Source organism: Flavobacteriales bacterium (assembly GCA_016715895.1).
Taxonomy (GTDB): domain Bacteria; phylum Bacteroidota; class Bacteroidia; order Flavobacteriales_F; family PHOS-HE28; genus PHOS-HE28.
Map to the genome: position 1 here is coordinate 918,576 of JADJXH010000004.1, position 115,343 is coordinate 1,033,918.

Consider the following 115,343-nt stretch of genomic DNA (forward strand, 5'->3'; position numbering starts at 1 on the left):
CCATTGCAGACCGAGCGCACCCGAACGTCATAGGCGGAGCAGGGGGCAAGGCCGGGGATCTCGAAGCTGGTGTTGATGATCCCCGGATAGCTGGTCCAGTTCCCGGCACCGGCAGGGCTCACTTCCACCTCGTAGGAGGAGGCGGCGAGCACCGCGGTCCAGAGCACATTGGCGATGTTGTCCCCTGCGAAGCCCGCGCTCAGGCCGTCCGGGGGTGCGCAGCATCCCTCGGTGGTCCAGGTGAACAGGGCGCTGGGGTCGCTGGTGAGGGTGTCGCATTCGGCGATCACCTGGAACTCGTAGGGTGTGCACGGGGTGAGGCCGGAGGCCATGAAGGCCAGGTTGATCAGACCGGCCTGGGTGGTCCAGGTGCTGCTGCCCACCGGTCGGTATTGCACCGTGAAGGGGCCTGTGGCCGTGCTGCCCCAGGAGAACATCACATCGCCGATGGCCACGTTCTCCGCGTTGAGGTCATAGGGTGGCGGGCAGGGACCGCAGCCGGCCATGATGGCCTGCAGGCTGTTGAAGGCGTTGATGCGGCCACCGGTGACGGTGTTGCCGGGCAGGTTGCCCACTTGGTCCACGCCTTCGAAGAGCTTGTCGCGCACATACAGGGCGGCAGCCTCCGGGTCGGCCTGGGCCAGGGCGCCCAGGGTGGCGCACGGGGCGCTGTACAGCAGGCCGATGACCCCGGCGGTGAGCGGGCTGGCGAAGCTGGTGCCGCTGGTGCTGCCCGTGCCCCCGCCGATGCTGGTGGTCACCACGTCCTCGCCCGGTGCGCCCACGTCGATGGTGGTGGCGCCGTAACCGCTGAAGGTGCGCTGGTCGTTGTTGTTCGTGGCCGTCACGCTCACCATGAAGGGGCTGGGGCAGGCGGTGGGCAGGTCGCCTTCCACATCGATGTTGATGTTCAGGTTGGCGGTGGCCCCGCAGTTCAGCACGCCGGCCGTTCCCAGGGTATCATACATCGCGCACCACAGCGGCGAGTCGGCCGGGTCGCCGTAATTGATGCCCCAGCTGGCATTGGTGGCCACCACGAAGGCGCCCTTGTTCCCGCCGGTCTGGTTGTACAGGCGCCGCATCACCAGGGGATAGGTGTAGGCAGCCAGCACATCGCTCTCGGCCACGCCGGCGTAGTCCACGACCATCATCTTCACGTTCCAGTTGGCGCCGCTCACCGCCGTGCCGTTGTTGCCCTTGGCGCCGATCATGCCGGCCACCTGGGTGCCATGTCCGCCTCCGTACACGTTGTCGTTGTTGCCCGCAGGGTTCCAGCCACGGCGGTCGTCGACATAGCCGTTCGCATCGTTGTCGATCCCATCGTTGGGGATCTCCTGGAAATTGAACCACGCGTTGCCGATCAGGTCGGGGTGGGGCAGGTCGGCGTTCTCGATGATGCACACCACGATGGTATCGCCCGCCGCGGTCACCCCGCCGGTGGTGATGTCCCAGGCCAGGTCGCTGTCGATGTCGGCATCGTTGGGGTTCACATGATGCCATTGCTGGCCGAACTGCGGGTCGTTGGGCACCACACGCTCGGTCACCACATGGTTGTTCTGGGCCTGGAGGGTGGCACGGTGGCGCTGCACGGCGCGCAGCATCACCTGCTGGGGCAGGGCGGGTTGGTCATAGTGGAGCAGCCAGGAGCGCAGGGGAGCGCTCACCTGCCTCACCACGCGGAGGGTGGTGGGAAGCCCGTCCACCACACGCAGGTCCTCGGCGATGGCGGCGACATCGGCGCCGGGCTGCAGCATGACGAGCACATCGCCGGGGAGATAGGCCGGTTGTTGGGCCTGGGCCTGCAACAACGCAGGGATCAACAGGGCCGTGGCGAAGGAGAGTAGCAGGTTCTTCATGACAGGGACGTGGTTCCGGGGCGCGAATGTACCCGAAGGACGCCTGAACAACACCCGAGGGCTGCCCGTGGATCGGACGCCCTGCCCCCGGAGCTTGGAAGGCTGTCGCTAGCCCTGCACGAAGACCCGTTTCACCCGCTGGCTCACGGCGGTCAAGGCTTCGTAGGGAATGGTGCCCATGTCCCGGGCATGGTCCTGCAATGGGCGATCGGGGCCGAACACGACCACCGGGTCGCCCGCCTGGCAGGAGATCTCCGTGACATCCACCATGCACATGTCCATGCAGATGCCGCCCACGAAGGCTGCGGATCGGCCGTGGATGCGCACATGTCCCACGCCGTGGCCCAGGCTCCTGAACAGGCCGTCGGCGTAGCCGATCGGCAGCACGGCGATGCGCTGGGGTGCGTTCGCGCGATGGCGGCGCCCGTACCCCACGCTGTCCCCTGCGCGCACCTCCTTCACCTGGGCGATGGTGGTGAGGAGCCGGGCTGCGGGCCGCAGCTTGGCGCTCTCGGTGGCATCGAAGCCCACGCCATGCAGGCCGATGCCGGGCCGCACCAGGTCCAGGTGCGCCTCAGGGAAGCGGCTGATGCCGGCCGAATTGGCGATGTGGCGCTTCGGTCGGTGCGTCAGCACGGCCTCCACACGGTCGGCGGCGGCGGTGAACCGGGCCAGCTGGTCGCGGGTGAAGGCATCGTGGGCGGGATCCTCGCTGGCGGCGAAATGGCTGAACAGGGTGGCCACCCGCAGGAAGGGGGCGTGCCGCAGCGCCTCGATCGCCGCTCCCAGGTGGTCGGGGTCGAACCCCAGTCGATGCATGCCGGTGTCGATCTTCAGGTGCACCGCCGGCGCGTCGGCATGCGACCGGCCATGGTCGATGGCGGCGTGCAGCGAACGCAGATCGTACACCACCGGTTCCAGGCGGAAGCGATGCATCACCTCGTGGGGCACGGGTTCGGGGTTCATCACCAGGATGGGCAGGGTGATGCCTTCCTGGCGCAGGGCGATGCCTTCGTCCGCGTAGGCCACGCCCAGCATGTCCACCCGCTCGTAGGCGAAAAGCCGCGCCAACTCGGTGGCGCCACTGCCGTAGCCGAAGGCCTTCACCATGGCCAGCACCCCGGTGCCGGGCCGCAGCAGTCCGCGGAAGTGGTTCAGGTTGTGGCGCACGGCCTCCAGGTCGATCTCCAGCACGGTGCCGTGCACCTGTCGCTGCCAGCGTTCCACCACACGCTCAAGGCCCAGGCTGCGGGCCCCTTTCACCAGCACCGCGGCATCGCGCAGCGCATCCGTGGGCACCTCGTGCAGCAGGGCGTCCGCATCCGGGAAGAAGCGTGCATGCGGACCGAACCGCGCGGCTTGGGCGGTGAGCTGCGGCCCCACCCCCAGCAGCCGTTCCACCCGGGCGCGGTGCAACAGGCCTGCCACCCGGTCATACAGCCCGTCCTGAGCTTCGCCGCTCTCATGGATGTCGCCCAGCACCACGATCCGCTCCCGGTCGGCGGCGTGTGCGGACAGATGGTCCAGTGCGATCGCCAGTGAGGCGGTGTCGTTGCTGTACGCGTCGTTGATCAGCAGGCTGCCGTTCACCCCGTCCAGCAGCTCCAGGCGCATGGCCACCGGATGCAATTGGGGAATGTGTTCCTGCAGCCAGCCTGGCGTGCGGCCCAGATGCAGCAACAGTGTCATGCAGGTCAGCGCGTTGGCCACGCTCGCATGGTCGTCGAAAGGCAGATGCACGGCGAACACGTCCGCGTCGTGCGCCACGGTGAGCCGCAGCCCGCCCTCCACACGCTCCTCGCGGAGCAGATGCACGTAGGCCGAACCCTCCCGCGACCACGTGCGGGTCAGCAGATGCTGGTCGAGGTGCAGCTCCTTCACCGCGGCGTGCAGCGTGGCGATGTCCTGCGGATACACCAGCACCTGCGCCTCGCGGAAGAGCTCCAGCTTCTCCAGCGCCTTCGCGCGATCGGTGGTGAAGTTCTCGCCGTGGGCCGGGCCAAGGCTGGTGAACACCCCGATGGTGGGGCGGATGATGGGGCGCAGCCGGGCCATCTCCCCGGGTCGGCTGATGCCCGCCTCGAACAGGCCGAGGGTATGGCCCTCGCGCAGCCCCCACACGCTCAACGGCACGCCGACCTGGCTGTTCCAGCTGCCCGGGCTCCGCGCGATGTGCTCCTCGCGGCCCAGTGATCGGGCCAGCCACTCCTTCACCACGGTCTTGCCGTTGCTGCCCGTGATGCCCACCACGGGCCCGTGGAAGTGACCGCGATGCCAGGCCGCCAGCCGCTGCAGCGCATCCAGGGTGTCCCGCACGTTGATGGTGTTGAGCTGCTCACGCAGCTCCGCAGGTGGGGCGGTGCTCACCAGGGCGTTGCGCACTCCACGCGCCACCAGGTCGGGCAGATAGCGGTGTCCGTCGTGGCGCTCGCCCCGGAGGGCCACGAACAGGGCGTCGGGCGACAGGTGCGGCCGGCGTGAGTCCAGGACAAGGTCGGTGACAGGGGCATCGCCCAACGGTGCGTGCAACACACCGCCCACGGCCTCGGCGATGCGGCTCAACAGGTGCGGCCCCATCATCGGCGGACGGCCACCTGTCGGGCCGGTGCGTCCTGGTCCTGGCGGGCCGCCTCGAAGCAGCCGCGGCACAAGGGCACGTAGCTATCGGTCTCCCCCAGGTGGATGAGGTCGGTGCTCGCGTGGGTGCGATGGCTGAACGTGGCCAGCTGTCCGCAATGCACGCAGATGGCGTGCACCTTCGAAACGTGTTCGGCGATGGCCATCAGGTGCGGCATGGGGCCGAAGGGCCGGCCTTGGAAGTCCATGTCCAATCCGGCGGCGATCACCCGCACCCCGCTGTTGGCGAGCTGGGCGCAGACCTGCGGGAGACCCTCGTCGAAGAACTGGGCCTCGTCGATGCCCACCACGTCGATGTCGGCGGCCAGCAGAAGCAGGTTGCTGCTGTTGGGCACGGGGGTGCTTCGGATGCTGGTGGCGTCATGGCTCACCACCTCGGTGTCCGCGTAGCGGGTGTCCACGCTCGGCTTGAAGATCTCCACCTTCTGACGGGCGAACTCCGCGCGGCGCAGCCGGCGGATCAGCTCTTCGGTCTTGCCGCTGAACATGGAGCCGCAGATCACTTCGATCCAGCCCTTGCCGGGGGCTTGGCTGCGGACGCGCTCCAGGAACATTGCGGCGGGGCCTAGGGGGACGGGGCGCACATGGGTTTGCGCCCCGGCACGAAAATAGGCATCTTCGCGTTGGACCTTGGGCCATGCAGAAGGTGGATGACAAGCGGTACAAGAGGATCCAGGACCTCGTGAAGGCCTTGATCGAGGCCGAACGGGCACTGGAGAAGGGGAACTTGAACGTGGCGGGCCTCGAGCAGGCCTGCGATGATGCGCGGGAACTGTACGAGCGCCTCGTGGTGCTGCGCCACAAGGCCCGCGAAGGTGAGCGACCGCACCCGCCTGCCGCAGCGCTGGCCCTGGCGGCCGAACCGCCCGCTGGACCACCCGCGGCGGAACCCAAGGAGAACGGTCCTCCGAGAACACCGGTTCCGCCCGTTGCTCCCGTGATCCGGCTGGACACCCGCGCTGAGATCCGGCAGACCTCCTTGATCGACGCCATCGCCGAGACGGAATCCGCCCCTGTGCGGCCGCGTGCCGGGAAGCCCGCATCAGGGGCGGGCGATCGGCCCAAGAGCGTGGCCGACAAGTTGGGCGAGGCGCCCATCCCCGACCTGTCCAAGGCCATCGCGCTCAGCCAGAAGTTCTGGTTCGTGGCCGAACTCTTCGGAGGGGACCGCGTGGCCTTCGAGCAGGGTGTGGAGGCCATCAACACCGCCGCGGATGGCGACGAGGCACGCCGCTTGGTGAAGGAGCAGCTCGGAAGGCTGAAGAAGGCCCCGGACCCCGAGGCACTTCAAGCCTTTCTGGAACTCGTGGAACGTCGTCACCGCTGATGCGCATCCTCCACCTTCCTCTCCTGGCGCTCGTGGCCATGCCCGCCACCGCACAGGACGCCGCCGCCGTGCTGGCCAACGCCCGCCGTTGGGTGGACACCCTCGCCTCGCCTGCGCTGCATGGCCGCGGTTATGTGAACGGAGGTGACAGCCTCGCCGCCGAGCTCATCGCCGCCGAGTTCGACCGCCTGGGCCTGCACCGGGTCCGCGAGAGCCGGTTCGAGCCCTTCAGCTTTCCGGTGAACACCTTCCCGGATAGTGTGAAGCTCACCGTGGACGATGCACCGCTCCGGCCCGGGATCGACTTCCTCGTCGACCCCGGATCGGGAAGTGCGACGGGCCGCTACGACGTGGTTCACCTCACGCTCAACGACCTGGCCACCCCGGAACGACGCGCCATGACCATGGGCGTGGTCACCGGCAGGGCCATCGCCTTGCACCTGCCGGTGGTGCGCAGTGCCGATTCATTGGAGCTGGTGCGCAGCGTACAGGCCGACCTGCTCCACTACGGACCGGTGCTGCGCAAGGCGGCCGGCAAGCTCACCTGGGGTGTATCCCAGCAGGCCGCGCGATACCCCCTGCTGGAGCTCGCCGCAGAGGCGTGGAACGACAGTGCCGCGGTGATCGACCTGCGTGTGACCAACCGGATGCGCACGCACCACGCGCGCAACGTGTGGGGCCTGGTGAAGGGGCGCAGCAGCAGGAATCTGGTGGTGGTGACCGCCCACTACGACCATCTGGGCCGCATGGGGCCGGATGTGCTCTTTCCCGGGGCCAACGACAACGCCAGCGGCGTGAGCATGCTGGTGAACCTCGCCACCCACTATGCCCGGGCGAAGCCGCAGTACGACATGCTCTTCATCGCGTTCGCCGGCGAGGAGGCCGGCCTGGTGGGGAGCGAATGGTGCGCGGTGGACCGGGCGTTCGACCTCGGTGCCGTGAAGCTGCTGATCAACCTGGACCTGATGGGCACCGGTGACGAGGGGATCACGGTGGTGAACGCCACGGCCCAGCAGGAGGTCTTCGATGCCATGGTGGCGGGCAACGCGGCCACGGGCCGGCTGGCGCAGGTGAAGCCGCGGGGGCCGGCGTGCAACAGCGACCACTGCCCCTTCGTGAAGCGTGGCGTACCGGCCATCTTCATCTACACATTGGGCGGCATTGCGGCCTACCACGACGTGTTCGACCGCGCGGAGACGCTGCCGCTCACCGACTACCACGACGTGTATCTCTCCTTGGTGGACCTGATCAACGGGCTGAAGTGAGCGGGCGCCTGATCGTGGTGCCGACCCCGATCGGCAACCTGGAGGACATCACCATCCGTGCACAACGCGTATTGGCGGAAGCGGACGCCGTGGTGGCCGAGGACACGCGGGTGAGCGGCCGCCTGCTTCAGCATCTGGGCATCGCCAGGCCGCTCGTCAGTTTCCACACCGTGAACGAGCACCGGGTGGTGGAGCAGCTCATCGCCCGGCTGGCCCGGGGCGAACGCCTGGCACTGGTGAGCGATGCGGGCACCCCGGGCATCAGCGATCCGGGATTCCTCCTGGTGCGCGCCGCCGTGAGGGCCGGCATCGATGTGGAGTGCCTGCCCGGCCCCACGGCCTTCGTGCCCGCGCTGGTGTGCAGCGGCCTGCCGTGCGACCGCTTCGTGTTCGAGGGCTTTCTCCCCCAGAAGAAGGGCCGCCGAACCCGCCTGGAGGCCTTGCGCGACGAACCCCGCACCATCGTGCTCTACGAGAGCCCGCACCGCCTTCAACGATTGCTCGACGAACTGGCCGGGGTGATGGGTGCGGACCGGCCCGCCTGCGCGAGCCGCGAGATCAGCAAACTGCACGAGGAACATGTCCGAGGCAGCATCGCCGAACTGCGGGTGCACTTCGCCGCGCACGCACCGCGCGGTGAGTTCGTGGTGTGCGTGGGTGGCGCCCCATGATGTCCCTGCCCACCACCACCTGTTGATGCATCCGCAAGGGATCGCATTCCGGGCGCACCCCGGGCTGGTACCTTTCCCCGGTGAAGCCGTGGATGTCACTGCACGCGTGGTGCCTGCCCGTCCTGCTGATGATCGGCCCGATGCTCCTGCCCGGTGCGGCAGGAGCGCAGGTGGTCCTTTATTCCACGGTGGAGGCGTACCGCACGCACAAGGGAGAGGAGGTGGGCGCCTTCGTGGAGCTCCGCGCCGTGCGGCGTGATCACATCCTCGCGGTGGACAAGGACGGTACACGCCGCGAGGTCCCCTGCTCCACCCTATGGGGGTTCAGCTACGGCGATGTGGTCTACCGGATCAACCCCGATGAGCGCCATGCCCCGGTGCGTTTATGGACCCAGGGCGGACTCTGCTACTACGAGAACGGCCACGCTCACCTGCGCATGCAGCACGAGCGGCTCGAGCAGGTGATGTTCGCAGAGGGCCAGGGCCACCGGTCATACGTGAGCAAGGACCTGGAGGGACCGATCGTGCCGGCGGTGTTCCGCGAAGGTGACGAGCGCTCGGCCAGCGGACGGTTCCGCGCGGCGCATCCGCAGTACGCGCCGCTTTACACCTGCATTGGTGATGCGGACGATCTGGATCGCACGCGCCAATGCGTGGTGGATTTCGAGGTGATGTTGGAGGGGGAGTAGCCGCGAGCGACCTTCACCGCCTGTCCGACCACGAATGCGCGCCTGGCAACTTCATCGGCACGGTGATCCCGAACGCGGTCTGCGGCTGGTGGAGCTTGCCGATCCGCGGCCCGGACCCGGCCAGATCCTGATCCACTGCGAGGGTTTCGGCCTCAACTACGCCGATGTGATGGCCGTGCGAGGCCTCTATCGCGAGGCGCCGCCACTGCCCAGCGTGCTGGGCTACGAGGTGGTGGGCCGGGTGGTGGAATGCGGTCCGGGCACCTCCGCCGCACTTCACGGCCGGCGGGTGGTGGCGTTGACGCGGTTCGGCGGTTACGCGGAGCTGGCCCTGGCCGATGCACGGGCCTGCGCACCCATCCCGGACGACCTGCCGGCGGGCGTGGCCGCAGCACTGGCCACGCAGGGCTGCACCGCCTGGTACGCCGCGCGCATCGCCGTTCCGCTCCGGGCCGGCATGCGGGTCCTGGTGCACAGCGCCGCCGGCGGGGTGGGTCAATTGCTGGTGCAGCTGGCCCTGCAGAGCGGATGCACCGTCTTCGCCGTGGCCGGAGGCGCGGAGAAGATGGCCCACTTGCGAGCCATCGGCGTGCAACACGTGATCGACCGCAAGGCCGGGCCCTATGAGGTCGCTGTGCGGACCGCGCTCGCCGGAGCGCGCCTCGATGTGAGCTTCAACGCCGTGGCCGGGCGCACCTTCCGCACGGACATGGGCCTGATCGGCAGCGGCGGCACGGTCGTGCTCTTCGGGGGGGCCCAACGCGGCAGCGGCTCCGGTCCCTTCGCCACCCTGCGCTTTGTGTGGGACATGGGTCTGGTGGTGCCCATCTTCCTGATGATGCGCAGCAAGAGCATCGTCGGCATCAACATGCTGAAGCTCGGCGACCACCGACCCGGGCTCGTCGCCGAATGCCTTCAGGCGGTGGTGCGTGAGGCGGCCCGCGGTGCGCTGAGGCCGCACGTGCATGCCACGCTGCCGGCAACGCAGCTACCTGCGGCACTGCGGGAGCTGGGTTCAGGCCGCACCGTGGGCAAGGTGGCCCTTTCCTGGCAGGTTCCTGCTCAGGGAACGACCACCTCGGCGCGCTGATCGAGCCACGACCGGGCCTCGCGCTCATCGTGGAACACCCGCGTTTCGCTGTGGCGCGGGAAGTAGCTGAAGTAGAGGTGGGCCAGCCGCTCGTTCAACGGGCTCTGGCCGGCGAAGGCCAGCCGCCGAGTGGGACAGCCGCCATTGGCCTTGCTGTGGTCCACGTTCAGCACGTTCAGTTCGAAGTCCACCTCCGGTGGCATCACCGCCAGCACATCGGGGCTGTCCGCACCGCATAGGGTGCGTTTTGCGTTCACGACCTCGCCGATCCCCTCCACGTCCAACTTCACATCCGGCTTGAAGCGCACTTCGATCAGCTCTGCGGAGACCCGCTCCACGGTGGCTGTCGCCGTGTCGATCAGGGAAGGATGTTCGTTCATGCCCGCGAAGGTAATCGTATGCACGCATACTGATTTTTGGCTTACTCCCTCATTCACAAGAAATAACGATCGATCACCACGCCCGTTCCCGGGTGGTCCGAGGCATCGGATCAGGCAGGGTCCTAGCTTCACCGCATGACCGGTTCTCTTCGCACCGCCATGGACCTCTACTTCCGGGGAGAGCGCGCGGAGATGATCGCCTTCCTGGTCTTCGCCGGCGTGCTCGTACTGGCGGCCGGGCTGCTCTGGACGACGAGCGACCGCTTTGCGCGCTCACTGGCTTTGGTGCTCGGGTTGTGCGCTGTGATCGCCTGCAGCACGGCGATCCCGCTTCTGCTGCGTGATGGTCCGCATGCGGAGAAGCTGCGGGTTCGCCTCGCGCAAGGGGAGGAGGCCGGTGTGCGCGCGGACGAGGGCGCGCGCATGGCCGTGGTGAACCGCAATTACGCCACCTACCGCTACCTCTATGCCGCCGCCATGCTGGCCGCGTTCGGCCTCATGCTCTTCTGGCGCAATGCCACCACGTCCGGCATCGCCGTCGGGCTGCTCGTGTTCGCCGCCACGGGGCTTGTGGTGGATCATTACTCCGAGGAGCGTGCGGCAGTATACACCGCAGCGTTGCAGGCGTCCTGATCCGAGGAGGGCTTACCCGAACAGGTGCGAGAGCACCTCGTTCACCTGCGCCACCTGCACCAGTTCGATGCCCTTCACCGGACCGATGCCCTTGGTGCCCTTGGGCACGAACACACGGGCGAAGCCAAGCTTTTGTGCTTCGGCGATGCGCTGCTCGGTGCGCGTCACGGGGCGGATCTCGCCGGTGAGGCCCACTTCGCCGCAGAACGCGGTGTCCATGGGGATGGCGATGTCGGCGTTGCTGCTGAGCACGGCGCACACCACGGCCAGGTCGATCGCGGGCTCCTCCACGCGGAAGCCACCGGCGAGGTTCAGGAACACGTCCTTCTGCCCCAGGCGGAAGCCGCAGCGTTTCTCCAGCACGGCGAGCAGCATGTTCATGCGGCGCAGGTCGAAGCCGGTGGCGCTGCGCTGCGGCGTGCCATACACCGCGCTGCTCACCAGGGCCTGCACTTCGATCAACAGCGGACGCTGCCCTTCGAGCGTTGCGCTCACGGCCACACCGCTCGGGCGCTCGCGCCGGTCGCCGAGCAGCACCTGGCTGGGGTCCTCCACCGCAGCGAGGCCCGTGCCGTGCATCTCATAGATGCCCAGCTCGTTGGTGCTGCCGAATCGGTTCTTCAAGGGCCGCAGCAGGCGGTACGCATGATCGCGGTCGCCCTCGAACTGCAGCACGCAGTCCACCATGTGCTCCAGCACCTTTGGTCCGGCGATGAAGCCGTCCTTGGTGATGTGCCCGATGAGCACGAAGGGCACGTCGGTGGCCTTGGCGAAGCGCATGATCTCGGCGGTGCACTCACGCACCTGGCCCACGCTGCCCGGGCTCGCATCGAGCGTGGCGGTGTGGAGCGTCTGCACGCTGTCGATCACCACCAGCCCCGGCTCCAGCGCCTCGATGTGCTTGAAGATGTTCTGGGTGTTCGTTTCCGTCAAGACGTAACAGCTCTCGGGGTGGCGAGTGGCGAGTGACGAGTGACGAGTGGGTTCACTCGCTACTCGGTACTCGCCACTCGCCACTTGCAGCCGCTCCGCCCGCATCTTCACCTGGTGCTCGCTCTCCTCACCGGAGACGTAAAGCGTTCTCAAGTGCGGATTGCGCAAGGCGGTCTGCAGCAGCAGCGTGCTCTTGCCGATGCCGGGCTCACCGCCGATGAGCGTAATGCTGCCGGGCACAAGGCCGCCACCCATCACACGTGCAAGCTCACCGTCGCTCAGGGGGATCCGCGGACCGTCCTGCGCGGGGATATCGCCGATGGCCACGGGCTTCGGTGTGCGGCCCTTCACGCTGGCCGGGGTGCCGCGCTTCTCCTCCACGCGGTCGCGCACCTCCTCCACCAGCGTGTTCCACTGCTTGCAGCTGGGGCATTGCCCGAGCCACTGGGGGAACGCGGAGCCGCAGCTCTGGCAGACGTACTGGGAGCGGACCTTAGCCACGGCGGATCCGCTCGACCAATGCGGTGGTGGAGAAGCCGTCCACGAGCTTCAGGCTGTGCACGCTGCCGCCGCGGGCCTTCACCACGTCGGCGCCCACGATCTGCTCGGGCTTCCAGTCGCCGCCCTTGGCCAGCACATCGGGTTGGATGGCGGTGATCAGCTCCAGCGGGGTGTCCTCGTCGAAGATCACCACGGCGTCCACGCAGCGCAGGGCGGCCACCACGAGTGCACGGCTCAACTCATCGTTGAGGGGACGGTCAGCGCCCTTCCCCAATCGGCGCACACTGGCGTCACTGTTGATGCCCACCACCAGGCGATCGCCCAGCAGTGCGGCTTCCTCCAGGTAGCCCACGTGGCCGCGGTGCAGGATGTCGAAGCAGCCATTGGTGAACACGATGCGGTCCCCCTTCACCCGCCAGACATGGGCCAGACGCACGGCTCCGACGCGGTCGGTCACGTGGGGGTGAACGCTGGCGGGTGCGATGTCGGTGGTCATGGGGTGCGGCGCTTGCGGGCGACCAAAAGTAGCGAGAGGCCTCCGAGGGCGATGATCATGAGGGTTTGGGCCACCCAGAGCAGCCAGCCCATGGCCAGGGCCTCCGGGCGGATGATCCCACCGTCGCCGTCGGGCATGTATATGCTGACGATGAGGGCCACAAAGGCCGGGTAGGCGCCGATGCCACCCTGCACCAGCACGATGCCCACCGAGCCGGCGATGAACCCGGCCATCACACCGGCAGCGGGCACGTGCCTGGTCTCGGGAAGGGCCATGAAGCCCACCCAGAACATGGCCACGTACAGCGCCCAGATCAGCACGGTGTGGAAGAGGTAGGGGCCTTTGTCGGGGGTGCGCAGGATGGAACGCACGCCCTCCACGAAGCCACGCACGCCGTCCATCAGGCGGGCCCGGAGCGCCGGACGGGTGAACACCAGGTAGGCGGCCGCGAGCCCACCGATGACGACCAGACCGAGCAGCCACCAACCCAGGCCGCCGCCTTCTGAGGAGGGGTCCTGTTGCGCGCGGAAGGCGGCGATGCGTGTCCGGAAGAGGTCGAGCTTCTCGGCCTGGAGCAGGAGCGTAAGGCCGGCGATGCCCAGCAGCATCACCATGTCGACGGCCCGTTCGGCGAGGATGGTGCCGAAGCCCTTCTCGAAGGGCACGCCCTCCGCGCGGTAGAGCATGGCGGCCCGGCTGGCCTCACCGGCCCGGGGCAGCAGCATGTTCATGAAATAGCCGCCCATCACGGCGTGGTAGCAGGGCCAGAAGCCGGGCTTGTGGCCCAGGTGTCGCAGCAGGTAGCGCCAGCGCCAACCGCGGCTCACGTGGCTCAGCCAGCCCAGCAGGTTGCTCAGCACCAACCAGGGCACCGATGCGCGACCGAACGCCTCGAACAGGGCCGTGCGCTGGTCCGTGTCCAGCTGGCGGTAGAAATGCAGCACCAGCCAGATGCCCAAGGCCACGGGCACCGCCACCTTCAGGGTGCCCAGGACCGTCTTCTGCATGGGCCTACGGCTTGAGCGAATTGGTGTGCTCGTCGGGGAAGATGATGGTGGGGCGGTAGGCGCGGGCCTCCTCGAGGGTCATGTGCGCATAGGCCACCACGATCACGATGTCGCCCACGCTCACGCGGCGGGCTGCCGGGCCGTTGAGGCAGACCACCCCTGAGCCACGCTGTCCCTTGATGACGTAAGTGTAGAGGCGATCTCCATTGTTGACGTTCAGCACCTGAACCTTCTCGCCTTCCACCAGGCCGGCGGCATCGATCAGGTCCTCGTCCAGGGTGATGCTGCCGATGTAGTTGATGTCGGCCTCGGTAACACGGACGCGGTGGATCTTGGCACGGAGGACTTCGATGGTCATGGGCGGTCCGCGGATACGGGCCGCAAAGGTATCGCCCTCGGATTCAACCGCGGCGCAGTTCCAGGTTGTCGATGAGGCGCACGGGGCCCACCTCGGCGGCGATCAGGGCCACCGCCCGGTCGAGCCCGTCCCACGCCTCGAGGGGAGCCAGGGTGTCCGGGTGGGCGATGCCAAGATGGTCGAGCCGGATCTCGGGGTCCGCGGCGAGCACCTCCAGCCCGGCCTGGCGGGCCCGGTCCACGCTGCCTTGGAAGGCCGTGCGTGCAACGGCCTGCAGGGCCTGGTGCAGACGTGGTGCGCGTGCGCGGTCGGCAGGGCCCAGGCGCTGGTTGCGGCTGCTCATGGCCAGGCCATCGGCCTCGCGCAGGGTGGGGCAGGGCACGATCATCGTGGGCCAGTGCAGGGTGCGGGCCACATGGCGGATGATGGTGAGCTGCTGGCGGTCCTTCTCCCCGAAGAAGGCCATGTCAGGCCGCACATAATGGAAGAGACGTTCCACCACGTTCACCACGCCTTGGAAGTGACCGGGGCGGCTGGGACCTTCCCAATACCGATCAAGACCACCAAGGTCGTAACGCAGGGGAGGGGATCCATGGTAGAGGCCTTCCGCATCCGGCAGGAAGAGGAGGTCGCACCCGGCCTCCTGCAGAAGACGGGCATCAGCCTCAGGTTGCCGAGGGTAGCGGGCCAGGTCCTCGGGGTTGTTGAACTGCAGGGGGTTGACGAAGATGCTGGCCACCACCCGATCGCACTGCTGCCGGGCCTGCACCACCAAGGCCAGGTGTCCGGCGTGCAAGGCCCCCATGGTGGGCACGAACCCGATCCGGGCCCCCGGCCGGCGCTGTGCGGCGCTCCATGCGGCCGCTTCAGAGGGAATGGTCAGGTGGTCCATGTGGGCGGAAGTCCTTGACCGGCAGGGAGAAACGTCTGTTCGGCCGGGCGCCAAGCTAGGTCATGCGGTTGAAGGTCCGCCGGAAAGTCTATATTTTTGTACCCGTTTTCCCCCCACCCCTTCCGATGAGCCTGAAGAACGCGAAAGTCCTGACCATCGCCCAGTCGATCCACCCCTTCCTGGAGGAGCACGAGATGGCCCAGGCCACGCGCCAGCTGCCTCAAGGCATCCTGGAGTGCGGTAACGAGATCCGGGTCTTCATGCCCAAGTTCGGGTGCATCAATGAGCGGCGTCACCAGCTGCACGAGGTGATCCGGCTCAGCGGGATGAACCTGATCATCAACGACACGGACCACGCCCTGTTGATCAAGGTGGCCAGCGTACCCAGCGCCCGCATGCAGGTGTACTTCATCGACAATGAGGAGTACTTTAAGCGCAAGTGTACCTGGAACGACAAGGAAGGTGCTTTCCATGCCGATAACGACGAGCGGGCGCTGTTCTTCAGCCGCGGGGTGCTGGAGACGGTGCGCAAGCTGGGCTGGGTGCCGGACATCATCCACTGCCATGGCTGGATGACGGCCTTCGTGCCCCTTTATGTGAAGCACCACTTCAGCGACGACCCGCATTTTGAGAACGCCAAGCTGGTGTTCAGTGTGTACGATGAGAAGGCGGAGCCCCTCGACAAGGGCCTGGCGCGCAAGCTGGAGCTGGAGGGCTTCTCGAAGGACCTGTTCAAGGGTCTGGCCAAGCCCACCACCGATGAGCTCTACAAGTTCGGCATCGAGATGAGCGATGCCGTGGTGAAGGGCAGTTCGAAGCTCAGCAAGGGATTGGAGAGCGCCATCAAGGCCAGTGAGAAGCCGGTTCTGGCCTGTCCCTCGCCGGCCGACCTGATCACGGCGCACGCCGAGTTCTACCAGAGCGTACTGGAGGAAGCCTTGGTGTGACCGCCTTGGCCGCCCCGCATCCGTTCCGTTCCGAGCGCCTCGTTCTTTTCGGGGTGCTGCTGGCGCTTGGCGCGTGCAAGCGTCCGGAGGACGAGTTGGGCCGCGACCTGATCGATCCGGCCGACACGTTGGGCCTCGTGGTGTCCGACACCACCACCTTGCTGGCATGGGCGGTCCGCGAGGAGCCGGTGAAGACCAACGGGCTGAGCCGCAATGCGCTTGGCAGCTACGTGGACCCACGTTTCGGCACGGTGCACGCCCGCATCGTCACCCAGGTGCGCCTGAGCACCAACAACGTGGGCAGCGGGCAGGATAACAGTGGCCTGGTGATCGATTCGGCCGTGCTGGCCCTGCGGTTCGAGGACAGCGGTCCGGTGTACGGGGACCTGAGCGCACAGCGGTTCACGGTGCACGAGATCACCGACGCCTTGTCCTTGGACAGCACCTACAGGGTGGACGATGTACCGGGGACGATACCGCTCGACCTGGTCCGGCCACATGGTGGCCTCATTACTCCGCAGCCCGGGGTGCGCCCCGTGGTGGGAGGGGATACCCTGGGGCCCCAGCTGCGCATTCCGCTCGATCCGGCCTTTGGTCAGCGGCTGCTGGGCCGTTTCGGCACGGCGGACATGGTGGACAACGCCGCCTTCCTCAACTACCTCAAGGGCCTGCTCATCGGAGTGGACAACCCGGGTCAGCTGCCCGGGCAGGGGGGCATCCTGTACCTCAACCTGCTGCTGGCCGAAAGCAAGCTCACGCTCTATTACCGCAACACCCTGCCGGGCGTGGAGGACACGTTGAGCTTCGATCTGCTGATCAATGAGAACAGCGTGCGGTACACCCTGATGGAGCATGGACATGCCTCCGCGGTGGAACCCGGCCTTCCCGAAGCGCTGGCGGACAGCACCCTGGGCGGGACCTGCTTCGTGCAATCGCTCGGCGGCCTTCGCACCCGCATCGCCCTTCCGCACGTGCTGGATTACCCCGAGCGCGAGCTGCGTGCCCTGGCCAAGGCCGAGCTGGTGGTGCCTGTGCGAGGGGACTGGCCGGAGGGGCTGCCGCCATCTGCGACGCTCTTCCTTTTCCGGAGCAATGACGAGGGGGAGGACCTGCTGCTGCCCGACCAATTGACCTCCGGCCTTTCCATCGGTGGCGAGCTGGACGAGGACGAGAGGGTGTACCGCTTCGCCATCACCCGCTACATGCAGCGGTTGCTCAACGGGGAGTATGGCAACAGCGGCCTTTCCATCGTTCCCGGCAACGGGGGGGTGGCCGTGGACCGTACGGTACTGCGGGGTCCGGCCGACGGCGAGGACCCCATGCGGCTCATCCTTACATTTACCACATACTGAGCGGCCATGTGCGGTATCGTAGCCTACCTGGGTGACAAACAGGCCTATCCCATCCTGATCAATGGCCTGCGGCGCCTGGAGTACCGGGGCTACGACAGTGCGGGCGTGGCCCTGCTGGACGGGGATGAGCTCACGATCCACAAGTGCCAGGGCAAGGTGAGCGACCTCGAGGCCCATGTGGACGGTCGCCCGCACGCCGGCACCGTGGGCATCGGCCACACCCGCTGGGCCACCCACGGGCCGCCCAACGACATCAACGCGCACCCGCACCAGAGCACCAGCGGCGACCTGGCGCTGATCCACAACGGGATCATCGAGAACTACGCACCGATCAAGGAGGAGCTGCTCACCCGCGGGCATGTGTTCCGCAGCGATACGGACACCGAGGTGCTCGTGCACCTGATCGACGACATCCAGCGCACCGAAGGGGTGGATCTTGCGGAGGCCGTGCGGCTGGCCTTGGAGAGCGTGGTGGGTGCGTACGCCATCGTGGTGCTCGACCGCAAGGACCCGGACGTGATGGTGGCCGCCCGCAAGAGCTCCCCCCTCGTCATCGGGATCGGCGAGAACGGCGAACACTTCGTGGCCAGCGATGCCACGCCGATCGTGGAGCACACCAAGAACGTGGTGTACCTGGAGGACGGTGAGATCGCCGTGATCGACCGTCGCCAAGGCCTCAAGATCCGGAACATCAAGAACCAGGTGAAGACCCCGTTCATCCAGGAGCTGGAGATGCACCTGGAGGCGCTGGAGAAGGGTGGCTATGACCACTTCATGCTCAAGGAGATCCACGAGCAGCCGCGCAGCATCCGCGACAGCCTTAGGGGGCGGCTCAACCTGGCCAAGGGCGAAGTGGTGCTGGGCGGCATCAAGGACTACGAACAGAAGTTCGTGCAGGCCAAGCGCATCCTGATCGTGGGCTGCGGGACCAGCTGGCATGCGGGCCTGGTGGGCGAATACCTCTTCGAGGAGCTGGCGCGCATCCCGGTCGAGGTGGAATACGCGAGCGAGTTCCGTTACCGCAACCCGATCATCAACGAGGACGACATCGTGATCGCCATCAGCCAGAGCGGCGAGACGGCGGATACGATGGCGGCGATCGAGCTGGCCAAGGGGCGCGGGGCCACCATCATCGGCATCTGCAACGTGGTGGGAAGCAGCATCGCCCGGGTGACGCACGCCGGGTCGTACACGCACGCCGGACCGGAGATCGGTGTGGCCAGCACCAAGGCGTTCACCGCGCAGGTGACGGTGCTGACGCTGATGGCCCTGATGATCGGCCAGAAGCGCGGCACGATCAGCGGCAGCAAATTCCACCACCTGCTCAACGAGCTGGACGCCATCCCGGACAAGGTGCAGAAGGTGCTGGGGGCCGAAGCGCAGATCAAGTACATCGCCGACATCTACAAGGATGCCACCAACGCCCTGTACCTGGGGCGTGGATACAGTTTCCCGGTGGCCCTGGAAGGCGCCTTGAAGCTCAAGGAGATCAGCTACATCCATGCGGAGGGCTATCCGGCCGCCGAGATGAAGCACGGCCCCATCGCCCTCATCGATGAGGAGATGCCGGTGTTCGTGATCGCCACCAAGGGCGCGAGCTATGAGAAGGTGGTCAGCAACATCCAGGAGGTGAAGGCGCGCAAGGGCAAGGTGATCGCCATCGTCACCGAGGGCGACACGGTGGTGAAGGGTCTGGCGGACCACGTGATCCCCATTCCTGAGATCCCCGATCCCTTCGTGCCGTTGCTGAGCGTGATCCCCTTCCAGCTGATCAGCTACCACATCGCCGTCATGCGGGGGTGCAATGTGGATCAGCCACGCAACCTGGCCAAGAGCGTCACCGTCGAATAGCGGCTGTACCGGTCCTCAGGCATCCGTGTTCCCCGGAAGGGGATGTCGGGCCACCTTCACGGAGGCGTACTGGGCTTCCTGGGCGTCGCCCACATGAAGACCTGCCGGTTGTTCCGGAAGGGGCCGAGGTCCTTGGTGAACAACAGGTGCCCCAGGTCCAGCAGGGGCAGCACGCCGAAGCCCCCGAACGTGATGCCGTAGATGATCGGCACCCCGGGCCGTGTACCGAGGTAGATGCGGTGCGCGCCGAAGGTGCCCAGCCCGATGGCCAGGACGCTCGCGACCAACCGCTCGGGTTCGCGTCGGAGGCTGTCCGCAGCGGGCATCGCTGCGCAAGGTGGGAACCATGGACCGGCGCCCCGCGCAAGGAGCGCAGTGCTGCACAGCAGCAGCATGGTCACCAGCACGCCAGCGGGACGGCCCATGCGGCGAAAGGTACCCGGACGGCGAACGATGGGCTTATTGTCCCGCCGTGTAGCGGCGTTCCACCTCCGCCCAGTTCACCACGTTCCACCAGGCGCTGATGTAGTCGGGCCGGCGGTTCTGGTAGTGCAGGTAGTAGGCATGCTCCCACACGTCGAGCCCGAGGATCGGGGTGCCGCCGCAGCCGGTGTTCGGCATCAGCGGGTTGTCCTGGTTGGGCGTGCTGCAGATGTCCAGCTTGCCGCCGGGTTGCACACAAAGCCAGGCCCAGCCGCTGCCGAAGCGCGTGGCGCCCGCTTGGGCGAACTTCTCCTTGAAGGCCTCGAACGAGCCGAAGGCCCTGTTCATGGCCTCGGCCAGAGCACCGCCCGGTGCCCCGCCCGCATTGGGCCCCATGACCGACCAGAAGAGCGAGTGGTTGTAATGACCGCCGCCGTTGTTGCGCACGGCCATGTTGGTCATGTCCAGGCCCTTGAGGATGTCCTCGATGCTCTTGCCGTCCAGCGCGGTGCCCTCGATGGCCTTGTTCAGGTTGGTGACGTAGGCTTGGTGGTGCTTGCCGTGGTGGATCTGCATGGTCAGGGTGTCGATCACCGGTTCCAGGGCGGCGTGCGGGTAGGGAAGCTCGGGAAGTTGGAAGGGCATGGCTGTCAGTGAGTTAAGTGGTCGTTTCGACAGGTCGTGGTCAAAGATAGCCACCACGGAGGGTGCAAGATGTTTGGAATGTGCTGAAAGCCATTACTTTTGCCGCCACTTTCACCCAAACACCACCACGTCAATGACCAAGAAATTCGCTGTGCTGGCCGCCATGGCCGCACTGCTCGTCGCCTGCGGCGGTCCGAGCGCTGAGGAACTGGAGGCGAAGGCCAAGGCCACCGCTGACAGCATCGCCAATGTGCTCCGTATGGACAGCATCAAGGCCGCTGAGGCTGCCGCCGCTGCTGCTGCTGCTGCCGCTGCTGTGGACAGCACTGCCGGTGCCATGATGGACAGCGCCGCCACCATGGTGGAGGGCGCCGCGGACGCCGCCAAGAAGGCCGTGGGCCACTAAGCCGGACCGAGATCCATTGGAAGGGGGCCGCGAGGCCCCTTTCTCTTTTCGGTACCGGCCTCAACCGCCGGTGCGCAACTGCTCGTCCGCCTTCAGGAAGATGCTGTCGCTGTCCAGCAGGATGCGGTAGAAGCCTTCGTTGCCCCACACGTTCCGGGCGATCCCGGCCTTGAGCCGCTGCTCAATGGCCTGTGCGCTGCGGACACGCTCTGCGGGTCGGTCGGCGATGCCCTCCCGGGCCGCATGGGCCAGGAGGTCGGCCCAGAGCCGGTCGTCCATCCGGAAACGGTCGCGGAACACCAGCGGGTCTCCGAAGGCCTCGAACCGCGCCCGGTCGCGGTCCACCACGTCGAACGCGAACTGGTTCAACGAGCCGCTGAAGAAGAGCTCGTTCAGGAAGCGGGTCGTGCCGGCGGTATCCGCGGCCACGAACAGGTCCGGGGTGATCCCACCGCCGCCGTATACGATGCGGCCGCCCATGGTGCGGAACACCTGCGTGGAGTCCACCTGGGCGCTGTCGGCGTACAGCATCTCGCCATGGTCGAAGCGCTCGGCCAGGTCGTCGGCATAGTCGATCCCCTCCCCATATGGCCGTTGGATGCTGCGACCGCTCGGGGTGTAGTAGCGTGCGGTGGTGAGCCGCACGGCGCTGTGGTCGGGAAGGTCGAGGTGTTCCTGTACCAGCCCCTTGCCGAACGACCGCCGGCCCACGATGGTCCCCCGGTCGTTGTCCTGCACCGCACCGGCCAGGATCTCGCTGGCGCTGGCGCTGCCCTCGTCGATGAGCACGGCCAGCGGCATTGTCTCCAACAGTCCGTTCCGCGTGGCGCGGTAGTCCTGCCGGGGGTGGGAGCGGCCCTGCGTGTACACGATCATCCGGCCTTCTGGCAGGAACTCGTCGGCGAGCTCGATGGCCGCGTTGAGGTAGCCGCCGCCATTGCCGCGCAGGTCGAGCACCAGACGCTTCATGCCCGCCTTCTGCAGGGAACGGGCGGCGTCCACGAACTCCTGATGCGTGGTCCGGGCGAAGCGCACCAGCTTGATGTAGCCGGTGCCGTCGGGGCGCAGCAGGCTGGCGGCCACGCTGGTGATGGGGATCTTTCCCCGGTGGATGGTGACCTCGAAGGGACGTGCCTGGCCCTTGCGGACTATGGAGACGGTGACCGAGCTGCCGCCGGGGCCGCGCAAACGCTCCATCACCTGCTCGTTGGTGATGTCCATGCCCGTCATGGCTGCTCCGTCGGCGGCGACGATGCGGTCGCCGGCCCGGATGCCCAGTGCCGCGCTGGGCCCGCCTTCCACCGGGGCGATCACCACCACGGTATCGTGCTGGATGGCGAACTCCACCCCGATGCCCTCGAAGCTGCCCTCCAGGGGTTCCTGGGCGGCGCGCAGTTCGGCGGCGCTGATGTAGTAGCTGTGCGGGTCGAGGCGTTGCAGCAGGTCCTGGATCACCTCCTCCACGAGCTGCGTCTTGGCCACGGTGTCCACGTACTGGCGGTCGATGAGGTCGAGCACCTGGTCCACCTTGTCCGAAGGGCTGGTGCCGCGGGCCACGAAGAGGGCGGGCAGGGGCATGTGTTCCCGGCGCATGCCGTGGCCGATGAACAGACCGGCCACCAGCGCCAGGCTGAGCAGGAGCGGTAAGGCGGGGTTGATCGTGCGAGGGTCCCTCATGCGGGGTCGGGGTCCAATTGCTGCAGGGCCACTCCGCCGCGGGCCAGCAGGTCAAGCCCGGAGGGGTCCTTGTAGGCGGTGAGGTACACCAGGCGCTTGATGCCGGCCTGCAGGATGAGCTTGCTGCATTCCTTGCAGGGCGAGTGCGTGAGGTACAACGTCGCTCCCCGCGCATTGTTTGTGCTTCGGGCCACTTTCATGATGGCGTTGGCCTCGGCGTGCAGCACGTACCAGAGCGTCATGCCGTTCTCATCCTCGCAGTCGTTGGGGAAGCCCGTGGGGGTGCCGTTGTAGCCGTCGCTGATGATCATGCCTTCGCGTACGATGAGGGCGCCCACCTTCTTGCGCGTGCAGTGGCTCAGCTTCGCCCATTCCTGGGCCATGCGCATGTAGGCACGGTCGTAGCGTTCCTGTTTCCGGGGGTCGGCGTAGACGAGGGCTTCCTGCTGCATGTGACCGGAACGCATGTGCCCATGTGGCCATGTGCCTGTGTGCGCGTCGCGCCACGGGATCCGGCTCAGGCATGGCCACATGCTCGCATGAGCACATGGGCACATGATGGTGGTACCCAGGGCGGGACTCGAACCCGCACGAATTGCTTCACTGGTGTTTGAGACCAGCGCGTCTACCGATTCCGCCACCTGGGTGGGGGGACCCTTTATTGGAGCGCGAAGATAGCGGCTGGGAGCTGCTTCATCGGTCCAAGGGTCCTGGCGCACAGGATGGGTCCACCGACCGATGGCCATCACCCGTTCCATGGCTTGGGACCAGCAGATGGGGCCAACATCATGCGAAGAAGCGCTGTTCGCCTATCTTGTTCGTCGATAACGGTCTCCCATGTCCTACACGTTCAGTCGGTTGTTCCGATCCCTGGCCACGACCCTCGTCGCCGGATCGTTCAGCGCCAGCGTGATGGCCCAGTCCAACGTGTGGTTGGCCGACGGCACGGTCTGGATGGAAGGGTATTGGTGCTGTCCTCCGGGCACACCGACATGCGGCGATATGGTCAAGGACCGACGGGTGGTGGATGGAGACACCTTGATCAATGGGCACCTCTACAAAAAGGTCTATCAGTCCAGCTTGATCATAGAAAAGGACTGCGGTGTACCCCCGGGTACCTGCGTAGGTACGGTGATCGTTGACGACCACGGCGTGCCATCCTTGTTCCTCCGCGATACCCTCGGCTCGATGTATCGCCTGGTGAATGGCGTGGAGCACTTGTTGTACGATATGGACCTGGAGGTGGGTGACACCGTTGTGCAGACCGTGATGTGGCCCTGGCCCAGCGCTGTCGTGCTTTCCATCGACAGCGTTGTTGTTCAAGGTTCGTTCCGAAGGAGATTCCAGACCGGCCAGTTCTCCCTTATCGAGGGCGTGGGTTGGAGCGGGAACGGGTACGATTGGTTCGGCTTTTTACAGCCCCCATACCTCGGATATTGCAGCTACTGGGGCTTCTGCTACAGCGTGGCCGACACCACTTATTTTCCGGAGAACGGGGAGGCCTGTGCCCTACCCACGGCCATACCAACGCACGTCGCGGGAACCACCATCCCCCGGATCCATCCCAACCCGGCGAGTGATCTCCTTGTTCTGGAGATACCGCTCGGTGCGCTGCATGTGAGGGTGATGGGCGCCACGGGTGCCGAGGTGTGGAGGATGGAGCATCCGCCGACCGGTCGGATGTCGATCCCGCTCAGCGCTTTCGAAGCCGGGGCCTACGTGGTGGAAGTGCGCACGGGGTCGGCCGTGAGCAGCCGGCGCTTCATCGTCGCCCGACCTTGACGGACCTTGGGGTCAAGAGGTGAAGGGTTGACCATGGACGGTCGACCGATGGGCTTTTCCTCCGCCCGGACCTAGGGATGCCGGCGCGAGCTCAGAGCTGCTTCAACAGCCCCCTTAGGTCCACCTTCTCGCCCACGATCCGCTCCACCTCGCTGATGGGCACGCGCTCCTGCTTCATGCTGTCGCGCTCGCGGATGGTGACGGCGTTGTCGGTGAGCGTCTCGTGGTCCACGGTAATGCAGTAGGGCGTGCCGATGGCGTCCTGGCGGCGGTAGCGCTTGCCGATGGAGTCCTTCTCGTCGTACTGGCAGTTGTGGTCCAGCTTCAGGCGGTCCATGATGGCGCGGGCCTTCTCGGGCAGACCGTCCTTCTTGATCAGCGGCAGCACGGCCACCTTCACGGGCGCAAGGGCGGCCGGGATGCGCAGCACCACGCGCTCCTCGCCGTTGTCGAGCTTCTCCTCATCGTAGGCCGCGCTGAGGATGGCGAGGAACATGCGGTCCAGACCGATGCTCGTCTCCACCACGTAGGGCACGTAGCTCTCGTTGGCCTCGGGGTCGAAGTAGGTGAGCTTGCGGCCGCTGAACTTCTCGTGGTTGGCCAGGTCGAAGTCGGTGCGGCTGTGGATGCCCTCGAGCTCCTTGAAGCCCATGGGGAACTTGAACTCGATGTCGCAGGCCGCGTCGGCATAGTGCGCCAGCTTGATGTGGTCGTGGTATCGGTAGTTCTCCGCCGGCAGGCCCAGCGCGCGGTGCCAGGCCATGCGCTTGGCCTTCCAGTGCTCGTACCACTCCTGCTGGGTGCCGGGCTTGATGAAGAACTGCATCTCCATCTGCTCGAACTCGCGCATGCGGAAGATGAACTGGCGCGCCACGATCTCGTTGCGGAAGGCCTTGCCGGTCTGCGCGATGCCGAAGGGGATCTTCATCCGCGCGCTCTTCTGCACGTTGAGGAAGTTGACGAAGATGCCCTGGGCGGTCTCGGGGCGCAGGTAAATGGTGCTGCTCTCGCCGCTCACGCTGCCCAGCTCGGTGGCGAACATCAGGTTGAACTGGCGCACATCGGTCCAGTTGCCCGTGCCGCTGATGGGGCATTTGATCTCCTCGTCGATGATCAGCTGGCGCAGGGCGGCCAGATCGTTGGCCTCCAGGGCGGCCTTCATGCGGCCCTCCACGGCATCGATGCGCTCCTGGCTGCGCTTCACGTTGGGGTTGGTGGCGCGGAACTGGGCCTCGTCGAAGGCCTCGCCGAACTTCCTGCGGCCCTTCTCCACCTCCTTCTCGATCTTGTCGGCGTACTTGGCCATGTGCTCCTCGAGCAGCACGTCCGCGCGGTAGCGCTTCTTGCTGTCCTTGTTGTCGATGAGCGGATCGTTGAAGGCGTCCACATGGCCGCTGGCCTTCCAGGTGGTGGGGTGCATGAAGATGGCCGCGTCGATGCCCACGATGTTCTCGTTGAGCTTGGTCATGGCCTCCCACCAATAGCGGCGGATGTTGTTCTTCAGCTCGGCACCATAGGGGCCGTAGTCGTACGTGGCGCTTAGGCCGTCGTAGATCTCGCTGCTGGGGAACACGAAGCCATACTCCTTGGCATGGCCGATGAGGGTCTTGAGGCGGTCTTCCTGGTTGCTCATGCTGGTGGTGCGAACGCTCTGGAAACCTTCAGCGTCGCGGGCGCAAAGATGGGCAGCGGGGCACGAACGCCGGGTGTTGCGGACGACCGGCCTTCGGTCAGGTGCGTCGGCGTGATCGTCAGCTTCCGGCCGCCTTCCGTCGGATCGCCGCGCGGAAACGGCAGGCCAGGACGTTGGATCGGGTCGGAAGCGCATGGTGAGGAACAGCGTCGAACACACCGGCCCGTCAACACGTGCGTGTGCGCAACTTGGGGGTGTCCCCGACAGGCCTCCGCAGGCCCTCCGGGTACTTTCGGCGCGGCCGCTCGTGCGTTCGGCCGTGACCGTGCCCACCTTGCTGCGAACCATCCTGTTGTTGCCGCCCCTGCTGGCGTGCGCGCCCATGGCGTGGGCCCAACCGGTGAACGATGATTGCGCCTCGGCACTGACGCTCTGTGCCCAGCAGCCGCTCACGGGCAACAACACGGGCGCGGTGGGCATCCCGGGCTTCTGCCCGGGCACCAACAGCGTGCTGTGGTACACCTTCACGACCAACTCGCAGGGCGGCGCGGTGAACGTGACCATCAACGGCCTGGACTGTCCGGTGGTGGCCGGCATGGACAACGAGCTGAGCGTGATCGTGCTGAGCGGGGACGGCAGCTGCCAGCCGGGCAGCTTCACGGCGGTGGGCAACTGCACGCAGGATTCGGTGGACTTCACCATGACCACGGACAGCCTTTCGCCCAACACCCAGTACTGGGTGCTGGTGAGCGGCGTGGCCGACAATGGGGCCACGATCAGCGCACAATGCGACTTCGGGGTCACCCTTGGAGGTCCGGGTGCGGACATCGTGGGGGTGGACTTCAGCGCGGGCGAGGATGTGGAGATCGGCGAGGGCGAGTTCGCGGAACTGGAGGCCACGGGCGGCACCACCTACACCTGGACGCCGAACGCAGGGCTCAGCGACGACGCCATTCCCGATCCGCTGGCCAACCCGTCGGAGACCACCACGTACACGGTGACCACGCAGCTGAACGGCTGCACGTACAGCGATGAGGTGCTGGTGGAGGTGATCCGGCGCATCCAGCCCACCAACACCTTCACGCCCAACGGCGACGGGCACAACGACACCTGGACCATCTTCGGCATCTCGGACTACCCGGCCTGCGAGGTGACCATCTACGACCGCTGGGGCCAGCGTGTCTTCCGCGATGTGGGCTACACGGAGCCTTGGGACGGCACCAACGGCGGGGCGGGATTGCCGATGGCCACGTACTACTACCACATCGTGCTCAACACCCGGGAGGGTGGGTCCGCTGCGGCCTACACCGGGTCCATCACCATCGTGCGATGAGGGCGACCCTGCTGCTGCTGACCGTGCTCTTCGCCGCGTTGTTGCGGGCGCAGCAGGTGCCGCAGTACTCGCAGAACGTGCTCAACTACTTCAACATCAACCCGGCGGTGGCGGGCAGCAAGGACTGCATCGATGTGCGGCTGGGCTTCCGCAAGCAATGGGTGGGCTTCGAGAACGCGCCCACCACGGGCTGGGCCAGCGTGCATGCCACCATCCGCAACAAGAAGAAGCCCTACCTCAAGGGCAAGCACGGCATCGGTGGTTATGTGGAGGCCGACGATACCGGTCCGCTGGGCTACACGCTGATCAACCTGGCCTACGCCTACCATGTGCGGATGAACAAGGACCATTACCTGGCCATGGGCACCTTCCTCGGGGTGAAGCAGCAGAAGTTCGATGTGGGGCAGACGCTGGTGGCGGACTTCAACGACCCGGTGCTGGCCAGCAGGAGCTCCTCGTTCGTGTTCCCCATCATCTCGCCCGGCATCTGGCTGTACAGCAAGACCTACTGGGCAGGCCTCAGCGTGCACCAGCTGCTGAACAACCGCGTGCCCGGCATCGGGGTCGATTCGCGGCTGAGCCCGCACTATTTCCTGAGCGCAGGCTATCGCTGGCGCATCGGCCGAAAGACCTCGGTGACGCCCAATGCCCTGATCAAGCTTTCGCGCGGTTCGCCGATGGCCATGGACATCAACGCCATGCTGGAGTGGAACCGCGTGCTGGGCATCGGGGTTAGCTACCGCAACCAGGACGCGGTGGTGGCCATGGTGAAGTTCGGCTTCCTCAAGTTCTTCACCCTGGGCTACGCGTACGACATCACCACCTCCAAGCTGAAGGCCGCCAGCAGCAACACGCACGAGGTGATCCTGGGCATCACGCCCTGCATCCCGGTCGATCCCAGCAAGCGCATCGTCAGCTGCCCCATCTTCGAATAGGACCCCATGAAGGACCACGGACCCCGAACGCTCTTCCGCCCGGCACTGCTGTTCACGCTCCTTCTTATGGGGGCGGTGGCCAGTGCACAGGACGTCCTCTATTGGACCGGCGGTGAGGGCCGCTGGAGCGATGCCCGCATGTGGTCCGCATCGCCGGACGGTGCGGGTGGAGCGGGGGTGCCGGATGAGGACACCGAGGTGCGCATCGGTGGGGACGGGGAGGTGGAGGTGGGTGTGGAAGGGGTGGTGGCCTGCCGCTCGCTGCATGTGGATGCGCGGGCCGCGCGTGTGCGTGTGCATGGAGGCCCGGGCGCACGCGTGACGATCGCAGGCGGCTGGGTGATGGCGGGAGAGGCGCGGATGGCCGTGGAAGGCGGTGTGCGGCTCACGGGCCGGGCCGGTGATGCGGTGCTTGATCTCCACGGCGTGGAGGTGGCGAACGATGTGGTGCTGGACGGTTCCGGCAGCTGGGACCTGCTGAGCGCGCTGGTGGTCGATGCCGCGCATACCGTGCGGTTGGAGCGTGGCGAATTGCGGCTGAACGGCGGGGTGCTGAACGCCGGTGCGCTCGTCGTCGGGCCGCGCGCCGAGCGGGCGTTGAAGGCCGCCGGCGCCATGGTCCTTGTGGACCGGCTGGAGGGTGCTGGTGCGGGGCGGATGGCCTGGGAGCCCACCACCACCCTGCTGGTGAACGGTGCCGCCCGACGCTGGGACGGTACGGCCGTGGGGCAGGAGGACCTGATGCGGATGGCGGTGAACTGTGGCACCGGAACCGGGCAGATCCCTTTCCAGGTGAACGCGGTGGTCACCAGCGACTTCAACGGGTTCGGGGTGAGCTGCAATGGCGTGTGCGATGCGGCGGTGAACGTCTCCATCCAGGGAGGCATCGGGCCTTTCGCCATCCAATGGCAGGGCGGCCCCAATGGCACGGGCACCGCGCTGCCGTGGGTGAACACCTGCGCCGGGAACAAGCTCGTGATCGTCACCGACCTCGGCCAGAACGTGGGCTGCTTCGCCTCGGTCCTGGTGACCCCTCCGCCGCCCCTGGGGGTCGTCTTCTTCGGCCTGAACCCACCGGCCTGTGCGAACGTGTGCAACGGCACCGCGATCACCTTCCCCGGTGGTGGCACCGGCTTCGGCTACCAATACGACTGGAACAACGGAGCGGAGACCGTTCCGAACCCGACGCAGCTCTGCGCCGGCGTCAACTCCTTGGAGATCATCGATGCGAACGGCTGTGTCTTCGACACCACCTTCACCATCACCCTGCTTCCGCTCGAAGCCACGCTGCAGAGCACACCGCCGAGCTGCGCCGGGGACTGCGACGGGACCGCTGAGGTCACCGTCACGGGCGGCACGCCGGGCTACACGTACGACTGGCAGCCCGGCAGCCCGGTGGGCGACGGGACCGCCCAGGTGATCGGGCTTTGTGCGGGCACCTATACCGTGCTGGTGGCGGATGCCAACGGCTGCGACACGCTGATTACCTTCGACCTGGTGGCGCCACCGGCGATCGAGCCCAACCTGGTGATCACGCCGGCCACCTGCGCTGATGCCTGCGATGGAACGGCCACGGCCACCCCATCCGGAGCGCCGGGTCCGTTCACTTTCCTGTGGACGCCTGCACCCGGAAGCGGGCAGGGCACCGGAACTGCCACGGGCCTGTGCGCCGGACCCGGCACGGTGCTCATCACCGATCAGACAACGGGCTGCGACACCCTTGTGCCTTTCCTCATCGCTTCGCCGCCACCGCTGCAGGCCACATTGTCCGCCGTGAACGCCACCTGTGCGAACACCTGTGACGGCAGTGCCGGAGTGGTGGTGAGCGGGGGCACGCCCGGCTACACGTACACCTGGAGCCCGGCCCCGGGCGCGGGCCAGGGCACACCGGACGTCACCGGGCTCTGTGCGGGCAACTACACCCTGCTGGTGGCGGACGCGGCCGGTTGCGACACCCTGATCGCCTTCGCCATCACGGCGCCGCCGCCGCTTGTCGTGTCCTTGGACACCACCTCGGTGAGCTGCTCGGGCGCCTGCGATGGGGAGGCCTCCGTGCTGGTGAGCGGTGGCACACCCGGTTACACCATCTCCTGGTCCAACGGACAGGGCGGACCTGGGATCACGGCCTTGTGCGCGGGCCCGTACAGCGTGACCGTGTCCGACGCCAACGGCTGTGACACCACGCTGGCCTTCGTGCTCGCCGAACCGCCGCCGCTGGATGCCACACCCGCGCAGACGAACGTGACCTGCGGCGGGCAGTGCGATGGCACGGCCTCCGTGGCCGTGAACGGTGGCACACCGGGCTACACCTATGTGTGGACGCCCGCACCCGGGGGAGGCCAGGGCACTCCTGATGCGACGGATCTGTGCGCTGGCGCGTACAGCGTGCTGATCACCGATGCGAACGGGTGCACGTTCACGGTACCGTTCACCATCCTTGATGCGGTGCCCTTGCAGTTCTCGCTCAACGTGCAGGACGCGTCCTGCCCGGGTGTATGCGATGGTGAAGTGGGGGTGATCATCACCGGCGGCACCCCGACGTACACCTACCTGTGGTCTCCGGCGCCCGGTGCCGGCCAGGGCAGCCCGAACGTCACCGGCCTGTGCGCCGGTCCCTACCAGTTGACCGTGACCGACGCCTTGGGTTGCGACAGCACCATCGCTTTCACGGTGAACGCGCCCTCGGCCATCCTTCCGAACGAAGTGGTGGTGGAGCCGGTGTGCGCGGGTTCCTGCGATGGCAGCATCACGCTCGCGCCCACGGGAGGCACTGGCGTGTACACCTACGGGTGGACGCCGCAACCGCCCAATGGGCAGGGACAGCCGCAGGCCACGGGCCTGTGCGCAGGAGTGTGGACCGTCACCATCACCTCCGGTGGCTGTGATACCACGCTCACGATCGACCTGCAGGCCCCCCCGTCGCTGGATGTGCAACTGACACCGACGGACGCCAGTTGCGCCGATGAGTGCGATGGATCCGCCACGGCCGCGGTGAGCGGGGGCACTCCCGGTTACACCTACCTGTGGACACCGGCGCCGGGCGGTGGGCAGGGCACCGCTGATGCCACGGGACTTTGTGCGGGCAGCTACACGCTGCAGGTGACGGATGCGGTGGGTTGCGACACCACCCTGCAGTTCACGATCGATGCGCCGGCTCCGCTGGATGTGCAGCTGGTGACCACACCGGCGAGCTGCGGTGGTGCGTGCGACGGCACGGCGACGGCCACGGCGGGCGGTGGCACCCCCGGCTACTCCTACGTATGGACACCCGCGCCCGGTGCCGGTCAGGGCACGCCGAACGCGACGGGGCTTTGTCCCGGTGCCTACGTGCTGGTGGTGGCCGATGCGAACGGCTGCGACACCACGCTCAATTTCACGATCAGCACACCGAGCGGCATCCTGGCGACCCCACAGGTGACACCGGCCAGCTGTGCCGACGTGTGCGATGGCGCCATCGACCTCACGGTGACCGGTGGCGTGGGGCCGTACACCTTCGACTGGACACCGGCCCCTCCGGTGGGTGCAGGGACCGCGAACGTGAGCGGGCTCTGCCCTGGCGACTGGACCGTGGTGATCGGTGATCAGGCGCAGTGCGACACGGTGCTGGTGATCAACGTGCCTGCGCCCACGGCGTTGGACGCTCAGCTCACGGTGACCGACGAGACCTGCAATGGCCCGTGCGATGGAACGGCGAGCGTGTCCGTGAGCGGCGGGCAGCCCGGCTATCAGTACGTGTGGAGCCCTGCACCGGGCGGTGGACAGGGCACCGCGAACGCCACAGGTCTCTGTGCGGGCACCTATGCCCTGACGGTGACCGATGCGGGTGGCTGCGACACCACCCTGACCTTCGACATCCTGCCGGAGCAACCCATCGATGTGGGTCTGGTGGTGGTGGACGGCATTTGTGCGCTGACCTGCAGCGGGTCGGCGACCTCCACACCGACCGGCGGAGCAGGTCCCTACACCTTCTTCTGGTCACCCGCGCCTGGTACAGGTCAGGGTACCGGCAGCGTGACAGGCTTGTGCGATGGCCTGTATGCCCTGACGGTGACCGATGCGAACGGATGCGACACCACGGTGACCTTCAACGTGGTGAAGCCGCCCCCCATCGTGTCGAGCCTGCAGTGGGGCAATGAGACCTGTGACGGCCCGTGCACCGGCAGTGCGGCGGCCTTCCCCACCGGCGGCAATGGGGCCCCGTACACCTTCCTGTGGACACCAGCGCCTGGCGGTGGTCAGGGCACCAACATCGCCACTGGCCTCTGCGCGGGCGTCACCTACAGCCTCACCATCACCGATGCGCTGGGCTGCGACACCACCGAGAGCTATACCATCCTTCCGTTCCAGCCGATCGTGCCCAACCTGGGCACCACACCGGTGAGCTGTGCGGGCATCTGCGACGGTTCGGCCACGGTGGGCCCCACGGGCGGTGAAGCGCCATACACCTACACCTGGTCGCCCGCTCCGGGCGGAGGGCAGGGTACTCCGCAGGCCACCGGGCTGTGCGCGGGCGTGTACACGGTGACCATCGCCGATTTCTTCAACTGCGACACCACCGTGCAGGTGCTGATCACCGGGCCGCAGGCCCTGGACCTGGGCGCATCGGTCTCGCCCATCACCTGTGCGGGCCAGTGCGATGGTAGCATCGTGCTGAACGTGAGCGGCGGTACGCCGGGCTATTCCTTCGACTGGACGCCCGACCCGCCGAACGGTGATGGCACCAACAGCGCCTTCGGCCTCTGCCCTGCCAGTTATGCGGTGCTGGTAACGGATGCCAACGGCTGCGACACCACGGCCACCTTCATCCTGGATGAGCCGCTACCGCTGACCGCCACCTTGACCACCACGCCGAGCCAGTGCCAGCAGTGCATCGGCTCCGCCGAGGTGGATCCCGTGGGTGGCACACCGCCGTACAGCTTCCAATGGACGGGCCAGGGCGGGGTGATCATCGGAACGGACAGCGTCGTGGTGAACCTGTGCGCCGGGCTTTACACCGTGCTGGTGAGCGACGCGAACGGATGCCTCTTCTCCCTGCCGGTGGCGATCACCGACAGCAACGGCGAAGTGCTGGCCACCGCCGATGGGCTTACCAGCTGCCCGGGCGGTTGTGACGGGTCGGTGAGCGTGCAATACGTGTGCAGCGATCCGCCCTGCACAGTGCTGTGGACGGATGCGCTCGGCGTGGACCTCGGACAACCCACGGACACCGCCAACAACCTCTGCGCGGGCAGTTATCTCGTTCAGGTCACCAACGGTTCGGGCTGCATCAGCATCGACACGGCCGTGGTGGCGTCGCCGCCGCCGATCGTGGCCAACCTGAGCACCACGCCCGAGACCTGCGCGGGCACTTGCGATGGCACCGCCACCGTGGGCCCCATGGGTGGTCAGCCTCCGTACACGTTCGATTGGACACCGGACCCACCCGGCGGTGATGGCGGACCGCAGGCGACCGGCCTTTGTGCAGGCGCCTATGACCTGTTGATCACGGATCAGGGCGGATGCACTCTGCAGCTGAGCGCGCTGATCCTGGCCCCCGCACCGATCGATCCGGCGGCGGTGGTCACCCCTGAAGGGTGTCCGGGCAGCTGTGATGCGAGCATCGTGCTGAGCCCGACCGGAGGCACACCGGGCTACACCTACCTGTGGCAGCCGGCGCCGCCCAACGGCCAGGGTACGTCCTCCGCATTGGAACTCTGTCCCGGTGACTGGACCGTGACCATCGCCGACGCGAACGGCTGCGATACGACGGTGGTGTTCACCATTGTCGAACCGCCTGCGCTGGTGCTCACCGGCAGCAGCACGCCGAGCCAGTGCCAGGTGTGCAACGGCACCGCGGAGGTCGTGATCGCGGGCGGAACACCGGGGTACACCATACAATGGACGGACGGCAACGGTCAGCCGGTCGGCAGCGCGCCTGTGCTGGCGGGCCTTTGTGCCGGTCTGTATACAGCGACGGTTACGGATGCCGGAGGATGCAGCGCGAGCCTCGTGGTGCCGGTCACCGATGCCAACGGCGAGGTGCTCACGGTCGTGGACGGAAGCACCACCTGCGGCAACACCTGCGATGGTGAAGTGAGCGTGCAGTTCACCTGTTCATTGCCGCCGTGCACGGTGACGTGGACGAACACGCTGGGCGATACGCTGGCCCAGAACATCAACGTTCTCCCGGGCCTCTGTACCGGCAGCTATTTCGTGGCGGTGGAGAACGGCGCGGGCTGCATCAGCATCGATACGGCGTTGGTCGCGCCGGGCACGGCCGTGATCCCCGGCTTGTCCACCACACCGGTGAGCTGCGCGGGGGCTTGCGATGGCACGGCCACGGTGGGCCCCACCGGTGGCATCGGCCCTTATGCGTTCGATTGGGCGCCCGATCCGATCACGGGTGACGGTGGCCCGCAGGCGAGCGGGCTCTGCGCCGGCGTGTACACCGTCCAGATCACGGATCAGGGAACGGGTTGCGATACGCTCGTGAACGTGTTGATCCTGGAACCGCAGCCGCTGTCCGTTTCGGCCGTGCTCGAGGATGCCTCCTGCGAGGCCCAGTGCAATGGAAGCATCGTGGTCACCGTGCAGGGTGGAACGGGTGCCTACACCTATGAGTGGACCCCGGTTCCCGCGAACGGCGACGGCACCAACGCCGCCTTCGGCCTGTGCGCGGGCAGCTACGACCTGCTGATCACCGATGCCAACGGGTGTGACACGCTGGTCACGTACACCATCGCCGAGCCGCCACCGCTGGTGCTGACAGCGAACGCGACGCCGAGCGAGTGCGGTCTTTGCGTCGGCGCGGCCGAGGTGGAGGTCGCGGGAGGAACGCCGTCGTACACGATCGCGTGGACGCTCAATGGAGCCCCGCTGGGTGCGGATAGTGTGGTGACGAACCTCTGCGCGGGGCTGTACACGGCCACGGTACAGGATGCCAATGGCTGCCTGGCCGCCCTGTTGGTGCCCATCACCGACAGCAATGGTGAGGTGGTGACCACCACCGACGGGATCACCAGTTGTCCAGGTGAATGCGATGGCGAGGTGTCGGCCTCCTTCGTCTGTGCCGATCCCCCGTGCACGTCGGCGTGGACGGATGCTCTTGGCAACGACCTCAACGAACCGGGAATAAGCCTGGACAGCCTTTGCGCGGGATCGTACTTCATCGTGGTCACCAACGCTTCGGGCTGCATCACGATCGACACGGCCGTGGTGGCGGAACCCGATCCCATCGTGGCCCAGCTGAGCACCACGCCCGTGACCTGTGCGGGCCTGTGCGACGGAACGGCCACCGTGGGCATCAGTGGGGGCGTCGGTCCGTACGTCATCGATTGGTCGCCCGACCCGATCAATGGGGACGGCACGCCGCAAGTGACCGACCTGTGCGCGGGCACCTACGACGTCACCATCACCGATGCCAGCGGCTGCAGCATCTCCGTGGCGGTGCTCATCCTGGAGCCCCAGCCGTTCACGATCACCGCGGTTGAGGAACCGGTGACCTGCAACGGCGCCTGCGATGCCAGCATCGTGCTCACGGTGGCGGGCGGCACGCCGGGCTACACCTTTGATTGGACGCCCGATCCGCCGAACGGCGACGGCACCAACGCGGCGTTCTCACTGTGTGCAGGCAGTTACGCCGTGCTGATCACCGACCTGAACGGTTGCGATACCACGCTCACCTTCACGGTGGTGGATCCGCCGCTCTTCGAAGCACAGCTCAGCATCACGGACAACCTCTGTTTCGGAGACTGTGCAGGTACGGCGACCGCCGCACTGACCGGCGGTGTTCCGCCATACAGCGTGACGTGGACCGATGCCGGTGGGGTGATCCTGGCGCAGGACACCACCTTCATCGACGGGTTGTGCGCGGGGGACTACACGCTGACGGCCACGGATGCGAACGGGTGTATCGTCGCATTGCCCTTTACGATCGGACAGGGTGCGGCCATTGATGCCGATCTGCTGTTCACGAACGAGACCTGCTTCGGGCCCTGCGATGGCACGGCGAGCGTAAGCCCGACCGGCGGCACAGGCGGGTTCACCTACCTCTGGCAACCGCAGCCGGGCGGCGGTCAGGGCACCCCGAACGCCACCGGCCTCTGCCCGGGCAACTGGACGGTGACGATCGCCGACAGCCAGGGCTGCGACACCACCGTGGCGTTCACCATCCTGCCCTTTGCGCCCATCGTACCCAATGAGGTGGTGACCGATGTGCTGTGCAATGGGGTCTGCGACGGCACCATCACCGTGGCGCCGACAGGCGGCTTCGGCAACTACACGTTCACATGGTCGCCCGTGCCGCCGAACGGCCAGGGCGGTGCCGCGGCCACCGGGCTCTGTCCCGGCGCGTGGTCGGTGACGATCGCCGACGGCATCGGTTGCGACACCACGGTCACATACACCATCCAGGAGCCCTCACCGGTGCAGGTGACGGTGGATGCCACCGTACCGGCCAGCTGCAACACGGCCTCCGACGGGTCCATTGATATCACCATCGCCGGCGGGGTGGGCGGCTACACCGTGCTGTGGGCCGGACCAGGCGGCTTCTCCAGCATCCAGGAGGACATCGACCAACTGTTCCCCGGCCCCTACACCGTGGTGGTGACGGATGCCAACGGCTGCACCGCCAGCGCGAACGTTCAGGTGGATGCGCTGGTGACGGTGACGGCCGACGCGGGAGCCGATCAGCAGCTCTGTTCCGGGTCCGTGGTGGTGCTGGACGGCAGCGCGAGCACAGGCGGATCGAGCTGGCAATGGACCGATGGGCAGGGCACTATCGTCGGCACACAACCGGTGCTGACGCTCACGGGCCTGAGCCCCGACACCCTCACCTACACGCTGACCGTGACGGACGGACCGTGCTCGGCGCAGGACCAGGTGACCGTGGTGATCTGGGCCACACCGTTCGCCGATGCCGGTCCCGACCGCACCATCTTCCTGAACGCGCAGACCGAGCTGGGCGACGACCCCAGCGGCCCGCAAGGCTCCACCTTCAGCTGGCAGCCGGATTCGCTGCTGGACGATCCCACCTCCGCCAACCCCTTGGCCACCCCGCTGGAGACCACCTGGTTCGTCCTTACGGTGACCACACCGGATGGCTGTTCCGCGGTGGATTCGGTGCTGGTGACCGTGGTGCCCGAGGTGGTGATCCCCTCCGGATTCACGCCGAACGGCGACGGGTGGAACGATGTCTGGCAGATCGACCTGATCGACATGTTCCCCGAGTGTGAGGTGGAGGTGTACAGCCGGTGGGGCGAGCTGCTCTTCCAGAGCGTGGGCTACAAGGAGCCCTGGGACGGCCGGTACAGCGGTGGTCTGGTGCCGGTGGGCACCTACTACTACGCCATCCGCCTCAACCACCCGGATTTCCCCGAACCCTATACCGGTCCGCTGACCGTCATCCGCTGAAGCCATGAACCTGCGCCACCAAGTCCTTCCGCTGCTGATGGTCGCCGGCACGGCGGCCGCACAACAACTGCCGCAGCTCAGCCAGTACGTGAGCCAGGACTACCTGTACAACCCGTCCGTGGCGGGTTCGCGGCCCTGGTTCGAGCTGCGCAGTGCGCACCGCTATCAATGGGTCGGGGTCCAGGATGCGCCGCGCACCTTCATGCTGAGCGCCACCACGCCGGTGGGCCGCAAGATGGGGTTGGGCGGATTCCTGTTCACGGACAACGTGGGCCCCACGCGGCGCACGGGCTTCCAGCTCACCTATGCCTACCACCTCCAGCTCACCGAGAAGCTGCGCCTGGGCCTTTCGCTGAGCGGCGGGCTGGTGCAGTTCCTCATCGACGGATCCAAGATCACCTTCCATGACGGCAGCGATCCCGTGATGGACGATCAGCTGCGGGGCGAGGTGGTTCCGGACGCCACGTTCGCCTTCCTGTTGCACCATCCCAACTACTGGTTCGGCGCCACGGCCCCGCAACTGTTCAACAACCGCATCTACTTCTTCGATGAGCAGGAGGAGACCCTGAGCCGATTGGAGCGGCACTACTTCGCCACCGGTGGATACCGCATCCGCTTCTCCGAGGACCTGCGCCTGGAGCCCAGCTTCCTGGTGAAGTACGTGAGCCCGGTGCCGCCGAAGGTGGACCTGAACCTCACCCTGAACTACAAGGACATCCTGTGGATCGGAGGGGGCTGGCGGTCCAACGACGCCATTCCCCTGATGGTGGGTTGCTGGCTGAAGAAGATGTTCCAGTTCGGGTATTCGTTCGACCTGACCACCACGGGCTTGAGCCGTTACAGTCAAGGCACGCATGAGGTGATGTTGGCCATCACCTTCGGGAAGGACAGACCGGCCGCGCGGGCCAAGGCCACCAACGAGCCCTCCGTGACCGCACCGACGCCCTGATGCGTGTCGTCGGTCGCTGACACGTCCACGGCGCCTCACCCCTCATCGGTGAAGCGCTTCGGCCCGGCGAAAACCCGCGCCGGACTAGCGTTCCAAGGGCTGTTTTGGCTACCTTGCACCCCCTTGCGCCCGAACGTGAGCCCAGACACGGTCCCCGGACCGATCCGCTTGTGTGGAGCGGCCCTCGTGGCGGCCATGCTCGCGGCTACGCCATTGGCGGCCCAGACCTTCATCATGGGCAATGCCAGCTGGCAGGCCTGCAGCGGGGAATTCCTGGATAGCGGCGGTGCCGGTGGGGCCTATGGGAACAGCGAGGACCTCACGGCCACCTTGTGCCCCACCAACGGGGCGGGGGCGGGCTCCAACGTTTCGGTGACCTTCACGGCCTGGGCGGTCGAGCCCGGCGCCACCGATCAGCTCTTCATCCACGATGGCACCAGCACGGCCGATCCGCTGTTGGTCACGGGCAATGGGTCCAACCCGCTCAATGGCCAGACCATCACGGCCACCGGCCCGACGGGCTGCCTGACGTTCCGGTGGGTGAGCGACGCGGCCAACACCTTCCCGGGATGGTCGGCCACCATCGGGCCTGCTCCAGATGCGGGCACGTCCACGGGGGGCACCGTCTGCGATACGGACGCCCCGTTGGACCTGTTCGCCGCCTTAGGCGGCACACCGGATGCGGGTGGCGCGTGGACGGACCCGGGCAGCGCCCCACACGGAGCCACCTTCGATCCCGGCACGGACGCACCAGGGGCGTACACCTACACGGTGAACGCGGGTGGCGGCTGCCCGGTGGCCACCGCGACGGTGACCGTCACGGTGAACACGCAACCGGACGCTGGTTCGAGCACCAGCATTGGGGTGTGCAGCGATGATGCCCCGTTCAGCTTGTTCGCGCTGCTCGGACCTGACGCCGACGCGGGTGGCAGTTGGGCCGGGCCGGGCGGTCCGCACCCGCCGACCTACACCCCAGGCGTGTCCCAGGCCGGGGTCTACACCTACACCATCCCGGGCATCCCTCCGTGCGTGGGTGCGACGGCGACGGTGACGGTGAGCGAACAGACCGCCCCGGATGCCGGCGGGGACCGAAGCATCACCGTGTGCAGCGACGATGCCCCCTTCGGGCTCACGGCACAGCTGAACGGAACACCGGACCCCGGAGGTCAGTGGGTGGGCCCGGGTGGTCCGATCCCCGGCGATCTGTTCGATCCCGCCGTGGGGCCGGCAGGGGTTTGGACCTACACGGTGACCGGCATCGCTCCGTGCTCGAGCGCTTCGGCCCAGCTCACCATCACCATCCGGCAGGCTCCGGACGCCGGCACCGACCGCACGGTCGTGGTGTGCAGCACGCGGGGTTCCTTCGCCCTGGTGGACTCTTTGGGCGGATCGCCGGACCTAACCGGTTCGTGGACCGACCCGAACAGTGCGGCGTTCAATGGCACGTTCATTCCGGGCACGAGCCCCCCGGGCACCTACACGTACACGGTGACCGGCCAATCGCCCTGCGACCCGGCCGTGGCCACGGTCACTGTTCAACTGGTGATCGCACCGGATGCGGGCACCAATGCCACCCTGCTGCTCTGTTCCACCGACGCGGTTGTTCAGCTCTTCGGTGAGCTGGGGGGCGCTCCCGATCCCGGGGGCAGCTGGACGGACCCCGACGGGGACCCCTTCTCGGGGACCTTTGACCCCGGCGCCGATGATCCCGGGATCTACACCTACACGGTGCTGGGCCTGGTGCCATGCGCGGATGCCAGTTCCACGGTGACCATCACTGTGACCCCAGCTCCGAATGCAGGCAGTTCAGGCTCCGCCTTGGTCTGCAGCACCGATGGGGCCTTCGACCTGGTCGACAGCCTGGGCGGATCGCCGGCGGTGAACGGTAGCTGGACGGACCCCAATAGCGCTGCCGTGCCTTCCGGCAGCTACGTGCCCGGCACCTCGCCACCCGGACTCTACACCTACACGGTGACCGGCATCGCTCCCTGTGCCGACGCCATCACCACGGTGGACGTGGACCAGACCACGGCGCCGAACGCTGGGACAAGTGCGGCCCTCACCGTGTGCAGTGATGATCCGGTCGTGGACCTCTTCGCCCTGTTGGGCGGAGCGGATGCCGGTGGAACATGGACCGATCCCGGGAGCCAGCCGCACCCGGGTCAGTACGACCCGGCCACCGATGTCGGCGGCACGTACACCTACACGGTGGCGGGCGCTCCGCCGTGCCTGGACGCGGTCGCAACGGTACAGATAACCCGACGGATCGCCCCTCACGCTGGTAATGACGGCAGTACCACCGTGTGTTCGAACACGGGGAGCTTCCCGCTGATCTCGGTGCTCGGCGGCGCGCCCATGACCACCGGCACCTGGACCGATCCGAACGGGGTGGTGGTGCCGTCGGGCAACTTCGTGCCGGGCCAGAACCCGCCGGGTGTGTATCGCTACGTGGTCACCGGCACGGCCCCGTGCGTGAACGACACGGCCTTCGCCACCGTGAACGTGCAACAGGCGCCCAATGCGGGGATCAACGGGGACACTTTGGTATGCGGGAACGGATCCTCCTTCGCGCTGAGCCTGGTGCTCGTCGGGCCCTTTGATGCCAACGGGACCTGGACCGGCCCCGGCACCGATCCGCACGGCCCCATCTACGACCCGGTGACGGATGTGCCCGATGTGTATACCTACACCGTGGCTGGGGTCCCGCCCTGCGCCAACGCCGCCGCGTCGGTGATCGTGCAGGAGGCGACCCCGCCGAACGCCGGTGGCAATAACACGGTCACGGTCTGCAGCAACGCCCCTGCCTTCGACCTCTTCGGTTCGCTCACCGGCACGCCGGCACCGGGCGGATCCTGGAGCGGGCCGGGAGGCGCGATGAACGGCACCTTCACCCCGGGCACCAGCCCCGCCGGCCAATACACATACACGGTGGCGGGCACCGCGCCCTGTTCGTCGGCCTCCGCGATCGTCACCGTGGTGGTGAACAACGCCCCCACCGCCGGTGGCGACGGCGCGGAGACGGTCTGTACGAACTCCGGTGCGATCGATCTCTTCACGCTGCTGCAGCCACCGTATAGTGCGGGTGGGAACTGGCTGGATGTGAACACCACGGGCCAGTTGACCGGCAGTGTGCTCCAGACCAACGGGCTTGCGAACAACGTCTACCTGTTCCGCTACGTGGTGCCAGGCTCGGGCCAGTGCCCGAACGATACGGCCGAGGTGTCCATCACCATCGTGCCACAGCTGGATGCCGGGAGCAACACCTTCCGGCAGGTGTGCGGCAACGAGACGGCCTACGACCTCTTCGCGCACCTCAACGGCGGGCCGGATCCCGGCGGTGTATGGATCGACAACGACAACACGAACGCGCTCACCAACGGTCTGTTCAACGCCACCCTGGTAGCCCCGGGCAACTACGACTTCACCTATTTCCTGGACGGCGGTGGGTTCTGCCCGGACGACCAAGCGGTGATGACGGTGAACGTGGAGGGTGCGCCGGACGCGGGCATCAGCGCGGATACGGTGGTCTGCGGGAACGGCGGTTCGTTCCAGTTGTTCAGTGTACTGGGCGGCACGCCCGACGCGGGCGGGTCCTGGACGTACAACAGCCAGCCCCACTCGCCCTCGTACAACCCGGTCGTCGATCTGCCCGGGGTCTACGAGTACCGGGTGGATGGCGACCCGCCCTGCCTGGACGCGATCGCCACGGTGACGGTGAACGAGGTGGCACCGCCGAACGCGGGTCAGGGCCGCCCGGTGAGCGTGTGCGAGAACGATGCGCCGTTCGTGATGACGGACAGCCTGGGGGGGACGCCGCAATTGACGGGGACATGGACGGACCCCGGCAACCAGGTGCACGCGAACCTGTTCGTCCCCGGTGTGGATCCTTCGGGGGCCTATGTGTACACGGTACCCGGGGCATTCCCTTGCAGCAACGCCGTCGCTGTGCTGACGGTGAACAAGACCTTGGAGCCCGATGCGGGTGGCGATGGCCAGGTGACGGTGTGCGATGATGCGGGGGCCTTCCTGCTGAGCACGGTGTTGACCGGAACCCCGGATGGCAGCGGCTTCTGGCTCGATCCGGGCGGACTGCCCACCGATGTGCTCTTCGACCCGCAGGTGGACCCGGAGGGCGATTACACCTACGTGGTGCCGGCCAGTGGGTCGTGCGAAGCGGACAGTGCCGTGGCCAGCGTGTTCGTGAGCGCCCGCCCCAACGCAGGCAACAGCACCTCCACGACCGCATGTTCCACCGGGGGTTCGGTGAACCTGTTCCCCTTGCTGGGCGGGGCGGACAACACCGGTACGTGGACCAACCCGCTCGGGCAGCTCCATGGGGGCGTCTTCAATCCACAGAACGACCCGCCCGGGGCCTACAAGTACAAGGTCAACGGGGTGTCACCCTGCCCGGCGGATTCGGCGGTGGTCATCGTTTCCGTGAGCGCTCCGCTGAGCCCGGGCACGAGCGTCACCCGGTCGGTGTGCAGCTCCCAACCGTGCTTCTCGCTGTTCACGCAGCTGGGCGGAACACCCGCCGCGAACGGCACGTGGACAGGCCCCAACGGGGTGGACGATGGCGTGTTCTGTCCCGGTCAGGATCCGCCCGGGGTGTATGTGTACACCGTAAGCGGCCCGCCACCGTGCCCGGCCATCTCCGCCACGGTCACCGTGGGGGTGAGCGCCAGCGTGAACGCCGGCAATGATGTGACCACCGTGGTCTGCCGACCGGGCCCCACGATCAACCTGTTCAACCAGATCACCGGCAATCCGCAGCCCGGCGGCAATTGGCTGAACCCGTTGGACCAGCCGCACAACGGGCTTTTCCAGCCGAGCCTGGATGTGGCGGGGGTGTACAAGTACATCCGCACCGCCCAGTCGCCGTGCGCGAACGACACCGCACGGGTGACGGTGGTGGTGAACGACGCGCCTGATGCCGGCGGGAACGGGGTGACGATCGTCTGCGACGACGAGGATCCCTTCGGTCTGCTCGGCCTGCTCACGGGTAGCCCGGACCTCAACGGCATCTGGCGCGATCCCAACGGGGCCACCGTCGTGGGCATCTATTTCCCGGGGTCGAGCCCACCGGGCGTGTACACCTACCGCGTCGGTGGGGTGCAGGCCTGTCCCAATGATTCCAGCACGGTGACCGTGATCGAGAACCACCAGCCGTGGGCCGGGATCGATGGCGTGGACGAAGTGTGCAGCACCGAACCCTCCTTCCCCCTGTTCCCGCTCCTGCAAGGGGGGCCTGAGACCGGTGGCACCTGGCGCGATCCCAACAACGGGCCCTTCTCCGGCACCTACGTGCCCGGCATCTCCATCGAAGGCACCTACAGCTACATCCTCTTCGGTGATGCGCCGTGCGTGAACGACACGGCCAAGGTCACCATCTTCGAGAGCGAGCAGCCCTTCCCCGGGGTGGACGCGGCGCGTGCGCTGTGCAGCAACGGCCCGGTGGTGGCCTTGTCCACCCTGCTGAACGGAACGCCCGATACAGGTGGTGCATGGAGCGGCCCGAACGGTCCGGTACCGACGGGCAACTTCGATCCGGCCAGCGATCCACCTGGCGCTTACGTGTACACCATTCCGGCCGCGGCGCCCTGTGCCACGGTGAGCGCCACGGTGCAGATCACCCTCGTGCCCGCCCCGAACGCGGGACAGGCAGGTTCGCTGGCCGTCTGCGTGGAGGCGAGCGCGGTGGACCTGTCGACCGCGTTGAACGGAGAGGACCCCGGTGGTATCTGGACCAACATCAGCGGTCAAGGTGTTCTCACCGGCGGCACGTGGAACGCCACCGGTGTCCCTACGGGCAACTACGAGTTCACCTATTCCGTGGCCGGGACAAGTCCGTGCACGGCCGCCACGGCCACCGTCACCGCGCAGGTGGTACAGGGCCTGGATGCCGGCGACGACAGCGCGGCCGATGTGTGCGAGAGCGAAAGCCTCGTGCCGCTCTTCAACCTCCTGCAAGGCACACCCCAGTCAGGCGGTACGTGGGTGGACGTCGGCGGATCGGGAGCGATGCTCAACGGGGTGTTCAACGCGTCGCTGGCCGGAGTGGGCCAATGGCCGTTCGACTACATCCTGGCCCCTTCCGCAGCGTGCGAAGGGGATACGGCCCGGTTGGTGGTCAACGTGTTGGAGGGCCCCAATGCGGGCTGCTCAAGCGGCCAGACGGTATGCAGCAACGCCAACCCCTTCCTGTTGATCCAGTTCCTCAGCAACGGATGCAGCCCTGATGCGAACGGCACCTGGACGGGCCCGGGTGGCCAGGCGCACAGCGGCCAGTTCGACCCCGCCGTGGACACTTCCGGGGTGTACACCTACACGGTGCCCGCGATCGGCAACTGTCCGCAGGCCCAGGCCACGGTGACCATGGTGGTGGAGGCCGCGCCGTACGCCGGCCCCGACACCAGCCTCAGCGTGTGCAGCAACGGTGGTCTGGTGGCTCTCATCTCCCTGCTGCCGGGTGCGGATACGGATGGCGCCTGGCTGGCGCCGGGTAATGTGCCCTACAGCGGAGTGTATAACCCGAACATCCATAACGCTGGACTTTACGTGTACAATGTGCAGGGCTCGCTGTTCTGCTTCCCCGATCAGGCCACGGTGAACATCACCGAGAACCAGGCGGTGAACGCTGGATTTGACAATGCCGTCACCATCTGTTCCTCGCAGGCGTCGTTCGTGATGAATGGACAGTTGGGCGGAAACCCGGATCCTCTTGGGACCTGGTTGGATCCTGATGGGTTGCCGCATGGATCGAGCACCTACGACCCCGCTGTAGATGACCCTGGTGCGTATGTGTATGTGAAGGATAGTGTAGGAGCTTGTGTGGGCGACACCGCCATCCTGGTGGTGAACGAAGTGCCCGAACCACAGGCGGGCACCGGCCTCACCTTGCCCGTGTGCGTGACAGAAACAGCGCAGGACCTGTTCGAGGGCCTGCAAGGACCCTATGACAGCGGGGGCGTATGGTCCGATCCCGGCGGCACGGGCGCTCTCACGGACAGCCTGTTCGACGCCACCGTGGTGGGTCTGGGCACCTACACCTTCGTGTACACCGTGCCGGGGATCAGCCCCTGCCCAAGCGACCAGACCACGGTCACCGTGGAGGTCTCCGCGGGGATTGACATCGGCACGGGCACCATCGATACCATCTGCGGCAACGTGCCATACGACCTGTTCAACTCCTTGCCGGTCGGCACGGTGCAGACGGGGACATGGACGGACGGTTCGGGTACGGGCCAGCTCAACGGGTCGGTGCTCAACGCCGATCAGCTGCCCGCCGGGGTCAATTATCCCTTTACCTACGAGGTGCAGACCGTGGCCTGCGGCCTGGTGTCGGTCGGCATCATCATCCACGTGGCGCCGGCCCCAGATGCAGGAGGCAACGGCACCGTGCAGACCTGTGCGAACGCCGGCACGGTGGACCTGTTCGACGCCCTGACCGGAACGCCGGAGCCGGGCGGCAGCTGGACCAACCCCCTGGGAGCCGCGCACGACGGGTCGTTCGAGACGGCGACCGATGTGCCGGGCACCTACACGTACACCGTCCAGGGGATCGCACCATGCACCAACGCCACCGCCACGGTGAGCATCACCGTGAACCAGCCTGCCAGCGCGGGGGCTGACAGCAGCGTCACGCTGTGCAACACGGATGATGCCTACGACCTCTTTGCGGCCCTGGCCGGCGAACCGCTGGTGGGCGGTTCGTGGACGGAGCTCAATTCCAGCGGCGCGGTGGCGGGTGCCACGCTGAACACCACCCTGCTGGGCCCGGGCACCTACGGGTTCCGGTACACCGTGCAGGTGCCCGGTTGCGCGGCGGCGCAGGCCACGGTCACCGTGACGCTCCAGGAGGGTGTGACCGTGACGGACCTGACGCGGATCTGCAATGAGGAGGACCGCACCTACATCGTGCAGTTCACCATCAGCGGTGGCGATGCGGCCAGCTACAGCATCACCGGCCTCGATGGCACATTGTCCATCACGGCGCCCTTCGTGTTCACCAGCGCCCCCATCCTCACGAGCCAGGGCTTCGCCTGTACGGTGACCGATGCCAACGGCTGTGCACCGCGCCTGCTGGAGGGGGTGAGCCCCTGCGCCTTCGAGGACGATGTGTTCGTGCCGGGGCTGTTCTCCCCGAACGGGGACGGCGTGAACGAGACCTTCCAGCTCCCGGGCATCGAGGGCTGGCCGGAGAACACGGTCGCGATCTTCAACCGCTGGGGCGACGAGGTTTACAGCGCCGCCGGGTACGACAACAGGACGGTGGTGTGGGATGGCACCTCGCAACGGGCCGGGCTCTCCGGCCAGCTGCCGAGCGGCACGTACTACTACGTCATCGAGCTGGGCGGCGGTCGTGAACCCCTGAAGGGCTACGTCTATCTGAACCGATGAAACGCCGCCCGATCACCCGCGCCCTGTTCGTGCTGTTCCTGCTGGGAGCGGTGTCCGCCCGTGCGCGTGCGCAGCAGGACCCGCTGTACAGCCAGTACATGTTCAACACGCTGGCCTTCAATCCGGGGTATGCGGGCAGTGCGGACGTGTTCACGATCATGGCCCTGACGCGCCACCAGTGGGTGGGTTTCGAGGGGGCGCCCAGCACGCAGACCCTGACGCTGCATTCGCCGCTTCCGGTGAACGGCCTGTCCCTGGGCGGCACGGTCCTGCACGATCGTGTGGGTCCGGCGCGGCAGACCGGCGCCTTCGTGGACGTGGCCTACCGCATCCGCACCGGCGAGCGCTCGCGCCTGGCCTTCGGCCTGAAAGGCGGGGTGAACCTCTTCCAGGCCGACCTCGCGGGCTTGAGCACCGTGGAGGTGGACCCGTCTGCGGCGAGCATCAGCAGCAAGGCACTGCCCAACTTCGGCTTCGGGCTGTTCTGGCACGCGCCGCGGTGGTACGTGGGCCTTTCCGCCCCCAAGCTGTTGGAGAACCAGTTGACCGAGGCCCAGAGCGCGGTGGTCGCCACCGCGCAGGAGGACCGCCACTATTTCCTGCTGGGCGGGGCGGTGTTCGACCTGGGTCGCGACCTGAAGCTGAAGCCTTCGGTGATGCTGCGCGCGGTGGCCGGTGCGCCGCTGTCGCTGGATGTGAATCTCAACCTGCTGCTGCGTGAGCGCATCTGGCTGGGCGGCATGTACCGTGTGGGCAACGCCTTCGGCGTGATGGCGCAATACCAGTTCAACGAGCAGTTCCGGGCGGGCTACGCCTTCGACCTCACCACCACGCGCGTGGGCGCCTACAACGCCGGCACGCACGAGGTGATGCTGAGCTACGACCTGAAGTTCACCAAGGGGCGGACGATCTCGCCACGCTACTTCTGATCGATGCGCCCGCTCCGCCTGCTCCTCCTGCTCCTGCTGCCGCTGCTGCCGCCGGTCGGCGCCGTGGCCCAAGGGGGCGCGGACGCGCGCATCCGCGCGGGCGATCAGCACTTCGCCCAGCTGGCCTACGCGCTGGCCGAGAAGGAGTACCGCGCGGCTGCGGACCTGGGCGCGGTGAACGAGCATGTGGCCAAGCGCCTTGCCGAGTGCAACATGAAGCTCGGCAACTCCGAGGAGGCCGAACGATGGTACGCCATCGTGGTGAAGTTCCTGAACCGCGAGCCGCGCGATCTGTACGCCTATGCGCAGGCCCTGAAGAGCAATGGCAAGTACGAGCAGGCCGAGGAGTGGATGGACCGCTACCTGGCCACGCGCCCTCCGGAGGGCGGGGCCCAGCGCAGCAACATCACCAGCTTCGCCCGCAAGTTCACCGACCAGCAGGAGCGCTTCACCATCACGACGTTGAACATCAACACGCCATACTCGGACATGGCGGCCACGTGGTGCGGCCCCGACCAGGTGATCTTCTCCAGCAGCCGCAACGAGAAGGTCGGCATCCAGCGCCGGGCGGCCTGGAACGACCAGCCCTTCCTGGACCTGTACCGGTCGGCCCGCCAGGCCGATGGGACGCTGGGCCCCCCCACGCTGCTGGAGGGCAAGGTGAACAGTGCCCTGCATGACGGCCCCGCAGTGTGCAGCACCGACGGCAGCACCATGTACTTCACCCGCAACAGCAGCGTGCGGAGCCGCAGCGGCATCACCCGGCTGGGGATCTACCGGGCGCGGCGCGTGGGCAACGAATGGGGCGGGGTGGACCCCTTCCTGTACAACAACAGCGAGTGCTCGGTGGGACACCCTGCGTTGAGCCCCGATGGCCGGCGCCTCTATTTCGTTAGCGACATGCCGGGTGGCCTCGGGGGCAGCGACATCTACGTGTGCCGCGACCTGGGCGGCCAGTGGGGCGAGCCGGAGAACCTCGGCCCGGTGATCAACACCCCGTACAACGAGGTGACGCCCTTCATCGCCGCCGATGGCACGCTCTACTTCAGCAGCGATGGGCATCCGGGCCTGGGCGGCCTCGATGTGTTCGCCGCGCCGCCCGCGGACGGGGACCGCTTCACCACGGCCATCAACGTGGGTGCACCGCTGAACGGCACGAAGGACGACCTGGCCTTCATCATCGACGCCACGGGGAAGCACGGGTACTTCAGCAGCAACCGGCCGGGCGGCATGGGCGACGATGACATCTACGCCTTCGTGATGCACAGCCCGCTGGAACAGCGCTACCTGTGCACCGGCGTGGTCATCGACGACGAGAGCGGCTCACCGGTGATCGATGTGGTCGTGGAGCTGCAGGACATGAGCGGCGCGGTGCTGGCCAGCACCAGCACCGATGCACGCGGCGAGTACTCGTTCGGGGTGCAGAAGGACAAGGAGTACCGCGTGGTGGCCCGCATGAAGGGCCGTTACGAAGGCAGCCAGCACCTCAGCACCGAGCAGATCGAGAACCAGCAGATCGTGGCGCGGGACATCCACCTGGTGCCCGATGCCGGGGTATGGTTGCGGGGCGCGGTGCGCTACAAGGACCGGCTGGGCTTCATCGAGGGCATGACGGTGAGCGTCGTGAACCTCACCAGCTTCTATTCCGAGAGCCAGGTGACCGGCGAGGGGGGCGACTTCAGTTTCAGGCTGCAGGCCAACGAGGAGTTCGAGGTGCTCTTCGAGAAGCCGGGCTATTACAGCCGCAGCGTGTCGGTCTCCTCCATCGGCATCCGCAACAGCGTCATCGACCTCAACGCGGCCTTCGACCTCAGCTTCGAGCCCGTGGAGCTGGGCCGACCGGTGCGTCTCAAGTACATCAAGTGGCCCGATGACAAGAGCCTGTCGCTGGACCCTGTGGCCCGCACCGAGGTGGACCAGCTGGCCGAACGGCTCAAGGTGAACCCCGCGCTGCATGTGGAGCTGGCGGTGCACGGCGATGCGCGCGGTGATGGCGAGGCGCAGCTCAGGCTCACGCAGAAACGTGCGCAGGCCATCGTGGACCAGCTCGTGACCAAGGGCGTTCCGAAGGACCGCGTCACCGCCAAGGGATACGGCGGCATGCGCCTGGTGAACCATTGCGTGCCCGGGGTGCAGTGCACCGAGGCTGAACATGCCGAGAACCGTCGCGTGGAATACACCGTCACCGAGATCCGACCCTGACCATGCACACCTCCATTCGCCTCCTGTTCGCGCCGCTCCTCCTGTCCATGTCGGTGTCCCTGCACGCGCAGGAGGCCGGCGTGGAGTGCGACCCGGCGCGGTTCGCCAAGGTCATCGCCGACAAGGCCGGCCAGGTGCTTGATGTGCGCACGCCCGAGGAATGGGCCACCGGGGTGATCGCCGGAGCGCGCTTCATCGACTTCAACGCCGGCGGCTTCAAGTCCGCCGCTGCGGCCATGCTGGACAGGACGAAGCCCGTGTTCGTCTACTGCGCGGCGGGAGGTCGCAGCTACCGCGCGAGCAAGCAACTCAAGGAGCTCGGCTTCGCCGAGGTGTACGACCTGGTGGGCGGCATGGGCGCCTGGAAGGAGGCGGGCATGCCCACCGTGCCCTACGCCAGGGACGCGAAGCGGTAGCCCGCATCCCGCCAGTGCTTCAGCGCTTCGGGTAGCACCACGCGCAGCCGGTCGGCCGCTTTCGGCGCATCGTGGAACACGACGATGGAGCCCGGGCGCGCCAGTCGCAGCGTACGGTCCAGGCACTGCTGCGCGGTGCAGCGGATGTCATAGTCGCGCGAGAGCACATCCCACATCACCACACGGAGGCGGCGCCGCAGGGCGAGGAGCTGGGCCGGTGTGAGGCGGCCGTAAGGGGGGCGGAAGAGCATGCCGCCCACCACGCGCTGGCCGCGCAGCACGTTGCGCAGAAAGGCCCTCTGCGGAGTTCGCCAGCCGTCGGGGTGGTCCCAGGTGTGACCGCCCACGGCATGACCGTCGGTCCGCATGCGCTCCACCAGGTCCGGGCGTGCGGTGGCGCGATCGCCCCGGCAGAAGAAGGTGGCGCGGGCATCCACGGCCGCCAGTTCGTCCAGCACCCACGGGGTCAGCTGCGGGTCGGGCCCGTCGTCGAAGGTGAGGTACAGCACCCGGTCACGGGCCGGCATGCGCCACAACGCCCCCGGCATCAGCGCACGCAGCGGCCAGGGCGGGCGGGCGGTCACCACGGCGGTCAGAAGCGCATCTTGCTGGTCTTGCGCCCGGCGCTCTCCAGCTCCATCAGCTTCTGCTCGTAGGCCTCCTCGGCGGCGTCCATGCGTTGCTGCAGGCGGTCGGCCAGCTCCTGCTGCTTGTGGATCACCTTGGCGGTGGTGACGATGCGGTCCATCACCGCGTGGGTGATGGCCATCTCGTTGCTCACCTTCTCGGCGAAGCGCGGCTCCAGGCTGGTGTACCAGGCGAGGTTCTCCTCCATGATGGTGAAGAGCCGCTCGGCCAGTTCGTTCGCCTTCTCCGTGCCGCCGGCCTTGTAGAAGGACTCGATCACCGGCAGCATGATGCGGTCGAAGGGCACGTTGCGCTCGGGCATCTTCTCCATGGTGAGGTTCAGCACCTTCAGCGCGTCCTCCTTGCGGCCCTCGTCGGTGAGCGCGTCGGCCAGGCTGCTCAGCTGCAGGCGCAGGTTGGTGGTCATGCGCAGGATGTTCTCATCCAGGTAGATGTCCTCCTGGCTGTCCATGTTGCCCCACACGAACTTGTTCATCACGTTGTCGAACATCACGTCGGTGCCCACGCGGCCGCTCAGGTTGGGGTTGTCGTTCTTGGTGAAGATGGGCACCAGGCGGTAGGTGAGGCCCTCCAGCTGGAAGTGGTTCTGCAGGCTCAGGTAGCTGTCCGGGCCCGTGGTGACGGCGAAGTAGATGGGGCGGTCCCAGTTGAAGTTGGCCAGCAGGTCGAGCACCATCAACTGGTTCTTCAGCAGCACCTGCTTGTTGATCTGCCAGTCCACGTTGTCCACGATCAGCGCGGTATCCTTCAGGGCCACGGTGCCGTTCTGCACCACCTTGGCGCTGTCCACCGGGATGCGGAACTTGTTGGTGGGGAAGTAGGCGTCCTTGGTGCCGCGCGAGAAGAGGGGTTGCATGTTGCGGTCGTTGGCCACGAAGTCCATGGCGGCCTTCACGTCCACGTACACGCCCTTCTGGTTCTGGCTGGGGATCACCGCCACGATGTCGCGGGTGCCCTGGCGGTACTTCTCGGGGGCCAGGCCGAAGGGCACCGGGGCGCTCTCGTAGGCCTGGCGGCGCATCTGATCGATGTACCAGTCGGTGTTCAGCAGGCTCAGGTTCACGATGCGGATGTCCGTGCGGATGCCCTCCACCTCCTGGGCGTACCACAGGGGGAAGGTGTCGTTGTCGCCGTTGGTGAAGAGGATGGCGTTGGGGGCGCAGCTGTTCAGGTAATCGCTGGCCAGGTCGCGCGCCGGTGTGCGGATGGAGCGGTCGTGGTCGTCCCAGGTCTCCGACATCATGTGCAGGGGCACCAGCAGGCCCAGGGCCGAGGCCAGCAGGGCGGGCACCCGTTCGCCGCGCGTGGCCTTGCCCAGCAGGTGGAAGAGCGCGAGCGCAGCGCCACCGGCCACCGCGAGGTAGAAGATGGAGAAGCTCACGGCGTGGTCGTCTCCGCTGATCGTCTCCACCAGGAACTTCAACAGGCCCAGACCCAGGCCGCCGCCCACGGCGTAGACCAGATCGCGCTGCGAGAGCGAGCGGGCCGCATCGAACAGGGCGTACACGCCCAGGCCGATCCAGATGGCGAAAGCGTAGAAGCTGCCCACGTAGGCATAGTCGCGCTCACGGGGCTGCAGGGGCGTCTGGTTCAGGTAGATCACGATGGCGATGCCCGTGAAGAAGAACAGCAGCATCACCACCGACCAGTCGCGCAGGTGGCGGAACAGCTGGTACACCAGGCCGATGACTCCCAGCAGCAGGGGCAGCAGGTACAGCTTGTTGTAGGCCTTGTTCCAGGTCATGCTGCCGGGCAGGTTCTTCTGGCTGCCCAGGCGCTGCTCGTCGATCAGGTCGATGCCGGTGAGCCAGTTGCCGTCCACGATGTTGCCGTGGCCCTGCACGTCGTTCTGGCGGCCGGCGAAGTTCCACATGAAGTAGCGCCAGTACATCCAATTGAGCTGGTAGTCCACGAAGAAGCGCATGTTCTCCCCGAAGGTGGGCTTGTTGATGATGGTGGGCTTGCCTTCGCGGTCGGTGGTGCGGATGGGGGTGCCCTTGAAGCGGCTCCAGGACTTGTACTCCTCCACATGGCCGCGCTGGTTGCTGTACATGCGGGGGAAGAGCATGGTGAAGCGCGGGTCGTACACCGGTTCGGTGCCCTTGCGCGGGTCGGTGATCACGTAGGCGTGGTCGATCTCGTGGCCGGGGTTGGCCTCCAGCCAGTGCTGGGCGGTCCAGCGGTCGTAGAACTGCTTCACCGGGCGGCCGCCCTTGGTGGCCTGCCAGGTGGCGGTGTACACCGGGGTGCCGTCCTCACGCTCGTTGCTGAGCTCGCTGTCCCAGAACTGGCCCAGCAGCAGGGGGCGGTCGCCGTACTGCTCGCGGTTCAGGTAGCTCAGCAGGTTGAAGACGTTCTCCGGGTTGTTCTCGTCGATGGGCGGGTTGGCGGTGCTGCGGATGACGATGAGGGCATAGGTGCTGTAGCCCACGATGATGACGGACACCCCGAGGATGATGGTGTTGAGGATGTCGCGGCCCTGGCGCTGGCTCCAGAGCAGGCCCCACACGATGAGGCCCACCAGCAGCAGGCCGTACACCAGGTTGCCGGTGTTGAAGGGCAGGCTCATGTCGTTCACGAAGCGCAGCTCGAACCAGCCGGCCGTCTTCACCAGGCCGGGGATGATCACCGCCTGGATGGCGCCCAGGATCAGCGCGCTGATCACCAGGGTCCACAGCACGCCCATCGGGGTCACCTTGTGCTTCTTGAAGTAGTACACGAAGGCGATGGCCGGGATGCACAGCAGGTTGAGCAGGTGCACGCCGATGCTGAGGCCCATGAGGTAGGCGATGAGGATGAGCCAGCGCTTGTTGTGGGGCTGGTCGGCCTCGCTCTCCCACTTCAGGATGGCCCAGAACACGATGGCGGTGAAGAAGCTGGAGAGCGCGTACACCTCGCCTTCCACGGCGCTGAACCAGAAGCTGTCGCTCCACGTGTAGGCCAGGCTGCCAACCAGGCCGCTGCCCAGGATGGCGATGGTGCGTCCGGCGGTGAGGGCCTCCCCGTCGCGCGTGGCCAGCTTGTGGGCCATGTGGGTGATGCTCCAGAACAGGAACAGGATGGTGAAGGCGCTGGCCAGGGCGCTGATCACGTTGATGGCCACGGGCACCTGCTCGGGGCTTACGAAGGCGCTGAAGGCGCGGGCCAGGATCATGAACAGGGGTGCGCCGGGCGGGTGGCCCACCTCCAGCTTGTAGGCCGTGGCGATGAACTCCCCGCAGTCCCAGAAGCTGCTGGTGGGCTCGATGGTGGCGATGTAGGTGATGGCGGCCACCAGGAACATGAGCCAGCCGGTGATGATGTTGAGGCGCTTGAAGTCCATGCGGGGAAAGGTCCGGGGGATGTTGGCCTGCCTACCCCCCACGGGATCAGGGGGTTCCGGCAAGGCGAGGGCGAAAGTACCGAAAGGTGGCCGGAGGGGGGCGTGCGTTGTGCTGCGACGGTGGGGCGGATGGGCGCTGAGGCCCCCTACCGGGGCCGCGGACCGTTCCCTTGTGCGGGGTTGGCCGTCAATGCCTACTTTTGCCGCGCTTTGGCGGAACCCCACCCCCGGAGCCCAGGTGCACCGATGGCCGATGGTGTAACTGGCAACACGTCTGATTTTGGTTCAGAAGAGTCCAGGTTCGAGCCCTGGTCGGCCAACTCTGAGTCCGGAGCCCCGCGATGAGCGGGGCTTCGTGTTGTTGGGCCGGACAGGGCGAGAAGTTCATCCCGCGTGGGGCGTGTTGGCGCCGCGGAGGGCGGGAAGCCCTGGTCGGCCAACGCTGAGTCCGGAGCCCCGCGATGAGCGGGGCTTCGTGTTGTTGGGCCTCCCTTGCCTGTCACGCATGACGGCAGGCCCACCAGCTCATTCCACCACCAATTTGGTTCCACTCAACCAGGTGTCCGGGGTGCTGAGGTGCAGGAAATAGAGCCCCGCAGGAAGAGCGGAGATCGGAAAGCTGGAACTGGACGCCGATGCAGGGAGCGGTTCCTCCATCACCAGCCGGCCATCGGCGCTGATGAGGCTGAGGCGCAGCGCTCCCTTGCGCAAGCCCTCCGGCAGGGCGATCCCTACGGTAACGCTGCCGCCGCCGGCCACCGGGTTGGGCCACACGCGCAGGGCATCCTTCAGGTTGGTGACCTGTGCGGTGATGCCGGTGACCAGGTCGCAACCCGGCTCCACGCAGCCCAGGCTGTCCACCTTGAGCACCCAGACATCTTGACTGAGGCCGGGCGGGTTGTTGCCACTGACGCTACCATAGGCCGCACCCACGGCCACGAAGCCGCCATCGGGGGTGGGTTGCACATCGCGCAGGGTGCCCTCGCCGTCGGCCATGAGGCTATCGTAGTAGAAGTACTCACGCATCCACAGGCTGTCACCCTGGCTGTTGGTGCGCAGCAGCAGGCCCTTGCTGTGCGGTATGCCGCCCATGGTCTGGTAGTAGCGCTGCCCGCAAGCGATCAGGTCATGGCTGCCGGGCACTTCTGCCAATGCAAAGAAGCCGGTGCCGAAAAAGGCGGTGCCGTAGGTCTTGTCCCATAGCTCGTTCCCAGACGTATCAAGCTTGACCAGGTTCGGCCAATGCTGTTGATCATTGCCACCACTATACTTGCCTGCAGCGTACGTGATGTTGCCGTCTGAGGTAGTAAGCACCGCTGCGTTAAAGGAGGTCTCAACAGGCAGTCCTCGAGGTTGCTGCCAGATCAAGTTCCCTACACTATCGGTCCGAACCACCCACTGCACCACATTGTTCAATGTCAATGGATACTCACCACCGATGCAATAACCACCATCAGCCAGGATGTCCACCGATGTGGCATAATCCAACCGGGTCGGGTGGCCGTAGGTTTGCCACCACTGTACGTTGCCTAAGCTGTCGGTCTTCAGGAGGAAGATGTCCTGGAAGCCGGTGGCGCTGGTCACTCCTGTGAGTATGAAGCCGCCATCGGGCGTGTTCTTGTGCTGGTAAGTGATCCATTCCATCGCACTGGGTAGGATCTCGATGTAAGACAAAGGCTCGCCACTGGAACTGAACCAGTACAAGGCAGTACGCATTGTATCCGTGGGGTCCACTGTAGTTCCAACAACACTTATGCGGCCATCGGGCAGAACGATGGAAGAGTTCGACCAGCCGGGGTAACCTGCTTTCAGTGGTGTGTCCAACCGGTAGGAAGCGAACTCGTTCCCGTTGTCATCGATCACCACGGTCATCAATTTCGAGCTATAGAAAAGTGAATCGATCCAAGGAGAGTTGCAGACCGCAATGAACTGGCCACTGGCATTCTGTTCGATCGCCCAAGCAAATTGTGCGTTGCCCGGAACGATCGGGTCATACCGGCGATTGAGCGTTTGTGCTGCTGCACTGGAGCCGAGGCTCCAGTGCAACACTGCCACAAGCAGCACACTGATGGAACGGTAGTCCATCGCTTAGCGCAATGCGATGAACCTGGCGCCGCTTACCAATATGCCATCGGCACGAAGTGTCACCGCATATAGCCCGCCATGGAGCAGGTCCTTTCTTAGTTCCACGATACCTCCGCTTCGCTGGAGCCTTTCGGAGAGGATCAATCGGCCCAGGGCATCTCGCACCTCCAACCAACCGGATTCCGCACCTTCGGGAAGCTGATAGGTCACATATACCTCCCCTTTGCTGGGGTTGGGGTACACACCCAGCCACTGCTGTGGCATCGGGGCCAGGGCGGCACGGCCACCCATGAACATGCGCGTGCCGTTGCCGGGCAGGATCATCTCGGCAGCTGGACGCTGGTTTTGCGCTGCGGCCAGCCATGCGCTGGCAGGTATGGCGCCTTGTTCCTCGGCTTGGTAGCGCTGTGTGTCGATCATCATGGTGCTCATTCCACGATCAGTTTCGTGCCGCTCAACCACGTGTTGCCATTGGTCAAGTGAAGGTAGTACAGTCCACTGGCCAAGCGACCCACATCCAGCACGTTCTCGCCGGGTACCACCGGGATGGCCAGCACCTCCTGGCCTTGGGTGCTCACCATATGTAGCCGCAATTCCTTCTGTAAGGAGCCTCCTTGTGGCAGGGTGATCTTCACCGTGGCTCGGTCTCTGGTTGGGTTGGGCCATACGCTGAGCGCATCTTTCAGGTTGGTAACCTGCGTGGTGATGCCCGTGATGATGTGGCAGCCCGGCTCTATGCAGCCCATGCTGTCCACGTTCACCACCCACACATCCTGGCTAAGACCCGGCGGGTTGTTGCCACTGATGCTACCATAGGCCGCACCCACGGCTACGAAGCCGCCATCGGGGGTGGGCTGCACATCGCGCAGGGTGCCTGCACCATCGGTCATCAGACTGTCGTAGTAGAAGTACTCACGCATCCACAGGCTGTCGCCCTGGCTGTTGGTGCGCAGCAGCAGGCCGACCCTGTATGGTATTCCTCCTATGGTCATGTACCATTTCTGACCGCAGGCGATCAGATCGAAAGAGCCAGGTACTTCGGCGACCGAAAAAAAACCTGTCCCGAATTCCGCTTCACCATACGTCTTGTCCCAGAGCTCATTTCCTGCCGTATCCAGCTTGACCAGATTGGGCCAATGCTGCTGGTCGTTACCACCACTGTACTTGCCTGCAGCGTACGTGATGTTGCCATCTGAGGTAGTAAGCACCGCTGCGTTAAAGGAGGTCTCAACAGGCAGTCCTCGAGGTTGCTGCCAGATCAAGTTCCCTAGACTATCGGTCCGGACCACCCATTGAACCACATTGTTCAATGTCAGTGGGTACTCACCTCCGATGCAATAACCACCATCTGGAAGTATGTCCACTGAAGTGGCATAGTCCGCGCGCGTCGGGTGGCCGTAGGTTTGCCACCATTGCACATTGCCCAGGCTGTCGGTCTTCAGCAGGAAGATGTCCTGGAAGCCTGTTGCACTGGTCACTCCGGTAAGGATGAAGCCGCCATCGGGCGTGTTCTTGTGCTGGTAAGTGATCCAGGAGCGGGAGTTCGGCAGGATCTCTACATGGTCCAACAGCATGCCTTGCTCACTGAACCAGTACAACGCGGTACGATTGGTATCGCCCGTTTGGTAGGTGCCGCCTGATACCACGATCCTTCCATCTTGAAGCACCGTAGAGCAGTTGGACCAGCCTACATAGGTTGCTCGGGCTGGTTTCCAAAGAGTGTCTTCGCTCAAAAATTGACCCGTGTCACCAAAGCGCTCCATACCCACGATGGAACTCCAGTAGAGGTTTGTAGTGGTATCAAGGTATTCTCCATTGGAGAACACCAGGATGTCTTCATCAGGGTTCTGTTCCACCGAAAATGCGAAGCGTGCGTATTGCCATCCGAAAGCATCATGGCGCACGTTGAACCCCTGTCCCAAGGCTGGGGACCACCAGATCGCGGTCCCCAACGTTGAGATTAACAGGAAGAAACGGCTCATTGCCATGCTCTACCGGAGTACTACCAACTTGGTGTGCGCCACATAGATGTCGTCCGCGTATAGCATCAGTACTACCGTTCCCGGCGACAAGCGTCCCTGGGAAAGATCCACTATACCACCCGAGCCGGAGAGTGACTTGTTGAGCAGTGGCCTACCTAATAGATCACGCAGTTCCAATCTGCCTTGTTCTGCGCCTTCGGGAAGCTGGTAGGTCACATATACCTCCCCTTTTGTCGGATTGGGATACACGCCCAATAGTTCCGGCAACGTCGCGCTGCTTGCACCCTTTCCGCCAAGGAACATTTTCGTGCCGTCGGAAGACAGGAGCAATTTTTCAGTTCTCATTCTATCATCAACTTAGTCCCGCTCAACCAAGTATCCGGTGTGCTGAGGTGGAGCATGTAGAGGCCGGAGTGGTAAGCTGAAATTGGAAAGCTGTACCTGGAAAGAAATGCAGGGAGCTGTTCTTCGCGGACCAACTTTCCATCGGCGCTGATGAGGCTGAGGCGCAGCGCTCCCTTGCGCAAGCCCTCCGGCAGGGCGATCACTACGGTAACGCTGCCACCGCCGGCCACCGGGTTGGGCCACACGCGCAGGGCATCCTTCAGGTTGGTGACCTGTGCGGTGATGCCGGTGACCAGGTCGCAACCCGGCTCCACGCAGCCCAGGCTGTCCACCTTCAAGACCCAGACATCCTGCGAGGCACCGGGTGGGTCATTGCCGCTCATGCTTTGGATCATGACACCAACAGCGGCGAAACCGCCATCTGACGTTGGGGTGACATCATTGAAGTACCCGATCCCGTCGTTCATTATGCTGTCCGTGTACCAATAATGCCGCAACCACAGGCTATCGCCTTGGCTATTGGTGCGGCACAGGAAACCATCGAAGAACGGGTTGATGGGAGTGCTATAACCGCAGGCGATCAGATCTCCACCCGGTACAATTTCCTGCACATCCAAGATCAGCGCACTATGTGTGGCCACATCATATTCTTGGGACCAGAGTATGCTGCCGGTGCAATCCACCTTGACGAGTTGCGGCCTTTGATCGGTGCCATTGCCAGTTGGTCTACCACTACCATATACGAAGCTGCCATCGGAAAGCGCGAATAGATGCGCCTGCCCCAGATCTTGATACTGAGTGCCATTGGTAAAGGACCAGATCTCATTCCCAAGGCTGTCCACCCGCAGCAACCAGGGGTCCCACGAGTTGTTGCCCACCCCTTTCACGCCGCCGATGTAATAGGTGCCTTCCGGTGCGGGTTCGACGCTCCAGAAATAGTCGTCGTAGGTAGTGGTTCCGAAGAGTTGCGACCACTCCAGTTGCCCGGCACTGTCGGTCTTCAGGATAAAGGCCTGAATGTCATTCCCAATGAGCGCATCACCGACCAGAACGAAGCCATCGTCATGGGCTTTGTTCATCTGCCTTACGATGTATTGTGGTAAAGCCTCTATCTCCGCGTATGTAATTGCAAGGCCGCTCGCATTGAACCAATACAAGGATGGAAGACCAACCAAGCTCGTGTCCACTGAATTTCCTCCGATCACGAATTTACCGTCGGGTAATTGTACCATTGATCGACTGCGTCCATTATAGGTTAGCTTATCAGGCACATCGATGTGGGAAACTGAGACATAGCCACCACTGCCATCCAGAATCAACAGGTTAGTGGTTGAACTCCAATAAAGGGAGTCATAGATCCACCCACCGTTGGCGGAAATGGCATAGTGCCCATTGTCCAACTGAATGATCGCCCTACCCAGCTGCCCTAGGCCTGCTCCGATAGTATCCAGCCGCAAATGGAAGCCTTGCCCTGGTGATCGGGAGGCAAAACTCCCCATCAGCAGTGCGAAAAGGCCCCAGCGCACAGCAAGCTGCTGCATCGCTTAGCGGATCACCGTGAACTTCGCAGAGCCGACAAGCATGCCTGAGCTGCTCAGGACCACCTGATACAGTCCTGGGGTCAGGTCGGATGGAAGTTCCGTAATACCGCTCGAGCTCTCCGGTCGCCTTTGCCAGATGATCCTTCCTCTGGCATCATATACCTGTAGCTCAGCAGCGCCCAAGCCCTCTGGTAACGTGTAGGTGATGAAGGCCGCTCCCTGGCTGGGGTTGGGGTACACACCCAGCCACTGCTGTGGCATCGGGGCCAGGGCGGCACGGCCACCCATGAACATGCGCGTGCCGTTGCCGGGCAGGATCATCTCGGCAGCTGGACGCTGGTTTTGCGCTGCGGCCAGCCATGCGCTGGCAGGTATGGCGCCTTGTTCCTCGGCTTGGTAGCGCTGTGTGTCGATCATCATGGTGCTCATTCCACGATCAGTTTCGTGCCGCTCAACCACGTGTTGCCATTGGTCAAGTGAAGGTAGTACAGTCCACTGGCCAAGCGACCCACATCCAGCACGTTCTCGCCGGGTACCACCGGGATGGCCAGCACCTCCTGGCCTTGGGTGCTCACCATATGTAGCCGCAATTCCTTCTGTAAGGAGCCTCCTTGTGGCAGGGTGATCTTCACCGTGGCTCGGTCTCTGGTTGGGTTGGGCCATACGCTGAGCGCATCTTTCAAGTTGGTGACCTGCGTGGTGATGCCCGTGATGATGTGGCAGCCCGGCTCTATGCAGCCCATGCTGTCCACCTTCACCACCCACACATCCTGGCTGAGGCCGGGCGGGTTGTTGCCACTGATGCTTCCGTAGGCCGCACCCACGGCCACGAAGCCGCCATCCGGCGTGGGCTGCACATCGCGCAGGGTGCCTTCCCCATCGGTCATCAGGCTGTCGTAGTAGAAATACTCACGCATCCAGAGGCTGTCGCCCTGGCTGTTGGTGCGCAGTAGCAGGCCTTTGCTGTACGGTATGCCGCCCATCGTCTGGTAATAGCGCTGCCCACACGCGATCAGGTCATGGCTGCCGGGTACTTCTGCAAGTGAGAAGAAGCCTGTGCCGAAAAAAGCGGTGCCATAGGTCTCGTCCCATAGCTCGTTGCCAGCCGTATCAAGCTTGACCAGGTTCGGCCAATGCTGTTGGTCATTGCCACCACTATACTTCCCTGCGGCGTATGTGATGTGACCATCTGATGTAGCGAGCACCGCTGCGTTAAAGGAGGTTGTAAGCTTCCCCATTGTTCGGCCAGGTGATAGTGGAGGTCAGGCGGTTTTCCCCGGCCCCTTCAAAGGCCTGGGGAAAACCGGCTGACCGGTCGGGGGCTACCTTCAACCGATCGTAGCCATGAGAAAGACCAAGTTCACCGAGCATCAGATCGTCGCGATGCTCAAGCAGCATGAGGCTGGTGCCAAGGTGGCCGACATCTGTCGGGAACACGGCATCAGCAACGCCACGTTCTACCAGTGGAAGGCGAAGTATGGCGGCATGGATGCCAGCCAGCTCAAGCTGGTGAAGGAACTCCAAGAGGAGAACAGCCGCCTGAAACGCATGTATGCGGAGCTGAGCATGATGCACGACTCCCTCAAGCAGGTGGTGGAAAAGAAGTGGGGGTCTGACGAGAAGCGCGAGATCGTGCAGGCCCTTATCACCGAGCATGGACACACCCAGCGGCAAGCGTGCCGCATGGTGGGTCTTGCTCGCAGTACCGCGCAATACCGCAAGCATCCGCCCGACGACACGATGGTGATCGGCGCATTGGACGACCTGGTGACCAAGCATCCGGCCATTGGGGTGTGGCAGTGCCATCACCGCATACGCTTGATGGGTCATGTGTGGAACTTCAAACGTGTCTACCGGGTGTACACCGGCATGGGGCTCAACATCCGTCGGCGGACCAAGAAGCGCCTGCCTGCACGCGTGAAACAGGCCTTGTTCCAGCCACAGGCCCCCGACCAGGTATGGAGCATCGACTTCATGCACGACACCTTGTGGGATGGCCGCACCTACCGCATGCTCAACGTCCTGGACGACTACAACCGCGAAGTGCTGGCCATGGAAGTGGACACTTCTTTGCCTGCCTTGCGTGTGATCCGCGTGCTTGAACGCCTGAAGGAACAACGCTCACTGCCGGCCATGATCCGCGTGGACAACGGGCCGGAGTTCATCAGTGCCAAGCTTGACCACTGGTGCCGAGAGCACAAGATCACCCTCACCTACATCCAGCCCGGCAAGCCCACCCAGAACGCTTACGTGGAGCGTCTCAATGGCAGCATACGCCGTGAGCTCCTCGGCGCCTACGTCTTCCGCACACTCGAAGAAGTGCGCTTGCGCACCACCGAGTGGATGTACGACTACAACCATCTTCGGCCTCACAAAGCACTCGGTTACCGGCCACCTGTGCTCATCCATCCCTAACAACAAATGCCCCTGAGACCTCCAGTTATCGCTGGCCCGACTTCAGGGGAAGCTTACAAGGTCTCAACAGGCAGTCCTCGAGGTTGCTGCCAGATCAAGTTCCCTAGACTATCGGTCCGGATCACCCATTGAACCACATTGTTCAATGTCAGTGGGTACTCACCTCCGATGCAATAACCACCATCTGGAAGTATGTCCACTGAAGTGGCATAGTCCGCGCGTGTAGGGTGGCCATAGGTCTGCCACCATTGCACATTGCCCACGCTGTCGGTCTTCAGCAGAAAGATGTCTTGGAAGCCGGTGGCATCTGTGACGCCGGTCAAAACAATGCCACCATCACGGTCTCGCTTGCATTGATAGGCGATCCAATCGGAAGGCGAGGGTTGTATCTCAATGTATCCCGATGGGTTGCCATTGGCATCGAAGCGATAAAGCAAGATGCGGTGGAGATCCGTGGTATCAGTAGTTGCGCCACCTCCAATGAACGAGCCATCTGGAAGCTTGTCTGTGGGGTTGGACCAGCCCGGGAATGCATCAACAAGAGGCGTGTGGAGGATCTCATCGGATAGGCTCGCACCTGATGTGCCGTTCACGACCAACGAGCCTGTGCGCGAATTGTAGAACAATGAATCGATCCATGGGAGTTGATTATGCACCACCAGGATGTTGCCGTTGTCCAGGAGCTCCAATCCCCATGCGAATTGAGCATTACCCGGTACGATAGGGTCATAGCGCTTATTGAAACCTTGAGCCAGCACCGGGGTCCACCAAACGGTGGACCCCAGAGCCAGCCAGAAGAGCAGGATGCGTACCGCAACCATTGTCAACGCACCACGATCAGTTTGGTGGTGGCCATGCGGATGCCATCCGCATAAAGGATCAATGCCAGCGTACCTGGCGGGGTGCGCAAATGGGAGAGGTCCACGATGCCGCCGCCTTGTGCCAGCCTTTCAGTGTGCAAGATCCTACCCAGCAGGTCGCGCACTTCCAATTGGCCTTGTTCTGCCCCTTCAGGTAGGGAATAAGTCACATACACCTCCCCTTTGCTGGGGTTGGGGTAAACGCCCGGTAGTTCCGGCAGGGACGCAGTGCTTGCACCCTTTCCGCCAAGGAACATTTTCGTGCCGTCGGAAGACAGGAGCAATTTTTCAGTTCTCATTCTATCATCAACTTAGTCCCGCTCAACCAAGTATCCGGTGTGCTGAGGTGGAGCATGTAGAGGCCGGAGTGGTAAGCTGAAATTGGAAAGCTGTACCTGGAAAGAAATGCAGGGAGCTGTTCTTCGCGGACCAACTTTCCATCGGCGCTGATGAGGCTGAGGCGGAGCGGCTGCTGACGCAGGCCCTCGGGTAGAGTGATCTCTACGGTGACATTGCCGCCACTGGCGACCGGGTTGGGCCACACGCGCAAGGCATCCTTCAGGTTGGTCACTTGACTTTCTATTCCGGTGATGATGTGGCAGCCGGGATGCACACAGCCCATGCTATCCACTTTCAGTACCCACACATCCTGCGAGGCACCGGGTGGGTCGTTGCCAGCGATGCTGCCCAGCATGGTGCCAACCGCGATGAAGCCGCCATCACTGGTCGGGGTCACATCGAAGAACAGTCCAGTGCCGTCGTTCATGATGCTGTCCGTGTACCAGTAGTGGCGGAGCCAAAGGCTGTCGCCCTGGCTGTTGGTACGCAGCAAGAAGCCATCGATGTAAGGCGTGATCGGCACGCTGGTGCCGCACGCGATCAGGTCGCCGCTTGGCTGGACGTATTTGACACCCAAGATGCTAGCGCCATGGGTAGCCACGTCGTAGGTCTTCGACCACAGTATGGTACCGGCAGTATCCACTTTGACCAGCTGCGGACGTTGATCCGTGCCGTTACCCGTAGGTTCGCCACTGCCGTATACAAAGTTGCCATCTGGCAAGGTGACCAGGTGAGCCTGTCCAAGATCATCGAAAGGGGTACCGTTGGTGAAGGACCAGATCTCATTGCCCAAACTGTCCACACGGAGCAGCCAGGGATCCCAGGAGTTGTTGCCCACCCCCTTTACCCCGCCGATGTAGTAGGTGCCGTCGGGTGCACGTTCGATGCTCCAGAAGTAATCGTCGTAGGTAGTGGTACCGAACAGTTGCGACCATTCCAGTTGGCCGGCGCTGTCCGTCTTCAGCAAGAAGGCTTGAATGTCCGGGCCAACTCGAACATCGCCGACCAGCATGAACCCATCGTCGTGGGCCTTGTTCATCTGCCTGACGATGTATTGCGGTAAGGTGGCTATCTCAGCGTAGGAAAGTGCCTGTCCATAGACATCGAACCAGTACAAGGCCGGTAGGCCGACCAAACTCGTGTCCACCGCATTCCCGCCGATCACGAAACGGCCATCACTCAATTGCACCATTGATCGACTTCGCCCATTGTAGGTCAGTTTATCGGGCACGTCTATGTTTGAGACAGAGACGTAACCCCCTACGCTGTTCAGAATGATCAAGCTAGTAGTGGAACTCCAGTAAAGGGAGTCGTGTATCCAAGCACCATTGCTTGAGATCGTAAAATCCCCATTGTCCATCTCAAGGATGGCCCTGCCAGTTTGCGCCCAGCCGGGGCCAATGGTGTCAAGGCGCAGGTGGAAGCCCTGTGCCACTGCATGGGAGCAGATGCTCCCATGCAGTGCAAGCACAAAGCCCGCACGGACCATGGCTGAGCACATTAGTGTACCACAGTGAACTTGGTCGAACCGACCAATGAGCCATTGCTCCGGAGGACACCTTGGTACAAGCCGGCACGCAGTGCAATGGGTATTCGTACAATGCCGCTGATCTGGCCGGTCACCTGCTGCCAGATCATCCGCCCAGTGGCATCGAACACTTCCACTTCGGCAACGTCCATCCCTTCGGGCAGCGTGTAGGTGAGGTAGGTCTCCCCTTGGCTGGGGTTGGGGAATACTTCCAAGTATTCCGGCTCGGTCATCTGCGCTACTGCTTGTGGCAATAGCTGTAGCGATCGGTTCATGTTGGGAAGCTCTACGTTGGCTTCGGGCTGTATGCCGTTCGCAGCGGCCAACCAGGCATTCGCGGCGCTGGTACCAGGCCCGCTACCCGTTGCGATCGCGCTCAACTGCGCTTCCAGCCCGGGATCCAGAGCCTCCATATCGAGGCCATTCTCCAGTTGGTACAGGTAAAGGTCCTGCACCTCCCACCAGGCGGCGTGATCGACGGCCAATGTAGCGTTGACACAGGCGCGGGCGCTGGCCAGGTCGTTGTTGGCCAGGTGCAGGAGCATGATCTGTTCGGCACTGCCTTCTACCGGGTACTGCTGGTGCAGAGCGATAGCCTCAGCAAAGGTGACCGTAGGCGCCTCTTCATAAGCTTGGCTGGTGTATGCCTGCAATGCGCGAGTCTGCTGCAGCCGCCAGTAGCTCAGTTCGCTCTGCTTGATCATCTGCATGCTCATGCCGCCCTGTTCGCTCGCCACCAATTGCTTGTAGTTGGGCATCAGCGCGCTGTTCTCCAGCATAGCCCTTACGGGCGGCTCCAAGGGGCTGTTGGCGATCAGGGCTTGTGCGAGGTGCCAGGGGTTCATGTCCCCGATCCGGTTGAAGACCTCCTTCCACACCTCATCGCTCACTTTGGGGGCCACCAACATCAATTGGTTGCGGATGGCGTAGCTGCCGTTCCCCGGATCGGTCACGAACCCTTGCAAGCCTTCCGGGTCGCCTCCATCGGACCAATCGTCGTACACCGCTTTCAGCAGGGTGTATTCACCGGCTGCGTTGGCTGCGGCTGCGAATTGATCACCCGCCGAAGCCATCATCAGGTTTTGGGGACCTGCACATCCATTGTAGGGTTCACCGGTGTTACTGTTGATCGAGGAGCTCAGTGGAAATGACATACACGTTGGAACCACCTCCACGTTTGGATCTGGCGCATGGTGGTGGTAGGTGAAGATGTTGATGCCTGTAGGGCCGCCATCGTTGTAGAAATGCTGTTCGCCGGTGCAGTTCAGGGCGAAGGTGTTCCCTGCAGGGTCGGGTACAGGGAATGTTGCGCCTTGCTGCGGAGATACGGTGACATTCCCACCGGTGAAGGCGATGTCGAAGGCGTTGTTTGCCAGACTGCCGTATTGGTTGCATCGGAACTGCAGACCATCGTTCAGGCCCTGGATGGTCGTACCGGCGCTTTCGATGCCAACGCAACTCTGGCAATCGAAGGCATCATAGCGGTTGTTCGCAAACGTATTGCTCACATTTCCGATGTCCTTGAAGGTGCTGCCCACGCAGGCATGGTCGTTGTTGGCGGGTACTGTACTGAAGTAGTTGTCCTCGAATGTGATCGAGCTGGTGCCCTCCAGGTAACTCCCATAGACCGGGGCACCGAAACCCTGACCGATCATGTCCAGGTCCGGCTCTTTGAATTCACAACCGGTCACCCGTGCATTGGCCGAGGACCAGATACCAAGTCCATGCCCACACCCACCGAAATAAGTGTTGAAGACGAACACGGGTTTGCCATTGCCATTCGCCGATAGGCAACCGGCCTGTAGCGTTTCAAAGCTGGGTGTGCGGGGCATGGCTGGTGCCCCTTGGTTCTGATCCACGACCCGCAGGTCCGTGTTGATGCTCTCAATGCCGACGCCCCATGCCGCCACATTGTTCGCGCTGATGTTGGGGTTGCTGTTCTCGAACACACCCCCCCTCACCCAGGTGCGAGGGTAGTTGCTCACGTAGAGATGCACCTTGGGGGTCTTGTCGGAATAGTTGAGCGGCCCGGTGGTGAGGAAATCGCACTCCCAGAACTTGGTCACCGTGAAGTCATTCGCGCAGCCGCCGCCGCTGCCGCAGGAGTAGGGCCTGAGGACCACATCATGGATGTTGTTCTCGAAGATGGCATTGGTGCAGATCACCCGGGCACCGCGCTGGGTGGCTGTGCTGCCGATGGGGTCGTTGATGTCCGCATTCCCGGCCAACACCCCAACAAAGGCGTTCTTGATGGTGGCCCCGGTGGCTAGTTCCACAGTGGCTTGATTGCCTGGGCTCTGCGGCAGGTTGGTGTTGCCCAAGGCCATGATGCCATCCCACATGCCATCGCCGCAGGGGCCGATGTTGGTGAGCGTAGCGCCCTGCACCACCACCAGTTTGCCGCCCGGCTGCACCACGATGTTGGTCGTGTAGCCCACGCGGCGGCTGTCCGCGAAGCTGATAGTGGCGCCGTTGTTGATGGTGAGCGTCTTGCCGGCAGGGATCACGATACTGCCGCGCACGTTCATGCTGCTGCTCCAGGTGGTGCTGGTCGCGGTGAGGGTGTAGACGTTGCTTGGATCGTAGGGATACAGGGCGTGGAACGCGGCGTACAGGGCCGGGTCGCTTTCGCAGCCGTGGAACTTGATCAGGTAGCCATCCTCCCAGGTGTGGCCGGTATTCCCGCACACCACCAGGCCACCATCATCGGCCTCCACCACCTGGAAGCTGCACTGCCGCTGTCGGAGGTTATCGGGGTCACAAAGGGGCGTTACGCCCATCACCGCATCCGCGTCCCAGGTGCCCTCCCAGTTCACGCTGCCGTCGGCGAGGTCCAATTCGGCCATGTAGCTGTCGCTGAGCCAATGGCCCCAGTCGGAGAGGCCCGCCGTGGGCCAGTCGAACTGGTCCGGCGTGTTCGGGTCGTTGTCGTGGTCGATGGTATACGTGTTGGTCAGGCAGTTCTGGATGTCCTGGCTCAAGGCGGACCACTGCAAGGGCGCGGTGCTCTGGGTGCTTTTGGTACTGGAGATGATCACATGGCCGTTGGCGCGTTGCCGTGCGGCCAACAGAATGTCATAACCGCGCATGGGGCCGAGGTCCGCCGGAGCCGCCCAAAGCTGGTCGCCGTTCAGGTCTATGCGATACACCCGGCCCGTGGCTTGGTGATCGGGCTGCGCGCCATAGCCTGCGGTGAAGTCTGTCAGGACCGGCCAGATGATGCTGGTGTTCTGAACGTCCACAGCGAACTGGACCCGGTTCGCACTGCAATTGGAGTTGGACGTCAGCGCATATTCGGTGGCGTCCACACCGGTATCCTCGAACCAGGTCGGTGTTTGCCCACTACCATCGAAGTACAGCAGGAATGCAGTGAAACCAATGGGTGTTCCCGCGGCGAACTGCCACCGCATGCCGGTGACCGCGTATTTGTCCTGTGCCGGGTCAGGATGCCGAGTGATATGGAACGCTTGGCTCTCCAGCCAATTGGCGTCCGGCCACAACGCGCTGAGGTACGCTTCGTCCATGATGACTTTCCAGTTGAGCATGCCGTTGGCGTCCAGGTCCACCATGAAGGGCCGTTGTGCCAAGGCCGGATCGCTCGAGCCGGCACGCCGGTAGCCGACCACGCGATAGCCACCATCCCCGTCGGGATCGGTCTCTACCAACGAGTAGCCGTATGTGCGACCGTTGCGGGCCAGCGAGGGGTCATCGTTGCTCCCATAGGCATGGTTCCAAAGCACATGGCCATTGGTCAGATCGATCTTCAGCACGGCCATCTTGCCCGCTTGGGCATCGCACGGGATGTTCGGATCGCCCAGGTCCACCAGCGGCTGCCCGGTGGTGGGGTTGTAGTAAATGGGCTGTTGGGCCCAGGGCGTATTGGGCCACGGAGCGATGCTCAACCCATAGCCGGTGACAACGAGGTCACCGTTCCGGTCCTGAATGATGCCTTGGAACAAACCGCCCATGAAGGTATGGTGCCACTGGGGGTTGCCGTCCAGATCGAAGTAGGCCACCGTGCCGGTGATCATGCCCAACCGCCTCTCCTTGGTCTCCAAGATCGGCACGTACGGATCGCCCGACACGCTGAACGACTCGCAGTGGGCGTTCGTGAACCCCCAGTTGGGGATATAGGAATATCCGGCTACGGCATAGCCGATGTGCTCGCCGTTCGCATCACGCACAAGGCAAACGTCGTTGAACCAGTCCACCCCCGAGTCTTCGGGATCCACGCTCGTGCTCAGGGGCACGGACATGGGATTGTAGCTCACCGGGGTTGAGTTGGTGATGTACGAGTACAACGTGCCTTCCGGTCGTTCGGTCAGCGCTTTGATGCGCTGCCATTGCACCCCGGGCAACTGGGCTGGCACCTCAGCGCCTATGAACAGGAAGAGAACTACCCCCCCTTGTGAATAACGTGTTCAATACACGGCAAAACCAGCCTGGTTGCAGGCGAACGGTGTGGGCTCCAGTAGGGATCATGGCGTTGAGGATCGGTGAAGGAGAGGGAACGTAATTCGCAGCTAGGTCGATCGAAGATAGTGCTGCCGGGTGATCGACGAACGATGGGTGCGCCTATCTTCATCTATGATATACGCGTCTGCCGTGTCGGCGTCGACCGGAGGCGAGTGCGGACGGCCCCTACGCCCCAATGCGCCTCTCCTTGACGATCCGCGGCCGTCCTCTACCTTCGAGCACCAACCCCTGCGCATGGAACTCCTCACGCCACAACGCCGCCTGGCCTTCAAGGGTCAGGGCGGCGACCTCTTCGCGGTGCTCATCGTCAACTGGCTGCTCACCATGGTCACCCTGGGCCTGTACTACCCGTGGGCCAAGGTGCGCCGCCTCAAGTACTACTATGAGCACACCGAGCTGGACGATCATCCCTTCCACTTCCACGGCACGGGGCGCGAGATGTTCATCGGCTTCATCAAGGCGGTTGGGCTGCTGGCGCTGCTCTATGGGGCCTTCTTCGGGCTGGCCATGCTGCAGGAGGCCTGGGCCAGCGTGCTGGGCTTCCTGGTGCTCTTCGGCGGCCTGTTGCTGCTGCTGCCGCTCATCATCCACGGCACCTACCGCTACCGCATGAGCCGTAGCAGCTGGCGCGGCATCCACTTCGGTTACCGGGGCGATCGCAACGAGCTCTACCGCATCTGCCTGCGCGACGGCCTGCTCACGCTCGTCACCCTGGGCATCTACGGCAGCTGGTTCACCATCAACCTGCGCAACTACGTGATGAGCCATGTGCGCTGGGGCAGCTCGCAGTTCGCCTACAAGGGCGATGGCCTCGACTTCTTCCTGATGAACCTGAAGGGCTACTTCCTCACCCTGTTCACCCTGGGCATCTACGGCTTCTGGTGGCAGAAGGACATGTTCCACTACTACGTGGACCACCTGAGCTGGACCTTCACCGATGGGAAGCGCCTGCAGTTCAAGGGCACGGCCACCGGGGGCGGCTTCTTCGGGCTGATCATCACCAACGTGCTGCTGGTGATCTTCACCCTGGGCATCGGCTACGCGTGGGCCGAGGTGCGCACCATGCGCTACATCCTGGCGAACATCACCCTGGTGGGCGATGCCGACCTCAACAACGTGGCGCAGACCGAACAGGAGCACAAGGGCGCGCTGGCCGAGGAGCTGGGCGACCTGATGGACATCGGCATCTTCCTGTGAACGACGGGGTGGAGGCCGTCCTGTACGACGGCGTGAGCAGCAGGCCACTGGAGGCCCGCGTGAGCGTGCGCGAGCCGAACGCGCTGGTGGTGGAGCACGGCGGCGAGCGCTTCACCTGGCCGCTGGAGCACGCCGGCATGCAGTGGGAGCGCACGCGCGACACGCTGCGCATCACCTTCGGCGAGTTCCCGCGGCGGGTGCTGATCGTGCGCGATCCGCTCTTCATCAGGAGCTTCGTGCTGCGCATGCGGTACACCGGCCGCCAGGGCGTGTACGACCGCATGCTGGGCCTGGCGCGCAGCGGTCCAATGCTCTTCTTCCTGGGCGTGGCGGTGCTGCTGGTGGCCAGCTACGTGTGGCTGCTGCCGTGGGCCGCCGAGGGGGTGGCCATGCTGATGCCGCGCACGGTGGACCGGCAGCTGGGCGAGGCCGCCTGGGGCACCATGGTGCGCTCGCTGGACGAGGACACCGCGCGCAGCCGCACCCTGCAGCGCTTCGGCGAGGCCCTGCAGTTCAGCCCGGACCACCCGCTCACCTTCCACGTGGTGGACGACGAACAGGTGAACGCCTTCGCCCTGCCCGGCGGGCACATCGTGGTGTTCACCGGCATCCTGGAGCGCATGGACCGGCCCGAGGAGCTGGCTGCGCTGCTCGCGCACGAAGGCACGCACGTGCAGGAGCGCCACAGCACGCGCATGCTGATGCGGCAGCTGGCGAGCTACGTCTTCCTCAGCCTCATCATCGGCGATGCCAGCGCCATCGCGGCCGTGGTGGCCGAGCATGCGGACAATGTGCGCAACCTGTCGTACTCGCGCGGACTGGAGACGGATGCCGACCGCCATGGCATGGAGCGAATGCACGCCCGGGGCGTGGACCCCCATGGCATGGTGGACCTGCTGAAGCTGTTGCAGGAGGAGGCTGTGGACATGCCGGCGGCCATGGAGTTCCTCAGCAGCCATCCGCTCACCGCTGAACGGGTGGCCGAGGCCGAGCGCCTGGCGGCGAAGCTGGGGACACCTGCTGTCGCGCGGCCCCCGCTGGACGGGCTGTTCCAGGCGCTGCGGGAGGAGGAGGAGGAAGTGGTCTCGGAGGAGGTGGTGGCGGAGTAGGCTCACCCCTTCACCGCGATCCCCAGCTCCTTCAGCTGTTCCTGATCGATCCGGCTCGGCGCGTCGATCATGGTGTCGCGGCCCGCGTTGTTCTTGGGGAAGGCGATGAACTCGCGAATGTCCGTGCGGTGGCCGAAGAGCGCCACCCAGCGGTCGAAGCCGAAGGCCGCGCCGCCGTGCGGAGGTGCGCCGTACTCGAAGGCGTCCATCAGGAAGCCGAACTTGTAGCGGGCGTCCTCGTCGGTGAAGCCCAGTACGCGGAACATGGCCTCCTGCATGGCGCGGTCGTGGATGCGGATGCTGCCGCCGCCGATCTCCGTGCCGTTGATCACCAGGTCGTAGGCGTTGGCGCGCACGCGGCCGAGGTCCTGCTGGTCGAAGAGCTTCTGCGCATCCTCGGGCTTAGGTGCGGTGAACGGATGGTGCATGGCGTGCCAGCGTCCGGTCTCCTCGTCCTGCTCCAGCAGGGGGAAGTCGATCACCCACAGCGGCTTGAACACCTTGGGGTCGCGCAGGCCGAGCTGGTCGCCCAGGTGCAGGCGCAGCTCGTTCAGTTGCTTGCGGGTCTTGTCGGCCTTGCCTGCCATGACGCAGAGCAGGTCGCCTTGCTTCATGCCGAAGCGTGCGGCCCAATGCTGGAGCTGTTCCGGCGTGAAGAACTTGTCCACCGTGCTCTTCAGGCCCTCCTCGGTCCACTTCACGAACACGATTCCCGTGGCCCCGATCTGCGGGCGCTTCACGAAGTCGATGAGCGCATCGGTCTGCTTGCGGGTCCAGCCGGCGCAGCCTTCGGCATTGATGCCCACCACCAGTTCGGCCTCGTCGAAGACCTTGAACCCCTTCCCGTGTACGAGGTCGTTCATCTCGTGGAACTTCATCCCGAAGCGCAGGTCGGGCTTGTCGCAGCCGTAGCCGCTCATGGCCTCGTCGAAGCTCATGCGCGGGAAGGGGCCATCGAAGGTGATGCCGTGGATCGCCTGGAACAGGTGCTTCGCCAGGCCCTCGAAGGTGTTCAGGATGTCCTCCTGTTCCACGAAGGCCATCTCGCAGTCGATCTGCGTGAACTCGGGCTGGCGGTCCTGGCGCAGGTCCTCGTCGCGGAAGCACTTCACCAGCTGGAAGTAGCGGTCGAAGCCGGCCACCATCAGCAGCTGCTTGAAGGTCTGCGGGCTTTGGGGCAGCGCGTAGAACTCACCCGCGTTCATGCGGCTCGGCACCACGAAGTCGCGGGCCCCCTCGGGTGTGCTCTTGATGAGCACGGGTGTTTCCACCTCCAGGAAATGCTGTGCGCTGAGGTAGTTGCGCACCTCGATGGCCATGCGGTGGCGCAGCTCGAAGTTGCGGCGGATGTTGGCGCGGCGCAGGTCGAGGTAGCGGTATTTCATCCGCAGCTCGTCGCCGCCGTCGGTCTCCTCCTCCATGGTGAAGGGCGGCGTCTTCGCGGCGTTCAGCACCTTCAGTTCGGTGACGATGAGCTCGATCTCGCCGGTGGGCATGTGGGCGTTCTTGCTCTCGCGCTCGCGCACGGTGCCGGTGGCCTGCACCACGAACTCGCGGCCCAGCTGGCGCGCCTGCTCGCACAGCCCCTTGTCGCGCTCCATGTTGAAGCTGAGCTGGGTGATGCCGAAGCGGTCGCGCAGGTCCACGAAGGTCATGCCGCCGAGGTCGCGGGCGCGTTGGACCCATCCGGCGAGGGTCACGGTCTTGGTGGCGTCGGTGAGGCGAAGCTCGCCGCAGGTGTGCGTACGGTACATGGGGAAGCGTGGCGGGCCGCGAAGATACCGGGCCGCGCCGCTCGTGGCGGGGCGAACCGGCCGGCCCTGCCGGGGCAGCGCGGTGCAGCTCCCGGGCCATCTTCGGGGAAAGTCCACGCTCATGCGCCACCCGGTCCTTGCCGCCGCCGCCCTGGCCCCGGCCCTGTCCCTGGCCTGTTCCTGCTTCGGCCCGCAGACCTTCTGCGAAACCCTGGCACCGCCCTATCCCGAGCCGCAATGGTGGGTGCCGGACAACATCATCCTCGCCGTCAAGGAAGGCAGCGTGGCCTACGGGGCCGATGTCCGGGTGGTGCAGACCTTCAGCGGAGCCCTGGTGCCGGGGGCCGTGGTGCGCGTGTGGGGCGACTGTGGCCTGCTCTGTCGTCACTATGTGGATGGTGTGGCCGATGGGGATACCGTGCTGTGGGCGATCCAGGATTGCGACCTGTCCGGCAACGGTGGTTGCGGCACCAGCCTGGAGTCGCCCACGGACCATCAGCTTTCGATCTGCGGGGTGTACTGGCTAAGCTATGCGAACGGGGTGGTCTCGGGTCCGTTGCTCACTGAGGGCGCCACCGAGAGCATGACCCTGGCCGAGTTCGACACCTTCGTCGACGGATGCCTGGCCACGTCGGTGCCTGATCCGGGCGGGTCGGACGAGGCGGAGCTGCTCATCCGCAACGACCGGCTGCATCTGGTCGGTGGGGCGGAGCTGCGCGAAGCGGAGATCACGGCCTGGGACCTCACGGGTCGCGCGCTCTTCAGCATGCCGGTGGGGCCGGGTGAGCGCAGTTGGGCGCTGCCTGCGGGATCGTCCGCCGTGCTGCTGGTGGAACTGCGCACACCGGACCGCCGCCTGGTGCGGCGGTTGCTGCGGCCGTGAGCCGAAGGCTCATTCGGCCATCAGGGCGGCGCGGCAGGAGGCCAGGGCATCCACCACCGCCGGGTCGGACTTCGGAGGCCGCAGGTCGAGGGCTTCGAGCCGCTCGCGGATCAGCCGTCCCACCAAGGCCCGGCTCTCCCACTGCTCATCGGCGGGGATGATGTACCACGGCGCATGAGGTGCGGCCGTGGCCCCGATGGCCTGTTCGTAGGCGTGCATGTAGGCGTCCCAATGGGCCCGCTCCGCCACATCGTTCGGGTTGAACTTCCAGTGCTTGGCCGGGTCGTCGATGCGCTCCAGGAAGCGCTTCTTCTGCGCGGCCCGGCTCATGTGCAGGTAGAACTTCATGATCACCGTGCCGCTCGCGGCCAGCTGCTTCTCCCAAGCGGTGATCGCTTCGCAGCGTGCGCTCCAAAAGGCCTCGTCGATGTCCTTCACGCTGCTCACGCCGGGGATGTTCTGCCCCAGGATGAACTGCGGATGCACCCGGGTCACCAGCACCTCCTCGTAGTGGCTGCGGTTGTGGATGCCGATGTGGCCGCGCTCGGGTACCGCCTGGACATGCCGCCAGAGGAAATCGTGGCTCCGCTCCAGCGAGCTCGGCGCCTTGAAGCTCCACACGCGGACACCCTGCGGGTTCACGCCGCTCATCACATGCCGGATCGCGGAATCCTTGCCGGCCGCGTCCATCGCCTGGAAGATGAGCAGCAACGCATGGCGCCCCCCGGCGTACAGCAGTTCCTGAAGGTCGCTGATGCGCTCACGGTCCTTCTCCAACCGCTCCTTCAGCTCCTTTTTGTCCCCCTCCTCGGGCAGGTCCGTCACATGGTCCTTCAGGCGGAAATGCCCCGGGGTGTCCACCACCAGGCGCGGGTCGTTCAGCAGGTGCTTCATGGCCGGTGAAGCTACGCGCGGGGGAATGGGGGGCCGTACGATCTTTACGCCGCGATCGCACGGTCATGGTCCCAAGGGTCAATTCTCCGTTCACACGCTTCGCCAAGCGGGTCTCGCTCGTCACTGGCAGGCCGGTCACCTTCATCCTGGCCATGGTGGTCATCCTGGCCTGGGGCATCACCGGGCCGTTGTTCGGGTTCAGCGACACCTGGCAGCTGGTGATCAACACGGGCACCACCATCGTCACCTTCCTGATGGTGTTCCTGATCCAGAACACGCAGAACCGCGACACCGAGGCGCTGCAGATCAAGCTGGATGAATTGATCCGCGTCCAACAGGAAGCGAACAACGCGTTGCTCGATCTGGAGGAGCTGGATGACGATGAGCTGGAGCGGATCCGCGCGATCTATCTGGCCTTGGCCCGGGAGCAACGGGAGCGGGATGGATGAAGGATGAGCGCACCTTCGGACGCCCGTTCGACCTGATCGGTATCGCTCCCGGCTCCGGGCTGCGCACATCCGGTGGGCGGACAGTCCCGGAAGCGGCTCATGTCCATCAGGCCCCGGCCTTGTACACAGCGAAGATCATGCGCAGCATGCCGAGGTAGTGAGGGATCCGGTCCGCCGGGTCGAAGCCGGAAGCCACGGCCTCCACCACCCACCCCCGCGAGATGAGGCTGCAACAGGCGACCAGGTGATCCTCCTCCGCCTTGGTGAGCCGGCGCAGTTCGCCGGCGGCGACCAGAGCGCGGAAGCAAGCACGCAGGTCGTTCATCCGTCGCTCCTGCCGTGCGGCATAGCCCCGGCGCATCCGCGGATCGCGCTCCAGCGCCCGGGTGATGCTGGTGAGCAGGCAGCGGTAGTGCACATGGTTGGAAAGGAGGGCTTTGAAACGCCGGAAGAACTCCGCCAGCGAGCGCACCTCGCCGTTCGGGTAGATGGCATCATTGGCGGCGGCGAGGCCCTGCCCGATCGCCAGAACGATGCGCTCCTTGTCCGGGAAGTAGTAGGTGAGGTGGCCCGGTCGCATGTGCAGGGCCTTCGCGATCTCCCGCACACCCACGTACTCGATGCCATACCTGTTGAACAGGTCCAGGGCTGTCGACAGGATCCGTTCGCGTTTCTCCTGCCCCTTGGTCGTGATCTTGTGTTCCGCCATATATTTGGACAACGTCCTAATGTACGCACATGAACTACGAACGCCCTCATGTGATCGAAAGCGGGGCGGGTGAGCAGATCACCTTCGTCCGCATCGAGAAGGACCCGAAAGGGGACAAGCTCATCGTGGAGAACCTCGTGCGGCCTGGGTCCGGTCCGCCGATGCACGTCCACCACCGGCAGGCGGAATCGCTCACCGTGGTCAGCGGTCGGATCGGCGTGCAGGTGCTGGGCCAGGAGCCGAGCGAGCACGGACCCGGCGAGACCGTGACGTTCGCCGCCGGTGTGCCCCACAAGTTCTGGGCGGCCGGGAGCGAACCCCTGCGATGCACCGGATGGATCCAGCCGGCCGACAACGTGGAGTACTTCCTCACCGAGCTCTACCGCAGCACTCGGGAGAACGGCGGCCAGCGGCCCAAGGATTTCGATGGTGCCTACCTGGGCATGCGCTACGCCGGTGAGTTCGACATCCTGGAGGTGCCGGGCTTCGTGAAGAAGGTGATCTGGCCCCTCACGGTGTTCTTCGGCAGGCTGGCGGGCAAGCACAAGCGCTACGCGGACGCGCCGGAGCCGGTGGTGTGAGATACAGCGAGGATGCTGCAGCGCTATGGTCGGCGCAGTGCAGCGTTTCCGTTCGCTCAGCTCCGCTCGAAGGCCTGGTAGGCGTGCACGTCGATGGTGCTGAAGAAGCTGGCCATCTCCGGCGCCTGACCGAGCACGCCGAGCGCCTGCATGAACACGTTGCGGTCCTTCCAGCCGATCAGTACGGCGCGCACAGGGCCATCCACCGCTCGTAGCTCCTGCTCGAACACGAAGCCGGGCTGCTGGCGCACAAGCCCGAAGAAGCGCTCGCGTTCGCGGAGGAAGGCTTCCTCTTGTCCATTGCGCGGGGTGCGGATGGCCACTTCCAGGGCACCTGCGCTGCGCAGATGCTCCGTCAGTGCATCCGTGTCATGGTCGTTCAGTTCCACGGTGGCCTGGGCTTTCTGGAGAACGCCCTCAGGTAGCGCCTGGTCGAGCGCAGCCGGGGCTCGGCCGACCCATCCGGTAAGGCTCACCACCACAGGCTGGGTGTCCGGTTCGGGCATGGTGAAGAACGACGCGCCTTGCACCAGGGGCTTCACGTCGGCATGGCTCTTCAATCCGTGCGCAAGCGCCTCCAACGCCTGATCCAGTTGCACCTCGCGGCCTTGCGCAGCGGTGTGAATCCTGATGTCGATGGTCATCGCTCCGCACTATTTGATCGACGTGGCGAACTGCGAGGCGACCACATCGAAGGTGGCGAAGTAGGCCTGCGTCTCGGGCAGCTGCATCAGCGCACCGGCGATGGCATTGAAGGCCTGCTGGTCGCGGTATACCGTCATGCCCACGCTCAAGCGCTCCGTTTCCGGGCCGCCCACCACGGCGAACTCATAGCTCTCCAGCACGCCATCGCGGCCGTCCAACATGCTCACGAAGGCGTTGCGGGTGCGGTCGAATTCGGCTTCCTGACCGGCATGCGTGCGGCGCACGGCCACTTCAAGGACCTGTCCTTCGCCACGCATCAGCGTGCCGAGATCGAAGGGCTTGCCCTCGGTCTGTTGCAGAAAGGCATAGGCCTTCAGGTCCATGGTGGCGGCGAAGGCACCGAAGGCTTGTTGCACCGCCGGCACGGACTGGATCTCACCCACACGCGCCATGGACGGATATTGGGTCATCCCGATGAAGACCGGTCGGGGATCCGGCGTGGGCAGGGAATAGAAGGAGGCGAACTCCCGGTCGTTCCGTACGCCATCCTGTTGGGTGAGGACCTGGATGAAGGCGCTACGGGCCTGTTCAAAGGACTCCTGTTGTCCGTCCTTCACCATACGGACGGCAAGCTCGATGATCGGTTTCTCGTTCATGGTCGGTGTGGCTGTTGAGCTGGTGGATCTTTCTGGTTCCACGGCGGGGCTGCAGGCGAGGAGGACAGCTGCGGCCAAGCCAGCGATGAGTGGTTGATACATGGCGTTTCCGGTTAGGCCGACAAAGCAAGAGGCGGCCCGATGGTCGCCTCAGGTCGATCCGGAGAAATGCCGGTCACTTTGTCGCCTGCGTGCGGTAGGCGGCGGGGGCCATGCCCATGTGCCGGCGGAACGAGCGGGCGAAATTGCTGGGGTCGGTGTAGCCCAGGCCGAAGGCGATGGTGGCCACATCGGCGTCGGAGAACAGCAAGGCCCGGCGCGCGTGCAGCATGCGGTGATCCTCGATCAGCTGTTTCGCCGATCGACCGAAGTGCCGTTGCGCCAGTTTGTGCAGATGGCCGCGACTGATCCCCAGCTCCTCCGCGATGACCTCCACCGTGCGCAGTTCGGTCACTTTATTGGCCAGCAGATAGCGAAGCCGTTGGATCCGCGCGTCGTTGACCACACCACCGTCGTGCTTCCCATGCACCGCATGCGCCCGCTGAAGCCGCACCAGCAACAGCTGGAGCGCGGCCCGCAGGAACGCTTCACTGTCCCCCGAAGGCGTGCGCAGTTCGTCGTGGATCTCCCGCGACAGGCCGGCGCATGCCCGGAACGACCGCTTGCCGGGACGCAAGGCAGGAGCACTGGACAGGTCGTTGAAGAAGCTGAACTTGTAGGTGAAATGGGCCTCCTCGAACAGGATGTCCAGGAAACCGGCCTCGAAGAAGATCCACGTGGCACGGCCGAACGCGCAGCCGCCCAGGTCCACCGGCAGGCCGGGGCTGATGGTGATGATCGTGCCGGGACGGACTTTCACCCGATGCTCGCCGATGTGCATGGAGCCATCACCCTTTTCGATGACGCCGATCACGTGGAAATCCGGCACCGCCTCCACGATGCTGCCATCGAAGGTGGACATGTCGGCCGAATCGATCAACAACCCGTTGCCGTAGCGGTTGCGGTCGAACTTCAGTTTGCGCATGGAAGATGCAGCGAGCTGCCCAAGGGCAAGTGTAGCTCATTCACGCAGGGCGGACCGTGAGGCACGAATGGCGCCCGTTGCGGGCGTCCTGTGTATGTGTTCCTCACTCGTACGGCGTCCCCCGGTTCTCCTGCTCGCGCTCGATCGCCTCGAACAGGGCCTTGAAGTACCCTTTACCGAAGCTCTTGGCGCCCTTGCGCTGGATGATCTCGAAGAACATCGTGGGGCGGTCGAGCACCGGCTTGGTGAAGAGCTGCAGCAGGTAGCCCTTGTCGTCACGGTCCATCGATCACCTGGTCGAATGTCGCTTTGTGCAAACTGGCCCAAGGGCCGTCCGGCACACGGATGTCAGAGATGCATATTGACCGGACGCTGACGTCAAGATGTCCGGGCTGGTTGCTCCGGTTCTCCGCGTCGAAGAGGGCGACGGGTCCAGTTCATTATTGATCCGGCATCGATATAGCGGACGATCGGCACGATCTGTGGATCTTGCCGAGGCATGCGCGAGAACGACTCCAGGAAGCTGTCGATGCCCGAGCTCAATGAGCGTCGTAGGCAGGCGGTGCAATGCAGGCTCAAGGGCATGGGCCTGAAGGAAACGGCCGAACTCTGTGGCATGTCCCGCAACACGGTGAACGAAGCTTGGCAACGGTACAAGGCCGGTGGCTGGAAGGCCATTCGTGTGTGGAAGACCGGTCGCCCGGTGGGCAAGGGACGCATCCTGACAAGTGAGCAGGAGAAGGAGACACAACGGCTGATCCGTGACAGAACGCCCGATCAGTTGAAAATGCCTTATGCGTTGTGGAACCGGCAAGCGGTGCGCGAGCTGATCGAGCGGCGCTACGACCGCAAGCTGGCCATACGCAGTGTGGGGCTCTATCTGGAGCGCTGGGGATTTACGCCGCAGAAGCCACTGCGCAAGGCCTACGAGCAGCGACCGGAGGCGGTGCGCAAGTGGCTGCACGAGGATTATCCGGCCATCCGTGCACGTGCCAAGGCTGAAGGTGCCGTGATCCACTGGGGCGATGAGACCGGTCTGCGCAGTGATGACGTTCGCGGGCGCAGCTACTCCCTGCGAGGCCACACTCCCGTGGTCAGGGTGAACCACAACCGCCACGGCTGTTCGGTGATCTCCACGGTGACCAATCGCGGGGAAATGCGCTGGATGGTCTTCAAGGGCGCACTGAACAGCAGCATCCTGATCGGCTTTCTGAGAAGACTGGTCAAGGATAGCGACAACAAGGTGTTCCCTGATCTTGGACAACCTCAGGGTCCACCACAGCAAGCCGGTCAAGGAATGGCTCGAGGAGCATCTGGAGAGCATCGAGGTCTTCCACCTGCCGAGTTATTCGCCCGAACTCAACCCGGTGGAAGTAGCGAACGCAGCGCTGAAGGATGCCGTCACCAAGCACGCTCCAGCACGCAAGAAGGGGCAGCTTGAACTCTTCACATCACGCTTCCTGCGTTCCCTCCAGCGACACCCCAAGCGCATCATCGCACTGTTCCAGAAAGACACCGTTCGTTACGCAGCCTGAGTCCAGATCATGAATGCCGGATCAATAGAATGAACCTGCCACCTTGCGGAAGCTCTTGTTCAACTCCTTGATCGCCGTGCGCACCTGGTCATCGGTCAGGTCCATCTCAGCGTTGCCATCATCCATGATGTGGAACACCACCGGCACCTTGTAGGTGGTCAGGTCCCGGTCGTGCACCTGGGGGGCATGTGCGGCTAACTCATCGAATTCGTTCACGCGCTGGTTGTAGCCGGCATCGGTGCGCATCAGCCGCCGGTGCATCTCATCGAATCCACAGGAGTGTTGCCCCGTGTTCGACAGGATCGTCTGACCAGACTGGCCGGAAGCCCAATTGCCGCTACACGCGAAAGCGAAGAGCAGTGTGCACTTGACAGCGGTGCGACGAATGATGGAAGAAGACCTCATGACTGCGGGGTAAGGTTGGGGCAGGTGCTTAAAGGGATGGCCGCGTTTCGGACCACGGATAGACCCTGCGAAACTCGGCCCCCCTACCCGACCGGCTATGCGTAGAAATACCTGTTTTGAGCCGGATCATGGGATACAGGCCTGATCGGAGCGGGAACACGAACGGCCCCCGGAGGAGCCGCACGCACGCTTCGACGGGCCTTACCCGTTCACCCGATGAAGCCGTTCGCTCAGGGCAATTGCTCCAGCCGCACGTTGTTCGGCGTGGTACTCCCCACGTTCACCAGGATCGGGTCGCGGTCGTTGCCGCGGTCATCACCCTTTCACAAGACAGGAGTGCAGGACCGACCCGTCGCTGAGCATCACCCTGACCAAGTAGATCCCATCGGGCATTCCGTCCAAGGGCACGACTACGGACAAGGCTGGTGCAAAGCCATTGCTGCGAATGGTGCGCCCGCTCATGTCCAGGATCTCCACGTGTTCCATGGCATGGCCCCCGGCTGATAGGGTCACTTGGTCGAATGCCGGATTGGGTGCGAGGCCAAGGGACGTGTGGTGGCCATCCGCCACACGCGTACTGGTCTCCAGGGTCACCACGGCATCGTTGGTGCGCACCGGTGGATTGAAGTCGAAGAAGATGTCCGCCGCGTTCATGATCACCGTGCCCGGGAGTTCAGGCTGCGTGGGCCGTATCCTGAACTGCACCAGACCATGGCTGGCCGGTTCGTTGGTGCCGCTGTCCGGCAGCAGGATGTTCGGGAACGTCCACTGCACCATTCGGCCCGGAAGGAACTCCACCTCGAAGGGGTGCGAGGCCTGGCCCTGTTCGTAGGTGGCCTGGTCAAGGTCGATGCCCAGCGTGTCCGTGATCACCACGATGAAGGCGGTGTCGGTGCCTGTGTTCTGGAAGCGGATGGTATACTCCAGCCAGGCGTCCGAACCGATCACGTACTGCGTATCGCTCCATCCGGTGCTCGTCCGCACGAGCTTGTCATTGGGGTCGTAGCCGGCCGTCACCGTCTGCTCCAGCTCGAAGGTGTTGTTGCTGAGGGTGATCTCTGGCAACGGGTTGGAGAGCCAGCAGGTGCTGGTGAGCGCCTGTCCGATCGGGGTACCCACGGGCACGTCCAGGAACACGGTGATGTTCAAGGTCTGGAACGGGTTCAGCGGGGGGAAGCTCCACTCCAGGGTGTCCCCGAGTTGTTGGTCCGGTGTCAGGTCCGCGTTCTGGAACACCAGGGTGGGGTCCGGCAGGTAGCGCAGGGTCAGAGGACCGCTCACCTGCGGGCTCTGGTTCTTCGCCTGCAGGTAGTGCACGGACTGAAAGCCCGGACGGGCCAGGCTCCCGAGCGCGGTCACGGACAGGTCCAGGCCCGGGTCCAGGGTGTCTGCAATGTCCAGGGTGATCGGCGTCCCGCTCATGGTGAACGGGGCGGGCATCACGGGCGGACAAATGGCCAGCAGCGAGGGTTGTGTCTGGTCCAGCGTGTAGGCACCGTTGGTCAGGTTGATGCTGTAAGAACCGTTGTTGCCGGTGATGGCGTAGTGTGGTCCGGGCAGGATCTCCAACACCGTGTTCGCCAGGCCGGGCTCGCCGGTCTCCTTCACACAATCGAGATCGCCATCCAGGTAGACCGTTCCGCTCAACACATCGCAGGCCATGCCCAGGAACGGGATGTCGAATCCCAAGGTGTCCCCATTGCAGGGGTAGGCCGTGTATTGGTAGCCAGCGGATACCCACGCCCGTTTGGCCGTGTAGTGGCCGGGCAGCAGGTTGTTGAAGGTCTCGTTCACCCCGGCATTGTACCGGGTGTTCACCAGGTTCCAGTTGGCATCGTACAGCTCCAGTTCAGGGTTCGCGAAGAATCCACCGTTGTACACGTTCGTCATCGTCACCGAGCCGTTGGGCAGGCCTCCACAGGCGCCGTTCAGGTTGCTCACCGCCCAGGCGGGCGCGCCGAGCTGTGGTTCGACGATCGCCACGGTCACATCACCGGTACATCCGTTCGCATCCCACACGGTCAGTGTCACCTCATCGCCTCCACAGGCACCGAGCTCGAAGAAGAACGGGTGGCCGAAGGAGTCGTAGCCGGCAACGGGCTCGCTGTAGCTGTACGGTGGGGTTCCAGGGAATCCGCTCTCAATGATCCGATACTGGCCCAGGCAGTTTCCCGGGCAGTTGGCATGCCCGTCCTGCGCGGGGAAGTTGCCATTGCTGAACGGCAGCCACGAGTCGTTCCCCACGGTGTAGGTCTGCTGTGCCTGGTCCAGGTTCCCGTCCACCACGGTCACGGTGTAGTTGCCTGCGGCGAGCCCGGTGTTCAAGGGTCCGGTGGTGCCATTGCTCCAGGTGTAGGTGTAGGGCGGCACCCCTCCTGTGGCCTCCACTTCCAGGGACCCGTTCGCCAGGTGGCAGTCCTCATCCTGCGAGGCGATCAGGTTGATGGCGAGCACAGCCTGCGCGTCCGCTGCCAACGCGTCCGGCGTGTTGGACAATAACAGAAGAGCGGTCCGTACAATGAAGCTCGTGTATGGAGATCGGTCGGGCATGGTCCGGAGGACACTCGAATGACGGGAACACCACCGACCGGTTGCTCCAAAGCGGGCTGGAACGTTCCCCGGTTCTCCTGCTTCCGCCATCGCCTCGAACAGGGCCTTGTAGGTGCTGGTGCCAACGTGGGAACGCTTCCGGCTGGTGCGGGACGAGGATATCCGGCGGGAGGATGCGATCCGCGCACCCCCAGGGAAGAACGGATGCCACCTACGGGATCACGATGCGGCCGCTGTTGAGGAGCCGGCCTGAGCGCGTGATCAGCGCAACGGGGTAGATGCCTTTCGCGAGATGGGACAGGTCCAGGACCTGCGCACCGCGGTGCGATGCCGTTCGATGGACCACCCGTCCCACGGCGTCACGCACCTCCAGGGAGCAGCCCCAGGGGGCATCGCTTGGAACGATGATCGAGGTTCGACCATCGCTCGGGTTCGGTGCGATCCCGAGGCTCGTTGTTCCTCCGGAAGCGTTGATCGAGAGCGATGTCGTATCCATGATCTTCGCGTAGTACCCGGTCGCGAACTGGTTCCCGGCGTCGTCATCGTCCGCAATGCCCCCCAGGACCACCCCGCCGTCCGGGCATACGGTCAGGCAATGCCCCGCGCTGCTCCACGTGGGATGCGTGCCCAGTTCGCCGGGATCGAGCAGCAGGGTCCGGACCAGTTGGTAGTTCGCATCCACCTCGTACATCACGATGCGGTCCGAGTCGTTCCCCGGTGTGCGCCGTGATCCGGTCAAGAGGAAATGGCCGCCGGCATCGACCACCATGGACCGGATGCGCTCCTGCGTGGGAAGGCCCTGGACCACCACTTCGATCGGCAGCAGGTTGAACGGTGCATTGACCCGTTGGATGAAGTGGCTGTAAGGCGCGTTGCCCAGCGATGTGCTCGCCAGGAAGTGGTCGCCTGCCGGGCCCGCGGCCAGGTCAGTGACGGGTGGCAGGTTCGTGATGGTCGCGGTCGGGTTCCCCGATGCGTCCAACTGCGAGAGCCGTCGCTCCAGCCCGAAGCCATGGAAGATCAGCAGCTCGTCATTCAGGGTCGCCGCACCGGACCACGCCGGCCCGAACGCGACCGGGTTCAGTTGCGACCAGAGCAGGGCACCGCTCGGATCGTACCGCTCCACCCGGGTCGAGAAGGACTGCAGTGAATCCCAGCCATAGACAAGAACGTCGCCATTGGCCGCCTGCGCGATGCCGTTCGGAACCACTTCGGTCGTGGCGGACCAGGTCACCGCTCCGGCCAGGTCCGTGGACACCAGCAGCCCGCGCCCTTGCACGGACGGAGCCTTGCCCACGAAGGTGTATCCGCTCCCATCGTTCCGTGCCACCAAGGCGCGCGACCGTCCGCGGGTCGTCAGGTAGGGCTCATGGCCGCCCGGCCAACCCAGGGAAGGAAATGTGATGGCATGGCTCCAGATCACCTCGCCCATGTCGTCCACCTCGAACAGACGGAATCCCGAGTCCACTGTGTCCGGCCAGTTCACGTATTCCGCAAGGAGCACCGCGCCACCGGTCCCTTTCGCCACCACGGACACCACAGAACTGTACTGCCCCACGGTGTCCGCCAGCACCTTCTCGTAGACCGTTTGCGCTGTGGCACAGGTCGACCAACCCAGGGCCATCGGCACGAACAGGAACTTGAAGTGGCCCATGCCCTGGCTCATTCCTGCCTGCGCGATCGCTTGATCCGCTTCTTCAGCTCGGACTTCCGACCCAATTGCCGCTGGTCCGAGTCGGGGTCCGCGCACTGTTCGTCAAGCTCCTTCTTGGAAAGGCCCTTGAGGTTCTAATGGGTGAAGTGAATACTGCGCGACATCCTTGCCTTAGAGCGTCCCCCGGTTCGCCTGCCTTTGTCCGCCGGAGCTTCAGCGCCTTGCTACGCCGAAGCGGCTTCGCCAAGGCGAAGAAGGCGGGTCAAAGTGTGCCTCGGTTCTCCTGTTCTCTTTCGATCGCCTCGAACAGTGCCTTGAAGTTGCCCTTGCCGAAGCTCTTGGCGCCCTTGCGCTGGATGATCTCGAAGAACATCGTGGGGCGGTCCAGCACCGGCTTGGTGAACAGCTGCAGCAGATAGCCCTCGTCGTCGCGGTCCACCAGCACGCCGTGCTCCTTCAGCACCGCCAGGTCCTCGTCGATCTCGCCCACGCGGTCCAGCACATCGTCGTAGTAGGTGGGGGGCACGTAGAGGAACTCCACGCCGCGGTCCTTCAACGCGCTCACCGTTTCGATGATGTTGTTGGTGGCCACCGCGATGTGCTGCACGCCCGCGCCGTTGTAGAACTCGATGTACTCCTCGATCTGGCTCTTCTTCTTGCCCTCGGCCGGCTCGTTGATCGGGAACTTGATGCGGCCGTTGCCGTTGCTCATCACCTTGCTCATCAGCGCGGTGTACTCGGTGCTGATGTCCTTGTCGTCGAAGCTCACCAGCTGCGCGAAGCCCATCACCTTGGCGTAGAACTCCACCCATTTGTTCATCTCGCCCCAGCCCACGTTGCCCACCATGTGGTCGATGAACTTCAGGCCGGTGGGCGGCGGGTTGTAGTGGCTCTTCCACGCCTTGTAGCCGGGCATGAAGGGCCCCTTGTACTCGTTGCGCTCCACGAAGATGTGCACCGTCTCCCCGTAGGTGTGGATGCCGCTGCGCACCACGTAGCCGTGCTCATCCTCCTCGCGCACGGGCTCCATGAAGCTCTTGGCGCCGCGCTTGGTGGTCTCCTCCCAGGCCTTCTTCGCGTCGGGCACCCACAGGGCGATCACCTTCACGCCGTCGCCGTGCTTGCGGATGTGGTCGTTGATCGGGCTCTCGGGCGTCATCGGGGTGGTGAGCACCAGGCGGATCTTGTCCTGCTGCAGCACGTAGCTGGTGCGGTCCTTTACGCCCGTCTCCAGGCCGGCGTAGGCCACGCTCTGGAAGCCCCAGGCGGTCTTGTAGTAGTGCGCGCTCTGCTTGGCGTTGCCCACGTAGAGCTCCACGTAGTCCGTGCCCCAGAGGGGAAGGAAGTCCTCGGCCTCCTTCATGATCTTCTCCAGGCCGTAATCGACGTCTTTCAAACCGGTGGACATGGTCGTTCGGATTCAGGTTCCGCGAAGTTCGGGCTTTTTCGGGGGTGGAAGTTGATGTTGGTCAGCAGGGCGTGCCGGCTTGCGAGGTCCGCCAGATCGGTTAGATTTGCGATTCATGAATCACAAATCATGGATGCGCACAAGGGAATGCGGCCGCAGGATGTGGCGCTGTTGCTCAAGATCGTGGCCGTGGGCAACAGCGAGTGGCGCGGCATCGACCTGGCGCAGGCGCTGCACCTGAGCCCTGCCGAGGTCAGCAATTCACTGAAGCGTTCGGCCATGGCCGGGCTGGTGGATGGCACCAAGCGCCACGTGGCGCGCGCTGCGCTGCTGGAGTTCCTCAAGCACGGGCTGCCCTATGTGTTCCCGGTACGGCCCGGCGGGGTGGTGCGGGGTGTGCCCACGGCGCACGCGGCCCCGCCGCTGCGCGCGAAGTTCCTTACGGACGAAGCCTACGTGTGGCCGTATGCCAAGGGCGATCGACAGGGTCAAGCCATAGCGCCGCTGTACCCCGGTGCCCCTGCCGCTGCACTTGCCGACCCCGCGCTGCATGAACTGCTCGCGCTCGCCGATGCGCTGCGCACCGGCCGCACCCGCGAACGTGCCGAAGCCGAGAAGGAGCTCGCCAAACGCCTGAAGTGATGCGCGACGCCGTGAACGTCCAGGCCCTGCAGTTCGTGGCCGAGGGCTTGAAGGACCTGCGCGATCAAGTGGTCTTCGTGGGCGGGGCGGTGGTCAGCCTCTACGCCGACGATCCCGGCGCTGATACGCCGCGCCCAACGTCGGACATCGACCTGGTGATCGAAGTGGCGGGCTATGCGGCCTATGCGCAACTGGAGCAGCGCCTCGCGCAACTCGGCTTCCACCATACGCCGGAGGAAATGGTCAACTGCCGCTACCGCTTTCATGGTGTCACGGTGGACATCATGCCCACCGATGTGCCTGCGCTGATGCCGACCAACCGCTGGTACCTGCCGGGTATGCGGCATGCAGTGCGCATGGCCCTGCCCGATGGGAGCAGGCTGGCCGTGCTCACCGTACCCTACTTCCTGGGCACCAAGTTCGAGGCGCACAAAGGCCGTGGCCGGGACCTGCGCACCAGCAAGGATCTCGAGGACATCGTGTTCATCCTTGATGCCCGCTTGCGGTTGGAAGAGGAAGTGGCCACAGCTCCGGCAGAGATCCGTGACTACCTAAGGCGCGAGGCCCAAGCCTTGTTGAAGGATCCCGCAGCCCGCGAAGCCATCGCCGGACATCTCTCGCCGCAGATCGCCACGGAGCGGACGGCGGTGTTGATGGAGCGATTGCGGGTGCTGGCCAGGGAGTGAGATCTGTAAGGAGCCACAGGTATCGTGTGGAATGCTGGTCAGAAGGCGTGCCCCTCGGCCGAGTGCGCCTCGGGCCGGGCTGTTCGCTGTAGCCACCTTGCGTTGTACGGCATCGCATCGGGCTGCGGGGTCCCTCGTGCCTCGGGCCTCCTCGCTCCGTGCGCTGCTCGCCCAACCCTGCGGCGGGCTGTCGCTTCCATCCCTCACGCGGAACACCGCCTGCGACCCCTCCGGGGTCGTGGTGGCATGGGGGCATTCTTCTAATGGCTGTGACCCCTTCGGGGTCAGGCGGATGTCTCACGTCGGCAATGCGCCGCGTAGGACACCAAGACATAGGGGTCAGGCATTCGACCCCGGAGGGGTCGCAGCCATTTGCACTCGTTCCACCAAGGAGGCATTCGACCCTGAAGGGGTCGCAGGGGGATCACCGGGTCAGGGCGTTCCGTTTCAGTTCGTCAGGCGAATACCGGTCAGGCAGCGATCACCGGCACCCCATAAGCTGCGAAATGCGGATCCGCCGTGAGCAGGTGCATGCCCTCGGTTTTCGCCTGGGCGATCAGCATCCGGTCGAAGGGATCGCGGTGGTGGAGGGGTAGCGGCGAAGCAGCTAGGAAATGCTCTTCACGGAGCGGAAGGACGAGAAACCCGGCTTCATGGACCAAGCGGTAGGTGGATGCCAGATCACGGTCCAGGGTAAGCTTGCCGATCGAGGTCTTGATCGCGATCTCCCAGAAGGTCACGTGGCTGATGTAGAAATCCTCGTCGGCTGTTTCAATGCGCTCGCGCAACTCGCGGGACAGGCGCTTATCCAACGACTGGAACCAGAGCAGCACATGCGTGTCGAGCAACACGCTCATTCCATGTACTCCTTGAAGTCGTCCAGCGGCGCATCGAAGTCGTCCGCCATGTGGATCTGGCCTTTCATCAGCCCCGCCACACGCTTCTTCTTGGGCGGCTCAGGCCGCTGCCTTCGTGTTAGCAGGAACTCGATGTAGTCGAGCACCTGCTTCCTCAGATCCTCTGGCAGGGAGTTCAGCTTCACGAAGAGGTCTGCGCTGGACATAGTGCTAAGGTACAGCGCAAGCGATGCGTTCAGCAAAGCTATTCGTCCAAGGGCGCGTCGAAGTCGTCGGCGCCCACGATACGGCCCTTGGCCAAACCTGGTACACCGCCGCGCCGGGGTGACTCAGTTGGCTGCTTCTTCCGTTGAAGCAGGAACTCCAAGAAGTCCATCAACTCCTTGCGCAGATCAGCAGGCAGGGAATTGACCTTGAGGAAGAAGTCTGCCGTGGACATGCCCCGAAGTTAGGCCGATCGGGCTGGAATACGGGCACGGTCAGCCTCAGCCGCGCGCATGGATCAGTTGCTTGTCGCGGTCCACGTAAGGCTTCACGTGCGGGCTCAGGCCTTTGGTCGTCACCAGGTCCACGGACCGGGAAAGCAAGGCTTCCAGATCGAGGCCCATTTGGATGAAGTGCAAACCGATCGGACGGGTGTGGTCCAGTTCCACGAGGATGTCCACGTCGCTGCGGTCATCGGCTGCGCCGCGTGCGAAGAAACCGAACAGGAAAGCCTGCTTCACGGGCTGACCCGCGAAATAGGTTCTCAGTTGCACCAATGTCTGCTCGTTCAAATGCATGTAGCGAAGGTAGGTAGATGCTCGGCTATCTCGCTCCTCGCAACTTGTCCCACCACGAAAGGCTCCTCAGCCTTTGAATTTCCTGTTCCTGCTCGGCGATCTTCCTGGACTTCTCCCTACCGTCTTTCTCATGAACGGTCACTTGTACCTGAGTTGAGGTCAAGTTGTCGTCCAGCCTTTTCACCTTGGACCTTAGGATGCCCAGCAGGGACTGCTGTTCCTGCTCTCTCCCCTCAGACGCCCAGAGCAGAGCCTCGGTTTTCGCAAGTCTGGCCTTTAGGTCAGTATTCAGACTCGTCAGCTCTTCAATCTCCTGATTCAGTTCCTCATTCGCGTCAAGCTGTTCGTTCAAACTATCCGTAAGCACGAGCGCTTGAGCCAAGCTCTCCTGTAGACGAATATCGACGTTATGGTATCGAACGGACCATGAAGTGAGTCGCTTCGTGTGCACTTGGAAGTACCGCTTGAACAGATCCGTACTTACATCGTTCCGATACTTCAGGGCAGTCAGCAAGTGCTCGTAAGCCTCCGCGAGTCGCCCGGATCTAAAGGCATCACGTGCTGACCGATAGAAGCTATCTGCTCTGCCAGAGTTCAGTTCTTCGACAATGAGCGTCGCAGGCGTTTCCTGTTCTGCGAACTGGATCACATCCCGATCCGTTTTGATGGCCGAGCGATCAATTCGGCTCTTCAGTACCAAGCCGTTGAACGAGGTGCAACGACTTAGCGCCACATAGACCTGCCCCGAGGCAAAGGCGGAACCGATATCCGCGATGACCTTCTCGAACGTGAGCCCTTGGCTCTTGTGGACGGTGATGGCCCAAGCAAGGCGCAACGGATACTGCGTGAACGTTCCAAGCTCCTCTTCCCTTACACGATGAGCTTCCTTATCCCATGTGTACCTGATGTTCCGCCATACATATTTTTGAGCGACGAGAACCTTCTCATCTGGCATGACGACCACCACACGATTGTCATCAAGTTCGGTAATGCGGCCAATGCTGCCGTTGTAGACGCCTGCATCCTTGTTGTTCCTCAGGAACATGACCTGTGCTCCTACTTTGAGGCGAAGCGTCGAGTCTGTTGGATAGGATCTCTCTGGGAAGTCTCCTTGGATATCGGCTTTGAATTCGAAGAGCGGAGTTTCAATGGCCACAAGTTTCGCCTCATTGATCGCATCAACTTGGGCGTTATGTGTTCCTAAGGTGATATAACCCTCGCTAGGCTCGGGCTCAAACGATGGATCTAAGCGGGCGTTGAGAGCAATCATTTCAGGTTGGCTGACCTCGCTCACGCGCACTCGGTTGAGTAGCGTAATGAAATCCTCCTCCTTCTGCCGATAGATCTTCTTCAACTCGATATAGATGGGCTTGTGTGCCTTAAGCACCTCGGAGCTAAAGAAGAAGGGGCTGGAATAGAACTGTCCGAGGACATTCCAATCCTCTTGCTTCGCCACTGGCGGCAATTGGAACGCATCCCCGATCAACACCGTTTGTACTCCACCGAAGGGTATATCCCGCCTGCCCCGGAATACTCGCAGGAGCCGATCGACAACATCCAGTAAGTCACAACGGACCATCGAAACCTCATCAATGACCAACAGATCCAATCCACGTAGGATCTCTTGCTTCTCGCTGCGATACCGAAAGTGGTCGTAGATGGTAGACTGATCCGTGTCGCCTTCTCGAGGCTTTTCTCGTAGGCGTGGGTCGTTAGGCACGTACAGGCTCGGACGGATCTGAAAGAACGAGTGAATAGTCTCTCCTCCTGCGTTGATTGCAGCAACGCCCGTTGGGGCGAGTATCACAACATTCTTCTTCGATGTGGCTTTGAGATGCTTCAGGAAGGTTGTCTTACCTGTGCCGGCCTTACCAGTTAGATAGACAAGTCGATTGGTATGCCTGACGAAGTCAAGCGCCTGGTTGAACTCTGTGTTCGTCGGGTCGAGTTCGGGCAGGTCTGCTGCATCAGAATAAGAGGTCATGCCCTTCAAATCTAGATCTGTGCATTTCGCGTGAGCAATCGAACGGGAAAGCCCGGAACCGGTAATCCGGCGAGGACTTGGACGGAAGAGCGCGACCCGAGGCTTTGCGAGGGGCACGCCCTAACAATTCACTCCAACCAGCTCTTCCAATACTTCCCATCGTCGATCTTCAGCGCCTCCTCCGTCACCATCAACGGTCGGAAGGTGTCCACCATCACGGCAAGCTCGTTGGTCTCCTTCTGGCCGATGCTGCGCTCCATGGCGCCGGGGTGCGGGCCGTGGGGGATGCCGGCGGGGTGCAAACTGATGTGGCCGGGACCGATGTCGTTGCGGCTCATGAACTCACCGTCCACGTAGTAGAGCACCTCGTCCGCGTCGATGTTGCTGTGGTTGTAAGGTGCGGGGATGGCCTGCGGGTGGTAGTCGTACAGGCGGGGCACGAAGCTGCAGATCACGAAGGCGTCCGTCTCGAAGGTCTGGTGCACGGGAGGCGGCTGGTGCACGCGGCCGGTAAGGGGCTCGAAGTCGTGGATGCTGAAGGCGTAGGGGTAGTTGTAGCCGTCCCAGCCCACCACGTCGAAGGGGTGCGTGGCGTAGACGAGCTCGTGCAGCAGGCCCTGCTTCTTCACCTTGATGACGAAGTCGCCCTTCTTGTCGATGGTCTCCAGCTTCTTCGGGCGGCGGATGTCGCGCTCGCAGTAGGGCGAGTGCTCCAGCAGCTGGCCGAACCAGTTGCGGTAGCGCTTCGGCGTGTACACCGGCCGGTGGCTCTCCACGATGAAGAGTCGGTTGTCACTGTCCTTGAACTCCAGGGTGTAGATCATCCCGCGGGGGATCACCAGGTAGTCGCCGTACTTGAAATCGATGTTGCCGAGGAAGGTGCGGAGCGTGCCGCTGCCCTTGTGGATGAAGATGACCTCGTCGCAGTCGGTGTTCTTGTAGAAGTAGTCCACGCTCTTCGCCTGCGGGGCGGCGAGCACGATGGCCACGTCGCTGTTCACCAGGATGGGCTTGCGCGCTACGAGGTGGTCCTTCTCGGGCCTGGCCTTGAAGCCGTGCAGGCGCAGGGAGCGCATGTTCTTCTCCACGGCGATCTTGGGCGTGAGGTCCTTGGGCTTGCCGAGGGCCTTCACCTGCGTGGGGCGGTGGATGTGGTAGAGCAGGGAGCTCATGCCATCGAAGCCGATGGTGCCGAAGAGCTGCTCGTAGTAGATGCGGTCCTTGCCGTTCTTGAACACGGTGTGCCGCTTGTGCGGGATCTTGCCGAGGCTGTGGTAGATGGGCATGTGCTGAATGCGGGTGAATGGCGAATGGTCAATGGTGAATGGCAGAGCGGGCGGCTGCCCATTCACCATTCACTAACGACCAGTCGCCTGAGTTCATGGATGCGACGTTAGGAAGCTTGCGTGGCGTTGGAGCTGATCTTGCTCAACTCCGGATGCAGCGTGCCGTTCAGCGCGAGCAGCTCCTCCTCTTCGCGGATGCGGCGGCGCAGGCCTTCGGGGTCGTTGATGGCCTTGGTCTTCGTGCTGCGGGTACTGCGGCCCTTGCGCCAGGCGCGCTGAGCTTCGATCGGCAGCTGGTGGATCTCGCGGCAGCTGGGGGAGCAGCAGTCGGCGTATTTCGTTGCGCACGCTTCACATTGCACCAGCAGCAGGTTGCAGGTGGCCTCGTGGCAGTTGGTGATGCGGTCGCTGGGGGTGCCGCACTGCATGCAGGTGCTCACCACATCGTCTGTGATGCGCTCGGCCAGCCGCTCGTCGAACACGAAGTTCTGGCCGAGGTACTTGCTTTTCAGGCCTTCGGCCTTCAGCTGGCGCGCGTAGTCGATGATGCCGCCGTGCAATTGGCTCACCTTGGTGAAGCCTTGATGCTTGAGGTAGGCACTGGCCTTCTCGCAGCGGATGCCGCCGGTGCAGTACAACAGGATCTCGGGCTCCGTAGCGGGTCGACCCAGTGGGTTGACGGTACGGGTGCCATCGTTCGGCGTTGGCGGATCCTGCTGGCGCAGCATCTCCACCACCTCCTCGAGGGCCCCGCGGAAGTTGTCGGCCTTGGGAAGGTAGGCGCCCTCGAAATGCCCGATGAGGCACTCGTAGTTGTTGCGCATGTCGATCACCAGGGCGCCTTCCTCCATCTTCCGGTTGAAGGTGGCGGCATCCAGGTGCTCGCCGACGTTGGTCACATCGAAGGCATCGTCGACCAGACCGTCGGCCACGATCTTCTTCTTCACCCGCACGATCAGCTTCAGGAAACTCCTGCCGTCATCTTCGACCGCGATCTTCCACGGCACGTGCGCGAACGCCGGGCGTGCATCCAGCGCTGTGCGGAACCGCTCCAGGTCGGTCGTGGGCACGCTCACCTGTGCGTTGATGCCTTCCGGGGCGATGTACACGCGGCCCAGCACGCCCAGGGCCTCCCATTCCATGTAGAGGTCGTTGCGGAGGTCCTCCACCTCCGCCAGCCTCACGTAGCGATAGAAGGAGAGGGTGGTGCGTGGCGCACGTTCGTGCTCCAGGCGGGCGCGGAGGACATCCGGACGGTGCAGGTTGCGGAGGCGGTGCGGATCCACGGGACGTGCGCCGGGCCTTCGGGCGCGACGGTACCGCGAAAGTACGGACCCGCCCGTCGCACCAGACCCGCTGGCGCGTCCACGGGCCCGGCGGACGGGTGGGCGGGGACAGTGTGAATGGGCGTGCCGCCTGGGAAGGACGATCGCAGGGCGTGCGCCATCCGCTGATCGGGGTTCAAGGTGGATCCCCTAGCTTGCCCACAACACCAACACCGGACCTTTACCATGAACACGTTCAAGCTGATCGCCGCAGTGGCGGTATTGACGGCCTCCCTGGCCTCCTGCAGGAGGTGCGAGACCTGCAGGGTCGTGAACAACGGAACGACCACCTACGAAGGCAAAGCGTGTGGGAACAAGGACGTCCGCGATTCCAATCAGCGGGCGTGCGAAGACCAGGCAGCTATTTACGGGGGCACCTGCACCTGCGAGAAGTCCTAGGACCACGGGTGATCGCGCAACGGGCATCCTTCACACGAAGGATGCTCGTTCGCGTTCGCCCCCTGCGGTCCACAGGTGGTATGGCGCTGGGACACCCCCGTGGGCGGGGTACGGCCGCTGGCATCGACCGGGAGCGCGAACACGACTAGATTCGCCGTCCAACTCCAATTCCAGCGGGCACGCATGTCCAAGAGGATCCTGGTGATCGGCAGTTCGGGCCAGATCGGCACCGAGCTGGTTGAAGGCCTGCGGGCCCGCTTCGGCAGTGAGAACGTGGTGGCCTCCGACATCAAGGAGCCACAAGTAAAGCAGGACGGCCCCTTCGCCATGGTGGACGCCATGGACCGCCGCGGCATCGAGCGCATCATCGACAAGCACGGCATCACGGAGGTCTACCTCCTCGCCGCCCTGCTGAGCGCAACCGCCGAGAAGGACCCCGCCTTCGCCTGGAAGCTGAACATGGAGGGCCTCTTCATCGTGCTCGAACTGGCGCGCGAGGGCAAGTTGAGACGGGTGTACTGGCCCAGCAGCATCGCCGTGTTCGGGCCCACCACACCCAAGGACGGCACGCCCCAGCGCACGGTGACCGAGCCCACCACGGTGTACGGCATCAGCAAGCTGGCCGGCGAGGGCTGGTGCCAGTACTACCACCAGCGCTACGGGGTGGACGTGCGGAGCATCCGCTACCCCGGCCTCATCGGCTGGAAGAGCGCGCCCGGTGGCGGCACCACGGACTATGCGGTGCACATCTTCCACGAGGCCATCAAGCACGGCACCTACACCAGCTTCCTCGGCCCGGAGAGCACCCTGCCGATGATGTACATGCCCGACGCCATCCGCGCCACCATCGACCTCATGGAGGCCCCGGCGGAGCAGGTGAAGGTGCGCACCAGCTACAACCTGGCCGGCTTCAGCTTCAACCCCGAACAGATCGCCGCCGAGGTGCGCCGGCATATCCCGGGCTTCACCATGGCCTATGCCCCGGACCATCGGCAGGCCATCGCCGACAGCTGGCCCCGCAGCATCGACGACAGCGCCGCCCGCGCCGATTGGGGCTGGAAACCGCACTACGACCTGAAGGCCATGGTGGACGACATGATGGCCAACCTCAAGGGGCGCGTGGGCTGAGGAGGCGATCGAAACCCCCGGACCATCAGCGGCGTATAGCGGGCGTCCCGAACGGGCCCCGCCATGTTCCGTGCCCTGATCCTCATTGTCCTGGTCCTCTGCGCGATCCCTTCCGCAGTGGGTCGCGCGCAGGCCAACGGGCCGGCCACGACCGCCATCAATCAGGTCGACGCGCAGGGCCGGCGCACAGGGCCCTGGCGGCTGCTGGCCCCGCAGGAGGGGCGCTCCGGATACACGGACGGCCAGCTGATCGAGGAGGGCAGCTACCTGAACGGCAAGCGCACCGGGACCTGGGTGCGCTACTGGCCCAACGGCAAGGTGATGAGCGAGATCACCTACCACCTGGGCCGGCCAAAGGGCCCCTACAAGACCTATTTCCCCAGCGGCAAGGCCGAGGAGCAGGGCAACTGGGACCTGGACCGCAACACCGGTGCGTTCAAGCGATGGCATCCCAACGGCGAACTGGCCCAGGAGTTCGTCTTCGATCAGTACGGCACACGGGACGGCCAGCAGAAGTACTACCACGAGAACGGACAGCTGGCCGTGTCGGTGAACATCGAGCAGGGCAGGGAGGATGGGACCTTGAAGCGGTACTACGCCAACGGCGACCTGCAGCAGGTGGCCGAGTTCGATGGGGGCGTCATCAATGCCGCCAACAGCAAGTACATCAAGCCGGTGCACCGCGACGCCGCCGTGGCCCCTGAGCCGGTCGGCAAGGTGGCCCCTGCCGTGGGCGCCGAGGAGCGCCCCAACGCGGTGACCTTCCGCGAGAACGGATACAACACATTGTATGACAGGCAGTTGCGCCTGTCCCAAGTGGGCATGTTCAAGGCCGGCCGGCTCTACGACGGCAAGCGGTACCGCTACGATGCGAACGGGAAGCTGGTGCGCATCGAGATGTACCAGGACGGGCGCTATGCCGGCGATGGGGTCATCACCGACGACGACCTGCAATAGCCGCGGCAGTGGGCTGGCTACCTTCGTGGCCGCTCCGCCGACCATGTCCGACGCCAAGAAAGGTCCGTTCTTCCTGACCAACACGCTCACCCGCCGCAAGGAGGAGTTCGTGCCGTTGCGCCCGCCGCATGTGGGCCTCTATGTGTGCGGACCCACGGTGTACAGCGATGTGCACCTGGGCAACGTGCGCAGCTTCCTCACCTTCGATGTGCTGTACCGCTGGCTGACCTTCATCGGCTACACGGTGCGGTACGTGCGCAACATCACCGATGTGGGCCATCTGGTGGGGGATGTGGACGAGGGGGAGGACAAGATCGCCAAGCGCGCCCGGCTGGAACGGCTGGAGCCCATGGAGATCGTGCAGAAGTACACCAATGGCTTCCACGATGTGATGCGGCTCTTCAACATCCTGCCGCCCAGCATCGAGCCCACCGCCACCGGTCACCTCATCGAGCAGATCGAGATGGTGAAGCGCATCATCGGCAGCGGCTACGCCTACGAGGCCAACGGCAGCGTGTACTTCGATGTGCCCCGGTTCGCGGAGAAGCACGCCTACGGCGAACTGAGCGGCCGGAGGATCGACGAACTGCTGGCGAACACGCGCGACACCGAGGGCATGGACGAGAAGCGCAGCCCACTCGACTTCGCCATTTGGAAGAAGGCCGACCCCACGCACCTGATGAAATGGCCCAGCCCCTGGGGGGAGGGCTTCCCCGGCTGGCACCTGGAGTGCAGCGCCATGAGCACCAAGTACCTGGGCCTCACCTTCGACATCCACGGCGGCGGCATGGACCTGAAGTTCCCGCACCACGAGTGCGAGATCGCGCAGAGCGTGGCCGCTGATGGGCATGCCCCCGTGCGCTACTGGATGCATGGCAACATGCTCACCGTGAACGGACGGAAGATGGCCAAGAGCGAGGGCAACGGCTTCACGCCGGAGGAGCTGCTCACCGGCGACCACAAGCTGCTGGAGAAGGGCTACAGCGCCATGACGGTGCGCTTCTTCATGCTGCAGTGCCATTACGCCAGCACGCTGGACTTCAGCAACGCCGCCATGCAGGCCTCGGAAAAGGGACTGGAGCGACTGATGAAGGCCATGGCGCTGCTGCCGAAGCTGAAGGCCGCCGACACGGACGAGGCCGACATCATGGCCTTGGAGCAGCGCTGCCATGCGGCCATGAACGATGACCTCAACACGCCGGTGATGATCGCCGAACTGTTCGAGGCCGTGCGCATCATCAATTCGGTGAACGACGGGAAGCTGAAGCTCACCGCCTCATCCATCGCGAGGCTTCAGGCCATGATGCAGGTCCTGGTGCGCGATGTGCTCGGCATCCGGGAGGAGACCGCGGCCGCGAGCGGGGGCGACGATGCGTTGGACGCCCTCGTGCAGGAGTTCATCCGCCTGCGCGCCGAGGCCAAGGCCCGGAAGGACTTCGCCACGGGCGATGCCATTCGCGACCGGCTGGCGGCCATCGGCATCGTGTTGAAGGACACCAAGGAAGGCACCACATGGGAGCGCGCATGATCCCCCTTCGCAGGTGGTCCTGGCTGGCGCTGGCGTTCGCCGTGCAGGCCTGCACGCCGGACGGTCCGCCGAAGCAGGAGGTGCCGAAGCCGGTGCCTGTGCAGCTGCCGCCGGCACCACCGTTCAACGCCGACAGCGCGTACGCCTTCGTGGCGCAGCAGGTGGCCTTCGGGCCGCGTGTGCCCGGTACCCCGGCGCATGCGGCCTGTGGGGACTGGATCGTGGCCCGGCTGAAGGCGTCGGGGGCGAGCGTCACCGAACAGCGCGGCACGGTGACGGCGTTCAACGGCAACCCCCTGCCGCTGCGCAACATCATCGGCAGCTGGCGTCCCAGCGCCCGCGAGCGCATCCTGCTGCTGGCGCACTACGACACGCGTCCTTTCGCCGACAAGGACGAGGAGCGCCGCAACGAGCCCATCCTCGGTGCCAATGACGGCGGCAGCGGTGTGGGCATTCTGCTGGAGATCGCGCGGCACCTCGGAACGGCCACGGACACCGCATTGCTCGGGGTGGACCTGCTCTTCACCGATGTGGAGGACTACGGAGAGCCCACCGGGGCCATGACCATGGAGTCCAACAGCATCGCCACCTGGGCCCTTGGCAGCCAGTACTGGGCCAAGAACCCGCACGTGGCAAGGTACACCGCGCGCTTCGGTGTGCTGCTGGACATGTGCGGGGCGAAGGATGCGCGCTTCTACCAGGAGTCGATCAGCATGCAGTATGCCCCGCAGGTGGTGCGCAAGCTGTGGCGGACCGCGGCGGCGTTGGGCCATGGGGGCCGTTTCGTGGCGGAGACGCGCCACTTCGTAGGCACGGACGACCACCTGCCGATCAACGAGCTGCTGCGCATCCCCACGGCGGACATCATCGAGTACCACGAAGCCACCGGGGCCTTCCACCCCAGCTGGCACACGCACGATGACGACATGGACGTGATCGATCGTGCCACATTGCACGCCGTGGGCTCCACGGTGATGGAGGTGCTGTGGAAGGAGCGGTGAGGATCCACGAACAGGAAGGGCCCACCGAACCGGTGGGCCCTTCCTGTTCGTGACCGCTCCTCAGCGCTTCACGAAGCGCTCCTGCAGCAGGCTGCCTTCCTGGTCCACCTGGATCACGTACACCCCGGGGGCGATGCCGGTGATGTCCACGGTGGGCTCATGGAGGACGGTGCGCAGCACGGGCTGGCCGGCGGTATTCAGCACGGTGGCGATCGCGTTGCGCAACGGGGTCTCCGAGCTCAGGTACAGGATGGTCTCGGCCGGGTTGGGAAAGGCGTTCAACAGGGTGGGGCGCACGGACTCGTTCACAGCGGTGGAAAGGCCCTCGATCACATGCACCGCACCATTGACCGCGACCGCGTTGATCACATCCACGATCCCGCTGGGCCAGTATACGGTCACCTGATCCACTTCGCTGTCCTGGCCCAGCCCGAAATGGGCGTTCAGCGTGCTCATGTACCGGAACCCGTCCCCGCTCCGGATGTCGCGGATCTGCGTGCCGGACGCGGTGATGATCTCCACGCGGGCGCCGATGCCATTGGTGTTGCTCACCGTCCCCTGCAGGGTCACCTTCAGCCAGTTGTTGCCGGTGAGGGCGTTCACGTGCACGGTGCTGCCGTTGACGATATCCAGGTAGCCGTCGTTGTCCAGGTCGCCCACCGGTCCGTTGGTCGGGGTCACCGTGTGCAGGCTGAAGGTCATGTCCCCGTTGTTGCGGAGCAGCTTGCCACCGCCCAGCACATCGAGCCAGCCGTCGTTGTCGAAGTCGTGGGTGATCCACTCGATGCTGGTGCCACCGTGGACGTCGAAGCCCGAGCCGACCGTCACGTTGGTGAAGGTGCTGCCGTCATTGCGCATCAGCTTGTGGCCCCCGTTGGTGAAGGAGCTGGCACCCTGCACCAGGTCCATGTCGCCGTCGTTGTCGTAATCGCCCCAGGCCGAGCTCCAGCTCTGCTGGTTGTCCGCCAGGTTCATCAGCGCGGCCACCTCGGTCCACGTGCCGTCCCCGTTGTTGCGGTGCAGCTGGTCGATGTTGGCCGGGCCGACACCACCGCGGCACTTGGCGATGAAGAGGTCCACATCGTGGTCGTTGTCATAATCCACCCAGATGCTGCCGTAGTTGCCGCCATCGGGCGTGTCGCCAAGTCCGCCCTGATAGTAGGTGAGGTTGCCCTGGCCGTCGTTCAGGTAGTACACGTTGGGCTCCACGTCGTGGCAGATGAAGGCGTCCAGGTGCCCGTCGTTGTTGATGTCCACGTAGTTGGAGCGCTGGCAGAAGATCCACTCGGTCTGCGAGTTCTCGATATAGGCGGTGGCGTCGGCGTTGGCCAGCATGAAGGTGGCCGATCCCCCGGCGTAGAGCAGGTCGTTGTATCCGTTGCCGTCCAGGTCCCCGGCCGCCATGCTCCAATAGGGCGTGGTGTCCGCCGTATCGGTGGGGAAGGTGGTCTGGACAAGTCCACCACCGGCCTGCTGGTGGTTGATGGTGATCTGCAGGTCGGTGACCCGCACCACATCGTCCAGATGGTCCCCGTTCATGTCCACGGCGGCCTGGCCGGAGCCGCTGGCGGCCGGCAGGGTCAGGGGCGAAAAGCTGAACACCGGGATCACGATCGGGGATTCGGTGAGCGAAAAGGTGAAGCCATTGGAGCTCCAGCGATTGTCGAAGGCGATGATGTAGGTGAAGCCGGCCGCCACGTTGAAGGTGAGGAAGGCGGTGTTGTTCACACCGGAATCATCGTCACCCGCCACGCAGGCCAGGGCGCCGCAGCCGCCCAGGTACACATGCACCCGGCTGTCGGTCAGCGCCCCCACGGCCGTGTTGATCGCCACGGTGTAGCTGGCCGTGGGCGTGTAGCTGTACCACTCGCCCGCTGTTGCCCCGGCGCCGTTCTGGGCGCAAATGGGTGTGGGCACCTGCGTGCCATTGACCGCGGAGACCACGTAGGTGCCGGCGGTGATGGGCAGGGCCGTCGCACAGTTGTCCTGTGCCAGGGTCGGCAGTGCGGCGAGCAGGCCGATCGTGATGGGGAGCAGTGGCTTCATGGGTGGTCCGGGGTGATGTTCAGGGGCAGGGTGGTCCGAGCGAGGCGATCCATTCGTTGATCAGGGCAAGCCCCTCGCGATGTACGAGGGTTCGGCCGAGAAGGGGCATGCGCACCGCACCATCGGTGGAGCTCAAGCGCAGGTGCATCATGGAGCGGGTGGTGTCGCCGGCGGCCACGATGTGGGTCACCGAGGGATCGATCGGGTCGTCCGGCAGCACGCAGACCCCGAGGTTCGCCGGGTCGTCGGTATCCTGGAACGCCAGCCGCAGCGGGCGGTAATCGCAATGGCGCTGGTCCGAGTGGCAGTGGGCGCATTGCATGTCCAGGTAACCGCGCACACGGTCCACCACCGGCAGTGACGGCTCCGTCCAGTCCGGCGTTGCTTCGATCCCCGAAGGAAGGCCCGGCGCGAGGTAGCCTTCCTGCACCCACCGCGCCAACTGGTTCATCGTGCCCTCCGGGTAGGCCATGTCCGCGTTCAGGTTGCGCGGCTTCGGGCCGATGGGCAGCGGATCGGTGTTCACCTTGTGGCAGGTGAAGCACTCGGAGGCCGAGGGAATGCGGTAGGTCGTGCTCATCGTCCCATGCTCGGCGTCCGTCCAGCTGATGGGCAGATAGCTGCCGTCCATGTCGAGGTGGGCTTCGATCTGATCGGGGGTCCACACGTAGTTCGCGAACTCCCACACCCCGTTGCGGCGGAACATCAACCGGGTCTCGATGATTCGGCGCTCCCCGTCAGGCACCGTGTTGTCGTACCAGAAGTTCTTGATCAGGACGGCCCCTTCATCGAAGGCCAACGGCTCATGGTCGCTCACGTAGTGGGCTTGGGCGCCCTCCGGCATCCACACGAAGCGGTTCTTGTGGGCGTAGTCCGTGAACAGGGTGTTGATCGGGGCGAAGGGAAGCACGCCGGCATTGGGCTGCAGGTCGGCCAGGTCTCCCGTGAAGAACCGATAGGCGCTCAGGGTGGAGTAGGGCACGTTCGCCAGATCGAAGATCACCGGCTCCCCCGGCTGCGCGGCCGGTGCACCCTCCGGTGCCATCACCTCGTGCCGGCAGGCCGTGAACAGGACCGCGCACACGCCGGCCAGGCGGACCGCCCAGGGGGTGAAGGGGTGCAGGCCGCAGCGCATGACCGAAGGTAGACGCTTGGACCGGACCGGACGGCGCCTTGGTGTCGGGCGGTCTTGCGATCCTGCACCGGCAGGCCGGGCTATCTTGCCCGCATGTCCGATGCGACCCTGTCCGGAGCTGCGACCGCCGATGCGGACAAGCGCCTCTTCCTCCTCGACGCCTACGCCCTCATCTACCGGGCCTACTTCAGCTTCATCCGGGCACCCCGGGTGAACAGCAAGGGCTTCAACACCAGCGCGGCCTTCGGCTTCACCACCACCCTGCTCGACCTCATCAAGCGCGAGCAGCCCACCCACATCGCCGTGGTGTTCGACACCGCCGCGCCCACCGAACGGCATGAGACCCTGCTGGACTACAAGGCCAACCGCGAGGAGATGCCCGATGACATCCGCAGCAACGTGCCCTACATCCGCCGGATCATCGAGGCGCTGAACATCCCCGTGCTGGAGAGCGACGGCTACGAGGCCGATGATGTGATCGGCACCCTGGCGAAGAAGGCCGAGGCTGAGGGCTACACCACCTACATGGTGACCCCGGACAAGGACTTCGGGCAGCTGGTGACCGACAAGATCATCATGTACAAGCCCGGCCGCGGTGGTGATCCGCCCGAGAAGCTGGGCCCGAAGGAGATCTGCGAGCGCTGGGGCTTACAGACCACCGACCAGGTGAAGGACATCCTCGGCCTCATGGGCGATGCGGTGGACAACATCCCCGGCATCCCGGGCATCGGCGAGAAGACCGCCATCAAGCTGGTGCAGCAGTTCGGCAGCCTGGAGGGCGTGATCGAGAACGCCGACAAGCTGAAAGGCAAGCAGCAGGAGAACGTCATCGCCTTCGCTGAGCAGGGCCGCCTGAGCAAGAAGCTGGCGACCATCCTGATCGACGCACCCGTGGAGCTGGACCACGACGCGCTCCATCTGGATCCGCCGGACAAGGACAAGGTGCTGGAGGTGTTCAGCGAGCTGGAGTTCAAGACCCTCGCGAACCGGGTGCTGGGCGGCGAAGCCAACGGTGCGGCGGAAGAGCCCAAGGCCGCGAAACGTGGGAAAGCGGCGGCGGTCAACCCCGGCCAGGTGGACCTCTTCGGCAGCCATGTCGATGCCGAGGGCAACGTGGAGCTGACCGAGCTGGCCACCATCGACACCGTGCCGCACCGCTACTTCCTGGCGCGCACCAGCGAGGACCTGTACATGCTCGCGGCCCAGCTCAAGAAGCAGCCGCGCTTCTGCTTCGATACGGAGACCACCAGCACCGACGAGCGCGTGGCCGAACTGGTGGGCCTCGCCTTCAGCTGGAAGCCCCATGAAGGCCACTACGTGCCCGTGCCCGCGGACCAGGCCGAGGCCCAGCGTATCGTGGACATCTTCAAGCCCATCCTGGAGAACGAAGCCATCGGCAAGGTGGCGCAGAACGCCAAGTACGACATCCGGGTGCTGGCCCGCTACGGTGTGGAGGTGAAGGGCCCGCTCTTCGACACCATGGTCGCGCACTTCCTGCTGAAGCCCGACCTGCAGAAGCACGGCATGGACTACCTGAGCGAGACCTACCTGGGCTACCGGCCGGTGAGCATCACCACGCTCATCGGTGAAAAAGGACGCGGCAAGGTGCAAAAGAGCATGCGCGACGTGGAGGTGGAACTGGTGAAGGAATACGCCGCAGAGGACGCGGACATCACCTGGCAGCTCGCCAAGAAGCTGGAGCCGCTGCTCGCCGAGGACGAAGTGACCGGCCTGTTCAACGACGTGGAGATGCCACTGGTGCACGTGCTCGCCGACATGGAGACCGAGGGCATCCGCATCGACATCCCGGCCCTGAAACAGTTCAGCGAAGAGCTGGGCACCGAGCTGGTGCGCCTGCAGGACGCCATCCACCAGGCCTGCGGGGTGAACTTCAACATCGACAGCCCCAAGCAACTGGGCGATGTGCTCTTCGAGACCTTGAAGCTCGGCGGCGACAAGGTGAAGAAGACCGCGAAGACCGGGCAGTACCAGACCAGCGAGGACATCCTGCAGGAGCTGACCAACGCGCACCCTGTGATCCCGCTGATCCTGGACTACCGCAGCCTGCGCAAGCTGAAGGGCACCTACGTGGACACCCTGCCCGAAGCGGCCGACCCCGTGACCCACCGCGTGCACACCAGCTACCTGCAGACCGTGGCTGCCACCGGGCGCCTGGCCAGCAACGACCCCAACCTGCAGAACATCCCGATCCGCACGGAGAAGGGCCGCGAGATCCGCAAGGCCTTCGTGCCGCGCAGTGAGGAATACCAGCTGCTCAGCGCGGACTACAGCCAGATCGAGCTGCGCATCATCGCCCACATGAGCGGCGACCGCAACATGCAGGAGGCTTTCCGCCATGGGCTGGACATCCACGCGGCCACGGCCGCCAAGGTGTTCAACGTGGACATCGCGGAGGTGACGCGCGAGCAGCGCAGCCGGGCCAAGGCCGTGAACTTCGGCATCGCCTACGGGCAGGGGGCCTTCGGCCTCAGCCAGAACCTGGGGATCCCGCGGGCGGAGGCCAAGCAGATCATCGACGACTACTTCGCGCAGTTCCCCGGCGTGCGCAACTACATGGACGAGATGATCGGCTTCTGCCGCACCCACGGCTACATCAAGACGTTGATGGGCCGGCGCCGCTACCTGCCGGACATCACCAGCGCCAACAACACGGTGCGGGCCCAGGCCGAGCGCATCGCCATCAACGCGCCCATGCAGGGTTCGGCGGCGGACATCATCAAGGTGGCCATGGTGAACATCCACCGCGACATCAAGGCGCAGGGGCTGAAGAGCAGGCTGCTGCTGCAGGTGCACGACGAACTGGTGTTCGACGCGCATGTGGACGAGCTGGCCACGATGAAGGAGCTGGTGAAGGAGCGCATGGAGGGTGCCCTGGCGCTGGATGTGCCGCTGGTTGTTGACATGGGCGTGGGGAAAAACTGGCTGGAGGCGCACTGACCTGCGGCCGGTCGGGATGGACCTTTACCGCAGACTGGATCCCATGAATCATACCTCCCGGACCGTGTGGCCCCTTGCGGCCGCTTTGGCCGTGCTGGTCGCCTGTGGTGGCGGCGAAAGCGGCCAACAGGACACCTTGAACGTGCCCGACAGCGCGGACTCCGCGGCGCAGGCCGAGCGGATGCGGAAGACCCGCAACATCTTCTACAACATCCCGTCACCCATGGAGACCGCGGCCCTGTTGAAGAAGGCCGGGGCCGAGTACGACAAGGACATCCTGAACGACGTGAAGAACGTGGACCGCTACACCGCGGCCAGCAAACAGGCGCTGAACCTCGGCATCTACGGGGCCGACCTGAGCTATGCCAGCGTGAACAACCAGACGCAGGAGAGCATGTTCTACACCAGCTGCGCCAAGAAGCTGGCCGATCGTCTGGGGGTGAGCAACGCCTTCAACGACACCACGCTGGAGCGGATGGAGGCGAACATGAACGACCGCGACTCGCTCCTGAGCATCATCAGCGAGACGTACTGGAACGTGGATGCCTACCTCAAGGAGAACGAGCGGGACAACATCAGCGCGCTGATGATCGCCGGCGGCTGGGTGGAAGGCCTGTACATCGCCACACAGGTGGCCAGGACGAAGGACACACCTGAACTGCGGTCGCGCATCGCCGAGCAGCGCCTGAGCCTCGATGATCTGCTGGGCCTGATGGACACCTACACGGGCACTGACGAGGCCCTGAACGGGGCCAAGGCCGATCTGAAGGCCCTGGCCGAGCTGTTCGGTCCGGCGCCTGCGGCCGGTGCGCCCGCCGAGGTGACGCAGGAGAACGGTGTGGCCGTGATCGGAGGGGGCGAGCCTGCGGCGGCCCTCACCGACGATCAGCTCAAGGCGATCACCGAGAAGACCGCCACCATCCGCAACGCATACATCAACTGAGCACCGCCATGACCGCCTTGCGAACGACCCTCGCCCATGCAGCCCTGGCCGGTGCCCTGCTGGTGGCCACCACCGCCGCGCAGGCCCAGTGCCGCAGCTTCGCCAAGAACAAATGCGTACCGGAGCTGGCCCCGTACAAGTTCAATGAGTCCTTCAACGCGGCCCAGCTCGCCCCCGGTGAGGAGGCCGAGGTGAACCTCACCTTCTTCAGCGGGCAGGAATACCGCGTGATGGTGTGCACCCACCCCATCCTGGGCGAGGTGAACTGGAAGCTCGTGGATGCCTCCAACAAGATCGTGTTCGAGAGCCTGGCCGATGAGCCCAAGCATCACTTCGACCTGCGCATGGCCTCCACGCAGCAGATGAAGGTGGTGGTCTGGGTGCCGGGCAAGGCGCGCACCGACATGGTGCACGTCGGCTGCGTGGCCATCCTCGTGGGCTTCAAGGAGTGATCCGGCCCACGGTCCTTTCACACGAAGGCCCGGTCGAAAGACCGGGCCTTCGTGTTCCTTGATGGAGCGATGCTCACTCCTTGGTGAAGCGCGTGAGCTGCGTACGCCCGTTCTGGCGGATGACCGCCAGGTAGACGCCTTTGGCCAGCCCGTCCACTGGCAGGGCGAGGCGATTGAGGCCGCCGGGCAGGATGCGCTCCGGCAGCTGGGCCACCAAGCGGCCCACGGGATCCATCACCTGCACCTGCAGCGGCCCGGTCTCGCGCAGGTCCATCACCAGGTCGGCGGCGGCACCGGCCGGGTTGGGCACCACGCGCAGGCCCTCGCTGCCCTCGGTCACCAGTTCGGCCATGCCCACCGGGGCGCCGTTCACATTGATGTTATCGATGAACAGATTGTTCCCGCCGTCGCTCTCGAACTCGAACTTGAATCGGAACTCGCTCACGTGGTAGCTCGTGCTGATGTTGTCCACCACCGATTCAGCCCATTGCGACTCGTTCGATGGTGTGAACGGGCTGGTCTGGAGGGAGGCCGTGTTCAGGGCGCCGGTGCCGTACAGGATGTCGCGCAGGCTCCAGCTCTCCCCACAGTCCTTGCTCACGTACAGCTTCAGCACATCGTTGTTCGCCGTGTTCCGCTGGGCGTAGGCGTAGCGGTAGCTGATCACGATGTCGGTGGCGCTGCTCATGTCCAGTGTGTTGCTCACCAGTTCGTCCACTTCACCCGGGCTGCTCACGTAGTTGTTGAGGCGCACGCTTTTGCTGCTCTGGTACCCGGTGGTGCTCACGAACTGGAAGCCGCCATTGCCGCCCGCATCGTTCAACGCCCAGTCGGCGTTCGGCAGGGTGGTGGTGGCCTCGAAGCCTTCACTGTAGGGCACGGCCAGACCGGCGGCCGGCATCACCATCACGTAGTTGTTCACCTGGGTGCTCACCTGCGTATTGCCGTTGCCGGCCACCAGGGTCACCGGATAGAGCCCCGGGCTGCCGTAGGTCACCACCGGGTTCTGGTCGGTGCTGGTGGACGGGGTGCCGCCCGGGAACGACCACTCCCATGTGGTGGCGCCATGGTAGCTCACATCGGTGAACTGCACGGTGCCGCCGGAGCACACCTCGCGCAGGTCGCTGGTGAAGGCCGCGGCACAAAGCACATCAGTGCCCGTGGTGCCGGTGGCGGCCAGGTTGGACGGTTGCCAAAGCTGGTTGCGCTGGGCGGTCCCCGAGTTCAAGGCGGCCAGCATCCGCGTCTTCTGGCCTTCGGTGAACATCTTGGAGCAGTAGGAATACTCCATGTAGTTCTCCACGTTGTCGAGGGTGCTGTTGCAGGTCGCCCCGGCCAGGGTGCAGCTGGTCCATCCCTCGGTGTTCGGCGTGTCGCCCACGTTGTCGTCCTCGTTGCAGTTGGCCGCGATGCCCGGTTCGTTGGTGGGGCCCCAGGTGTGGCGCAGGTTGATCCAGTGCCCCACCTCGTGGGTGAGCGTGCGCGAGCGGCCCGGGCTGCTGGTGCCGATGCTGCCCGTATAATTGTGCAGGAGCACGATGCCATCAGCCGCCGCCCACTGAGGGTTGTTCACCGAACCAGGGGTCAGCGTGTACCCAGCAGCGCCATCGGCATAAGCGCAGACCCAGACGTTCAGGTACTTGTTCCGCGGCCACTGGATCAGGTCCTTCATGTCCTGCGTGCCGTCGTTGGTGAGGATGCTCTGGATGCGGTTGATGCCGCTGGTGCAGTTGCCGTCCGGGTCCAGCTGGGCCAGGCGGAAGGTGATGCCCACATCCGCCACGATGCCCAGGAACTCCGGCCGCACGTTGTCCCAGTCGGCGTTCAGCTTGTTGAAGTCGTCGTTCAGCACCCGGATCGCATCGTACACCTGGGCATCGCTGATGTTTTCCGGACCGTTGTTGTGGATGATGTGGAACACCACCGGCAGCACGTAGGTGCTGCCACCCCGCTCGGCCTCGCTCAACTGAGCGTACTGCTGGGTGAAGGCCTCCAGGTCGGCCTCATCGTCGGCGATGCGCTGCAACGAATGCGGGTCGTTGTGGTGGAAGGGGGCCAGGTGCTCCAGGGAGTGCGTGCTGCAGTGGAATGGCACGTCCTGTTGGGCCAGGGCGGGGTGCAGCAGCAAGAGGGCCGACGCCAGGGCGATCGGTCCAAAGGGCTTCGTACGGGTCATTGCAAGGGGCTCCGAAGTAGGGGAGCGCAAGATAAACGGCCACCCCCCTCCAACTGTTGGTCAACAACCCCGCTTTTCGCCCCGACCCTTGGGATCCGAGCCGGGAATGACAACCGGCTGACGATCAGAGGCTGCAGCGCCCCGCTTCGTTGGTCGTTCGATGGAGCCGTTCAGCCGATGGCCTGAGCCAGGTCGTCGATCAGGTCGGCCGCGTCCTCCGTGCCCACGCTCAGGCGGATCAGGGTGTCGGCCAGCCCGTTGCGCAGGCGCTCCTCCCGGGGGATGCTCGCATGCGTCATGCTCGCCGGGTGCCCGATCAGGCTCTCCACCCCGCCGAGCGATTCGGCCAGGGCGAACAGGCTGGTCCGCGACAGCACCCGGGTGGCGTCCTCCATGCGGTCGCCCTTCAGGGTGAAGCTCACCATGCCGCCGAAGCCGCGCATCTGCGCCTTGGCCACGGCGTGGTTGCTGTGCTCCGGCAGGCCGGGCCAGTACACGCGGTCCACCTTCGGGTGCGCCTTCAGGTAATGGGCCACCGCCTCGCCGTTGGTGCAGTGCCGCTCCATGCGCAGGTGCAGGGTCTTCAGGCCGCGCAGCACCAGGAAGCAGTCCATTGGGCCGGGGGTGGCCCCACTGCTGTTCTGCACGAAGGCCAGGCGCTCGGCCAGGGCGTCGTCGTTCACCACCAGCGCGCCCATCACCACGTCGCTGTGGCCGCCCAGGTACTTGGTGGCGGAGTGCATCACGATGTCCGCGCCCAAGTCGAGGGGGTTCTGCAGCGCGGGGCTGGCAAAGGTGTTGTCCACGGCCAGCCAGCAGCCCTGCGCCTTGGCCAGCGCGGCCATGGCCGCGATGTTGATCACCTTCAGCAGCGGGTTGGTGGGGGTCTCCACCCAGATCAGGCGGGTGGCCGGCGTCAGGGCCTGTTGCACCTGGGCCGGGTCGGCCATGTCCACGAAGCTGAAGCGGATGCCGAAGCCCTCGAAGATCTTGGTGAACAGGCGGTAGGTGCCGCCGTACAGGTCGTTGGTGCTCACCACATGGTCCCCCGGCTTCAGCAGCTTGATCAGCGCGTCGATGCTGGCCATGCCCGTGGCGAAGCACAGGCCGTGGCGGCCGTTCTCCAGTTCGGCCAGGGCGCGCTGCAGCGCGGTGCGCGTGGGGTTGTGCGTGCGGCTGTACTCGTAGCCCTTGTGGTCGCCGGGGGCGGCCTGCACGTAGGTGCTCGTCTGGTAGATCGGCGTCATGATGGCGCCCGTGGTGGGGTCGGGCTCCACGCCGGCGTGTACGGCCTTGGTGCCGAAGCGGTGGCTCATGGGGTCGGTGGGGACTTGATCGGTGCGGCGCGAAGGTAGAGGGGGTGTGGAAACGGGTGCGTCGCCCTGATCATCAACGGATGATGTCAAATGTGATCGTACCCCTTTTTCTTGGCGATCGATCGATCCGCGTGGGAACGATCGGTTTTCACCTTAGCTTCGACCAGGCGCTTCGGACGTCAGGAAAGTCGTTTCGTTCACTAACCCACGCAGTTACAATGAAGCCTCGATCCTTCTTCCTGTGCGGCGTTCTGTTCCTCGCTGCAACCTCCCAAGCCCAGCTTCTGGATGCCACCGGCGATACCTTGGGGCCTGTCGCGTACCGCACGGAGATGGGCCAGACCATCGACACTGATGGTGATCCCGTAGGCGACCTGCTGTACTATTCAGAGGGCCATCCCGTTACGGTATGGATCCATGAGACACCCGCCATGACCTTCTCCTTCCGGGACCAGGACACCCTGTACAGCGTGCGCATGGACTTCGTAGGCGAAGGGGTGGACCCCGGCGCGGTGCTGAGCGTGATCAAGGAGACCACCGACCTGAGCAACTACTACCTGGCCCATACGGGCGCGGGGGTGGAGGGTGTGCCGGCCGCCGGGGCCCTCTGGCGCCAGGACCTGTATCCGCGCATCAGCATACAGCATTATGCAGGTGCCTACGGCCCCAAGATGGCCTTCGTGATGGAGCCGGGTGCCGAACCGGCCCAGATCCAGATGCTCTTCAGCGGGCAGGACAGCCTGGCGATCGACTGGCAGGGGGCGGTGCGCGCCTATGTGGGCGAGCGCTTCCTGCGGCTGGAGGAGGCCTTCGCCTACCAGGTGATCAACGGCAGCGTGGTGCCGGTAAGCTGGTCGCCCAACTACGACCTGGTGAACGGCGGCGCCCAGGTCTTCTTCGAGTTCGGCACCTACGATGACAACCATCCGTTGATCTTCCAGATCGGCCCGCCACCCCCACTCGGCGGCGGTGGCGCCACTTCGGACTGGCGCACCCTGCTGGGCAGTGCCACCGGTGTGGGTGGCGACGACTCCTGGGGCAACGCTGCCGTGGCCGCGCCCGATGGTGACCTGCTCATCGCCGGCAACACCATCGACCAGGTGTTCCCCGCCAACACCGGTACGGTCATCCATCAAGGCGTGTGGGACATCTACTACGGTCGCTTCGACTATGCCCCCGGGGACCCAGCCTTCGATGCCAGACGTATCTACACCACCTACTTCGGGGGCACGGGCTCGGATAAACCGATCGTGGCGCACTACGCCAGCGATGACCACCTTTACATAGGTGGGTGGTCCAATAGTTCGAACATCGACATCGAACCTGACATTGATCCTGCGGATGGATCATACTGGCAGAACACGCTTAAAGGAACAACGGACGGGCTGTTGATCAAAGCGGATCCCACCAGCGGTTTGCTGGTCCGCAGCACCTATTTCGGCGGTGAGGGCGATGAGATGTTCACGGCCGCAACGGAGGATGTGTTCGGCGACCTGTACTTCGGCGGGGCCAGCAGCACGGCCACGGGCACGGCCAGCGGCACCTGCACGGCCGTGGCCACGGGCTTGCCCTTGTGCGACCCGGGCGGCACGGCCTACCACCAAACGAGCAACGCCGGTGGCACCGACCTCTTCCTCCTGAAGCTGGACCCGGACTTCAGCATGCTGAACTCCACCTTCTACGGGGGTGCAGCGGACGACCTGCTCTTTGACATGGCCTACTATCAGGACCCCGTGGGCTTCAACGACCGGATCATCGCCGTGGGCCGCACGGACGGCAGCATCCCCCAAGGGGATCCGGGGGCCTTCTGGCTGCCCGGCGTGGCGGACAGCACCGGCTTCATCCTCACCTACAAGACATCGGGAGCCCTGGCCTGGACCACCAACCTGCACGGCCTGGAACGCCTGGAGGCCGCCGCGGTGCAACCTGGTACTGACCGCTTGGTGGTGATGGGCACCACGCACGACACGGAGACCACGCCTGTGCAGACCGTGGACACGTGCGCGGCGGTGGGCGGCGCGCTCTCCATCTGCGACCCCGGCGCGGGCGCCTACCAAGATGCCGTGGTGGAGTACACCGACCAGTATTTCGCGGAGTTCGATGTCCTCAGCGGCCAGTTGTTCTGGTCCACCACCCACGGCGGCACCATCCGCGAGGATGCCGACCATACCGCCCTGCTGGAGTACGACATGCGCCAGTACCATCCCTTCCTCATCCGCCGCTTCTGCGACCTGGTGCTGGATGAGGAGGGCACCTTGTTCGCCTTGGGCATCGCCATGCAGACCGGCGATACATCGTTGGCGCCCAACATCGACCACCCCACCCTGGCGGCCTTCGGGTTCTACAACCAACCCTGGCGCACGGATGCCGGCCGCTTGCAGACCGAGGTGCTGCTGAGCTGTTTCGACGCGCAACGCCAGCGCGTGTGGGCCACCACCTTCGGGGCGTACTTCGAGCTCATTGAAGACTACCTCACCGACAAAGGTTGGCGGCCCGTGGCCTGTGATTGGGGGCATGACCTGGCCCTTGTGCCCGGCGAAGCCTTGTATTGGGCCGGCAGTTCAGGCGGTGTGGCCTTCGATGACGCCTGCCCCTATCCGGGGGTGTCCTGGTGCGAACCCAGCTTGACCTTCGGCGATCCGGGCGACATCAGCCACGGCTTCGCCGCCCGCATGAACCTGCAGGGGATCACCATCGGTGTGCCTGAGGAGACCGCAACCGACCCTCAGGAACTAACGTGCCATCCGAATCCCACCCACGATCGTGTGCTACTCAGCACGGCCGGGCGTCCTCTATCCATGGCTGTGGTGGACGTCTTTGATGGTCGCGGCACCTTGGTCCTACGCACGCGGACAAGTGCTTCAGGGGAGCTGCGGGTTGATCAGCTGGCTCCCGGCCTCTACAGTATTGTGCAACGCACAGCCGATCGCTCGTTGTCGGTCCGGATCATCAAGCGCTGACCGTGATGCGCTGGGCCATTGTGCTTTGCGTTCAGACGGCGGTTCCCGCACTGCGAGCGCAGCCATCGCTATGGCAGGAGTTTGCGTCGGGTATCGGTCAGGGCTACGCCATATCCATGTTCACCGATACGGCCACGGATGCCCTCTACATCGGTGGCAACTTCTGGCGCACATCAGATGGTTCGGTCATCAGTCCGGGCATCCTTCGCTGGGATGGTTCGACAATGATGCCGTTGGGCTGCGGTCTTCATTCCGGGGCATGGGATTGCGTGTCACCCATCTTTGGCGGTGGCATCGTGTACGCGATCACCAGGCACCAAGGGGCCTTGTTCGCAGCAGGAACCTTCAATCACTCGGGGACCGTGCAAACGAAGTTCGTTGCCCGTTGGGACGGCACATCCTGGCAACCCCTCCAGAACGGCCTTAGCGGCCCGGTGTACAGTTTGCGTTCCTATCCGGACGGACTTTATGCGGCCGGATGGTTCGAGTACGCCAACGACACCCTGGAGGTGAACGGCCTGGCGCGCTGGGATGGCAGTACCTGGCATAACGTACACGACCTGCCCAGGCTGAACCCCAACGACATCAACCGCATCAACGACCTGGCCTACTACCAAGGGGAACTCTACATCGGTGGGGAGCTCGCAGGCACCAACGGCCGGCTGGACATCGCCAAATGGGATGGCACGGCCTGGGTGGATGTGGACGGCGGCTTCCTCGGTGTCTTCAGCACGGTGAACAAGTTCGCGGTACACGACGGGCTGCTGTACATCGCGGGCTCCTTCGCCAACTACCCGCCCTACGGCCACCCGGACAATCCGGGCAGCGGCATCGTCACCTGGGATGGCAGCACCTGGGACGACCTGGCCGGGGGCACCTCGGGGTCCAGCAACGCCACCGTCACCCGCATGGTGTGGCTGCGGGACACCTTGCATGTGGTGGGCCTGTTCGGCCGCATCGGCGGGGTGCCCACCGGCCGCATCGCGCGCTGGGACGGCCAGCAGTGGTGCAGCCTGGTGCCGCTGGATTACTTCTACCCGGACATCGGCCCCATCGGCGTGTTCCGCGACACCTTGTACGTGGGCGGTTCCTTCACGGTGGCCGGTCCGGACAGCATCAACCGCGTGGCCAAGTGGGTGGCGGGCAGCTATGTGGACAGTTGCCAGGTGTTCGTGGGCGTGGGGCCGGAGCACACAGATCCGCAGGGAACAGGCGGGCTTTCGCTCCACCCCAATCCGTCTGAAGACGCGGTGTCCCTTTCACGGGGTGGCCGGCCTCAGCCCGATGTTCCCTACGTGGTACACGATGCGCTCGGGCGCCTTGTGGTCAGCGGCCGAACGGACGCGGCGTCCACCCTGGATGTGCGCTACCTGGTCCCAGGGGCGTATGCGGTTACGGTGTTGAACAGCCAAGGCGCGGTGCTCGGCCAGGGGCGCATGATCAAGCGCTGAGCGAACGGTCGGGGCTGTGGCCTCATCCATCGCATGGTGTGTGGTTGGTCGATCCATCCCTGAGTCCTCTCTTTGTCGCACGGGGTGCTTCCTTGGTCGAGGTGCTCCCTTGGCAGGCGGCTCCCCATGTCCCCCCGTACGCGCGCCCACCTCGCCCTCTTTGCTGTGAACCTCATCTATGGGGCCAACTACGCGGTGGCCAAGGGCTTGATGCCCGGGGTCATCGGTCCGTCCGGCTTCATCCTGGTGCGGGTGCTGGGCGCGGTGGCGCTGTTCTGGCTGCTGCGGCTGCTGCGCCCCGAGCGCGTGGCATGGAGCGATGCGCCCCGCCT

At 64.7% G+C, this 115,343-nt stretch carries 86 protein-coding genes, 2 tRNA genes and 2 pseudogenes (2 of these 90 cut by a window edge); 40 read left to right on the forward strand and 50 right to left on the reverse strand.

Going from position 1 to position 115,343, the window contains the following annotated elements; genetic code table 11:
- From IPM49_12575 to IPM49_12585, 3 genes are all read right to left on the reverse strand, one after another.
- A protein-coding gene (locus IPM49_12575; protein MBK9275356.1) for a S8 family serine peptidase crosses the window boundary here: on the reverse strand, positions 1–1,856 show its 5' portion. The gene continues 778 nt to the left of window position 1, outside the view; only the first 1,856 of its 2,634 coding nucleotides appear in the window; it begins with the start codon at positions 1,854–1,856; its stop codon lies off the left edge, out of view.
- 108 nt (positions 1,857–1,964) lie between these two features.
- Complete coding sequence (locus IPM49_12580) at positions 1,965–4,418, reverse strand: bifunctional UDP-N-acetylmuramoyl-tripeptide:D-alanyl-D-alanine ligase/alanine racemase (protein MBK9275357.1); 2,454 nt, start codon at positions 4,416–4,418, stop codon at positions 1,965–1,967.
- A gap of 14 nt (positions 4,419–4,432) precedes the next feature.
- Positions 4,433–5,047, reverse strand: coding sequence for a thymidine kinase (locus IPM49_12585; GenBank protein ID MBK9275358.1), 615 nt, complete (start codon positions 5,045–5,047; stop codon positions 4,433–4,435).
- An 83-nt stretch (positions 5,048–5,130) separates the two neighbouring features.
- Between IPM49_12585 and IPM49_12590 the strand changes: the two genes are divergently transcribed.
- From IPM49_12590 to IPM49_12610, 5 genes are all read left to right on the forward strand, one after another.
- Positions 5,131–5,820 (forward strand): hypothetical protein, encoded by a 690-nt coding sequence (locus IPM49_12590; GenBank protein MBK9275359.1) that lies wholly within the window; start codon positions 5,131–5,133, stop codon positions 5,818–5,820.
- Positions 5,820–7,085 carry a Zn-dependent exopeptidase M28 gene (locus IPM49_12595; GenBank protein ID MBK9275360.1) on the forward strand — a complete coding sequence of 422 codons (1,266 nt, stop codon included), beginning with the start codon at positions 5,820–5,822 and terminating at the stop codon, positions 7,083–7,085. The genes IPM49_12590 and IPM49_12595 overlap by 1 nt, the downstream gene beginning before the upstream one ends.
- Positions 7,082–7,756, forward strand: a complete 675-nt coding sequence (gene rsmI, locus IPM49_12600) for a 16S rRNA (cytidine(1402)-2'-O)-methyltransferase (protein ID MBK9275361.1) — start codon at positions 7,082–7,084, stop codon at positions 7,754–7,756. The genes IPM49_12595 and rsmI overlap by 4 nt, the downstream gene beginning before the upstream one ends.
- Before the next feature lie 80 nt (positions 7,757–7,836).
- Positions 7,837–8,445: a hypothetical protein gene (locus tag IPM49_12605; protein ID MBK9275362.1), complete on the forward strand. Its 609-nt coding sequence runs from the start codon at positions 7,837–7,839 to the stop codon at positions 8,443–8,445.
- Between the two features lie 34 nt (positions 8,446–8,479).
- Positions 8,480–9,535 (forward strand): zinc-binding dehydrogenase, encoded by a 1,056-nt coding sequence (locus IPM49_12610; GenBank protein MBK9275363.1) that lies wholly within the window; start codon positions 8,480–8,482, stop codon positions 9,533–9,535.
- On the opposite strand, the gene IPM49_12615 is transcribed toward IPM49_12610, so the two are convergent.
- Positions 9,508–9,915 carry an STAS/SEC14 domain-containing protein gene (locus IPM49_12615; GenBank protein ID MBK9275364.1) on the reverse strand — a complete coding sequence of 136 codons (408 nt, stop codon included), beginning with the start codon at positions 9,913–9,915 and terminating at the stop codon, positions 9,508–9,510. The two genes, IPM49_12610 and IPM49_12615, sit on opposite strands and share 28 nt — an antisense overlap.
- A gap of 135 nt (positions 9,916–10,050) precedes the next feature.
- Between IPM49_12615 and IPM49_12620 the strand changes: the two genes are divergently transcribed.
- Positions 10,051–10,548, forward strand: coding sequence for a hypothetical protein (locus tag IPM49_12620; protein ID MBK9275365.1), 498 nt, complete (start codon positions 10,051–10,053; stop codon positions 10,546–10,548).
- 12 nt (positions 10,549–10,560) lie between these two features.
- On the opposite strand, the gene radA is transcribed toward IPM49_12620, so the two are convergent.
- The 5 genes from radA to IPM49_12645 are packed head-to-tail and all read right to left on the reverse strand — an operon-like array spanning position 10,561 to position 14,735.
- Positions 10,561–11,982, reverse strand: a complete 1,422-nt coding sequence (gene radA, locus IPM49_12625) for a DNA repair protein RadA (GenBank protein MBK9275366.1) — start codon at positions 11,980–11,982, stop codon at positions 10,561–10,563.
- Positions 11,975–12,478, reverse strand: a complete 504-nt coding sequence (gene rfaE2, locus IPM49_12630) for a D-glycero-beta-D-manno-heptose 1-phosphate adenylyltransferase (GenBank protein ID MBK9275367.1) — start codon at positions 12,476–12,478, stop codon at positions 11,975–11,977. Before rfaE2 ends, radA begins: the two co-directional genes overlap by 8 nt.
- Entirely contained in the window at positions 12,475–13,485 is a 1,011-nt protein-coding gene (locus IPM49_12635; GenBank protein MBK9275368.1) for a flippase-like domain-containing protein, read from the reverse strand. Before IPM49_12635 ends, rfaE2 begins: the two co-directional genes overlap by 4 nt.
- Positions 13,486–13,489: 4 nt before the next feature.
- Complete coding sequence (locus IPM49_12640; protein MBK9275369.1) at positions 13,490–13,843, reverse strand: aspartate 1-decarboxylase; 354 nt, start codon at positions 13,841–13,843, stop codon at positions 13,490–13,492.
- A 43-nt stretch (positions 13,844–13,886) separates the two neighbouring features.
- The gene (locus IPM49_12645) at positions 13,887–14,735 is read right to left on the reverse strand and encodes a pantoate--beta-alanine ligase (protein ID MBK9275370.1); all 849 of its coding nucleotides are present in this window, start codon (positions 14,733–14,735) and stop codon (positions 13,887–13,889) included.
- Positions 14,736–14,866: 131 nt separating this feature from the next.
- Between IPM49_12645 and IPM49_12650 the strand changes: the two genes are divergently transcribed.
- Genes IPM49_12650 through glmS form a run of 3 tightly spaced genes read left to right on the forward strand, consistent with a single transcriptional unit; the run spans position 14,867 to position 18,885 of the window.
- Complete coding sequence (locus IPM49_12650; protein MBK9275371.1) at positions 14,867–15,682, forward strand: glycogen/starch synthase; 816 nt, start codon at positions 14,867–14,869, stop codon at positions 15,680–15,682.
- A 53-nt stretch (positions 15,683–15,735) separates the two neighbouring features.
- Positions 15,736–17,034 carry a DUF4270 domain-containing protein gene (locus tag IPM49_12655; GenBank protein ID MBK9275372.1) on the forward strand — a complete coding sequence of 433 codons (1,299 nt, stop codon included), beginning with the start codon at positions 15,736–15,738 and terminating at the stop codon, positions 17,032–17,034.
- Between the two features lie 6 nt (positions 17,035–17,040).
- Entirely contained in the window at positions 17,041–18,885 is a 1,845-nt protein-coding gene (gene glmS, locus IPM49_12660; protein MBK9275373.1) for a glutamine--fructose-6-phosphate transaminase (isomerizing), read from the forward strand.
- Between the two features lie 56 nt (positions 18,886–18,941).
- On the opposite strand, the gene IPM49_12665 is transcribed toward glmS, so the two are convergent.
- Together IPM49_12665 and IPM49_12670 are read right to left on the reverse strand one after the other, a co-directional pair.
- Positions 18,942–19,310: a TM2 domain-containing protein gene (locus tag IPM49_12665; GenBank protein MBK9275374.1), complete on the reverse strand. Its 369-nt coding sequence runs from the start codon at positions 19,308–19,310 to the stop codon at positions 18,942–18,944.
- A gap of 34 nt (positions 19,311–19,344) precedes the next feature.
- A complete protein-coding gene (locus IPM49_12670) occupies positions 19,345–19,953 on the reverse strand; it encodes a superoxide dismutase (protein ID MBK9275375.1) in 609 nt (202 codons plus the stop codon).
- A 133-nt stretch (positions 19,954–20,086) separates the two neighbouring features.
- On the opposite strand from IPM49_12670, the gene IPM49_12675 reads away from it, so the two are divergent.
- Complete coding sequence (locus IPM49_12675) at positions 20,087–20,359, forward strand: hypothetical protein (GenBank protein ID MBK9275376.1); 273 nt, start codon at positions 20,087–20,089, stop codon at positions 20,357–20,359.
- A gap of 60 nt (positions 20,360–20,419) precedes the next feature.
- Here IPM49_12675 and IPM49_12680 read toward each other — a convergent pair whose 3' ends face one another.
- The 3 genes from IPM49_12680 to IPM49_12690 all read right to left on the reverse strand — a co-directional run bounded on the left by IPM49_12680 (position 20,420) and on the right by IPM49_12690 (position 22,683).
- Complete coding sequence (locus tag IPM49_12680; protein MBK9275377.1) at positions 20,420–22,036, reverse strand: S41 family peptidase; 1,617 nt, start codon at positions 22,034–22,036, stop codon at positions 20,420–20,422.
- A complete protein-coding gene (locus tag IPM49_12685; protein MBK9275378.1) occupies positions 22,033–22,488 on the reverse strand; it encodes a dCMP deaminase family protein in 456 nt (151 codons plus the stop codon). The genes IPM49_12680 and IPM49_12685 overlap by 4 nt, the downstream gene beginning before the upstream one ends.
- Before the next feature lie 110 nt (positions 22,489–22,598).
- Positions 22,599–22,683 (reverse strand) — tRNA-Leu (locus IPM49_12690).
- 190 nt (positions 22,684–22,873) lie between these two features.
- Here IPM49_12690 and IPM49_12695 point away from each other — a divergent pair.
- Complete coding sequence (locus tag IPM49_12695; GenBank protein ID MBK9275379.1) at positions 22,874–23,818, forward strand: T9SS type A sorting domain-containing protein; 945 nt, start codon at positions 22,874–22,876, stop codon at positions 23,816–23,818.
- A 91-nt stretch (positions 23,819–23,909) separates the two neighbouring features.
- On the opposite strand, the gene IPM49_12700 is transcribed toward IPM49_12695, so the two are convergent.
- Positions 23,910–25,451, reverse strand: coding sequence for a glycine--tRNA ligase (locus tag IPM49_12700; protein MBK9275380.1), 1,542 nt, complete (start codon positions 25,449–25,451; stop codon positions 23,910–23,912).
- 334 nt (positions 25,452–25,785) lie between these two features.
- Between IPM49_12700 and IPM49_12705 the strand changes: the two genes are divergently transcribed.
- The 8 genes from IPM49_12705 (at position 25,786) to IPM49_12740 (ending at position 50,005) form a co-directional block, all read left to right on the forward strand.
- Positions 25,786–26,784: a gliding motility-associated C-terminal domain-containing protein gene (locus tag IPM49_12705; protein MBK9275381.1), complete on the forward strand. Its 999-nt coding sequence runs from the start codon at positions 25,786–25,788 to the stop codon at positions 26,782–26,784.
- Positions 26,781–27,719, forward strand: coding sequence for a type IX secretion system membrane protein PorP/SprF (locus IPM49_12710; GenBank protein ID MBK9275382.1), 939 nt, complete (start codon positions 26,781–26,783; stop codon positions 27,717–27,719). The genes IPM49_12705 and IPM49_12710 overlap by 4 nt, the downstream gene beginning before the upstream one ends.
- Before the next feature lie 6 nt (positions 27,720–27,725).
- Positions 27,726–37,109, forward strand: coding sequence for a gliding motility-associated C-terminal domain-containing protein (locus tag IPM49_12715; GenBank protein MBK9275383.1), 9,384 nt, complete (start codon positions 27,726–27,728; stop codon positions 37,107–37,109).
- A gap of 4 nt (positions 37,110–37,113) precedes the next feature.
- On the forward strand, positions 37,114–38,058 hold the full coding sequence (locus IPM49_12720) for a type IX secretion system membrane protein PorP/SprF (protein ID MBK9275384.1): 945 nt from the start codon (positions 37,114–37,116) through the stop codon (positions 38,056–38,058).
- 123 nt (positions 38,059–38,181) lie between these two features.
- Positions 38,182–46,458: a gliding motility-associated C-terminal domain-containing protein gene (locus IPM49_12725; protein ID MBK9275385.1), complete on the forward strand. Its 8,277-nt coding sequence runs from the start codon at positions 38,182–38,184 to the stop codon at positions 46,456–46,458.
- On the forward strand, positions 46,455–47,387 hold the full coding sequence (locus IPM49_12730) for a type IX secretion system membrane protein PorP/SprF (GenBank protein MBK9275386.1): 933 nt from the start codon (positions 46,455–46,457) through the stop codon (positions 47,385–47,387). The genes IPM49_12725 and IPM49_12730 overlap by 4 nt, the downstream gene beginning before the upstream one ends.
- A 3-nt stretch (positions 47,388–47,390) precedes the next feature.
- A complete protein-coding gene (locus IPM49_12735; protein MBK9275387.1) occupies positions 47,391–49,589 on the forward strand; it encodes a PD40 domain-containing protein in 2,199 nt (732 codons plus the stop codon).
- Between the two features lie 2 nt (positions 49,590–49,591).
- Positions 49,592–50,005 carry a rhodanese-like domain-containing protein gene (locus IPM49_12740; GenBank protein MBK9275388.1) on the forward strand — a complete coding sequence of 138 codons (414 nt, stop codon included), beginning with the start codon at positions 49,592–49,594 and terminating at the stop codon, positions 50,003–50,005.
- Here IPM49_12740 and IPM49_12745 read toward each other — a convergent pair.
- Both IPM49_12745 and IPM49_12750 read right to left on the reverse strand, forming a co-directional pair.
- Positions 49,981–50,553, reverse strand: coding sequence for a polysaccharide deacetylase family protein (locus IPM49_12745; GenBank protein MBK9275389.1), 573 nt, complete (start codon positions 50,551–50,553; stop codon positions 49,981–49,983). The genes IPM49_12740 and IPM49_12745 overlap by 25 nt on opposite strands.
- A gap of 44 nt (positions 50,554–50,597) precedes the next feature.
- Complete coding sequence (locus IPM49_12750) at positions 50,598–53,975, reverse strand: DUF2723 domain-containing protein (GenBank protein ID MBK9275390.1); 3,378 nt, start codon at positions 53,973–53,975, stop codon at positions 50,598–50,600.
- Between the two features lie 247 nt (positions 53,976–54,222).
- Here IPM49_12750 and IPM49_12755 point away from each other — a divergent pair.
- Positions 54,223–54,295, forward strand: a tRNA-Gln gene (locus IPM49_12755).
- Between the two features lie 205 nt (positions 54,296–54,500).
- On the opposite strand, the gene IPM49_12760 is transcribed toward IPM49_12755, so the two are convergent.
- Genes IPM49_12760 through IPM49_12790 form a run of 7 tightly spaced genes read right to left on the reverse strand, consistent with a single transcriptional unit; the run spans position 54,501 to position 61,133 of the window.
- Positions 54,501–56,060, reverse strand: coding sequence for a T9SS type A sorting domain-containing protein (locus tag IPM49_12760; protein MBK9275391.1), 1,560 nt, complete (start codon positions 56,058–56,060; stop codon positions 54,501–54,503).
- Positions 56,061–56,063: 3 nt separating this feature from the next.
- Positions 56,064–56,522, reverse strand: coding sequence for a T9SS type A sorting domain-containing protein (locus IPM49_12765; protein MBK9275392.1), 459 nt, complete (start codon positions 56,520–56,522; stop codon positions 56,064–56,066).
- A complete protein-coding gene (locus IPM49_12770) occupies positions 56,489–58,042 on the reverse strand; it encodes a T9SS type A sorting domain-containing protein (GenBank protein ID MBK9275393.1) in 1,554 nt (517 codons plus the stop codon). Before IPM49_12770 ends, IPM49_12765 begins: the two co-directional genes overlap by 34 nt.
- 9 nt (positions 58,043–58,051) lie before the next feature.
- On the reverse strand, positions 58,052–58,387 hold the full coding sequence (locus IPM49_12775; GenBank protein ID MBK9275394.1) for a T9SS type A sorting domain-containing protein: 336 nt from the start codon (positions 58,385–58,387) through the stop codon (positions 58,052–58,054).
- Positions 58,384–59,928 carry a T9SS type A sorting domain-containing protein gene (locus tag IPM49_12780; GenBank protein ID MBK9275395.1) on the reverse strand — a complete coding sequence of 515 codons (1,545 nt, stop codon included), beginning with the start codon at positions 59,926–59,928 and terminating at the stop codon, positions 58,384–58,386. The genes IPM49_12775 and IPM49_12780 overlap by 4 nt, the downstream gene beginning before the upstream one ends.
- Positions 59,929–59,931: 3 nt before the next feature.
- The gene (locus IPM49_12785; protein ID MBK9275396.1) at positions 59,932–60,357 is read right to left on the reverse strand and encodes a T9SS type A sorting domain-containing protein; all 426 of its coding nucleotides are present in this window, start codon (positions 60,355–60,357) and stop codon (positions 59,932–59,934) included.
- Positions 60,354–61,133, reverse strand: coding sequence for a T9SS type A sorting domain-containing protein (locus IPM49_12790; protein ID MBK9275397.1), 780 nt, complete (start codon positions 61,131–61,133; stop codon positions 60,354–60,356). The genes IPM49_12785 and IPM49_12790 overlap by 4 nt, the downstream gene beginning before the upstream one ends.
- Positions 61,134–61,272: 139 nt before the next feature.
- Here IPM49_12790 and IPM49_12795 point away from each other — a divergent pair, with 139 nt between their 5' ends.
- Positions 61,273–62,343 carry an IS3 family transposase gene (locus tag IPM49_12795; protein MBK9275398.1) on the forward strand — a complete coding sequence of 357 codons (1,071 nt, stop codon included), beginning with the start codon at positions 61,273–61,275 and terminating at the stop codon, positions 62,341–62,343.
- Positions 62,344–62,396: 53 nt separating this feature from the next.
- Here IPM49_12795 and IPM49_12800 read toward each other — a convergent pair whose 3' ends face one another.
- From IPM49_12800 to IPM49_12815, 4 genes are all read right to left on the reverse strand, one after another.
- Positions 62,397–63,164: a hypothetical protein gene (locus IPM49_12800; GenBank protein MBK9275399.1), complete on the reverse strand. Its 768-nt coding sequence runs from the start codon at positions 63,162–63,164 to the stop codon at positions 62,397–62,399.
- A gap of 2 nt (positions 63,165–63,166) precedes the next feature.
- Positions 63,167–63,502 carry a T9SS type A sorting domain-containing protein gene (locus IPM49_12805; protein MBK9275400.1) on the reverse strand — a complete coding sequence of 112 codons (336 nt, stop codon included), beginning with the start codon at positions 63,500–63,502 and terminating at the stop codon, positions 63,167–63,169.
- A complete protein-coding gene (locus IPM49_12810) occupies positions 63,499–64,773 on the reverse strand; it encodes a T9SS type A sorting domain-containing protein (GenBank protein MBK9275401.1) in 1,275 nt (424 codons plus the stop codon). The genes IPM49_12805 and IPM49_12810 overlap by 4 nt, the downstream gene beginning before the upstream one ends.
- A 269-nt stretch (positions 64,774–65,042) precedes the next feature.
- Positions 65,043–69,440, reverse strand: a complete 4,398-nt coding sequence (locus tag IPM49_12815) for a T9SS type A sorting domain-containing protein (GenBank protein MBK9275402.1) — start codon at positions 69,438–69,440, stop codon at positions 65,043–65,045.
- A gap of 340 nt (positions 69,441–69,780) precedes the next feature.
- On the opposite strand from IPM49_12815, the gene IPM49_12820 reads away from it, so the two are divergent.
- Both IPM49_12820 and IPM49_12825 read left to right on the forward strand, forming a co-directional pair.
- On the forward strand, positions 69,781–70,743 hold the full coding sequence (locus IPM49_12820) for a DUF898 domain-containing protein (protein ID MBK9275403.1): 963 nt from the start codon (positions 69,781–69,783) through the stop codon (positions 70,741–70,743).
- Positions 70,740–71,852, forward strand: a complete 1,113-nt coding sequence (locus IPM49_12825; GenBank protein MBK9275404.1) for a M48 family metallopeptidase — start codon at positions 70,740–70,742, stop codon at positions 71,850–71,852. Before IPM49_12820 ends, IPM49_12825 begins: the two co-directional genes overlap by 4 nt.
- 2 nt (positions 71,853–71,854) lie before the next feature.
- Here the strand turns inward: IPM49_12825 and aspS are convergent, their stop codons facing one another.
- Complete coding sequence (gene aspS / locus IPM49_12830) at positions 71,855–73,606, reverse strand: aspartate--tRNA ligase (GenBank protein MBK9275405.1); 1,752 nt, start codon at positions 73,604–73,606, stop codon at positions 71,855–71,857.
- Positions 73,607–73,727: 121 nt separating this feature from the next.
- Here aspS and IPM49_12835 point away from each other — a divergent pair, with 121 nt between their 5' ends.
- Positions 73,728–74,489, forward strand: a complete 762-nt coding sequence (locus IPM49_12835; GenBank protein ID MBK9275406.1) for a hypothetical protein — start codon at positions 73,728–73,730, stop codon at positions 74,487–74,489.
- A 9-nt stretch (positions 74,490–74,498) separates the two neighbouring features.
- Here IPM49_12835 and IPM49_12840 read toward each other — a convergent pair whose 3' ends face one another.
- Entirely contained in the window at positions 74,499–75,383 is an 885-nt protein-coding gene (locus IPM49_12840) for a polyphosphate kinase 2 family protein (GenBank protein MBK9275407.1), read from the reverse strand.
- A gap of 65 nt (positions 75,384–75,448) precedes the next feature.
- On the opposite strand from IPM49_12840, the gene IPM49_12845 reads away from it, so the two are divergent.
- Positions 75,449–75,832 carry a low affinity iron permease family protein gene (locus tag IPM49_12845; GenBank protein ID MBK9275408.1) on the forward strand — a complete coding sequence of 128 codons (384 nt, stop codon included), beginning with the start codon at positions 75,449–75,451 and terminating at the stop codon, positions 75,830–75,832.
- A 106-nt stretch (positions 75,833–75,938) separates the two neighbouring features.
- Here IPM49_12845 and IPM49_12850 read toward each other — a convergent pair whose 3' ends face one another.
- Positions 75,939–76,541, reverse strand: coding sequence for a TetR/AcrR family transcriptional regulator (locus tag IPM49_12850; protein ID MBK9275409.1), 603 nt, complete (start codon positions 76,539–76,541; stop codon positions 75,939–75,941).
- Positions 76,542–76,570: 29 nt separating this feature from the next.
- Here IPM49_12850 and IPM49_12855 point away from each other — a divergent pair, with 29 nt between their 5' ends.
- Positions 76,571–77,122: a cupin domain-containing protein gene (locus tag IPM49_12855; GenBank protein ID MBK9275410.1), complete on the forward strand. Its 552-nt coding sequence runs from the start codon at positions 76,571–76,573 to the stop codon at positions 77,120–77,122.
- A gap of 56 nt (positions 77,123–77,178) precedes the next feature.
- On the opposite strand, the gene IPM49_12860 is transcribed toward IPM49_12855, so the two are convergent.
- From IPM49_12860 to IPM49_12875, 4 genes and pseudogenes are all read right to left on the reverse strand, one after another.
- Positions 77,179–77,766 carry a hypothetical protein gene (locus IPM49_12860; protein ID MBK9275411.1) on the reverse strand — a complete coding sequence of 196 codons (588 nt, stop codon included), beginning with the start codon at positions 77,764–77,766 and terminating at the stop codon, positions 77,179–77,181.
- A gap of 9 nt (positions 77,767–77,775) precedes the next feature.
- Positions 77,776–78,423, reverse strand: coding sequence for a hypothetical protein (locus tag IPM49_12865; GenBank protein MBK9275412.1), 648 nt, complete (start codon positions 78,421–78,423; stop codon positions 77,776–77,778).
- A gap of 175 nt (positions 78,424–78,598) precedes the next feature.
- Positions 78,599–79,447, reverse strand: a complete 849-nt coding sequence (locus IPM49_12870) for an AraC family transcriptional regulator (protein MBK9275413.1) — start codon at positions 79,445–79,447, stop codon at positions 78,599–78,601.
- A gap of 103 nt (positions 79,448–79,550) precedes the next feature.
- A pseudogene (locus IPM49_12875) lies at positions 79,551–79,733 on the reverse strand (4-hydroxyphenylpyruvate dioxygenase).
- 213 nt (positions 79,734–79,946) lie between these two features.
- On the opposite strand from IPM49_12875, the pseudogene IPM49_12880 reads away from it, so the two are divergent.
- Positions 79,947–80,982, forward strand: a pseudogene (locus tag IPM49_12880) (IS630 family transposase).
- A gap of 21 nt (positions 80,983–81,003) precedes the next feature.
- Here IPM49_12880 and IPM49_12885 read toward each other — a convergent pair.
- From IPM49_12885 to hppD, 4 genes are all read right to left on the reverse strand, one after another.
- Entirely contained in the window at positions 81,004–81,228 is a 225-nt protein-coding gene (locus IPM49_12885) for a hypothetical protein (GenBank protein MBK9275414.1), read from the reverse strand.
- 474 nt (positions 81,229–81,702) lie between these two features.
- Positions 81,703–83,937 carry a T9SS type A sorting domain-containing protein gene (locus tag IPM49_12890; protein ID MBK9275415.1) on the reverse strand — a complete coding sequence of 745 codons (2,235 nt, stop codon included), beginning with the start codon at positions 83,935–83,937 and terminating at the stop codon, positions 81,703–81,705.
- Between the two features lie 211 nt (positions 83,938–84,148).
- The gene (locus IPM49_12895) at positions 84,149–85,603 is read right to left on the reverse strand and encodes a T9SS type A sorting domain-containing protein (GenBank protein MBK9275416.1); all 1,455 of its coding nucleotides are present in this window, start codon (positions 85,601–85,603) and stop codon (positions 84,149–84,151) included.
- 250 nt (positions 85,604–85,853) lie between these two features.
- Positions 85,854–86,999, reverse strand: coding sequence for a 4-hydroxyphenylpyruvate dioxygenase (gene hppD / locus IPM49_12900; protein ID MBK9275417.1), 1,146 nt, complete (start codon positions 86,997–86,999; stop codon positions 85,854–85,856).
- A 147-nt stretch (positions 87,000–87,146) separates the two neighbouring features.
- Here hppD and IPM49_12905 point away from each other — a divergent pair, with 147 nt between their 5' ends.
- A complete protein-coding gene (locus IPM49_12905) occupies positions 87,147–87,641 on the forward strand; it encodes a hypothetical protein (protein ID MBK9275418.1) in 495 nt (164 codons plus the stop codon).
- On the forward strand, positions 87,641–88,327 hold the full coding sequence (locus IPM49_12910; protein ID MBK9275419.1) for a nucleotidyl transferase AbiEii/AbiGii toxin family protein: 687 nt from the start codon (positions 87,641–87,643) through the stop codon (positions 88,325–88,327). Before IPM49_12905 ends, IPM49_12910 begins: the two co-directional genes overlap by 1 nt.
- A 470-nt stretch (positions 88,328–88,797) precedes the next feature.
- Here IPM49_12910 and IPM49_12915 read toward each other — a convergent pair whose 3' ends face one another.
- From IPM49_12915 to IPM49_12945, 7 genes are all read right to left on the reverse strand, one after another.
- Positions 88,798–89,184 carry a type II toxin-antitoxin system VapC family toxin gene (locus tag IPM49_12915; protein MBK9275420.1) on the reverse strand — a complete coding sequence of 129 codons (387 nt, stop codon included), beginning with the start codon at positions 89,182–89,184 and terminating at the stop codon, positions 88,798–88,800.
- Positions 89,181–89,390 carry a DUF2281 domain-containing protein gene (locus IPM49_12920; protein ID MBK9275421.1) on the reverse strand — a complete coding sequence of 70 codons (210 nt, stop codon included), beginning with the start codon at positions 89,388–89,390 and terminating at the stop codon, positions 89,181–89,183. The genes IPM49_12915 and IPM49_12920 overlap by 4 nt, the downstream gene beginning before the upstream one ends.
- A gap of 38 nt (positions 89,391–89,428) precedes the next feature.
- On the reverse strand, positions 89,429–89,623 hold the full coding sequence (locus IPM49_12925; GenBank protein ID MBK9275422.1) for a DUF2281 domain-containing protein: 195 nt from the start codon (positions 89,621–89,623) through the stop codon (positions 89,429–89,431).
- A gap of 46 nt (positions 89,624–89,669) precedes the next feature.
- The gene (locus IPM49_12930) at positions 89,670–89,966 is read right to left on the reverse strand and encodes a nucleotidyltransferase domain-containing protein (protein MBK9275423.1); all 297 of its coding nucleotides are present in this window, start codon (positions 89,964–89,966) and stop codon (positions 89,670–89,672) included.
- 25 nt (positions 89,967–89,991) lie between these two features.
- A complete protein-coding gene (locus IPM49_12935; GenBank protein MBK9275424.1) occupies positions 89,992–91,950 on the reverse strand; it encodes an AAA family ATPase in 1,959 nt (652 codons plus the stop codon).
- Between the two features lie 128 nt (positions 91,951–92,078).
- On the reverse strand, positions 92,079–93,236 hold the full coding sequence (locus IPM49_12940) for a homogentisate 1,2-dioxygenase (protein ID MBK9275425.1): 1,158 nt from the start codon (positions 93,234–93,236) through the stop codon (positions 92,079–92,081).
- A gap of 107 nt (positions 93,237–93,343) precedes the next feature.
- Positions 93,344–94,522, reverse strand: coding sequence for a rhodanese domain-containing protein (locus tag IPM49_12945; protein ID MBK9275426.1), 1,179 nt, complete (start codon positions 94,520–94,522; stop codon positions 93,344–93,346).
- Between the two features lie 225 nt (positions 94,523–94,747).
- On the opposite strand from IPM49_12945, the gene IPM49_12950 reads away from it, so the two are divergent.
- From IPM49_12950 to IPM49_12970, 5 genes are all read left to right on the forward strand, one after another.
- A complete protein-coding gene (locus tag IPM49_12950) occupies positions 94,748–94,960 on the forward strand; it encodes a hypothetical protein (GenBank protein ID MBK9275427.1) in 213 nt (70 codons plus the stop codon).
- A 183-nt stretch (positions 94,961–95,143) separates the two neighbouring features.
- On the forward strand, positions 95,144–96,088 hold the full coding sequence (locus IPM49_12955) for an NAD-dependent epimerase/dehydratase family protein (GenBank protein ID MBK9275428.1): 945 nt from the start codon (positions 95,144–95,146) through the stop codon (positions 96,086–96,088).
- Positions 96,089–96,151: 63 nt separating this feature from the next.
- The gene (locus IPM49_12960) at positions 96,152–97,045 is read left to right on the forward strand and encodes a toxin-antitoxin system YwqK family antitoxin (GenBank protein MBK9275429.1); all 894 of its coding nucleotides are present in this window, start codon (positions 96,152–96,154) and stop codon (positions 97,043–97,045) included.
- A gap of 43 nt (positions 97,046–97,088) precedes the next feature.
- Positions 97,089–98,573: a cysteine--tRNA ligase gene (locus tag IPM49_12965; protein ID MBK9275430.1), complete on the forward strand. Its 1,485-nt coding sequence runs from the start codon at positions 97,089–97,091 to the stop codon at positions 98,571–98,573.
- Positions 98,570–99,574: a M28 family peptidase gene (locus IPM49_12970; GenBank protein ID MBK9275431.1), complete on the forward strand. Its 1,005-nt coding sequence runs from the start codon at positions 98,570–98,572 to the stop codon at positions 99,572–99,574. The genes IPM49_12965 and IPM49_12970 overlap by 4 nt, the downstream gene beginning before the upstream one ends.
- Before the next feature lie 60 nt (positions 99,575–99,634).
- On the opposite strand, the gene IPM49_12975 is transcribed toward IPM49_12970, so the two are convergent.
- Together IPM49_12975 and IPM49_12980 are read right to left on the reverse strand one after the other, a co-directional pair.
- Complete coding sequence (locus IPM49_12975; protein ID MBK9275432.1) at positions 99,635–101,620, reverse strand: VCBS repeat-containing protein; 1,986 nt, start codon at positions 101,618–101,620, stop codon at positions 99,635–99,637.
- Positions 101,621–101,639: 19 nt separating this feature from the next.
- Complete coding sequence (locus IPM49_12980; GenBank protein ID MBK9275433.1) at positions 101,640–102,755, reverse strand: hypothetical protein; 1,116 nt, start codon at positions 102,753–102,755, stop codon at positions 101,640–101,642.
- A 93-nt stretch (positions 102,756–102,848) separates the two neighbouring features.
- On the opposite strand from IPM49_12980, the gene polA reads away from it, so the two are divergent.
- The 3 genes from polA (at position 102,849) to IPM49_12995 (ending at position 107,108) form a co-directional block, all read left to right on the forward strand.
- Positions 102,849–105,713 (forward strand): DNA polymerase I, encoded by a 2,865-nt coding sequence (gene polA / locus IPM49_12985; GenBank protein MBK9275434.1) that lies wholly within the window; start codon positions 102,849–102,851, stop codon positions 105,711–105,713.
- A gap of 64 nt (positions 105,714–105,777) precedes the next feature.
- Complete coding sequence (locus IPM49_12990; protein MBK9275435.1) at positions 105,778–106,656, forward strand: hypothetical protein; 879 nt, start codon at positions 105,778–105,780, stop codon at positions 106,654–106,656.
- A gap of 8 nt (positions 106,657–106,664) precedes the next feature.
- Positions 106,665–107,108, forward strand: coding sequence for a hypothetical protein (locus IPM49_12995; GenBank protein ID MBK9275436.1), 444 nt, complete (start codon positions 106,665–106,667; stop codon positions 107,106–107,108).
- 73 nt (positions 107,109–107,181) lie between these two features.
- Here the strand turns inward: IPM49_12995 and IPM49_13000 are convergent, their stop codons facing one another.
- Positions 107,182–109,284 carry a choice-of-anchor J domain-containing protein gene (locus tag IPM49_13000; protein ID MBK9275437.1) on the reverse strand — a complete coding sequence of 701 codons (2,103 nt, stop codon included), beginning with the start codon at positions 109,282–109,284 and terminating at the stop codon, positions 107,182–107,184.
- Between the two features lie 170 nt (positions 109,285–109,454).
- Positions 109,455–110,600: a cystathionine gamma-synthase gene (locus IPM49_13005; GenBank protein ID MBK9275438.1), complete on the reverse strand. Its 1,146-nt coding sequence runs from the start codon at positions 110,598–110,600 to the stop codon at positions 109,455–109,457.
- 332 nt (positions 110,601–110,932) lie between these two features.
- Between IPM49_13005 and IPM49_13010 the strand changes: the two genes are divergently transcribed.
- The 3 genes from IPM49_13010 to IPM49_13020 all read left to right on the forward strand — a co-directional run.
- Positions 110,933–113,560 (forward strand): T9SS type A sorting domain-containing protein, encoded by a 2,628-nt coding sequence (locus IPM49_13010; protein ID MBK9275439.1) that lies wholly within the window; start codon positions 110,933–110,935, stop codon positions 113,558–113,560.
- Between the two features lie 116 nt (positions 113,561–113,676).
- Positions 113,677–115,011, forward strand: a complete 1,335-nt coding sequence (locus IPM49_13015) for a T9SS type A sorting domain-containing protein (GenBank protein MBK9275440.1) — start codon at positions 113,677–113,679, stop codon at positions 115,009–115,011.
- Between the two features lie 126 nt (positions 115,012–115,137).
- Positions 115,138–115,343: the 5' end (the start) of a DMT family transporter gene (locus IPM49_13020; protein ID MBK9275441.1), read on the forward strand. The gene runs 712 nt beyond the window's last position; the window shows 206 of its 918 coding nt (coding positions 1–206); the start codon lies at positions 115,138–115,140; its stop codon lies off the right edge, out of view.

Excerpts from the sequence above, each read along its gene's own strand:
- IPM49_12585 (MBK9275358.1), bottom strand. The coding sequence starts at position 5,047 with ATGTTCCTGGAGCGCGTCCGCAGCCAAGCCCCCGGCAAGGGCTGGATC.
- IPM49_12590 (MBK9275359.1), top strand. The coding sequence starts at position 5,131 with ATGCAGAAGGTGGATGACAAGCGGTACAAGAGGATCCAGGACCTCGTG.
- IPM49_12595 (MBK9275360.1), top strand. The coding sequence starts at position 5,820 with ATGCGCATCCTCCACCTTCCTCTCCTGGCGCTCGTGGCCATGCCCGCC.
- IPM49_12610 (MBK9275363.1), top strand. The coding sequence starts at position 8,480 with ATGCGCGCCTGGCAACTTCATCGGCACGGTGATCCCGAACGCGGTCTG.
- IPM49_12615 (MBK9275364.1), bottom strand. The coding sequence starts at position 9,915 with ATGAACGAACATCCTTCCCTGATCGACACGGCGACAGCCACCGTGGAG.
- IPM49_12620 (MBK9275365.1), top strand. The coding sequence starts at position 10,051 with ATGACCGGTTCTCTTCGCACCGCCATGGACCTCTACTTCCGGGGAGAG.
- rfaE2 (MBK9275367.1), bottom strand. The coding sequence starts at position 12,478 with ATGACCACCGACATCGCACCCGCCAGCGTTCACCCCCACGTGACCGAC.
- IPM49_12635 (MBK9275368.1), bottom strand. The coding sequence starts at position 13,485 with ATGCAGAAGACGGTCCTGGGCACCCTGAAGGTGGCGGTGCCCGTGGCC.
- IPM49_12640 (MBK9275369.1), bottom strand. The coding sequence starts at position 13,843 with ATGACCATCGAAGTCCTCCGTGCCAAGATCCACCGCGTCCGTGTTACC.
- IPM49_12645 (MBK9275370.1), bottom strand. The coding sequence starts at position 14,735 with ATGGACCACCTGACCATTCCCTCTGAAGCGGCCGCATGGAGCGCCGCA.
- glmS (MBK9275373.1), top strand. The coding sequence starts at position 17,041 with ATGTGCGGTATCGTAGCCTACCTGGGTGACAAACAGGCCTATCCCATC.
- IPM49_12665 (MBK9275374.1), bottom strand. The coding sequence starts at position 19,310 with ATGGGCCGTCCCGCTGGCGTGCTGGTGACCATGCTGCTGCTGTGCAGC.
- IPM49_12670 (MBK9275375.1), bottom strand. The coding sequence starts at position 19,953 with ATGCCCTTCCAACTTCCCGAGCTTCCCTACCCGCACGCCGCCCTGGAA.
- IPM49_12675 (MBK9275376.1), top strand. The coding sequence starts at position 20,087 with ATGACCAAGAAATTCGCTGTGCTGGCCGCCATGGCCGCACTGCTCGTC.
- IPM49_12680 (MBK9275377.1), bottom strand. The coding sequence starts at position 22,036 with ATGAGGGACCCTCGCACGATCAACCCCGCCTTACCGCTCCTGCTCAGC.
- IPM49_12685 (MBK9275378.1), bottom strand. The coding sequence starts at position 22,488 with ATGCAGCAGGAAGCCCTCGTCTACGCCGACCCCCGGAAACAGGAACGC.
- IPM49_12695 (MBK9275379.1), top strand. The coding sequence starts at position 22,874 with ATGTCCTACACGTTCAGTCGGTTGTTCCGATCCCTGGCCACGACCCTC.
- IPM49_12700 (MBK9275380.1), bottom strand. The coding sequence starts at position 25,451 with ATGAGCAACCAGGAAGACCGCCTCAAGACCCTCATCGGCCATGCCAAG.
- IPM49_12710 (MBK9275382.1), top strand. The coding sequence starts at position 26,781 with ATGAGGGCGACCCTGCTGCTGCTGACCGTGCTCTTCGCCGCGTTGTTG.
- IPM49_12715 (MBK9275383.1), top strand. The coding sequence starts at position 27,726 with ATGAAGGACCACGGACCCCGAACGCTCTTCCGCCCGGCACTGCTGTTC.
- IPM49_12720 (MBK9275384.1), top strand. The coding sequence starts at position 37,114 with ATGAACCTGCGCCACCAAGTCCTTCCGCTGCTGATGGTCGCCGGCACG.
- IPM49_12730 (MBK9275386.1), top strand. The coding sequence starts at position 46,455 with ATGAAACGCCGCCCGATCACCCGCGCCCTGTTCGTGCTGTTCCTGCTG.
- IPM49_12735 (MBK9275387.1), top strand. The coding sequence starts at position 47,391 with ATGCGCCCGCTCCGCCTGCTCCTCCTGCTCCTGCTGCCGCTGCTGCCG.
- IPM49_12740 (MBK9275388.1), top strand. The coding sequence starts at position 49,592 with ATGCACACCTCCATTCGCCTCCTGTTCGCGCCGCTCCTCCTGTCCATG.
- IPM49_12745 (MBK9275389.1), bottom strand. The coding sequence starts at position 50,553 with ATGCCGGGGGCGTTGTGGCGCATGCCGGCCCGTGACCGGGTGCTGTAC.
- IPM49_12750 (MBK9275390.1), bottom strand. The coding sequence starts at position 53,975 with ATGGACTTCAAGCGCCTCAACATCATCACCGGCTGGCTCATGTTCCTG.
- IPM49_12760 (MBK9275391.1), bottom strand. The coding sequence starts at position 56,060 with ATGGACTACCGTTCCATCAGTGTGCTGCTTGTGGCAGTGTTGCACTGG.
- IPM49_12770 (MBK9275393.1), bottom strand. The coding sequence starts at position 58,042 with ATGAGCCGTTTCTTCCTGTTAATCTCAACGTTGGGGACCGCGATCTGG.
- IPM49_12775 (MBK9275394.1), bottom strand. The coding sequence starts at position 58,387 with ATGAGAACTGAAAAATTGCTCCTGTCTTCCGACGGCACGAAAATGTTC.
- IPM49_12780 (MBK9275395.1), bottom strand. The coding sequence starts at position 59,928 with ATGCAGCAGCTTGCTGTGCGCTGGGGCCTTTTCGCACTGCTGATGGGG.
- IPM49_12785 (MBK9275396.1), bottom strand. The coding sequence starts at position 60,357 with ATGAGCACCATGATGATCGACACACAGCGCTACCAAGCCGAGGAACAA.
- IPM49_12795 (MBK9275398.1), top strand. The coding sequence starts at position 61,273 with ATGAGAAAGACCAAGTTCACCGAGCATCAGATCGTCGCGATGCTCAAG.
- IPM49_12800 (MBK9275399.1), bottom strand. The coding sequence starts at position 63,164 with ATGGTTGCGGTACGCATCCTGCTCTTCTGGCTGGCTCTGGGGTCCACC.
- IPM49_12805 (MBK9275400.1), bottom strand. The coding sequence starts at position 63,502 with ATGAGAACTGAAAAATTGCTCCTGTCTTCCGACGGCACGAAAATGTTC.
- IPM49_12820 (MBK9275403.1), top strand. The coding sequence starts at position 69,781 with ATGGAACTCCTCACGCCACAACGCCGCCTGGCCTTCAAGGGTCAGGGC.
- aspS (MBK9275405.1), bottom strand. The coding sequence starts at position 73,606 with ATGTACCGTACGCACACCTGCGGCGAGCTTCGCCTCACCGACGCCACC.
- IPM49_12835 (MBK9275406.1), top strand. The coding sequence starts at position 73,728 with ATGCGCCACCCGGTCCTTGCCGCCGCCGCCCTGGCCCCGGCCCTGTCC.
- IPM49_12840 (MBK9275407.1), bottom strand. The coding sequence starts at position 75,383 with ATGAAGCACCTGCTGAACGACCCGCGCCTGGTGGTGGACACCCCGGGG.
- IPM49_12845 (MBK9275408.1), top strand. The coding sequence starts at position 75,449 with ATGGTCCCAAGGGTCAATTCTCCGTTCACACGCTTCGCCAAGCGGGTC.
- IPM49_12850 (MBK9275409.1), bottom strand. The coding sequence starts at position 76,541 with ATGGCGGAACACAAGATCACGACCAAGGGGCAGGAGAAACGCGAACGG.
- IPM49_12855 (MBK9275410.1), top strand. The coding sequence starts at position 76,571 with ATGAACTACGAACGCCCTCATGTGATCGAAAGCGGGGCGGGTGAGCAG.
- IPM49_12860 (MBK9275411.1), bottom strand. The coding sequence starts at position 77,766 with ATGACCATCGACATCAGGATTCACACCGCTGCGCAAGGCCGCGAGGTG.
- IPM49_12865 (MBK9275412.1), bottom strand. The coding sequence starts at position 78,423 with ATGAACGAGAAACCGATCATCGAGCTTGCCGTCCGTATGGTGAAGGAC.
- IPM49_12870 (MBK9275413.1), bottom strand. The coding sequence starts at position 79,447 with ATGCGCAAACTGAAGTTCGACCGCAACCGCTACGGCAACGGGTTGTTG.
- IPM49_12885 (MBK9275414.1), bottom strand. The coding sequence starts at position 81,228 with ATGCGCACCGATGCCGGCTACAACCAGCGCGTGAACGAATTCGATGAG.
- IPM49_12890 (MBK9275415.1), bottom strand. The coding sequence starts at position 83,937 with ATGCCCGACCGATCTCCATACACGAGCTTCATTGTACGGACCGCTCTT.
- IPM49_12895 (MBK9275416.1), bottom strand. The coding sequence starts at position 85,603 with ATGAGCCAGGGCATGGGCCACTTCAAGTTCCTGTTCGTGCCGATGGCC.
- hppD (MBK9275417.1), bottom strand. The coding sequence starts at position 86,999 with ATGTCCACCGGTTTGAAAGACGTCGATTACGGCCTGGAGAAGATCATG.
- IPM49_12905 (MBK9275418.1), top strand. The coding sequence starts at position 87,147 with ATGCGGCCGCAGGATGTGGCGCTGTTGCTCAAGATCGTGGCCGTGGGC.
- IPM49_12910 (MBK9275419.1), top strand. The coding sequence starts at position 87,641 with ATGCGCGACGCCGTGAACGTCCAGGCCCTGCAGTTCGTGGCCGAGGGC.
- IPM49_12915 (MBK9275420.1), bottom strand. The coding sequence starts at position 89,184 with ATGAGCGTGTTGCTCGACACGCATGTGCTGCTCTGGTTCCAGTCGTTG.
- IPM49_12920 (MBK9275421.1), bottom strand. The coding sequence starts at position 89,390 with ATGTCCAGCGCAGACCTCTTCGTGAAGCTGAACTCCCTGCCAGAGGAT.
- IPM49_12925 (MBK9275422.1), bottom strand. The coding sequence starts at position 89,623 with ATGTCCACGGCAGACTTCTTCCTCAAGGTCAATTCCCTGCCTGCTGAT.
- IPM49_12930 (MBK9275423.1), bottom strand. The coding sequence starts at position 89,966 with ATGCATTTGAACGAGCAGACATTGGTGCAACTGAGAACCTATTTCGCG.
- IPM49_12935 (MBK9275424.1), bottom strand. The coding sequence starts at position 91,950 with ATGACCTCTTATTCTGATGCAGCAGACCTGCCCGAACTCGACCCGACG.
- IPM49_12940 (MBK9275425.1), bottom strand. The coding sequence starts at position 93,236 with ATGCCCATCTACCACAGCCTCGGCAAGATCCCGCACAAGCGGCACACC.
- IPM49_12950 (MBK9275427.1), top strand. The coding sequence starts at position 94,748 with ATGAACACGTTCAAGCTGATCGCCGCAGTGGCGGTATTGACGGCCTCC.
- IPM49_12955 (MBK9275428.1), top strand. The coding sequence starts at position 95,144 with ATGTCCAAGAGGATCCTGGTGATCGGCAGTTCGGGCCAGATCGGCACC.
- IPM49_12960 (MBK9275429.1), top strand. The coding sequence starts at position 96,152 with ATGTTCCGTGCCCTGATCCTCATTGTCCTGGTCCTCTGCGCGATCCCT.
- IPM49_12965 (MBK9275430.1), top strand. The coding sequence starts at position 97,089 with ATGTCCGACGCCAAGAAAGGTCCGTTCTTCCTGACCAACACGCTCACC.
- IPM49_12970 (MBK9275431.1), top strand. The coding sequence starts at position 98,570 with ATGATCCCCCTTCGCAGGTGGTCCTGGCTGGCGCTGGCGTTCGCCGTG.
- IPM49_12975 (MBK9275432.1), bottom strand. The coding sequence starts at position 101,620 with ATGAAGCCACTGCTCCCCATCACGATCGGCCTGCTCGCCGCACTGCCG.
- IPM49_12980 (MBK9275433.1), bottom strand. The coding sequence starts at position 102,755 with ATGCGCTGCGGCCTGCACCCCTTCACCCCCTGGGCGGTCCGCCTGGCC.
- polA (MBK9275434.1), top strand. The coding sequence starts at position 102,849 with ATGTCCGATGCGACCCTGTCCGGAGCTGCGACCGCCGATGCGGACAAG.
- IPM49_12995 (MBK9275436.1), top strand. The coding sequence starts at position 106,665 with ATGACCGCCTTGCGAACGACCCTCGCCCATGCAGCCCTGGCCGGTGCC.
- IPM49_13000 (MBK9275437.1), bottom strand. The coding sequence starts at position 109,284 with ATGACCCGTACGAAGCCCTTTGGACCGATCGCCCTGGCGTCGGCCCTC.
- IPM49_13005 (MBK9275438.1), bottom strand. The coding sequence starts at position 110,600 with ATGAGCCACCGCTTCGGCACCAAGGCCGTACACGCCGGCGTGGAGCCC.
- IPM49_13010 (MBK9275439.1), top strand. The coding sequence starts at position 110,933 with ATGGGCCAGACCATCGACACTGATGGTGATCCCGTAGGCGACCTGCTG.
- IPM49_13015 (MBK9275440.1), top strand. The coding sequence starts at position 113,677 with ATGTTCACCGATACGGCCACGGATGCCCTCTACATCGGTGGCAACTTC.